The sequence below is a fragment of the Pontibacter vulgaris genome (assembly GCF_022758145.1).
In the GTDB taxonomy this organism is placed as follows: domain Bacteria; phylum Bacteroidota; class Bacteroidia; order Cytophagales; family Hymenobacteraceae; genus Pontibacter; species Pontibacter vulgaris.
In genome coordinates, this window is the sequence record NZ_JAJVDH010000003.1 from 1 (window position 1) to 115,343 (window position 115,343).

Annotated in this window: 96 protein-coding genes and 2 other RNA genes (1 of these 98 running past the window's edge); 58 read left to right on the forward strand and 40 right to left on the reverse strand. The window is 43.6% G+C overall.

Annotated elements, in window-relative coordinates; translation table 11 throughout:
- Positions 1 to 100 precede the first annotated feature (100 nt).
- From LWP20_RS05415 to LWP20_RS05480, 14 genes are all read left to right on the forward strand, one after another.
- Positions 101 to 1,393, forward strand: coding sequence for a lipopolysaccharide biosynthesis protein (locus tag LWP20_RS05415; RefSeq protein ID WP_242927105.1), 1,293 nt, complete (start codon positions 101 to 103; stop codon positions 1,391 to 1,393).
- A gap of 16 nt (positions 1,394 to 1,409) precedes the next feature.
- On the forward strand, positions 1,410 to 2,615 hold the full coding sequence (locus LWP20_RS05420) for a glycosyltransferase (RefSeq protein ID WP_242927106.1): 1,206 nt from the start codon (positions 1,410 to 1,412) through the stop codon (positions 2,613 to 2,615).
- Between the two features lie 14 nt (positions 2,616 to 2,629).
- The gene (gene asnB, locus LWP20_RS05425; RefSeq protein ID WP_242927107.1) at positions 2,630 to 4,465 is read left to right on the forward strand and encodes an asparagine synthase (glutamine-hydrolyzing); all 1,836 of its coding nucleotides are present in this window, start codon (positions 2,630 to 2,632) and stop codon (positions 4,463 to 4,465) included.
- 8 nt (positions 4,466 to 4,473) lie between these two features.
- Positions 4,474 to 5,550, forward strand: coding sequence for a non-hydrolyzing UDP-N-acetylglucosamine 2-epimerase (gene wecB, locus LWP20_RS05430; protein WP_242927108.1), 1,077 nt, complete (start codon positions 4,474 to 4,476; stop codon positions 5,548 to 5,550).
- Positions 5,550 to 6,671 (forward strand): glycosyltransferase, encoded by a 1,122-nt coding sequence (locus LWP20_RS05435; RefSeq protein WP_242927109.1) that lies wholly within the window; start codon positions 5,550 to 5,552, stop codon positions 6,669 to 6,671. The genes wecB and LWP20_RS05435 overlap by 1 nt, the downstream gene beginning before the upstream one ends.
- Complete coding sequence (locus LWP20_RS05440; RefSeq protein WP_242927110.1) at positions 6,671 to 7,981, forward strand: hypothetical protein; 1,311 nt, start codon at positions 6,671 to 6,673, stop codon at positions 7,979 to 7,981. Before LWP20_RS05435 ends, LWP20_RS05440 begins: the two co-directional genes overlap by 1 nt.
- Entirely contained in the window at positions 7,941 to 9,026 is a 1,086-nt protein-coding gene (locus tag LWP20_RS05445) for a glycosyltransferase (protein ID WP_242927111.1), read from the forward strand. The genes LWP20_RS05440 and LWP20_RS05445 overlap by 41 nt, the downstream gene beginning before the upstream one ends.
- Before the next feature lie 40 nt (positions 9,027 to 9,066).
- Positions 9,067 to 9,771: a class I SAM-dependent methyltransferase gene (locus LWP20_RS05450; protein WP_242927112.1), complete on the forward strand. Its 705-nt coding sequence runs from the start codon at positions 9,067 to 9,069 to the stop codon at positions 9,769 to 9,771.
- Entirely contained in the window at positions 9,771 to 10,883 is a 1,113-nt protein-coding gene (locus LWP20_RS05455; protein ID WP_242927113.1) for a glycosyltransferase family 4 protein, read from the forward strand. Before LWP20_RS05450 ends, LWP20_RS05455 begins: the two co-directional genes overlap by 1 nt.
- Positions 10,861 to 12,102, forward strand: coding sequence for an O-antigen ligase family protein (locus LWP20_RS05460; protein ID WP_242927114.1), 1,242 nt, complete (start codon positions 10,861 to 10,863; stop codon positions 12,100 to 12,102). Before LWP20_RS05455 ends, LWP20_RS05460 begins: the two co-directional genes overlap by 23 nt.
- A gap of 7 nt (positions 12,103 to 12,109) precedes the next feature.
- Positions 12,110 to 13,492: an undecaprenyl-phosphate glucose phosphotransferase gene (locus tag LWP20_RS05465; protein WP_242927115.1), complete on the forward strand. Its 1,383-nt coding sequence runs from the start codon at positions 12,110 to 12,112 to the stop codon at positions 13,490 to 13,492.
- 93 nt (positions 13,493 to 13,585) lie between these two features.
- Positions 13,586 to 14,983, forward strand: a complete 1,398-nt coding sequence (gene hisS / locus LWP20_RS05470) for a histidine--tRNA ligase (protein WP_242927116.1) — start codon at positions 13,586 to 13,588, stop codon at positions 14,981 to 14,983.
- A 3-nt stretch (positions 14,984 to 14,986) separates the two neighbouring features.
- The gene (gene hutH, locus LWP20_RS05475) at positions 14,987 to 16,501 is read left to right on the forward strand and encodes a histidine ammonia-lyase (protein WP_242927117.1); all 1,515 of its coding nucleotides are present in this window, start codon (positions 14,987 to 14,989) and stop codon (positions 16,499 to 16,501) included.
- A 145-nt stretch (positions 16,502 to 16,646) separates the two neighbouring features.
- A complete protein-coding gene (locus LWP20_RS05480) occupies positions 16,647 to 18,602 on the forward strand; it encodes a T9SS type B sorting domain-containing protein (protein ID WP_242927118.1) in 1,956 nt (651 codons plus the stop codon).
- Positions 18,603 to 18,681: 79 nt separating this feature from the next.
- Here the strand turns inward: LWP20_RS05480 and LWP20_RS05485 are convergent, their stop codons facing one another.
- Together LWP20_RS05485 and LWP20_RS05490 are read right to left on the reverse strand one after the other, a co-directional pair.
- Positions 18,682 to 20,526, reverse strand: a complete 1,845-nt coding sequence (locus LWP20_RS05485; RefSeq protein ID WP_242927119.1) for an SBBP repeat-containing protein — start codon at positions 20,524 to 20,526, stop codon at positions 18,682 to 18,684.
- Positions 20,527 to 20,642: 116 nt separating this feature from the next.
- The gene (locus tag LWP20_RS05490; RefSeq protein ID WP_242927120.1) at positions 20,643 to 22,436 is read right to left on the reverse strand and encodes an SBBP repeat-containing protein; all 1,794 of its coding nucleotides are present in this window, start codon (positions 22,434 to 22,436) and stop codon (positions 20,643 to 20,645) included.
- A gap of 481 nt (positions 22,437 to 22,917) precedes the next feature.
- On the opposite strand from LWP20_RS05490, the gene LWP20_RS05495 reads away from it, so the two are divergent.
- A complete protein-coding gene (locus LWP20_RS05495) occupies positions 22,918 to 23,253 on the forward strand; it encodes a YbaB/EbfC family nucleoid-associated protein (RefSeq protein ID WP_242927121.1) in 336 nt (111 codons plus the stop codon).
- Entirely contained in the window at positions 23,243 to 24,265 is a 1,023-nt protein-coding gene (locus LWP20_RS05500; RefSeq protein ID WP_242927122.1) for a glycosyltransferase family 2 protein, read from the forward strand. Before LWP20_RS05495 ends, LWP20_RS05500 begins: the two co-directional genes overlap by 11 nt.
- Here the strand turns inward: LWP20_RS05500 and LWP20_RS05505 are convergent.
- Positions 24,260 to 24,478 carry a PspC domain-containing protein gene (locus tag LWP20_RS05505; protein WP_242927123.1) on the reverse strand — a complete coding sequence of 73 codons (219 nt, stop codon included), beginning with the start codon at positions 24,476 to 24,478 and terminating at the stop codon, positions 24,260 to 24,262. The genes LWP20_RS05500 and LWP20_RS05505 overlap by 6 nt on opposite strands.
- A gap of 136 nt (positions 24,479 to 24,614) precedes the next feature.
- Between LWP20_RS05505 and LWP20_RS05510 the strand changes: the two genes are divergently transcribed.
- Both LWP20_RS05510 and LWP20_RS05515 read left to right on the forward strand, forming a co-directional pair.
- A complete protein-coding gene (locus LWP20_RS05510; protein ID WP_242927124.1) occupies positions 24,615 to 26,396 on the forward strand; it encodes a tetratricopeptide repeat protein in 1,782 nt (593 codons plus the stop codon).
- 83 nt (positions 26,397 to 26,479) lie between these two features.
- Entirely contained in the window at positions 26,480 to 27,463 is a 984-nt protein-coding gene (locus tag LWP20_RS05515; RefSeq protein WP_242927125.1) for a pyruvate dehydrogenase complex E1 component subunit beta, read from the forward strand.
- A gap of 29 nt (positions 27,464 to 27,492) precedes the next feature.
- Here the strand turns inward: LWP20_RS05515 and LWP20_RS05520 are convergent, their stop codons facing one another.
- The 3 genes from LWP20_RS05520 to LWP20_RS05530 form a co-directional block, all read right to left on the reverse strand.
- Positions 27,493 to 28,449 (reverse strand): YihY/virulence factor BrkB family protein, encoded by a 957-nt coding sequence (locus LWP20_RS05520; RefSeq protein ID WP_242927126.1) that lies wholly within the window; start codon positions 28,447 to 28,449, stop codon positions 27,493 to 27,495.
- 242 nt (positions 28,450 to 28,691) lie between these two features.
- Positions 28,692 to 29,402, reverse strand: a complete 711-nt coding sequence (locus LWP20_RS05525; protein WP_242927127.1) for a hypothetical protein — start codon at positions 29,400 to 29,402, stop codon at positions 28,692 to 28,694.
- Positions 29,341 to 30,054 (reverse strand): class I SAM-dependent methyltransferase, encoded by a 714-nt coding sequence (locus LWP20_RS05530; RefSeq protein ID WP_242927128.1) that lies wholly within the window; start codon positions 30,052 to 30,054, stop codon positions 29,341 to 29,343. Before LWP20_RS05530 ends, LWP20_RS05525 begins: the two co-directional genes overlap by 62 nt.
- Positions 30,055 to 30,256: 202 nt before the next feature.
- Here LWP20_RS05530 and LWP20_RS05535 point away from each other — a divergent pair, with 202 nt between their 5' ends.
- The 4 genes from LWP20_RS05535 (at position 30,257) to LWP20_RS05550 (ending at position 34,139) form a co-directional block, all read left to right on the forward strand.
- Complete coding sequence (locus LWP20_RS05535) at positions 30,257 to 30,823, forward strand: DinB family protein (RefSeq protein WP_242927129.1); 567 nt, start codon at positions 30,257 to 30,259, stop codon at positions 30,821 to 30,823.
- Positions 30,824 to 30,954: 131 nt separating this feature from the next.
- The gene (locus tag LWP20_RS05540) at positions 30,955 to 31,860 is read left to right on the forward strand and encodes a LysR family transcriptional regulator (RefSeq protein ID WP_242927130.1); all 906 of its coding nucleotides are present in this window, start codon (positions 30,955 to 30,957) and stop codon (positions 31,858 to 31,860) included.
- Positions 31,861 to 31,928: 68 nt separating this feature from the next.
- A complete protein-coding gene (locus LWP20_RS05545) occupies positions 31,929 to 33,128 on the forward strand; it encodes a threonine synthase (protein ID WP_242927131.1) in 1,200 nt (399 codons plus the stop codon).
- 111 nt (positions 33,129 to 33,239) lie between these two features.
- Entirely contained in the window at positions 33,240 to 34,139 is a 900-nt protein-coding gene (locus LWP20_RS05550; protein ID WP_242927132.1) for a polysaccharide deacetylase family protein, read from the forward strand.
- Between the two features lie 92 nt (positions 34,140 to 34,231).
- On the opposite strand, the gene LWP20_RS05555 is transcribed toward LWP20_RS05550, so the two are convergent.
- Positions 34,232 to 34,831, reverse strand: a complete 600-nt coding sequence (locus LWP20_RS05555; RefSeq protein ID WP_242927133.1) for a DUF6565 domain-containing protein — start codon at positions 34,829 to 34,831, stop codon at positions 34,232 to 34,234.
- A 728-nt stretch (positions 34,832 to 35,559) separates the two neighbouring features.
- Between LWP20_RS05555 and LWP20_RS05560 the strand changes: the two genes are divergently transcribed.
- The 5 genes from LWP20_RS05560 (at position 35,560) to LWP20_RS05580 (ending at position 41,246) form a co-directional block, all read left to right on the forward strand.
- The gene (locus tag LWP20_RS05560) at positions 35,560 to 36,039 is read left to right on the forward strand and encodes a nucleoside deaminase (protein ID WP_242927134.1); all 480 of its coding nucleotides are present in this window, start codon (positions 35,560 to 35,562) and stop codon (positions 36,037 to 36,039) included.
- A gap of 137 nt (positions 36,040 to 36,176) precedes the next feature.
- Positions 36,177 to 37,700, forward strand: a complete 1,524-nt coding sequence (locus tag LWP20_RS05565) for a sensor histidine kinase (protein ID WP_242927135.1) — start codon at positions 36,177 to 36,179, stop codon at positions 37,698 to 37,700.
- Positions 37,687 to 38,397 (forward strand): sensor histidine kinase, encoded by a 711-nt coding sequence (locus tag LWP20_RS05570; RefSeq protein ID WP_242927136.1) that lies wholly within the window; start codon positions 37,687 to 37,689, stop codon positions 38,395 to 38,397. Before LWP20_RS05565 ends, LWP20_RS05570 begins: the two co-directional genes overlap by 14 nt.
- A gap of 24 nt (positions 38,398 to 38,421) precedes the next feature.
- On the forward strand, positions 38,422 to 38,835 hold the full coding sequence (locus LWP20_RS05575; protein WP_242927137.1) for a response regulator: 414 nt from the start codon (positions 38,422 to 38,424) through the stop codon (positions 38,833 to 38,835).
- 86 nt (positions 38,836 to 38,921) lie between these two features.
- Entirely contained in the window at positions 38,922 to 41,246 is a 2,325-nt protein-coding gene (locus LWP20_RS05580) for a response regulator (protein WP_242927138.1), read from the forward strand.
- 76 nt (positions 41,247 to 41,322) lie between these two features.
- On the opposite strand, the gene ffh is transcribed toward LWP20_RS05580, so the two are convergent.
- Positions 41,323 to 42,657, reverse strand: coding sequence for a signal recognition particle protein (gene ffh / locus LWP20_RS05585; RefSeq protein WP_242927139.1), 1,335 nt, complete (start codon positions 42,655 to 42,657; stop codon positions 41,323 to 41,325).
- A gap of 236 nt (positions 42,658 to 42,893) precedes the next feature.
- On the opposite strand from ffh, the gene LWP20_RS05590 reads away from it, so the two are divergent.
- The gene (locus tag LWP20_RS05590) at positions 42,894 to 44,222 is read left to right on the forward strand and encodes a glycosyltransferase family 4 protein (RefSeq protein ID WP_242927140.1); all 1,329 of its coding nucleotides are present in this window, start codon (positions 42,894 to 42,896) and stop codon (positions 44,220 to 44,222) included.
- Positions 44,223 to 44,300: 78 nt separating this feature from the next.
- On the opposite strand, the gene LWP20_RS05595 is transcribed toward LWP20_RS05590, so the two are convergent.
- The 4 genes from LWP20_RS05595 to LWP20_RS05610 all read right to left on the reverse strand — a co-directional run bounded on the left by LWP20_RS05595 (position 44,301) and on the right by LWP20_RS05610 (position 48,401).
- Positions 44,301 to 45,251 (reverse strand): NmrA/HSCARG family protein, encoded by a 951-nt coding sequence (locus LWP20_RS05595; RefSeq protein WP_242927141.1) that lies wholly within the window; start codon positions 45,249 to 45,251, stop codon positions 44,301 to 44,303.
- A gap of 642 nt (positions 45,252 to 45,893) precedes the next feature.
- Positions 45,894 to 46,658 carry an arylamine N-acetyltransferase family protein gene (locus LWP20_RS05600; RefSeq protein ID WP_242927142.1) on the reverse strand — a complete coding sequence of 255 codons (765 nt, stop codon included), beginning with the start codon at positions 46,656 to 46,658 and terminating at the stop codon, positions 45,894 to 45,896.
- Complete coding sequence (locus LWP20_RS05605; protein ID WP_242927143.1) at positions 46,655 to 47,161, reverse strand: flavodoxin family protein; 507 nt, start codon at positions 47,159 to 47,161, stop codon at positions 46,655 to 46,657. The genes LWP20_RS05600 and LWP20_RS05605 overlap by 4 nt, the downstream gene beginning before the upstream one ends.
- A gap of 148 nt (positions 47,162 to 47,309) precedes the next feature.
- Complete coding sequence (locus LWP20_RS05610) at positions 47,310 to 48,401, reverse strand: glycosyltransferase family 61 protein (RefSeq protein ID WP_242927144.1); 1,092 nt, start codon at positions 48,399 to 48,401, stop codon at positions 47,310 to 47,312.
- A gap of 202 nt (positions 48,402 to 48,603) precedes the next feature.
- On the opposite strand from LWP20_RS05610, the gene pseB reads away from it, so the two are divergent.
- Genes pseB through LWP20_RS05665 form a run of 11 tightly spaced genes read left to right on the forward strand, consistent with a single transcriptional unit; the run spans position 48,604 to position 61,935 of the window.
- Positions 48,604 to 49,623, forward strand: coding sequence for a UDP-N-acetylglucosamine 4,6-dehydratase (inverting) (pseB, locus tag LWP20_RS05615; RefSeq protein ID WP_242927145.1), 1,020 nt, complete (start codon positions 48,604 to 48,606; stop codon positions 49,621 to 49,623).
- A 27-nt stretch (positions 49,624 to 49,650) separates the two neighbouring features.
- Positions 49,651 to 50,859, forward strand: a complete 1,209-nt coding sequence (pseC, locus tag LWP20_RS05620; protein ID WP_242927146.1) for a UDP-4-amino-4,6-dideoxy-N-acetyl-beta-L-altrosamine transaminase — start codon at positions 49,651 to 49,653, stop codon at positions 50,857 to 50,859.
- Positions 50,860 to 50,866: 7 nt separating this feature from the next.
- Positions 50,867 to 51,754, forward strand: a complete 888-nt coding sequence (locus LWP20_RS05625) for an aldo/keto reductase (RefSeq protein ID WP_242927147.1) — start codon at positions 50,867 to 50,869, stop codon at positions 51,752 to 51,754.
- A complete protein-coding gene (locus tag LWP20_RS05630; protein ID WP_242927148.1) occupies positions 51,751 to 52,542 on the forward strand; it encodes an SDR family NAD(P)-dependent oxidoreductase in 792 nt (263 codons plus the stop codon). Before LWP20_RS05625 ends, LWP20_RS05630 begins: the two co-directional genes overlap by 4 nt.
- Positions 52,536 to 53,390 (forward strand): cytidylyltransferase domain-containing protein, encoded by an 855-nt coding sequence (locus tag LWP20_RS05635; protein ID WP_242927149.1) that lies wholly within the window; start codon positions 52,536 to 52,538, stop codon positions 53,388 to 53,390. Before LWP20_RS05630 ends, LWP20_RS05635 begins: the two co-directional genes overlap by 7 nt.
- Complete coding sequence (pseG, locus tag LWP20_RS05640) at positions 53,380 to 54,864, forward strand: UDP-2,4-diacetamido-2,4,6-trideoxy-beta-L-altropyranose hydrolase (RefSeq protein ID WP_242927150.1); 1,485 nt, start codon at positions 53,380 to 53,382, stop codon at positions 54,862 to 54,864. The genes LWP20_RS05635 and pseG overlap by 11 nt, the downstream gene beginning before the upstream one ends.
- 10 nt (positions 54,865 to 54,874) lie before the next feature.
- A complete protein-coding gene (gene pseI / locus LWP20_RS05645; protein ID WP_242927151.1) occupies positions 54,875 to 55,918 on the forward strand; it encodes a pseudaminic acid synthase in 1,044 nt (347 codons plus the stop codon).
- 3 nt (positions 55,919 to 55,921) lie between these two features.
- Complete coding sequence (locus LWP20_RS05650; protein ID WP_242927152.1) at positions 55,922 to 57,199, forward strand: glycosyltransferase family protein; 1,278 nt, start codon at positions 55,922 to 55,924, stop codon at positions 57,197 to 57,199.
- Between the two features lie 58 nt (positions 57,200 to 57,257).
- On the forward strand, positions 57,258 to 59,036 hold the full coding sequence (locus tag LWP20_RS05655; protein WP_242927153.1) for a LamG-like jellyroll fold domain-containing protein: 1,779 nt from the start codon (positions 57,258 to 57,260) through the stop codon (positions 59,034 to 59,036).
- Positions 59,037 to 59,038: 2 nt separating this feature from the next.
- On the forward strand, positions 59,039 to 60,394 hold the full coding sequence (locus LWP20_RS05660) for a polysaccharide deacetylase family protein (protein ID WP_242927154.1): 1,356 nt from the start codon (positions 59,039 to 59,041) through the stop codon (positions 60,392 to 60,394).
- A gap of 59 nt (positions 60,395 to 60,453) precedes the next feature.
- Positions 60,454 to 61,935 carry a lipopolysaccharide biosynthesis protein gene (locus LWP20_RS05665; RefSeq protein WP_242927155.1) on the forward strand — a complete coding sequence of 494 codons (1,482 nt, stop codon included), beginning with the start codon at positions 60,454 to 60,456 and terminating at the stop codon, positions 61,933 to 61,935.
- A gap of 132 nt (positions 61,936 to 62,067) precedes the next feature.
- On the opposite strand, the gene LWP20_RS05670 is transcribed toward LWP20_RS05665, so the two are convergent.
- From LWP20_RS05670 to ffs, 4 genes are all read right to left on the reverse strand, one after another.
- A complete protein-coding gene (locus tag LWP20_RS05670; protein WP_242927156.1) occupies positions 62,068 to 62,784 on the reverse strand; it encodes a cell division ATP-binding protein FtsE in 717 nt (238 codons plus the stop codon).
- A gap of 6 nt (positions 62,785 to 62,790) precedes the next feature.
- Positions 62,791 to 62,994 carry a fructose-6-phosphate aldolase gene (locus LWP20_RS05675; protein ID WP_242927157.1) on the reverse strand — a complete coding sequence of 68 codons (204 nt, stop codon included), beginning with the start codon at positions 62,992 to 62,994 and terminating at the stop codon, positions 62,791 to 62,793.
- 104 nt (positions 62,995 to 63,098) lie between these two features.
- Positions 63,099 to 63,755: a fructose-6-phosphate aldolase gene (gene fsa / locus LWP20_RS05680; protein WP_242927158.1), complete on the reverse strand. Its 657-nt coding sequence runs from the start codon at positions 63,753 to 63,755 to the stop codon at positions 63,099 to 63,101.
- A gap of 242 nt (positions 63,756 to 63,997) precedes the next feature.
- An RNA gene (ffs, locus tag LWP20_RS05685) (signal recognition particle sRNA small type) lies at positions 63,998 to 64,095 on the reverse strand.
- Between the two features lie 847 nt (positions 64,096 to 64,942).
- On the opposite strand from ffs, the gene guaA reads away from it, so the two are divergent.
- The 5 genes from guaA (at position 64,943) to LWP20_RS05710 (ending at position 71,016) form a co-directional block, all read left to right on the forward strand.
- Positions 64,943 to 66,472 carry a glutamine-hydrolyzing GMP synthase gene (gene guaA, locus LWP20_RS05690; protein WP_242927159.1) on the forward strand — a complete coding sequence of 510 codons (1,530 nt, stop codon included), beginning with the start codon at positions 64,943 to 64,945 and terminating at the stop codon, positions 66,470 to 66,472.
- 106 nt (positions 66,473 to 66,578) lie between these two features.
- Positions 66,579 to 68,285, forward strand: a complete 1,707-nt coding sequence (locus LWP20_RS05695) for an ABC transporter substrate-binding protein (RefSeq protein WP_242927160.1) — start codon at positions 66,579 to 66,581, stop codon at positions 68,283 to 68,285.
- Positions 68,286 to 68,302: 17 nt separating this feature from the next.
- Positions 68,303 to 69,601: a glutamate-1-semialdehyde 2,1-aminomutase gene (hemL, locus tag LWP20_RS05700; RefSeq protein ID WP_242927161.1), complete on the forward strand. Its 1,299-nt coding sequence runs from the start codon at positions 68,303 to 68,305 to the stop codon at positions 69,599 to 69,601.
- A gap of 195 nt (positions 69,602 to 69,796) precedes the next feature.
- Positions 69,797 to 70,333 carry a dCTP deaminase gene (gene dcd / locus LWP20_RS05705; RefSeq protein WP_242927162.1) on the forward strand — a complete coding sequence of 179 codons (537 nt, stop codon included), beginning with the start codon at positions 69,797 to 69,799 and terminating at the stop codon, positions 70,331 to 70,333.
- Between the two features lie 182 nt (positions 70,334 to 70,515).
- Positions 70,516 to 71,016, forward strand: a complete 501-nt coding sequence (locus tag LWP20_RS05710; RefSeq protein ID WP_242927163.1) for a DUF4890 domain-containing protein — start codon at positions 70,516 to 70,518, stop codon at positions 71,014 to 71,016.
- Between the two features lie 78 nt (positions 71,017 to 71,094).
- Here LWP20_RS05710 and gldC read toward each other — a convergent pair whose 3' ends face one another.
- Positions 71,095 to 71,433 (reverse strand): gliding motility protein GldC, encoded by a 339-nt coding sequence (gene gldC / locus LWP20_RS05715; protein ID WP_242927164.1) that lies wholly within the window; start codon positions 71,431 to 71,433, stop codon positions 71,095 to 71,097.
- A gap of 74 nt (positions 71,434 to 71,507) precedes the next feature.
- Here gldC and LWP20_RS05720 point away from each other — a divergent pair, with 74 nt between their 5' ends.
- On the forward strand, positions 71,508 to 72,530 hold the full coding sequence (locus tag LWP20_RS05720; protein ID WP_242927165.1) for an endonuclease/exonuclease/phosphatase family protein: 1,023 nt from the start codon (positions 71,508 to 71,510) through the stop codon (positions 72,528 to 72,530).
- 14 nt (positions 72,531 to 72,544) lie between these two features.
- On the opposite strand, the gene LWP20_RS05725 is transcribed toward LWP20_RS05720, so the two are convergent.
- The 8 genes from LWP20_RS05725 to LWP20_RS05760 all read right to left on the reverse strand — a co-directional run bounded on the left by LWP20_RS05725 (position 72,545) and on the right by LWP20_RS05760 (position 81,106).
- Entirely contained in the window at positions 72,545 to 73,867 is a 1,323-nt protein-coding gene (locus tag LWP20_RS05725; RefSeq protein WP_242927166.1) for a sensor histidine kinase, read from the reverse strand.
- A gap of 196 nt (positions 73,868 to 74,063) precedes the next feature.
- Positions 74,064 to 75,188, reverse strand: coding sequence for a DNA polymerase III subunit beta (gene dnaN / locus LWP20_RS05730; RefSeq protein WP_242927167.1), 1,125 nt, complete (start codon positions 75,186 to 75,188; stop codon positions 74,064 to 74,066).
- Positions 75,189 to 75,292: 104 nt separating this feature from the next.
- Entirely contained in the window at positions 75,293 to 76,996 is a 1,704-nt protein-coding gene (gldG, locus tag LWP20_RS05735) for a gliding motility-associated ABC transporter substrate-binding protein GldG (RefSeq protein ID WP_242927168.1), read from the reverse strand.
- Complete coding sequence (gldF, locus tag LWP20_RS05740; protein WP_242927169.1) at positions 76,990 to 77,718, reverse strand: gliding motility-associated ABC transporter permease subunit GldF; 729 nt, start codon at positions 77,716 to 77,718, stop codon at positions 76,990 to 76,992. The genes gldG and gldF overlap by 7 nt, the downstream gene beginning before the upstream one ends.
- A gap of 119 nt (positions 77,719 to 77,837) precedes the next feature.
- Positions 77,838 to 78,752, reverse strand: a complete 915-nt coding sequence (gene gldA, locus LWP20_RS05745) for a gliding motility-associated ABC transporter ATP-binding subunit GldA (protein ID WP_242927170.1) — start codon at positions 78,750 to 78,752, stop codon at positions 77,838 to 77,840.
- A gap of 129 nt (positions 78,753 to 78,881) precedes the next feature.
- Positions 78,882 to 79,586 (reverse strand): SDR family oxidoreductase, encoded by a 705-nt coding sequence (locus LWP20_RS05750; protein WP_242927171.1) that lies wholly within the window; start codon positions 79,584 to 79,586, stop codon positions 78,882 to 78,884.
- A 94-nt stretch (positions 79,587 to 79,680) separates the two neighbouring features.
- A complete protein-coding gene (locus tag LWP20_RS05755) occupies positions 79,681 to 80,376 on the reverse strand; it encodes a hypothetical protein (RefSeq protein WP_242927172.1) in 696 nt (231 codons plus the stop codon).
- A gap of 22 nt (positions 80,377 to 80,398) precedes the next feature.
- Positions 80,399 to 81,106 carry an SDR family oxidoreductase gene (locus LWP20_RS05760; protein ID WP_242927173.1) on the reverse strand — a complete coding sequence of 236 codons (708 nt, stop codon included), beginning with the start codon at positions 81,104 to 81,106 and terminating at the stop codon, positions 80,399 to 80,401.
- Between the two features lie 117 nt (positions 81,107 to 81,223).
- Between LWP20_RS05760 and LWP20_RS05765 the strand changes: the two genes are divergently transcribed.
- Complete coding sequence (locus LWP20_RS05765) at positions 81,224 to 81,955, forward strand: MlaE family ABC transporter permease (protein WP_437179401.1); 732 nt, start codon at positions 81,224 to 81,226, stop codon at positions 81,953 to 81,955.
- Positions 81,956 to 81,968: 13 nt separating this feature from the next.
- On the forward strand, positions 81,969 to 82,778 hold the full coding sequence (locus LWP20_RS05770; protein WP_242927175.1) for an ABC transporter ATP-binding protein: 810 nt from the start codon (positions 81,969 to 81,971) through the stop codon (positions 82,776 to 82,778).
- A 146-nt stretch (positions 82,779 to 82,924) separates the two neighbouring features.
- On the opposite strand, the gene LWP20_RS05775 is transcribed toward LWP20_RS05770, so the two are convergent.
- The 4 genes from LWP20_RS05775 to LWP20_RS05790 all read right to left on the reverse strand — a co-directional run bounded on the left by LWP20_RS05775 (position 82,925) and on the right by LWP20_RS05790 (position 86,664).
- On the reverse strand, positions 82,925 to 84,226 hold the full coding sequence (locus tag LWP20_RS05775; RefSeq protein WP_242927176.1) for a NupC/NupG family nucleoside CNT transporter: 1,302 nt from the start codon (positions 84,224 to 84,226) through the stop codon (positions 82,925 to 82,927).
- Positions 84,227 to 84,328: 102 nt separating this feature from the next.
- Positions 84,329 to 84,925 carry a bifunctional nuclease family protein gene (locus LWP20_RS05780; protein WP_242927177.1) on the reverse strand — a complete coding sequence of 199 codons (597 nt, stop codon included), beginning with the start codon at positions 84,923 to 84,925 and terminating at the stop codon, positions 84,329 to 84,331.
- A 17-nt stretch (positions 84,926 to 84,942) separates the two neighbouring features.
- Positions 84,943 to 85,920 (reverse strand): electron transfer flavoprotein subunit alpha/FixB family protein, encoded by a 978-nt coding sequence (locus LWP20_RS05785; protein ID WP_242927178.1) that lies wholly within the window; start codon positions 85,918 to 85,920, stop codon positions 84,943 to 84,945.
- A gap of 3 nt (positions 85,921 to 85,923) precedes the next feature.
- Positions 85,924 to 86,664, reverse strand: coding sequence for an electron transfer flavoprotein subunit beta/FixA family protein (locus LWP20_RS05790; RefSeq protein ID WP_242927179.1), 741 nt, complete (start codon positions 86,662 to 86,664; stop codon positions 85,924 to 85,926).
- Between the two features lie 66 nt (positions 86,665 to 86,730).
- Here LWP20_RS05790 and LWP20_RS05795 point away from each other — a divergent pair, with 66 nt between their 5' ends.
- Positions 86,731 to 87,063 carry a tetratricopeptide repeat protein gene (locus LWP20_RS05795; RefSeq protein ID WP_242927180.1) on the forward strand — a complete coding sequence of 111 codons (333 nt, stop codon included), beginning with the start codon at positions 86,731 to 86,733 and terminating at the stop codon, positions 87,061 to 87,063.
- 276 nt (positions 87,064 to 87,339) lie between these two features.
- On the forward strand, positions 87,340 to 90,348 hold the full coding sequence (locus LWP20_RS05800; protein WP_242927181.1) for an Eco57I restriction-modification methylase domain-containing protein: 3,009 nt from the start codon (positions 87,340 to 87,342) through the stop codon (positions 90,346 to 90,348).
- Positions 90,349 to 90,685: 337 nt separating this feature from the next.
- Here the strand turns inward: LWP20_RS05800 and LWP20_RS05805 are convergent, their stop codons facing one another.
- Entirely contained in the window at positions 90,686 to 94,129 is a 3,444-nt protein-coding gene (locus LWP20_RS05805; RefSeq protein ID WP_242927182.1) for a pyruvate carboxylase, read from the reverse strand.
- Positions 94,130 to 94,508: 379 nt separating this feature from the next.
- Between LWP20_RS05805 and LWP20_RS05810 the strand changes: the two genes are divergently transcribed.
- From LWP20_RS05810 to LWP20_RS05825, 4 genes are all read left to right on the forward strand, one after another.
- Positions 94,509 to 95,414 (forward strand): DUF2279 domain-containing protein, encoded by a 906-nt coding sequence (locus LWP20_RS05810; RefSeq protein ID WP_242927183.1) that lies wholly within the window; start codon positions 94,509 to 94,511, stop codon positions 95,412 to 95,414.
- 201 nt (positions 95,415 to 95,615) lie between these two features.
- Positions 95,616 to 96,569 (forward strand): Smr/MutS family protein, encoded by a 954-nt coding sequence (locus LWP20_RS05815; RefSeq protein WP_242927184.1) that lies wholly within the window; start codon positions 95,616 to 95,618, stop codon positions 96,567 to 96,569.
- A gap of 125 nt (positions 96,570 to 96,694) precedes the next feature.
- Positions 96,695 to 97,086: RNase P RNA component class A (gene rnpB / locus LWP20_RS05820), an RNA gene on the forward strand.
- A gap of 191 nt (positions 97,087 to 97,277) precedes the next feature.
- Positions 97,278 to 98,276 carry a hypothetical protein gene (locus LWP20_RS05825; RefSeq protein ID WP_242927185.1) on the forward strand — a complete coding sequence of 333 codons (999 nt, stop codon included), beginning with the start codon at positions 97,278 to 97,280 and terminating at the stop codon, positions 98,274 to 98,276.
- Positions 98,277 to 98,328: 52 nt separating this feature from the next.
- Here the strand turns inward: LWP20_RS05825 and LWP20_RS05830 are convergent, their stop codons facing one another.
- The 10 genes from LWP20_RS05830 to LWP20_RS05875 all read right to left on the reverse strand — a co-directional run bounded on the left by LWP20_RS05830 (position 98,329) and on the right by LWP20_RS05875 (position 112,034).
- Positions 98,329 to 99,039 (reverse strand): SIMPL domain-containing protein, encoded by a 711-nt coding sequence (locus tag LWP20_RS05830; RefSeq protein WP_242927186.1) that lies wholly within the window; start codon positions 99,037 to 99,039, stop codon positions 98,329 to 98,331.
- A gap of 218 nt (positions 99,040 to 99,257) precedes the next feature.
- Positions 99,258 to 100,400: a DEAD/DEAH box helicase gene (locus tag LWP20_RS05835; protein WP_242927187.1), complete on the reverse strand. Its 1,143-nt coding sequence runs from the start codon at positions 100,398 to 100,400 to the stop codon at positions 99,258 to 99,260.
- A 128-nt stretch (positions 100,401 to 100,528) separates the two neighbouring features.
- Complete coding sequence (locus LWP20_RS05840; protein WP_242927188.1) at positions 100,529 to 101,191, reverse strand: OmpA family protein; 663 nt, start codon at positions 101,189 to 101,191, stop codon at positions 100,529 to 100,531.
- 9 nt (positions 101,192 to 101,200) lie between these two features.
- Positions 101,201 to 102,961: a hypothetical protein gene (locus tag LWP20_RS05845; protein ID WP_242927189.1), complete on the reverse strand. Its 1,761-nt coding sequence runs from the start codon at positions 102,959 to 102,961 to the stop codon at positions 101,201 to 101,203.
- An 8-nt stretch (positions 102,962 to 102,969) separates the two neighbouring features.
- Positions 102,970 to 103,824 (reverse strand): hypothetical protein, encoded by an 855-nt coding sequence (locus tag LWP20_RS05850; RefSeq protein ID WP_242927190.1) that lies wholly within the window; start codon positions 103,822 to 103,824, stop codon positions 102,970 to 102,972.
- 128 nt (positions 103,825 to 103,952) lie between these two features.
- On the reverse strand, positions 103,953 to 107,417 hold the full coding sequence (locus LWP20_RS05855; protein ID WP_242927191.1) for an acetate and sugar kinases/Hsc70/actin family protein: 3,465 nt from the start codon (positions 107,415 to 107,417) through the stop codon (positions 103,953 to 103,955).
- 110 nt (positions 107,418 to 107,527) lie between these two features.
- Positions 107,528 to 108,979: a hypothetical protein gene (locus tag LWP20_RS05860; protein WP_242927192.1), complete on the reverse strand. Its 1,452-nt coding sequence runs from the start codon at positions 108,977 to 108,979 to the stop codon at positions 107,528 to 107,530.
- A gap of 2 nt (positions 108,980 to 108,981) precedes the next feature.
- Positions 108,982 to 109,395 (reverse strand): hypothetical protein, encoded by a 414-nt coding sequence (locus tag LWP20_RS05865; protein ID WP_242927193.1) that lies wholly within the window; start codon positions 109,393 to 109,395, stop codon positions 108,982 to 108,984.
- 5 nt (positions 109,396 to 109,400) lie between these two features.
- The gene (locus LWP20_RS05870; protein WP_242927194.1) at positions 109,401 to 110,771 is read right to left on the reverse strand and encodes a hypothetical protein; all 1,371 of its coding nucleotides are present in this window, start codon (positions 110,769 to 110,771) and stop codon (positions 109,401 to 109,403) included.
- A gap of 402 nt (positions 110,772 to 111,173) precedes the next feature.
- Complete coding sequence (locus LWP20_RS05875) at positions 111,174 to 112,034, reverse strand: MBL fold metallo-hydrolase (protein ID WP_242927195.1); 861 nt, start codon at positions 112,032 to 112,034, stop codon at positions 111,174 to 111,176.
- Positions 112,035 to 112,212: 178 nt separating this feature from the next.
- On the opposite strand from LWP20_RS05875, the gene LWP20_RS05880 reads away from it, so the two are divergent.
- The 5 genes from LWP20_RS05880 to LWP20_RS05900 form a co-directional block, all read left to right on the forward strand.
- On the forward strand, positions 112,213 to 112,761 hold the full coding sequence (locus LWP20_RS05880) for a GreA/GreB family elongation factor (protein ID WP_242927196.1): 549 nt from the start codon (positions 112,213 to 112,215) through the stop codon (positions 112,759 to 112,761).
- A gap of 99 nt (positions 112,762 to 112,860) precedes the next feature.
- Positions 112,861 to 113,358: a YciE/YciF ferroxidase family protein gene (locus LWP20_RS05885; protein ID WP_242927197.1), complete on the forward strand. Its 498-nt coding sequence runs from the start codon at positions 112,861 to 112,863 to the stop codon at positions 113,356 to 113,358.
- A 264-nt stretch (positions 113,359 to 113,622) separates the two neighbouring features.
- Entirely contained in the window at positions 113,623 to 114,159 is a 537-nt protein-coding gene (locus LWP20_RS05890; protein WP_242927198.1) for a YceI family protein, read from the forward strand.
- A 71-nt stretch (positions 114,160 to 114,230) separates the two neighbouring features.
- Positions 114,231 to 114,932 carry a DsbA family oxidoreductase gene (locus LWP20_RS05895; RefSeq protein ID WP_242927199.1) on the forward strand — a complete coding sequence of 234 codons (702 nt, stop codon included), beginning with the start codon at positions 114,231 to 114,233 and terminating at the stop codon, positions 114,930 to 114,932.
- 271 nt (positions 114,933 to 115,203) lie between these two features.
- Positions 115,204 to 115,343, forward strand: partial view of a restriction endonuclease gene (locus tag LWP20_RS05900; RefSeq protein ID WP_242927200.1) — the beginning only. Its footprint extends 718 nt past the window's final position; only the first 140 of its 858 coding nucleotides appear in the window; it begins with the start codon at positions 115,204 to 115,206; its stop codon lies off the right edge, out of view.

Genomic DNA, 115,343 nt, shown 5'->3' on the forward strand with positions numbered 1-115,343 from the left:
TTGATGTACTGAAAGGAAGAAATACCATTACCACCAATGCCCTTGAAGGACTAAAAGTTGTGGAGATGATTGAAAGAATTTATGCTATTAAAAGCAGCTGATGTTGTTACAAACTTTACAGAAAAAGTTAGCCAATTCTGATTTTTTTGGAAATGTTGCAAAATTAATGGCAGGAACAGTTATTGCTCAATCAATAACTGTTCTGGCTTCCCCCCTTCTTACAAGAATTTATAGCCCCGCTGATTTTGGTGCATTTGCTCTCTTTAACGCTGTAGTATCGGTGGTATCTGTTATAGCTACTGGTCGTTATGACATGGCTGTTGTGGTTGCAAAAGATAAAAAACAAGCAGTTAACATAGCAGTACTCACATTTATACTTATCTTATGCACATCATCTCTTTTTCTACTATTATCTTTATTATTTAAAGATAATCTTACACAGGTCATGGGAGATGCCCATCCTGTGCTGTTTATCCTGCTTTCAGTTATCACGATTGTCTTTGCAAGTTCTTATCAGCTGCTCTCGTATTGGGCCAATAGAGAAAAGGATTTTGCGATACTGGCTAAAACTAAAGTAGCTCAAAATCTAATTAATGTCATCTTAGCTCTTCTTGTAGGATATTTTTTGAATAATAGCTACGGCCTGATGATTGGATTAATGGGAGGAACTGCTTCTGCCTTTTTTTTAATTATATTGAAGAATGCACATGACTTCAAGCTTCTAGCAAAGGAAGTAACCAGATCCAGAGTTCTGTTAGTATTTAAACGCTACAAGAACTTTCCAAAATATTCAATGCCAAGTTCTTTCTTAGATACATTCTCAAGCCAAATCCCAATTTTTTTTATAACATCACTGTTCGGGCAGGCACTTGCGGGTCATTTTGGTTTCTCTTACAGGATATTGAGTATACCTATTGCTTTGGTAGGTTCAAGTATCGCTCAAGTATTTTTTCAGAGATTTTCAGATGAATACAGAAGTAAAGGAGAGCTTAAAAATTTAATTTACCGTACATGGGTAACCTTAGCTATATTTGGGGTAATTCCATGCATAGTTCTTCTATTGGCCGGTCCATTTTTATTTAAATTTATATTTGGTGCAGAATGGGTAACAGCAGGTGAAATTGTAAAGTACTTAGCAATTATGCAGTTTTTTGTACTTATCAGTTCACCTACAAGTACTGCACTAGTTGTTTTCGGAGCACAAAATACGGCTTTTCTTTTCAGTTTATCCAGTGCAATATACAGGCCAGCAGCTTTATTCTTAGGTTATTATCTAAATGACTTTTATACTGGCCTACTTATTTATGTTCTGCTTGAAGTAACGCAAATTATTTGTTACAACATCATCATCATTAGGCACTGCAATAAGATTCAGAAAGAAAAAATGCTCTAAGTTTCTATTGAATAAAATGAATATTTTTGTAATCCCTTCTTGGTATCCAAGCGCTTCTAATCCTATAGCTGGTATATTCTTCAAAGAACAGATAGAGTTCCTGGCAAGTTGTTACGCGGAATACAAAATTGGAGTAAGTATATGGGGGCAAAACGATCCCAAATTACAAATAACAGTAAAGAATCTATCAAACATAGTAAGCGTGATTCTTCATTTGTCAAAGGAGAAGAAAAGTAAAAAGAAGCTTTCGAATAACCTGACAGAATACTACTCCCCCGCATTTACAGTAAGTCACAAGTTAGGAGGAAATATGAGCAAGCTTATTAAGCTTAACAAAGCTCATTTTAATCAATTTAAAAAGAGTGTAGGTAAAGTAGATGTAATTCATGCACATGTAAGTTATCCTGCTGGTTTCATAGCGATGAAGTTAGCAGAGGCTTATGATGTCCCATATGTTATAACAGAACATATGGCTCCATTTCCTTTTCCTCAGTTCTTAACTAAAGACGGTAATCTTCATAAAAGTATAAAACTACCCCTCTCGAAAGCTAGTAAACTTATTGCGGTTAGTCCAGCATTGGCTGAAACTATTATAGATTACGGAGTTAAAAGGCCGCAATACATACCTAATGTGATTGACGAAGACTATTTTAGGCCTATACCTTTGCCGCACAAAAGAAAGGATTTCATTTTCTTTACATTATGTCTTATAAGTAAGCAAAAAGGTATAGATGATTTATTACAAGCATATAGTGAAGTGATAAAAGTTTACCCCAATACAAGATTACATATTGGTGGAACTGGTATTAATATTGATTATTATAAAAATTTAGCCTTAGAATTAAAAGTAGAGAAGAATCTAACATGGCTTGGCCAATTATCAAGAAGTCAGGCAAAAATAGAATTTAATAGTTGTAATGCTTTTGTATTACCGAGCCATTTTGAGACCTTTGGCGTTGTTTACGCAGAGGCTTTGGCGTGTGGTAAGCCAATTATAGCTACCAAATGTGGAGGCCCAGAGGCAATCGTAAACGAAACAAATGGACTGATAGTTGAAGTAGGAGATATAAAAGCTATCGCAGAAAGTATGGTAAGAATGATTGAAGAATACTCATTGTTTAATCCACAAGCCATCCGCGCTGACTTTGAGAAGAGATTTTCTAAAAAAGCAGTATTACCACAAATTATTAATGTTTATAAAAGTATCATATGTGCGGTATAAGTGGTATAGTTAATTTGACAGGAGAAACTACAGAACCTGACTTAATTAAAAAGTTTACAGATATAATATCACATCGGGGACCAGATGATGATGGATTTTACTTTTATAATAATATTGCACTAGGTCATCGGAGACTTTCAATACTTGATCTAAGTTCTGCTGGGCATCAACCAATGCCGCTAGGTTTAAAGTATACAATAGTATTTAATGGTGAAATATATAATTACATTGAAATAAAACAGGAACTTATAAACTTAGGTTATAGCTTCGCCTCAGGCACAGATACGGAAGTCATTCTTGCAGCTTATGATTACTGGAAAGAAACCTGCGTAAGTAAGTTTAACGGGATGTGGTCATTTGTTTTACTTGACAAAACTAAAAACACACTTTTCTGCAGTCGAGATCGCTTCGGAGTTAAGCCATTTTATTACCGAATTACTAAATCATACTTTGCGGTTGCTTCAGAAATAAAGCAGTTTACTACTCTTCCGGACTGGGAAGCTGTTCTGAACAGAAGTAAGGCCATAGATTTTATTAGCCGTGGTATTTTCGATCACACAGATGAGACATTATTCAATGGCGTTAAACAACTTAAGGGAGGTCACAACCTGACCTTTAACCTTCAAGACTATTCATTTATAATTGACCGATGGTATAATTTGGGTTCAGCTATTAAGCCTTACCAAGGCAACTTTGAAGCTGCTAAGGAAGATTTTAAAAAGCTTTTCCAAAGTGCTGTCAAATTAAGGCTACGGTCAGATGTGAAAGTAGGCTCCTGTTTGTCCGGAGGTTTAGATAGTACATCGATCGTTTGTACTGTAAATGAATTACTTCGTCAAGAAAACAAACAGGATATACAAGAAACAGTAACAGCCTGCTCTCACGAAAAGAAATACGATGAGCAGGTTTTCGCTGATAAGGTAATTAAAGCCACTTCTGTCAAGGCTCATAAAGTTTACCCAGATCTAGATGAGCTTTTTTCTAAATTGGATGAGTTGATCTGGCACCAGGATGAGCCTTTTACTTCTTCAAGTATATTTGCACAATGGAGTGTATTTAAGGAAGCACGCAAGAATAATCTCATCGTTATGCTCGACGGGCAGGGAGCCGATGAATCACTTGCTGGATATCCCCCGTTTCATGATGCATACCTGACAGGCTTGCTAAAACAGTTAAATTTTGCTCAGATCTTAAAAGAAACGCAAAGTCTGCGGCTCCTCAAAAACTATAATGTAGTTAAAAGGTGGCAGTTTTTGCTCAAGTTTATCTTACCTCAGGTTATTGCAGATAAGTTAGCTTCCAACTCTAACAAATTTTTGTCTAAATCAGCAAATGAAGAGAAAGCCAGGTATAAGCCGGTTTTTAAAGAGGATTTAAAGGAGATGTCGCTCGACCAACTGCTAATTTCTAATTTGCCGATGCTTCTCCATTATGAAGACAGGAATTCTATGGCCCATTCCATTGAATCAAGAGTACCTTTCCTGGACTACAGGTTAGTTGAGTTTATTTTGAGCCTGCCGGATAATTATAAGATAAATGAAGGCCAGACAAAGTATATCATGCGTGAATCTCTGTCAGATATTCTTCCTCAAGAAATTAAGAACAGACATGATAAAATGGGATTTGTTACTCCTGAAACAATCTGGATCCAAAAAAATGCTGAACAGGTAAAGCAACACCTGCAAAGTGCTACAGAAGCTATGGAAAGTTTAATTGATAAAGAACAGGTCCTAACCTCCTTCGAAAAGCTTGTGTCCAGTAATATAGACATCAATATTGGGTCTGTTTTCTTCAGGATATTAACTTTGCACCGCTGGCTATTAAAGTTTAATGTAAAAATAGCAGCCTAATACTTTATATGAAGATTGTAACGGTAATTGGCGCAAGGCCTCAGTTCATAAAAGCAGCAGCAGTAAGTAGAGCTTTAAAGAAATACTCCGCAATAGAAGAAATAATTCTACATACTGGGCAACATTTTGATGAAAACATGTCAAAAGTTTTTTTTGATGAGTTAGAAATACCTGCTCCTAATTATTTTCTGGATGTAAATGGTGGTGGCCACGGAGTAATGACCGGCCGTATGCTGGAAAAGATTGAAGAAATCTTACAGGTAGAACAGCCTGATTTCGTACTTGTTTACGGAGACACCAATTCTACTTTGGCAGGGGCATTAGCTGCTAAAAAATTACACATAAGAGTAATACATGTTGAAGCAGGTTTACGCAGCTTTAATATGAGAATGCCTGAAGAGGTAAACAGAATTCTTACAGATAGAATATCTGACCTGCTCTTCTGCCCCACTGATACTGCAGTAAATAATCTTCATAACGAAGCATTTGAAGCTTTGCCGGTTAGGATCATTAAGAACGGTGATGTAATGCAGGATGCTGCTATTTACTATCAGCAAAAAATAAGTACAAAAAATAGTATTAGAGAGGCACTTAGCCTTGACAACTATATTTTAACTACTATTCATCGTGCTGAGAATACAGATGATCCTGAGAGACTTAAAAATATAATTGACGCCTTAAATGAGGTGAATAAGCTTCACCTGGTTGTGCTACCATTGCACCCCCGGACAAAGAAGATACTTGAGACACAAGGTATAAAACCGGAGTTCATGATCATTGAACCTGTAGGCTATCTTGATATGATACAGCTCATTACTGGGGCTAAACTTATAATGACTGATAGTGGTGGTCTGCAAAAAGAAGCCTTCTTCTTTAAAAAGAACTGCGTAACACTTCGTGATGAGACGGAATGGGTAGAGTTGGTTGACAATGGTATGAATATACTTGCAGGCAGTGATAAACATAAAATTGTTTCTAGCGCCCAGAAGTTGCTAAATCATACTTCTGATTTTAGCTTGGACCTTTATGGTGGGGGTAAAGCGAGTGAACTGATTGCTCAGGAAATTCTGAACTACGCAAATTAATGAAAATAGCCTATTTACTATCTTGGGAACTTGGTAAACAAGATGGTGTAACCAAAAAGGTATACACTCAGGCAGAGCAGTGGCTAAAGGCCGGGCACGAAGTACGTATCTTTTGTATTAGTAAATCAGTTTTTACCCCATCTGATAAGGTTCCGACATTTATAGTTATTCGAAAATCAAGTAAAAATATATTTTCTGAATTCTCTCATATTAGCAAGGCCTATAAGCAGATTAAGGCTGGATTGCAGGACTATAGTCCTGATATCATTTACCACCGCTCCGAAATCTACCAGCCAGAGCTAAAACAGATCATGACCAGCTATCCTACTGTTGTTGAGATAAACACCAATGATCTTACAGAATTCAGGGAGCTGGCAAGAAAAAACTTAAAAGGTAAGATCCGATATATTTACTACAATATAATCAGAGACCAGTACTTTTCAAGAGCAGCAGGTTTTTGTTGTGTAACAAATGAAATTGCTTCGCTAAAGAGCTTTACTAAATATAGTAAGCCAATAGAAGTAGTACCCAATGCCCTAAATCCCGATAAATTCAGGATTGAAAATAATTCCGGAACATCAAGTATTCCTAAGCTTCTTTTTATGGGATCTCCTGACCAAAACTGGCATGGGGTAGATAAAATATTAACATTGGCTAACGCAACTATCGGAGAACTTCAGATCGAAGTGATCGGGCCTGAAAAACCTAAAAATATTAGTCTCCCGAAAAATATCAATTTTCATGGCTATCTTAAACAAGCAGCCTACGAAGAAGTACTCAAGACCTGTGACATTGGTATTTGCTCCTTAGCATTACATAGAAATAAAATGGATGAAGCATGTCCTCTAAAAACCAGGGAATATCTTGCTTATGGGTTACCTATAATTATCGGGTATAAGGATACAGCATTTTATGAGTCTAAACCTGAATGGGTACTGCAGCTGGAAAATAACGAGGATAACATTAAAAATAATATAAATAGAATTGTATCTTTTTCTAAAACGTATAAAAATATAAGGGTAGAGAAGAAAGAGATATCAAAGTATATTGACACTCAGATATTTGAAAAGAAAAGATTAGATTTTCTAGAGAATATAATTCATCCTGTAATAAATAGCTAATGATGCTAACAGTAAGTAAGGCTATTTTTTATCTATTTTTATTATTACCTATTTCTTTTAAATTAGAAATAGGTAAAGGTGTATCTTTTTATCCTCAGGAACTGATTCTTCCTTTTTTAATACTCTTTTTATTCACTAAACAAGTAAAATCACTCACAAAAAACTCTTATCCTTTTATAATTTATCTGGCTGCTTTAGGAGTCGTTTTTATTTCCACTCTCATCTCTCAGCTTAGCATTTTAGATTTAACAGGATTGCTTAAAACAGTTAAGTACATCCTATACATCTTGGGCATCATTCTGGTATCAAATTACTCGTTCGAAGGTTTTACAAAAAAATTTAACAAGGTTGCTATACTTTGCATTGGCTGTACTTTATTAATTTACTTGTATAACCTTTTAAATTTTAACGGCTCATTATCAGACTTTGTACACCTTTCAACGTGGGATATTAATTACGTACCTTCTGGTTTTTCTAATCTGAACTTAAATATATTAAGTTGGGAATTTACTAGATCAACTGGTAACCATGGAGTTTATGGTTCCTACCTAGTTTTGGTGTATATCATCAACTTAAGTATATTGTTGGAAGGCAAAGCTACAAAATTCAACAAGCTACTAATTATGCTTTCCCTTCTGAATATGTTTATGATGACCTCCAGGGAGACGCTCCTTTTGTTTCTAATCGTTAACCTGCTTTTCTTTTTTAAGCCCCTATTGAATCTAAAATTAAAGTTAAGCTACATATATGTTGCTTTGTTCTTTATTGCCGGATTAACTTATCTCATAGTTTATGATGTAAACCTTAGCTTAATCCAAAAGCTGAATCATACAATAAAATCTTTTGGTGAAACAGGAGGAGAAAACAACATCTCCTTGAGATTTGGTGTCTGGCACCTTATACTTTATTCCTTTTACTTATTCCCTATTTACCTTTTGCTTGGTTACGGATACAATACTCCCGTTTTTACAGAGTTTCTTACTTTAACAAATAACCACTTTAACTTATACAGCACCTTTGTTACTGTACCTGAAAGTTTATTCTTTTTCTTTTTGGCTTTTGGAGGAATTATAGCTTTAGTGCTTATTTTGCTTTTCTTTTTTAGTATAGCATGGGAAACCTATAAAATCAGGAAAATATCAATTATTGCTGAACTACTTCTTTTTTTCATTTTCGGTCTTTTCGTAACAAACAATACAGGTGGCTCTATTCTATCAGATATGCTATTAGCACAATTTGCACTTGTATATTTCTGGGTACACAATTTTTATGGCCAAGCAAAACATATTGCTCATAACTGTCAGAGCTGATCATGGTGGTGGTCCGCGACATGTAGATCTTCTTATCAATAACATTACATCAAACTACAGAATATTTGTAGCATGCCCGGCTGATAAACCTTATTTTGAGGAGTGGAAGGGAAATAATGTTGTGGAAGATATATTCCTGCTACCACATCGAAAGTTTAAGTCAAAGTATTTAATCAAGCTAGCCAATTACATTGCTGCAAACAATATCACAATTGTCCATTCTCATGGCAAAGGTGCAGGGGTTTACGCTCGTTTGTTAAAATTATTTAACGCTAACCTTAAGGTGATACATACTTTTCATGGAGTACATACCATGAATTATGGGTCTGCAGCCAGAAAGGTCTATCATGTATATGAGAGGATAGCTAATAAACTTACAGATAAGTTTATCAATGTATCATACGGGGAGCGTGATATCTGCTTAGCAAATAAGTATCTAACTCTTGACAAACAGGTTACTATTTATAATGGTGTGCCTGATTTAGCTGCTCTAGATATAGAAGATGATCCTTCACATAAACAAAAATTCAGAGTAGTTACACTCTCACGGTTTGATATTCAGAAGAACATGCACCTCGCTTTTGAGATCGCAAAGCTACTGCAGTCTAATTCGGGTATTGAATTTTTATGGGTGGGTGATGGCGAGGATAAAGAAGCGCTAGAAAGAGAGGCAGAAAAAGAAGGTATAAACAACATCATCTTTACCGGATTTTCAAAAGAACCTGAAGTATATTTAAAATCAGCACACTTATACTTATCTACTTCCCGCTGGGAAGGTTTGCCCCTTGCTTTGATTGAGGCTGCCTCTTTAAGTATACCTATCGTCGCCACAGATGTTACTGGTAATAATGAGGTAGTACAAAATGGCGTAAATGGCTATCTTTATGAGCCTAACTCACCTGCTGCTGCAGCAAAAAGAATTCTTGATCTTTCGCTTGATAAAGGAACATACAAGTCGCTTGCCATTAATTCACGGACTATCTATGAAAATTATTTTACAGTAGATAAGATGGTAGCAAGTACAGAGCAGGTATATAATGGCTGAAAGTTGCAAACAGTAGTCTTTAATAGCTATATTACCTGCTATGATAGATAGAAACCTGAATTACGGAAGAAATATTATAGAAAGGTACCTCGCTTCGGAAGGAGATAGACCAAAAGTTATTCTCGATTTAGGTGCAGGCCAAGGAGCTGATATACTCATAGCACAACGCGTAAACCCGTCGGCATCTTTACATGCTGTAGAATGCTACGGCCCTTATATTGAGATATTAAATTCAAAAGGAATTCAGGTACATTCCCTTAACATCGAGAGTAACCCTTTGCCTTTTGATAATGAGTCTGTTGATGTTGTGATAGCAAATCAAATACTAGAACACACAAAGGAAATATTCTGGATTTTCCATGAAGTAACAAGAGTATTGAAGACAGGAGGCAAATTCATTATTGGCGTTCCTAATCTTGCATCCCTTCACAATAGAATTATCCTTCTATTTGGCATGCAACCGACAAGCCTGAAGAATAATAGCGCTCACGTAAGGGGCTATACCTTACCAGACCTTAAAAAATTTGTTCATACTTGCTTTCCTGAAGGCTACAAGCTTTCCAATTTTGCTGGAAGTAACTTTTATCCGTTCCCTCCGGTAATAGCCCGGCCATTATCATCTCTTTTTCCGAGTATGGCATGGGCTATATTTCTGATGCTGCAAAAAAATAAATCGTACACCAATGAGTTTCTGACTTACCCAATTAACCAAAGGTTAGAAACGAACTTTTATTTAGGCAATTAGTGAAAACAGCTATAGTTCACGATTGGATTCCCCTGATGGGTGGTGCTGAGAAAGTTCTAGAGGGCTTGCACCGTTCTTTTCCCGGCGACATTTACACTTTAATAAAAAATGATGAAGCAATTAAGGATACTTACTTTGAAAAGTGTCAGATAAGTACATCGTTTATACAAAAGTTACCATTTGCTCGGAACAAGTACAGAAATTATCTGCCGCTCTTTCCAATGGCAGTGGAACAGTTTGACCTGACTAGTTACGATCTGATCATTTCTTCATCCTATGCTGTAGCCAAGGGAGCATTGACCAATTCAAATCAGTTACACATCTGCTACTGCCACTCTCCTATTCGTTATGCCTGGGATTTATACAATCAATATCTTGATGAAGCAAATCTAAAAAGGGGTGTTAAAGGCTTCATTGCCAAGATTATCCTGCACTACATCCGGCTATGGGACTCTTCTACCGTAAACCGGGTAGATCATTTTATTGCAAATTCTAACTACATCGCCCGGCGAATAAAAAAAATTTATCATCGTGAAGCCACAGTTATTTATCCACCCGTAGATGTAGATAAATTCACCCTATATCTGGAAAAGGAGGATTTTTATCTTACAGCTTCACGTATGGTTCCATATAAACGCATCGACCTTATTGTAGAAGCATTTTCTCAGATACCAGACAAAAAACTTGTTGTTATTGGAGATGGGCCTGATTTCAAAAAGATTAAAGCTAAAGCAGGACCTAACGTGCAGCTCTTAGGCTTTCAACCCTTTGAGGTATTGAAAGATCATATGCAGCGGGCAAAAGCTTTTGTGTTTGCTGCAGAAGAAGATTTTGGAATAACACCAGTAGAGGCGCAGGCTTGTGGAACACCTGTAATTGCTTTTGGCAAAGGAGGCACACTTGAGACTGTGAGACCAGAAACAGGTGTATTTTTTTATGCACAAAATTGTGACAGCTTAAAAGAGGCTGTAAATACTTTTGAGAAAAACGCTTCATCTTATAATTATGCAGCTATTAGAGAAAATGCAGAGAGGTTTAGTAAGCAAAATTTTCTAAACCACATTAGGTCTTTTGTTGAATCACGATATAATGAATTCATCCAGCAATCCTGAAATTACAGGTCATAAATTTTATAGTGACAGCTTTAGTTATTTAATATATGCCTATGCTGTTTTGCTTCCGTTGCCTAATAATTTAAAATCTGTTGGTCTGATTTCTATTGGATTATTCTGGCTGGTAATAACTGTAATTTGGAGAAAGGACTATTCATTTACTAGCATATTTGATTATACAGTATATAAAATGCTAGTTATATACTTTCTCTTGCTATTATTATCTGTATTCGTTAGTTCTGACAAACAAAAAAGTTTTGATTATATCGTATTAAACTTATCAATAATACTTTTACCAATAGCAGTATATAAAAAGCTAAACGAATACCAGATAAGACTAACTACTTATTTTTTCATTATAAGCTTAACTATTTTATCACTAATAGCTTATTACATAACCTATGCTGATTACTTTCACTCCTTTGCGGTAAATTATACAAATCTTAAGAATTTAGACTGGGCATATTTTTGCTTTGTTCTACCAATTTCAGTCGATTTTCACGCTCCTTACTTTAGCTTGTATATGTGTGTTGGTCTGTTACTACTCATAAAAGAGTTGACACAAGCAACTTACAAGCATAATGTAACATCTTATTTTATATTGCTATTAACTTCATTATATTTTATAATATTTATAGCCCTTCTATCCTCACGTACAGCTTTTATTGCAACTATTTTTGTATTAACTGCCATTACAGCTTATTTACTCATAAAGAGAAAAAAGTATTTTATTACTATTTCATTGATCGTCTTAATCACAATAACTGCCTTATTTTTAGCTAAGAGTGTGCCATACTTATCGGAGAAATTGTCAACAATGGCAGGCATGGAAGACAGACTAATAATGTGGAAGGCAGCACTAACAATTTTTAAAGACAATCTACTATTTGGAGTCGGAACGGGAGATCGAAGTGCAACACTTGTTGACTACTATCAACAATTCAATTTTGTTACAGGATTTGAGAACAGCTATAATAGTCATAATCAATATTTGGATATAGCAGTAGCGATGGGATTACCTGGTATAGTTAGCCTTATAAGTATTTTTCTTTCAATGATCTATTTTTCCTTTAAAAAGAGTAATTATTTCTTATTAGGATTTATACTTGTTTTTGCTATTTGCTGTATAACCGAGTCTTTATTATCCAGACAAGCTGGTGTAGTATTATTTTCGTTTATAAGTGCTATATTTAATTTTTCAAATAAAGAAGCCTCTTAAATAATATATGCCAGGCCTTTACTCCAGATACATAAAACCTATACACGCTATAGGAGATGCAGCTGCAATTGTACTCTCTTCTTTAGCTGCATATGGATTAGTAAAGGGTGAAGTTTCAACGTTTTTTACCGCACGATATTTAGAATTACTACTTTATTCTTTATTAGCTTGGTTTGCTTGTAGTTCGTTATTAGGCACCTATAAATTTTATAGAGTAACAACAATATTAAGAGTATTTATAAATGCGCTTAAAGTTGTTTTACTGTATATTCTGCTAATTGAAGCGACACTTAATGTCATAGATTCTAACCAAATCCCACGAAAGTATCTCTTATTGCAATACTCTTTATTGATTTGCTTAGTTTTAATTTGGAGACTCACTGTCATTGTATCCCTGCGCTATTACCGAAGAAAAGGCTATAACTACCGAAAAGTGATTATAGTTGGATATAATAATGCGGCCAAGGACTTAAAACATTTCTTTAAACTTCATCCGGAACATGGCTATCGATTTTTAGGTTATTTCGACGACAAACAGACTGAAGATAAGAATGTTATAGGTAAAATTGCGGATATCGAGAGGTTTATAATTGAAAACGATGTAGATGAAATTTACTGTTGCCCATTTGAGATAAAACAAGAACAAGTAGTACGACTTATAGATTTTGTCGATAATAACCTTATAAGGATGAAGTTTCTTCCAGAACCAGGTGGTTTCCTATATAAAAATTTTAAAGTAGATTTTTACGATATGCTACCTGTCCTGATTTTCAGGCAGATTCCTTTAGATGATGCTATTAACAAAGTTTTAAAAAGGGCTTTTGATATTTCATTCTCTTTACTGGTAACATTATTTATACTTTCCTGGCTCCTTCCAGTTCTTGCTTTACTTATCAAACTTGATTCAAAAGGGCCAATATTTTTCAAACAGGAACGCTCCGGCATCGATAACAAGGTTTTCAAGTGCTGGAAACTGCGTACTATGTACGTTAATTCAGAGGCGAACTCAAAACAGGCCCAACGTAATGACTCACGCATAACGCCAATTGGTAACTTCCTGCGCAAGACAAGTCTTGATGAGTTGCCGCAATTCTTTAATGTACTATTAGGCCAAATGTCTGTGGTAGGGCCACGCCCGCACATGCTCAAGCATACACAAGAATACGCCATTGCAGTTGATAAATTTATGGTACGCCATTTTGTAAAGCCTGGCATTACGGGCCTATCTCAAGTGAGAGGTTTCAGAGGCGACACCAGCGAAACATATCAGATGCGTGGCCGGGTTAAGCTGGATATCTTCTATCTGGAGCATTGGTCATTCTTCCTGGATGTTAAAATTATTTATTATACCATATATAATATGCTTCGTGGCGATAACAATGCCTTCTAGGTCAATTCATCTAAAGCATCCCGCGCCTCATTTTATACTATAATATCCCGCATTTGCTCCGGTTTTAGTAACTTCGCCTGCAAAGTTTAAAGCATGAGCAAAGAGAAACCATCTATACCAAAAGGAACACGCGATTTTGGCCCTGCCACAGTGGTCAAAAGAAACTATATTTTTGGCGCAATCAAGCGCACATTTGAGAAATTTGGCTACCTGCCGCTCGAAACGCCAGCCATGGAGCAGCTATCGGTGCTAACCGGTAAGTATGGCGATGAAGGCGATCAGCTTATCTTCAAGATCCTGAACTCCGGAGACTTTTTATCTAAAACTACAACCGCTGATATTGAGCAGGGTTCAAAAAACCTGACACGTAAGATCTCGGAAAAAGCACTGCGCTACGATCTTACGGTTCCTTTTGCCCGTTTTGTGGTAATGAACCGCAACGAGATCACTTTCCCGTTCAAGCGTTACCAGATACAGCCAGTTTGGCGGGCCGACCGTCCGCAGAAAGGCCGCTACCGTGAGTTTTACCAATGCGATGCTGATGTGGTAGGCACGAACTCTTTACTGTGCGAAGCCGAAATTGTACAGATGATCGATGAAGTACTCTCAACATTAGAACTCACTGATTTTACCATCAAGATAAACCACAGAGGCATACTGGCAGGTATAGCCGAAGCAATTGGCGAAAAAGGCCGCGAAGGCGATATCTGCGTTGCCATTGATAAGCTGGATAAAATTGGTAAGGAAGGGGTTCGCAAAGAACTGCTGGAGCGCGGTATTTCAGAAGATGCTGTTGGTAAACTGGAGCCGCTTTATACCTTGGAAGGCTCGAATGAAGAGATTCTGGCACAACTGCAAACTATACTTGGTAACACAGAAGAAGGCCAGCGCGGCCTGAAAGACCTGCACGAAGTATGGAATTACCTTAACAACTTGGGCAGCTACGCACTTATTACACAAAACCCGTCTGGCAATCCGCGTCTGCAACTCGATGTAACGCTGGCCCGTGGCCTCTCCTATTACACAGGCTGCATTTTCGAGGTAAAAGTGAATAACGTGAGCATGGGCAGCATCAGTGGCGGTGGCCGTTACGATAACCTGACCGGCATGTTTGGCTTACCTGGTGTTTCGGGTGTTGGCTTCTCGTTCGGTGTAGATCGTATCTATGATGTACTGGAAGAACTGGAGCTTTTCCCGGCAAGCAGTGAGGTTGGCACTAAAGTGCTGATCGTGCAGTTTGACAAGGAAAGTGAAAACTACGCATTGCCTTTGCTGCAGAAACTGCGTGATGCCGGCATCGCATCGGAGCTGTACCCCGAAAGTGCCAAACTGAAAAAACAGATGGGTTACGCAGATCAAAAGAAAATCCCGTTCGTGATGTTGGTAGGTTCTGAGGAAATGGCTAGCGGTAAGTTAAAGCTTCGCGATATGCAGACTGGCGAGCAGGACGAACTATACATCGATGATATAATTGCGCAACTGAAAGCATAAAACATGAGCCACGTACACCACATCTCCAGCCAGCACCTTAGCCTGGAGCAGATCGAAACCATTATCTCGCAAAAGTATACTTTGGCATTGTCGCAGGATGCGGAAGAGCGAATTGTACGTTGCTTTGAATACCTGAAGCAGAAAATGTCGCAGACAGATAAGAGCATCTATGGCATAAACACTGGTTTCGGTTCACTTTACAAAAACAAGATATCGCACAACGACCTGGAGCAACTTCAGATTAACCTGATGATGTCGCATGCCTGCGGTACCGGCGATGAAGTGCCAGCTGAAGTTATAAAGCTGATGTTACTGTTAAAGATACAGTCGCTGGCTTACGGGCATAGTGGTGTGCAATTACAAACCGTTAAAAGGCTTATCGATTTTTATAACCGTGATATTTACCCGGTAGTTTATCAACAGGGCTCTTTAGGGGCCAGTGGAGATCTTGCCCCGCTTGCTCACCTTTGCCTTCCGCTTATCGGCTTAGGCGAAGTATACTACCAAGGGTATAAACTGGCAAGCAAGCATGTACTGGAAATGTTCAGCTGGGAACCTATCACCTTGAAAGCGAAAGAAGGTTTAGCTTTATTAAACGGTACCCAGTTTATGAGTGCTTACGGCGTTTTCAGTATTCTGCAGGCAAAACGTCTTTCTAAACTTGCCGATACGATCGGGGCGCTGTCGCTGGATGGTTTTGATGGCCGTATAGAGCCATTCAGCCACCTTATTCACCAGATACGGCCGCATAAAGGGCAGCTGGAAACCGCCGAAACTATAAAACAGTTGCTGGAGGGCAGTGAGCTTATAGTTGCAGAGAAAAAGCATGTGCAGGACCCTTATTCTTTCCGATGCATACCGCAGGTGCATGGCGCGTCTAAAGAGGTGATCAGGTATGCCGAAGAGGTTTTTACAACTGAAATAAACTCCGTTACCGATAACCCGAATATTTTCCCGGAGGAAGATGAGATTATTTCGGGCGGAAACTTTCATGGTCAGCCACTGGCTATGTCTATGGATTTCCTGGCCATTGCATTGGCCGAGCTTGGCAGTATTTCGGAGCGCAGAACCTACCAGCTTATTTCCGGATCTCGCGGCTTACCGGAGTTCCTGGTAGCTGAGCCAGGCTTAAATTCCGGGTTTATGATAAGCCAGTATACCGCCGCATCTATTGTCAGCCAGACAAAACAGCTTTGCACGCCTGCTTCCATCGATTCTATTCCTTCCTCAAACGGGCAGGAAGACCATGTAAGTATGGGAGCCAATGCAGCAACTAAACTTTACCAGGTAGTACACAACGTGGAGCGTGTACTTGCCATAGAACTGATGAATGCTGCACAGGCCATTGAGTTCAGAAGGCCTTTGCAAACCTCGCCTGTGCTGGAAAAACTTGTAGCTGCTTTCAGAACAAACGTACCCTTTATTTCTACTGACAGGGTGTTACATGATGATATCATGCAAAGTATAAACTTTCTGAAAGTATACCGGCCGGAGTTGGCCTTGAGCACAGAAGTATAAACCAATACAGCAAAAAACCAGAGGCTATACTTGCACCGGCAGGTATAGCCTTTTTTGTAACAGGCTGATAAACTTTTGATGATACTTTTATTCTGCTGCGGAAAGGAATATATTCGTAATGGTACACATCTAACAAAGTAAAAACTTGAAATACCTGCTGTTCATATTGCTCTTTACTTTAGTCTGGCTTTCAGGTCCGGTAAAAGCTGATTCAGGCAACTGTTTCAAAGCTATCCAGCAAAGTATGGCCGTTGATGTGATCTGTGTTAACCAGCCTGTTTCGTTTCAGGATTGTTCTTCGGCTCCCGGCCAAAAGCCTATTATTTTTTACTATGTCGGACCCGAGAAATTTGACCCCAGAAACTATGATCCGGCTAAATACTTGACAGGTTCTGCCCCCTATACTTTTAGCCAGCCCGGTAAATACATCATCACCCAAATTATAAACAGAGGCAAAGTAGATCAGAACGGGCAGGTAGTAACTGAATTTTATGAACGGGAGCTGGAAGTAAAAACCAACCCGAGACCAATATTTTCTGTAGGACGGTGCGCTAACAGGCAGATCCGGGTGACCATCACCGATAAAACCTACGATAACTATACCTTGAAATTTGGCAGTGCGGCTGCACAGGCTGTGCAATCCGGTCAGCAACTGACTTATACTTTTAACACAACTGAACCTCCTGAAATTATACTGACAGGTACTTACACCAACTCCGCCTGCAGTAATAGCATGCCAGTTGAGATCAAAGCGTTTTTGCCTGAACTCCCCAAACTTGTTTTCACAGAACTCATCTTAAACAATGAAGACACAACCAACGGAAGTATAAGTATAAATACCGGGAAACTCGAACCGGGATTTATTTATGTGCTGGAGCAGGCACAAAATGGCAGCAGTACATTTTCTACGGTGGATACGCTGCGCAATGTAACTGATGTTACTACAAGCTATACTATTAATAAACTTAACACAGCGCAGCCTGCCTGTTTCAGAATTAGGGTTACAGATGCCTGCAGTAGCTCTGGTTCAACATCCAACATACTTTGCACAGTTAATTTAAAAGCAACAGCAGCTGATAAAGAAATTAAACTAGATTGGCCCTTAAACCCCATTCCGGTTACAGGGTATGAGCTTTATGATCAGAGCAAGCTGATAGCGGCGCTGCCGGCCTCTGCCAACACCTATACAGCTAAAAACCTGACCTGCGGCCAGAATTACTGTTATAAGCTCAAAGCCATTAAGCCCGGAGGCTATACTTCAACTTCTGCACAGGTTTGTTTAACCGCCACTTCTACCACTACTCCTGCTGCACCTTACCTGCTCTCTACTTTTGATCTGGATAACCAGGTAGTCCTGGCCATGCAAGCACCTCAGGACCAAAACGTAAAGCAGGTAGAATTGCAGCGAAGTATAAACGGAGCTTCCTATCAGGTTTTGCCAGGTGTTCAGCAATTCCCTTACACCGACAAAGTCACAGAACTCCCTAAATCAGTTTGTTATAAGGCCACCTATAGTAATGCCTGCGGCCTGACTTCTATTGTCAGTAACACTACCTGCCCGGTTATACTTTCAGCCCGGCAAACTACAGAAGGTGAGGTTATACTTAACTGGACGTCTTTTACAGGCTTTAAAGACGGCACGGGTGCTTATACGTTAGAGTTACTGACTGAGGCAAGCACCATACTTACAAGCTACCCGGTTACTGGAAATAACTACACCGACAGGAGCTTAAATTATTCGGAGCAGATGTTACGCTACCGCATTAAAGTTGTTTCTAAAAGCGGAGCCGCTACTACTTTTTCCAATATTCAAACTATTAAACAGGAAGTGCAACTGCATATTCCAAGTGGTTTTACACCAAATAACGATGGTCTGAACGATGTTTTCGAAGTTAAAGGCAAATTTTACAGGGAGTTCAGCATCAGGATTTATAACAGCATGGGCCAGGTAGTTTATACTTCCAGCGATGCCACAGCTGGCTGGGATGGAATGTATAACGGCCGTAAAATGCCTGCCGGTGCCTATACTTACGAAGTAAACGTAAAGGCAGAAGACGGCACCTTTAAGCGCCGAACAGGTACTGTTACACTTATTAGGTAGAGTTTATACTTTTACAATCACAAAAAAGGAGCTTTCGGTTTAAAGAAGCTCCTTTCTTGCATACAAACTTTTTATACATTTACCTTCTGAGCATCATCTTTATACTTTGCGTGCTCTTTCCATTTATCAAGCGGGCGATATAAATGCCTGGCTCCAGCTGCGATCCATCAAACTCATACTCGTACACCTGCCCTAGCTGCACTTTGCCTGCGCTTATTTTTTTCACTGATCTACCTTTCATATCCAACACTTCCAGTTCAAAATCCCCTTCCTGCTGCATGGTAAAGCTCAGGGTGGTTTTGTCGGAGAAAGTGTTAGGATAGTTATAAAAATGGCTTGGTTCTGGGACAGCTATCTGGTTCAGGTAAACTGACGTTGCCGTCAGAACATTACGTGGATTAATGATGATCTGGCCTTTTCCGATGGCAGGCTGTGTTGTTGTAAGATCATAAATATCCCCAGCCTCCGGGAAGTTATCATACACGATAGCATTTCCTTTGTCCTTATTCCAGATACTGATGCGCAGCCTGTCTCCTGTATCGTTCTTGCTTTTGCCTCCGGCATCAATTACTGAAGCTATGAAGCCGTAATTTCCCTTCCCATTAATCGTGCCTTCCCCGAGCCAGATTGCCTGATTCTGCTTTATAACTAACCACGCCAGTGAACAACTCCGGAAGCTGCCTAGACTCTGTAAGTTATACAGCGTCTGACCTTGGGGAGTGAAGCTGTTTTTAGTGCGGTAGCTTACATGAAAGGCAAACTGAGCTTTGCCAGCCGTTTTCATCAGCGGATAAGACCTTTGTGGAGAATCTATTTGTCCGGCTCCGGTTACAATACCAGCATTAGGATCATAGATCACCATCCACTGCTGATAGTTTTCATTGTCTGCTCTAAGGCAACTATTGCTCAGGTTAAGACCTATCTTGTAAATGCCTGCCTCCTGGTAAGTATGTTTTCCGGTAACGCGGGTAGTGTTACTGATGTAAGCGTTGAAGGTGCTATTATCTCCCCAGCTCCAGCGCACAGCATCGGCAGCAGTTATTACCTGGTTCGGGAAAATAGCTGTGGTTTTAATAGGTTCTCCAACTTTTATTGCATGAGGAGGTAGGTATAGATTAACCCGAACAGGCTTATCGCAGGCAATAGCCCCCTGGCTATACTTGATTGTCAGGTAATCTTCAGGTTGATAATAAGTTTCCTGATAGCCCGTAACTTCGCTGAGAGTAGCTCCTGCTACATAAAGGTTATTGTTATCATCAAGTGCTATCACAGTAGGTGCGCTTAAGACTCCACTTTGCGTCTGCCATATCTTTTTACCTGAAGTATCATACTTCATAGTAAGTATCTTGTGGTTACTGGAAGTAGTTATGTAGATATTACTACTTGTATCCAATCTCAAAAACCCTCCAGACTCACTTGAAAATCTCCTGTAATATAAAGGGTTAGAGTCTGCCACCACCCCTGTCTTTTTAACCCAGAGCTGAGCCCCTCCAGCATCATACTTTACTATAGTTACCTCATTTTTCAGCGTATCACCATCGCTTATACCTGCTACATATACATTACCTGCATCATCAACAGCAACTGAGTACGCTATATCAGTGCTGTCTCCTGTCCCATTATATCTTTGCTCCCATACTAGCTTTCCTTCCGGATCATACTTTATGGTCAGGTAATCGGCATCAGAATACAAAATATTGTAATCTACATCTGTTACTATTTCTGTTAATTTTGATGTTTGGCCTGTCAGGTAAATATGTCCGTCCACACCTAAAGTCATTGCTGTCAATCTATTAGAAATAGTGCGGTAGTTTTCTTCTCTTGCAACCCACTCTTTAGTGCCACCTGCTGTATACTTTATTAATATAAAATCATAGTCACTTATTGATTCTTCAGGATCTCCATTATTTCCTGTCCCTGCCACATATATGTATCCACTTTTATCAACTTTAATATCTCTGGCAGCATCTGGATTACGATGAGGTCCATCATAAATATCGAACCAAAGCTCCTCTCCTGATGGTGAGTACTTTACAGTAACTATGTCGGACCAGCCACCGTCGTAATTCCAGTTATAATTACTACTGTTACATAAATATTACCGGAATCATCTAATGCAAGGGCTGCTGCACCTGCAGCGTCATACTCTCCACCCCAATAAGCAACCCACTGCTGCTGCCCCCTTGCTGTGTACTTAATAGTTACATACTTAACTATATCCGCATCATCATCCGCACTATGGCCAGTTACATATACATTACCACTTGCATCTACCTCTATATCCGCAGCATGATCATCATCACCTGCAGGTCCATCATACCTGGCCACCCAAAGCTGTTGCCCTTGCGGCGAGTATTTTATAGTTACAAAATCGTAATTGCCATCTCCCAAGCTAGCACCTGTTACATAAACATTGCCAGCTGTATCAACCGTCATTGCCGTTGCTTCGTCGCTGCTATCACCTGCACTGTCGTAACGTAGTTTATATCTTTGTGCCCCTGATACAGCCATATAAAGAACAATTGTATAATCAGCACTTACTTCTGAGCTAGTTCGTAGCATCCAGCCTGCAACATACAACACGCCATCACTATCGATTGCCATGTCAAGTGAACGATCTTCATATATGCCGCCGGAACGAGTTACCCATATCTGCTCACCGCTGCTGGCCTCATACCGGATGGTTGCATAGTCAAAAGATGATTCGATTCCCTCGCTCCAGCCTGTAACAAACACACCTCCTTTGTTATCAATCTCTATGTCAGTGGCATGATCTTCTCCATTAGCCAGACCATCATAGCGTTGTGCCCAGGTTTGCGCTCCTGTGGCTGCATCATAACGTACGGTAGCATAATCAGAACTGGCAAAGGTATAAGGCTCTTTTATACTAGAACCTGTAACATACACACCTCCGTTTTCATCTACAGAAAGCGCAGCTGGGCTATCCTCATAGTTTTCTCCGCCATCGTAGCGACTAAGCCAGGTCTGGTTGCCGGTGGCTGCATCATATCGTATAGTAGCGAAATCCCTGGTAGGCCCTTCACCTTCTCTTTTTTCGCTGGATCCTGTAACGTAAACACCGCCTTTGTTATCCACCGCAACATCTACGGCAGCTGCAAATCCACTTCCGCCAGCACTTGTACGCACATCCCATACCTGCTTACCTGTGGCTGCATCATAGCGTACAGTAGCAAAATGTTCGATAGAGCCTGGACCCCAACTGCCACCAGCCACGAAAACGTTACCAGCATTATCCACAGCAATGGCATTGGCACGGTCATCGGTAAACTCATCACCAGAGTCATTCCCGTTGTAGCGGCTCTCCCAAACTTTGGCACCTGAAGCAACATTGTATCGGAGCGTTACAAAATCATCGCTTCCTTCTACACCTATTTTCCCGACCCAGCCAGTCAGGTATATTCCTCCTAGATTATCTGTAGCAAGATCTGTTAATGCTATAAAATCTGGTTGTTCATGCTGATAATCTATAGCCCATACCTCTGCTCCGTCAGCCGAATTATACTTCACCAGATGTGCCTGCCCATTTCCGGTAGCAGCCACATACACTCTGCCACCTGAATCTAACACTATGCCTACAGGTATTGTATTCGCTTTCTTAAGTACAGCCAGCCAAAGTTGCTCTCCGGAAGGTGAATATTTGATTGTATGAATGTTTTGCTTTAATGTACTGTCGGTGCTGGTACCAGTAACATAGCTATTACCTTCTGCATCTACAGCCACAAAGTATGCTCTATCATTAGTTGGCGCTGCCGCTGCTTTATACTTGGCAGCCCATTCTTCAGTAACATTCTGAGCCATTATTTGCAGCGGCATAAAAAGGCAACTTAACGAGAAAAGGAATAACTTAAATTGAAGTATGAAATAGTAAACAGTTTTATTCATAATAAATGGTAAGTATGGTGATCTGTAACATAATAAAGAGCCAGAAAGCCACGTGAACTAAACACAGTTGGTGTTAAAGCATTCATGCAGCAGCATGAGGACCAGTTAAGTCCTTGTGGGAAGGCGTAGTTTTATACTTGCGAGGAGATTTCAAGCCACGATAGACGACAAAAAAATTTCTTTAGCTATATTTACGCTTTAAATAGTTATATTGACCATATTGCTGTAAATGCAACCTCAAAATTTAGTTTAGGTAAAGTATAAGAATGCGGAGGCAGAAGATTAAGGGGGTAAAAGTATAAAGTACAGTCAAACCCATTACTCTTTATACTTCAGCACACATACTTAAAAAGAAGCATGTATATTTGTACCATGGCTGTTTTAGCCGATTTAACCTTAAAAAGAAGACACTATGTTTGATATGTTCGGCATGATGGGCAAGATGAAAGAGGTCCAGGCAAAACTGAAAGAGGCACAGGATAATTTGCAATACATAACGGTAAGCGCTGAATCGGGTGCCGGTTTGGTAAAAGCAACTGTAAACGGTCAGCGCAAACTATTGAAGATAGAGATAGATGAATCGCTAATGAATGCCAGCGACCGCGACATGGTAAACGACCTGGTAGTAGCTGCCGTTAATAATGCCATGCAGTCTGCCGCCGAAAAGGCCCAGGAAGAACTGAAAAAGCATACGGAAGGCTTACTGCCAAACATCCCTGGTTTAGATTTAGGAAGCTTTGGATTATAATACCGGCCACACGGCCATTGTTATACTTAACTGGAACGGGCTGCGCTTTCTGCAGGAGTTCCTGCCATCGGTTGTGGCCAACAGTGCCGGCTGCGAAGTAATTGTAGCCGACAATGCTTCTACCGATGGTTCTCTTGCTTTTCTGGCAGATCACTTTCCGCAGGTGCGCATCATCCGGAATAACGACAACCTGGGCTTTTGCGAGGGCTATAACCAGGCGCTGAAACAGGTAGATGCAACCTATTATGTACTCCTGAACTCAGATGTAGCAGTAACACCGGGCTGGGTAAATCCTATAATCGAGCTAATGAATGCCGATGAAAGTATAGCCGTTTGCCAGCCAAAGATTAACGCGCAGCAGCACCCTGATTTTTTTGAATATGCTGGTGCAGGTGGTGGTATGATTGATAGCCTGGGCTACCCTTTTTGCCGTGGAAGGTTATTCGAAACGCTGGAAGAAGACAAAGGCCAGTACAACGATGTGCAGGAAACTTTCTGGGCTACGGGTGCCTGTATGTTTGTGCGGGCTAAAGTATACCACGAGCTCGGCGGCCTGGAGCCCGAGTTTTTCGCTCACATGGAAGAAATTGACTTCTGCTGGCGCGCCAAAAATGCAGGCTATAAGGTAATGTATAACGGCTTTAGCCAGGTATACCATGTCGGCGGCGGAACTTTACATAAATCAAATCCACGCAAAACATACTTAAACTTCAGGAATGGACTGGCGCTCGTGTATAAAAACCTGCCCACTTCAGAGCTGGTACCAACTATAACTTTACGGATTATGCTGGACTGGCTGGCTGCTTTCAGGATGCTACTGGCCGGGCAGACTGCCGATGCACGCGCCGTGCTGGATGCCCATACCGACCTTTTACGCAAAAGCAATTACTGGCGCAGCCGCAGAAGAGCACAGCAGCCCAAAGGCAATTTTGTAAATATGGCCGGTGTTTTTAAAGGCAGTATAGTATGGGAGTATTTTGTGAAGCAGAAAAGAACGGTGCAGCAACTATAAATCCCAGACCGTGCTTCGTTCGCGGCGCAAACTCTTTTGTACGTTCATCCAGAAGGCCAGCACAAAGTATAAAAGTACAGGCGAGCCAAATGTAAGGAAAGAAACATATATAAATGAAAGGCGGATGCTGCTCGTTGCAATGCCGAGTTTCTCGCCCAGCATGGTGCAAACGCCAAAAGCCTGAGATTCGAAAAAGTACTGTATCCGTTTCATGGGTGATGTGTTTTTCAACTTTAAAATTAGTCATTTCTCCTGCTTAAGTCAAAAGCAAAAGAATGGGCAGACGATACACTATAACGTGCAAAAGCAGCCAAAGTATACTTTACATACGGCCTAACCTAAAAAACCGATGATGCAATCGTATAAAAAAGCTACCCGCCCCTGGTTAGTGCTAGCCATTATTACAACTATTACAGGCACAGGTTGTACCCTGCAGCGCATGGTGCGGCAGGCCAAAAAGCAGGAAATAACAGTTTTGCCAAACCCCTTAATGGCTAACGGCGAAAAAGTAAACTTTGAACTCAAAGCAACTGTACCAGCCAGCATCATCAAAGATAATTACCGCTATAAACTGGATGTATACTATGTTTATGGCACAGAAGTGCGTGAGCAGGTAGGTGCCCTTAATTTCGAGTTCGGGGAATTTATATATGAAAAAGGACGGCCAAGTATAGTTAAGCAATTCGACTTCCCGTACGCACCAGCTAAAGACAAAGGAAAGCTTTACATACAAGGCACAGCTATTGATAAGCGAAACGGCAGGTTAAAGTATACCAAACCAGCCCTAATCGCATCAGGGCTTATCACGACGCCGTTGCTGCTGGTGCGCAACAATAACATTCAGCTAGTTCCGGATTCGTATAAAGCTGACCCAACTGCGCCGGCTATACTTCCTTTTTACTTTGAGCCGGAAGAAACCAAATTACGAAGCTACCTGGGCTCGAACCTGCAGGTGCTGGACCAGTATATTTTAGATAATGTAGCAACCCAAACTATAACCATCAAAGCCAGCCAAGCCCCCGATGAGTATTCAAAAAAAGTAGCTGAAAAGCGAGCATCCACTATTAAGGAATACTATCAGCAAAAAGTACAGACACTTGACTATTCTGGTAAAAAAGTAACTATAAACACAACCTCTGCCAAAACCGACTGGAATTTGCTGCTTGCAAAACTACAGGTATCTGCACTGCCTAAAACCCAGCTTGATGAAGTTGCAGACATTATTACCGGCAAAAGCAGCGATGCCGAAAAAGCAACCGCACTGGAAAAAACAGAGGCTTTTGATTACCTGCAACAGTATGTATACCCGGCTATGCGCTACGCCCAGGTAACTATAAACTATAACCGCGAGCGCAAATCTGACTATAAATTATACTTGCTGGCTAAAAAAATAGCAAACCAGGAAGCTGATGCAGATGTGTTAACGGAGGAAGAACTACAATATGCAGCCTCACTAACCCCGCTCCTAGCCGAGAAGAAAAAGCTGTACGAAGCTGCCGTGCAAACCACCGATAAATGGCCAGCCTACTATAATCTGGGGGTAATCTATGTTGAAATGGCTCGGAAAGACCATCGCCCGAAAGCCCGGCAAGCACTGCTTGCTCGTGCCATTCATAACCTGACCTACGCCGGTTTCCGAAACCCGACCGCTGAAGTATACTATAGCCTGGCCAGTGCCCACCATGTGCGCGGTAACAAACTCGAAGCCTTGCAATACTATGATTATGCCCTGAAATTGGGAGGCTCACAGCAAATTTTACAACATACGTTTGCCGACAAAGCTGCATTAGAAATCGAAATCGGCCAGTACGACGATGCCATCGAAAGCCTGCGCCATGCCGGCGACAGTTACCAGACAAACATAAATTTAGGGTTGAGCTACTTGCTGAAAGAGAATTATGAAGGGGCAGAACAATACTATAACCGCGCGCTGGAGCTGAAACCAAACGATGCCCTTGCCCATTACAGCCTTGCATTAGTAGGCGCTCGAACCCGCCAGGAGCAAATGCTAACCGAAAATCTGCGCAAAGCGGTGAACGCTGACAGAACCTTTACACAAAAGGCAATCGAAGACATTGAATTTGGCAACTACCGCGGCAAGTCCGCTTTTGAAGATGCCCTTTCGCGTTAAAACTCCGGCAAAAACTAAAAGCACATTGCATTTTGAAAGACTTATCTTAATTTTACCCACTGAACCGAGAATTAAACATTTATATGCGTACTATACAGTTTAGAGAAGCCCTGCGCGAAGCCATGTCCGAGGAAATGCGCCGCGACCCAAGTGTGTTTTTAATGGGCGAGGAAGTTGCAGAGTATAACGGAGCTTACAAAGTAAGCCAGGGAATGCTGGACGAATTTGGCCCGGAGCGTGTTATTGATACCCCAATTGCTGAACTTGGCTTTGCCGGTATTGGTGTGGGTGCCTCTATGAACGGCCTGCGCCCTATTGTGGAGTTCATGACCTTTAACTTCTCGCTTGTAGCTATAGACCAGGTTATTAACTCTGCTGCTAAAATGATGTCCATGTCAGGTGGCCAGTACTCATGCCCTATGGTTTTCCGTGGGCCAACTGGTAGCGCCGGTATGTTGTCGTCACAGCACTCTCAGAACTTCGAGAACTGGTATGCTAATACGCCAGGCCTTAAAGTTGTAGTTCCTTCCAACCCTTACGATGCGAAAGGTTTGTTAAAAACCTCCATCCGCGATAACGACCCCGTTATTTTTATGGAGTCGGAGCAGATGTACGGCGACAAAGGTGAAGTGCCTGAAGAAGAATACCTGATCCCGATTGGTGTTGCTGACATCAAGCGCGAAGGTACAGATGTAACTATAGTTTCTTTTGGCAAGATGATGAAAGTAGTACTTGCTGCTGCCGAAGAACTTGCAAAAGAAGGCATCAATGCAGAGGTTATCGACCTGCGCACGGTTCGCCCTATCGACTATAAAACGCTTATCGAGTCTGTTAAAAAGACAAACCGCATGGTGGTTGTAGAAGAAGCATGGCCGTTGGCCTCTATTTCTTCTGAACTGGCTTACCACATTCAGAGCAACGCATTTGATTACATGGACGCTCCGGTTAAGCGTGTTACCTGCCGCGACGTTCCGCTTCCTTACGCGCCAACGCTTATCGAGGCATCGTTGCCAAACGTAGCGCGCACTATCGAAGCCGTAAAACAAGTAATGTATAAAAAAGCCTAAGTGCTTTCACATTCATAAGAAAGGCGACTCTATAACGAGTCGCCTTTTTCATTTTCCTTCACCTCTACTTTTCCGGTGTCAGGGTCCATTTCCACTTCTTTTTTTTTCACCTTTACGGCTGTATCTTCAGGCTCTATGTGTTTCTCGTGCGCTTTGGAATATACCTGCGTAAACTCTGCCCCGAACAGGAAAATAACTGCCGTATAGTATACCCATACCAGTATAAGTACCAGCGAGCCTGCCGCGCCATAGGTGTCGGCCAACGGGTCGTGCTGGAAGTATATGTTAAGTACATACTTGCCCAACACAAATAGAATAGACGTGACTATTGCTCCCACCCACACGTTCTTCCACCTGATTTTGGCATCGGGTAAAACCCTGTAAATAGCAGCAAAAATGATGGTGCTAATTATAATGGAAACAAGGATATTACCAATGGTAATAAAGTAAATGGCCACGCCCGAAAACTGCTGACGCAGGAAATCATATACGATACCTAAGGCTACATCTATAGAAAGCGAAACCAGCAGCAGAAAGCCCATACTTATTACCATCGCCAGCGACAGTACCCGGCCAATTAAAAGTTTCAGCCAACCTTTTTCAATTTTAGCCTTAACTTCCCACATGGCATTCAGCGAATCCTGCAGAGCAACAAAAACGGTGGTAGCCGAAAAGATCATGGTAGCCACGCCAACTATAGTTCCGATGGTAGTGGCATCTGAAATAGCGGCATTCTCGATAATATTTTGAAACTGCGCAGCACTGTTCCGGCCAACTATACCTCCCAACTGATTTACAACCTGGCCTTTGACAGCTTCCTGACCAAAGGCTGCACCGGCAATGCGGATGGTAATGATCAGCACAGCCGGCAACGAGAAGATGGTATAAAAGCCAATAATAGCAGCATAATCCAGCGGATTATCGTCCACGAACTCTTTAAAGGTCTGCTTGGTGATCTCCCAGGTGGAGGCAACACGTTTGTTCATGTGCTTATACTTATAGTTGTGACGAACAGTAATTTGCTCGAAATCAGCTATAGGTACGGGAAATTATACTTTGTTGATACCAAGTACTAGAGTTGGGCATATTTTATAATTACACTCGTTCACATCCCGCAAGTGTGAGGTATTGGTTGGTGCCCCGCCAGGTTATACTTAATCGGTAAATTAATGCGGCCAGAGGCCGAAGGTTAGCTTACACTCGCGGGACGCGAGCGAAGGCAGGATTTCTATTTTAATTTCAACTCCTTCAGCCTATTCCACTCTTGTTGAGTTGATAAACATAGAACTTGTACAGTTTGCAGATAACTGATTATATCTTTTAGATAATAATCTAAAATCACGCCCTCTATCTCTCTGAATTCATATTCATCTAACCTCTGGAATCTTGTTCTTATGATTTGTTTGTCTTTCAGGAATAAAACCAAAGTATTGTCAACACCTTGGGAGAAGGGATCTTCAAATTTCTCTCTTAAACCTCTAGTCCATCTTTCATTTCCAAGCCAGTCTCTACCTTCAAACTCTATGTTCCAGATAACATCTAAAGGATAAATTTTATCAGCAATTATGATGGCATCCTTACTGAAGATGATATGCCCTTCCAGTTTTCCTTTTAGTGGTTTATAAGCATTTCTTATTGTCAAACTTAATGCAATCCGATATACAAATGGAAGTATTGGAGCGAAAAATAAAGCAATAAATGTCGGATGAGATTCAGGAACATTAACTAAATACTTGAGAATCAAAACAAGCAGTATTACAGCTAATATAAAAGCATAACTCTTATAAGTTCTGGTCCAATAAAAGGAATCGGGTTTATAAATAGAGAACTTCTTCACCTGAACTATAAGATCATCTAAATTAGATTCATCCCCAACCCTATCCCTGCAACGCCAGCTTTGCCAGGTAATTACCGTTTTCGCCTTCGTATAGTATTTCAAAAGTATAGCCGTGCTTTTCGGCGTAATCCTGAAGTATAGCCGGATCAATGAAAAGCCATTTAAACCAGCCGCTTTCCTGATCTTTATACTTCATTTTATACTTTACTTCCCCATAGTATCCGGCATTCAAGTCTATCACATAAGAGCCGTCTTCGTCTTCAAACATATACAGGATATCCGACGATTCAAGTAAGATCTGGCCCTGAGGGTTCAGGAGCGTTTTAGCATGTTTCAGCAAACGGTCCAAGCCTGCCAGGTTGCCGGCAATACCAACGCCATTCATCAGCAGCAATAGCGTATCGAAGGTCTGGTCTTTAAGCTTGAAAACATCCTGCTGCAGTACGTTTTTAACGCCACGCTGCTGCAGTGCGGCCACTGCCCCACCCGATATATCGATGGCTGTAACGTCGAGGCCTCGCTCCTGTAGCGGCAAACTATGGCAACCCGCCCCGGCGCCAATATCCAGTACCTTACCACGGCATTGTTCCAGTGCAAGTAACTCCAGTTCAGGCATTTCTTCTTCTGTCCGGAAAAGGTAACTTACAGGTATTACATCTTCTTCTGTTAAGTCGCTCTCAACTATGATATCAGCAGCTTTTGCACCTTTCAGGTAATCCTGTACTGCTGCTCCTATCGGGTCTTTTTTCTCCATTTTCTGCATTATTGGTTTACAAAGTACGGCACAATTTCTCTTTATTAAAACCTGTTATTGAATAAAACCAATTATCTTAACAGGCTAATATTATAACATATCACTATATACCAACACTTTACACTTAACTAAGTACTGGTAGTGGTTGCATTAATTAAAATTTTTTGTAGCTTTAGCTATAGTTCTCCAACGCATACGCTTTATGAGTACAATCGTTTATAGCCACAGCCAACTCATGAACCCAAAACTGGAAGTTAAATATCTACGGTTAGAACAAACACGAAACCGCCTGCTAGATAACCTTGAAAGTATGGATGATTCGTTGCTGAACACGTTGGCTCCGGAAGGTAAATGGTCTATAAACCAGACAATTGCTCATTTAATTATAGTAGAGGAGCTAACTATCAGCTACATCCGGAACAAGATATCGAAAGAGCATGAGTTGCAACATACTTCCCTGTCGAACACGCTGAAAAGTATACTGCTGAAGATAGCGCTTAAATCTGGTATGAAGTTTAAAGCGCCTGCCTCAGTTGCTACCGTACCGGATACTGCCTATCTCAAATCGTTGCGCCACCGCTGGGACGAAGTACGTTTTCAGTTAGAAGACCTGCTGACCGAAATTCCACCCCAACTCCTGGATAAATGCCTTTTTAAGCACCCTTATGCGGGTCCGCTTTCTATCACCCAAACACTGCACTTCCTACAGGACCATTACGACCATCATCTCCGTCAGATTAATCACCTCAAACAGCACCTTTTAAAGTAGTTTATACTTTTAGTAAATTCATTTATAAGTATAATTAAACTACTACATTGCCAGATGCCGTATTGCACAGAGTAGATTGTACTGCAATTTAGTTTAACAACTATAATACTTTTCCCTGATTCCGGCATTTTATGATCTCGCATAAGCACGAAGTTTTTATTGAAGTTGCCCGTTTACTTAGCTTTACCAAAGCCAGCCAAAGCTTGTTTATCAGTCAATCGGCTATAAGCAAACAGGTAAAAGCGCTGGAAGAATACTATAAAACCGGTTTGTTTGAGCGGCATGGCAACAGTGTGAGCCTCACCCCTGCCGGCAAGCTGTTGTATCAAAAACTACTGGTAGCCAAGCAACTGCAACAGGAACTACACCAGGAAGTGCAGGCCATTAACGAAAATTTCTCGCCGCAGGTGCGCATGGTATTAGGTGCCAGCACCACTATTTCGCTTTATATCATTCCGCCGGTACTTTCTGCCTATCTTCAAAAGAACCCCAATGTGCAGCTGACTTTAAAAAACCGCAACAGCGAAAATATACTGAAAGCGTTACTGGATCATGAAATAGATCTGGGTATTGTAGAAGGCATTAACAAGGTCAGTAATGTTACTTACAGCCCTTTTATGGCCGATGAGGTTATTGCGGTATGTTCATCTAAAAACCCACTAAAGAAACAGCAGCTGGAGGTCAAAGACCTGTATGATATTCCGCTTGCTTTGCGGGAATCGGGCTCGGGAACGCTAGCTGTGCTGGAAGAAGCTTTGCTGAAAAAGAACGTGAAATTAATGGACCTCCCCATTAAAATAAGGCTTGGCGGCACAGAAGCGCTTAAAAATTTTGTACGCGTGGATACCTGCCTCTCTTTTTTGCCGCGGCAGGCAGTAAAAAAAGAGCTGCAATCGGGTGAATTGGTCGAGGTAAAAATTCAGGACCTGTCGGTAACACGTACTTTTAACTTTATCCAGCGAAAGGGCACCGAGAATAACCATCCTTACAAAGATTTTATGCAGTTTACCAAAAGGCATTATTCCAAATCAGCATAGGCTATTCTGATTCTCTATTTTGTTTCGTCATAGGTCGGGTCTTATTTGCCGTACAATTTACTATGACTATGGAAACAATTACTTCTTCGATTAGCCGCATTACAACCCTTGCATGCTCTAACTGTGGTAAAGCACATTCGCCTTTAGAATTACAAACGCTATCAGGTTGCTGTGCACTGCCGTTATCTGCAAAGTATAGCCTTACAGAACCCATTTCCAAAGAGGTCTTGCAAAACCGTGCAGGTACCATGTGGCGCTACCGTGAGCTCCTGCCATTGCTCTCTGATAAAAATATGGTAAGCCTTGGTGAGGGGTACACTCCTATACTTACTTTAGCTAACCTGGCTGCAAAATATAACCTTAACTCGCTGCAGCTAAAAGACGAAGGCCAGAACCCAACGGGCTCTTTTAAAGCACGCGGCCTCAGTATGGCTATTTCCAAAGCAAAAGAGTTTGGTGTAGAGGGTTGCATTATACCAACTGCTGGTAATGCGGGCGTGGCTATGGCTTCCTATTGTGCAAAGGCCAATATGAGAGCAGTAGTGGTAATGCCACGCCATACGCCAAAGGCTTTCAGAGAAGAATGCTACTGGTACGGCGCAGAAGTACACTTGCTGGATGGCTTAATAAACGATTGCGCCGCCAAAGCCAAAGAACTTAACGCCGAGGGGCAGCTGCTGGATGTATCTACACTCAAAGAGCCGTACCGCCTGGAAGGTAAAAAAACGATGGGTTTTGAGATCGCAGAACAACTAAACTGGAACCTGCCAGACGTTATACTTTACCCGGCCGGTGGCGGAACAGGCCTGATCGGTATCTGGAAAGCTTTCCGTGAAATGCAGCAGTTAGGTTGGTTACCGGCAAGTATAAAACTGCCCCGTATGGTAGCAGTGCAGGCATCAAATTGCCAGCCACTTGTAGCTACTTATACTGGCCAGCAGGCAAATGCACAGCAGTATAATGGCCAGCCTACAATTGCAAACGGCCTGGCAGTACCGCGCCCGATTGGCGAACAAATGATGCTGCAGGTATTACACGAATCCCAGGGGACTGCTATAGGCATTACTGAGGAGGAAATGATAACCGGCCTACAGGAACTTGGCAGAGTAGAGGGTTTATTTGTGGCTCCGGAAGGAGCTGCCGTCTGGATGGCTGCCCGCAAACTCCTCGCATCCGACTGGCTATCTGAAACCGAGCATATACTACTTCTGAATACAGGTTCCGGGCAAAAGTACATGGATAATATCGAAGGAAAGTATAAAAGCTGATCACCATCATCATCCCATACTCTTAGATTATACTTAAGTGTATGGAAAATACTTTTTAGCGGAAGGACTTAACAGGAAATTCTATATATTAGGAGTGTTTAGCCTAACCTTATGAAATTTCCTTACGCTTACTCTCTTATTCCTTTTTCTGCCTTTATACTTTTGTTTTCGTCCTGCACTCAAAACTCTGACGCACAAGCAAATCACAACATTCCGGAGCAACCTGTTCAACAGCAGCCTTCTCAGCCAGCTACTCCAGCACTAGCTAATCAGGACACTGCCGATGCGCCTGCCCCGGAACTAAAACCTGCTGATGCAGCTACCATACTTGCCCGTAAGCAGGTGCCTCTACTTTGTTACCACCAGGTCCGGGATTGGAAACCAAGCGACTCTAAAGTGGCAAAGGATTACATTGTGCCGGTTGCCCGTTTTAAAGAACAGATCAAAATGCTGGCTGATAGCGGTTATCATACTATACTGCCGGACCAGTTGTATGATTACCTAACCACCGGCAAGCCCCTCCCCGAAAAACCAGTGATGATCACATTTGACGATACAAACCTGGACCAGTTTACAGTTGCGGCGCCGGAGTTGGAAAAGTATGGTTTCAAAGGCATGTTCTTTATCATGACAGTTTCGTTGGGCAGGCCACGCTATATGAGCAAAGACCAGGTAAAAGCACTTTCAGATGCCGGCCACGGCATCGGCTCTCATACCTGGGACCATCACAATGTAAAAAAATACGAAGGCAAGGATTGGGAGAAACAACTCGATAAACCAGCGAAACAACTGGAAAGTATAACCGGTAAGCCTGTAACATACTTTGCCTACCCTTTCGGACTTTGGAATGAGGCAGCCTTACCGCACCTGGAGCAACGCAATATTAAAATGGCTTTCCAGCTGGCAGCTAAACAACACCAGGAAAAGCCGCTTTATACCGTACGCCGCATCATTGCCAGCGGCTACTGGAGTGCTAACTCCTTGCGCCAAAGTATGGTAAACAGTTTTTAAAGCTCAAGCTCATAAAAAAAGGAGCTATACTTTCTTTGTTAAAGTATAGCTCCTTTTTTTATACTGCCCTGAGGCTCAGCCTGACAATCAGATTAATCCCGCACGTCATCAGAACTTTCCAGTGTCCGGAACTCCATTTGCAGGGCTTTAATTTTTACCTGCTCATCCGTAGTTAAGTCATCATCTACTTCATCTTTGCGCTTATCCAGCTCATCGCGTACCATCTTGGCCATTTCCCAATCTTTATCTGTCCAGTTCTTGTGCTCTTCCCTTACTTTATCCATAAAAGCAATGTATACATCACGCACATTAGCTCCTGTTATAGTATTTCTGTCGGCATAGCTACCGAGTAACCGTTCTTGCCAGGTTGTCAGAGATTCGCGCTGAGCCAAAGTGCGGGCTCTTTCCTCGTCAGCATCATTAAATTTTTGCTTTAGCTGAGCGTATTCCTGCTTTATTTCATCAGAGAAATTTTCCTGCTGGTCATCCAGTTCCTGGGTACGCAGCTTAAAATCATCTTTTGTGCGTTGCCAGTCTTCCTCAGTGCGGTCGCTTACTTTCTCAGTTTGCATGTTTACCCATGTCCTGAAATCGCTTATGTCGTCACCTATTTCCTGCTCTTTGGAAGCCGAGCAGCCGCTGAGCAAGCTATTTGTCAGTAGCACGAATGCCAGCAGCAGATATTTCGCCATAATTTTCATAGTCCTATAGTTATAGTTATAATTGATTCAGTAATTGATACGAAGCTAACTTCCATAAGGTACTTATATACAAATAGATATAAGAAATATAAACAATTTAACAGAATCGGATTTGTACATATTTTTACAAAACTATGCGGGTTCATTAGCGTAAAAGAACTCAAGCAGATTAAATATTTTATAATTATAATAAACATATTTATAATAAAGTATAAAAATATTCGACTTTAAAATATAGCCTGCCGGCTGATAATTATATTAGAATAGCGCCGGCAGACACTGTTTGTAATAGCTTACACTACGAGTATGCGCTAAGTTGGCACAAGTGTAGTGTAAGCTATTTATGTTTAAAAATTTATACTTATCCGGAACAGTATTTCATCACACTAATAAGATCATAATTGTACTGTTTTAGGTAAGAAATTATTTTCAATCCCTAGTTCACCTTCTTTCCAGCGCTTTCTAAGCTATTTCATGTATAAACCTATTCTTTTCCTGCCTGCCACTTATCTACCAATTGAGCAAGAGAGTTTATTTTATAAAGTATAGTATAGCTGCCTATGCCTGCCTGATACTTTGCTTTAAGTATAAACTATACCTGATTAAGTATTTATTGCAAGATTTAATCGATCTCCAGCGAAAAATCATACTTTATACACCGGATTTATACTTTGCTTTGATAAATTAAAAGTATAAACTTGACTTAAGGCTTTAAAAGTATGATAATGAGATCAGAAGAAGATTTTATGTGTGAGGCAATCCGCCTTTCAATCGAGAAGATGGAAGCAGGCTTTGGCGGGCCTTTTGGTGCTGTGGTTGTGCGCAACGGCGAAATCATTGCATACGGCTATAACAACGTAACCTCATCTAACGACCCTACTGCCCATGCCGAAGTGGATGCTATCCGGAAAGCATGCCAGGCGCTTGGCACTTACCAGCTAAACGATTGCGAACTTTACACCAGCTGCGAGCCTTGCCCAATGTGCCTGGGTGCAATTTATTGGGCTCGCCCCAGAAAAGTATACTATGGCAATACCAAAGCCGACGCAGCCGCTATTGGTTTCGATGATCAGTTTATTTACGAAGAATTAAACAAAGAACTGCCCAACAGGCAAATACCCATGGTACAATTGCTGCACGAAGAAGCACTCGAAAGTTTTAAAGCCTGGCAACAGAAAACTGACCGGCAAGAATATTAAACTGTAGGATCACTATCTTTGTAAAGAGTTTCTGATAAAGTTAACTCCATCATTTACCAACACGCCTGCATATTTAATTGGCCTGAATGTACTTTATAACCAGTACGATAGTTACCATAGTTGCCTAAGTGCCCTTTATGAAGCTTATTACTAAAATTTACCTTGCCTTTGCCTCCATCCTGCTGATATTCTGTTCTGTTACGGTTATGTATGTTCGGCAGTCCAACAAAGTTGAGCGTGCAACGCAGGAGGCAATAAATGCTACAGAAGTATTACACATATCCGAATCGCTTGAAAAAGCGATTGTTGACAGCGAAACAGGCGTAAGAGGGTATCATGTATCAGAAAATGAGGAGTTTCTGGAGCCTTATTACTCTGGTCGCCGTGAGTATGCAGTACGTTATGCCGAGTTGCTGGGCAAAGTAAAAGACCCAGGCCAGCGAAAGCGCCTGTTTGCAATAGACTCAACTTACAGGCACTGGCAGAATGCATTTGCAAAAAAGGCAATACAACTCAAACGCGAAGCACTTCAATCGCCGGCAGCAGAGCCAGCTTTTAACGCATTCCTGGTAAATTATTTACGGGCCGGCTTCGGGAAACGCATCATGGATAACATCAGGCGTCAAATTAATGTATTTGATTACCAGGAGAAGGTACTAAAGCAAAAGCACGTAGAAAACCTTAACAAAACCATGCGCTTTACCGACGAACTCTCTGTCACGCTCACAATTATATCGATAGTGCTGGGAGTAATTGTGATGCTGATGTTGGGCAAAGCAATAGGTGGCCGCTTGAAGGAAATGGTAAAAATGGCTGATGAAGTTGCGCAGGGTCGGTTTGATGTTAAAATAAGAGATACCAAACATGATGAAATAAGCAACGTGATCCATTCGCTCAACATCATGGTTAAAAAATTAAATGCCTCTTTCACAAACCTCCAGAAAACAAATAAAGAACTTGACCAGTTTGCCTATGTTGTTTCGCACGATCTGAAAGCACCATTACGGGCCATAAACAGCCTTGCCGAATGGATACAGGAAGACCTGCCCACTGTAGAACCTGATGTGCAACGCAACCTCCAACTGATGCGCGGCCGTGCCCAACGTATGGAAAACCTTATCAACGGTATACTTGAATACTCACGGATTGGCCGTAAGGAGTTGCCAATATCTACATTTCCGGTAACCCAACTCCTTCACGAAATTATAGATTCCTTATCACCGGCAGAGAATGTTACAATTGAAGTAAAAGGCCCACTACCCAATGTTACTACTGAAAGAATACTGTTGCACCAGGTGTTCAGCAATCTTATCAACAACGCTATCAAGTATAATAATAAGCCACAGCCTCATATTAGCATAGGTTTCCGGGAGTTAGCTCAGGAGTACGAATTTTATGTACAAGATAACGGGCCGGGAATTCCTGAAGCATTCCATGAAAAGATTTTTGGTGTTTTCCAGACGATAGACGCCAGAGATACAAAGGAAAGTACAGGTATTGGCCTGGCCATCGTGCAGAAAATTGTAGAAGAAAAAGGCGGCGTTGTTACCGTTACTTCTGCAGAAGACCAAGGCTGTATGTTTACTTTCAGCTGGCCAAAACTTACTCCTGCAGCAGTTACTCCTGAATTTAAAACTCAACTACATTATGCAAACAGATAAAGACCTGTGCCAGAAACAAATTGACCTTCTGAAACAAGATTTAGAAGAGTTTGCCTACATCGTATCACATGATCTGAAAGCGCCTGTGCGGGCCATTTCCAACCTCTCATCCTGGATTGAAGAAGACCTCGGCGAAGATTTGCCCGCTGAGGTAATGCATAACATGCAATTGCTGCGCAACCGTGCCGCCCGAATGGAAAAAATGATCGAAGCCCTGCTCCAGTACTCACGCGTGCAGAGGTATGATCTTGCAACCGGCACTATAGATGTAAACCAGTTAATGCAGCAATTACAAGAGCATACTTTTAGTGCCTACCCACTGCAGGTAAACATCCCAAAACCCTTACCGGTGCTGCAAACCTATACTTCTAAAATACAAACCGTGTTTGAGCAGCTGCTTTTAAATGCAATTATTTTCGGCCAGAAGCCGGTAACTCAAATTTCGGTTACAGCCACAAAAGCGGATGGGTTTTACGAGTTTTGTGTAGCAGATAATGGCTGTGGAGTGCCTCAAGAAGCGCTTGACAAGATATTTACCTTGTTTTATACTGTTGCTCCCAAAGATTCGGTTGATACGGTGGGTGCCGGCCTTGCCATTACAAAAAAAATCATTCAATTTGTAGGAGCAACAATTAAGGCCGAACAGAATAAGACAGGTGGCCTAACCATTCGGTTTACCTGGCCCGAAAAAGTATAAAAACTGCTTTTTAGAGTATTGACTATGACTGAAAAACTCGTGAATATCCTTTTAGTTGAAGACGACGAAGTAGATATAATGAATGTGCAGCGCGCGTTCAAGAAAAACAGCATCGATAATCCGCTTTTTATAGCCCGAAATGGCCTTGAAGCACTAGAAATGCTGCGTACCGGGCAGGTTCCTTATCCGCACATTATCATTCTGGATATAAACATGCCCCGCATGAACGGAATAGAGTTTCTGCGCGAACTGCGGGCCGATGAGAACTTTAAGAGCGCAAGCGTTTTTGTAATGACCACTTCAAATGAAGACAGCGATAAGGTCAGCGCCTACAACTTTAACGTGGCAGGCTATATTTTGAAACCGCTTTCGTTCGAGAAATTTATAATATCAGTAGCAACACTAAACAGTTACTGGAAACTTTGCGAGCGACCATAAGCCAGAACCTGTAACTAATCTTAGTATGCTTCGTGCTGCCGCAGAAGCTACTTTTATAGATCAATTAACCTACACTCCTTTACCGCGTGCCAACACTTCTTTCTTTAGCTGAAGTTGCAGATGAGCAGTTACAGATCCTGATTATAGACGATGATCTGGTCGATCAGATGGCCATCAGGCGCTCGCTGAAAAAATCAATTCCCCATGCTGTAATTTATACTTCCAAAACTGCAGAACAAGGCCTAGAGCTTTTAAAGCAACACATATTCGATTGTATTTTTATCGATTTTAAGCTGCCCGATATGGATGGGCTGGCTTTGATGGAGGCTATCAGAAACACAGGCGTTGATATTCCGGTACTTATAGTTACCTCGCATGGCGACGAGCGCATTGCAGCACAAGCTATACTTAAGGGCGCGGCAGATTATATACCCAAAGGCCTTTTAACACCTGAAGGCATCTATCATAGTTTACTGAATGCTATCAGGCTGCACAAAACCGAACAGCAAAGACGAAAGGCCGAAGAACAGCTACGCGCTACCCAACACCAGCTGGAGTTTGTTATAAACAACTCCCCCATGATCTTTATAAACACTGATAGTGAAGGTATAATTACTTTCCTGAAAGGTAAGATAAACAAGGTATTACCTGTAGATGAAAAAGCCATTGTAGGAAGATCGCTTATAGAAGAGTTTAAAGCTTACCCTCGGATTGTAGCCCGCTATAAACGTGCATTAGCCGGCGAAACGGTGCAGTCAACAGACGAGTCGAACGGTTATTTTTTTAAGGCGCATTACATCCCCGTTTTCGATCAGCAGCAGCAAGTAACAGGTGTAACCTGCTTTGTTATTGATATTACAGAGAGCTTCAAAAATGAGCGCGAACTTATACATGCAAAAGAACTAGCCGAAAAATCAGTTCGGGTAAAAGAGCAGTTCATCGCTAATATCAGCCACGAGATACGAACCCCGATGAATGGCATTATCGGCCTAGCTAATGTGCTTTCCAAAACCGCTCTGTCTGAGAATCAACATAAATACCTGAAAGCGATTCGTTCCTCGGCAGATAACCTAATGGTTATTATTAACGACCTGCTGGACTTTTCTAAAATAAGTGCCGAAAAATTTACCATTGAGGAAGTAGACTTTAACCTGTTTGAGCTTATTCAGGAAACTGTAGATTTACTGGAGGTAAAGGCTATTGAGCGCAACAATACGCTCTCCACTTTTATAGACAGCAAGGTACCTGAGAAGATTACTGGAGACCCTACACGTCTGAAACAAGTGCTGCTCAACCTGATCAGTAATGCCGCAAAATTCACGGAAAACGGTCAGATTAAACTCCTGGTAAATGTAAATTCCGATAAAGATGCTGAAGTTATACTTGAGTTTACAGTTGAAGACACAGGTATTGGCATACCAGAAGACAAGCTGCAGGCGATATTTGAAAGTTTTAACCAGGCCAGCAATGATACATCGCGTAAGTATGGCGGCACCGGCCTTGGCTTAACAATCTCAAAAAGCCTGATAGAAATGCAGGGCGGAAGTATAACGGTACGCAGCAAACCGATGTCTGGCAGTGCTTTTACATTCTCGCTGCCTTTCAGGAAACAACAGGAGCCAGTTGCACCGGCTCACCAGCTTAACAATGAACAAGCGACCCTAATATCTCCCCTGTCGGGCTTAAGAATATTACTGGCTGAAGACAACGAGATAAATCAGCTACTGATAAATGCTGTAGTTTCTGGTTGGGATATTGCCATCGATACTGTGGAGAACGGCGCCAAGGCCCTGGAAAACCTGGATAAGTATACCTATGACCTTATACTGATGGATATGCAAATGCCGGAAGTTGATGGTTATGAAGCGATACAACGCATACGCGAATCTGATACTGCCATTGCAACTATACCCATTATAGCCCTGACTGCCCATGCCATACCGGAGGAAATAAACCGCTGCCTGGCAGCCGGCGCAGATGCTTATGTGGCAAAGCCTTTTGAGCCTGAAACACTATACAGTACCATTGCAAAATTAACCCGCCTGGCAGGTATAGACGCAAGTATAAATATTAAGGCCCTGCATGGTATGGCCAGCGGTAACCGGGAGTTTATGGCCGATATTCTGCAAATGTACCTGGCAACTATACCTGAAAATGTGCAGCGCCTGAACATGCTGGCTGCTGGCAGTAATGATACCGAAAGTTTTAAGGCTTGCCTGCTGGAGTTGCTTGATACGGTATCTGTAATTTCGGCCCAGCCTCTTCAGACTACGTTAGAGCAAATGCAGGATAATTTAGAATCCGGAAAAATTCAGGAATTACAGCAATTAATACAGGAAGTAACGCTGCAAAGCCAGGAAACCACAAAATTGCTGGAGCAGGAACTGGCTATAATTCAGGTAAAAAATTAACATACTGGTTGCATAAAAAAAGCGGGGCTATACTTTAGAAGTATAGCCCCGCTTTTTTTATAAGTATATGGCTGAATTAGCGCTTCATCATTTTGGCAAGATTACTTAAACCACCACGTGTACCGGCCATCTTGTTCATTGAGCGCATCATTTTACGCATGTCGTTAAACTGTTTCATCAGGTTGTTTACCTGTGTGATGTCGGTACCGGAACCTTTCGCGATACGGGCACGGCGGCTACCATTTATCATATCCGGGTTTTCGCGCTCGGCAGCCGTCATCGATTTGATGATTGCTTCGATAGGTTTGAATGCGTTTTCGTCAATCTCCACATCCTTCAGGGCTTTACCAACACCCGGTATCATACCAACCAGGTCTTTAATATCACCCATTTTCTTGATCTGCTCCAGCTGTGTCAGGAAGTCATCGAAGTTGAACTGGTTCTTGCGGATCTTTTTGTTGATACGCTTTGCCTCGTCTTCGTCAAACGCCTGCTGCGCACGCTCAACCAGGGAGATCACGTCACCCATGCCAAGTATACGCTGCGCCATACGATCCGGGTAGAACAGATCAAGGGCTTCCATTTTCTCACCAGTAGAGATAAACTTAATAGGCTTCTCAACTACTGCACGGATAGAAAGGGCGGCACCACCACGCGAGTCACCATCCAGTTTGGTAAGTACAACGCCGTCAAAGTTAATGCGCTCGTTAAAGGTTTTAGCTGTATTTACTGCATCCTGTCCTGTCATGGAATCTACCACGAACAATGTTTCAGTTGGCTTAACAGCTGCCTTTATTTCGGCAATTTCTTTCATCATCGCCTCGTCCACGGCCAAACGACCAGCGGTATCGATGATAACTATTTTCTTGTTTGTCTTTTTAGCGTGCTCAATTGCGTTAAGGGCAATCTGAACCGGGTTTTTATTTTCCAGTTCGGTATAAGCCTCCACGCCTACCTGCTCCGCCAAAACCTGCAGCTGGTTTATCGCAGCCGGACGGTAAACGTCGCAGGCAGCTACCAATACATTGCGGTTCTGTTTTTTAAGGTAGTTAGCCAGTTTACCGGTAAAGGTTGTTTTACCAGAACCCTGCAAACCAGCAATAAGGATAACCGCAGGATCGCCTTTGATGCTGATATCCTGCTTTTCGCCACCCATTAATTGGGTCAACTCTTCGTACACGATCTTCACCATCAACTGGCCCGGAGATACAGCAATGAGTACATCACGACCCATGGCTTCTTCTTTGATCTTATCGGTTACAGTTTTGGCAACTTTATAGTTAACGTCGGCATCTACAAGGGCACGGCGTACCTCTTTTATAGTTGCCGCTACGTTGATTTCGGTAATGCTTCCCTGGCCTTTTAGGGTTTTAAAGGCGCGGTCTAACTTGTTACTTAAATTATCAAACATCTCTTTATTCTGGTTTACCTACAAAAATAAGGAATATCTAAGTTAATTACGAATTATGAATTATGATTTACGCCGCTGATTTTATACCTCCTGTTCAGGCATGCTGCTAACCGGGTTTATACATTGGAGCTGCTGAGGCTAAAAACGCAAGTATACAACAGCAATATTGGTTGCCCGTAAAGCCTAACTGGCAGAATATTTTTATATTTGAAAGTTCAGATAACCGAGTGACAGCTTTGGAAAAAACAGACGTACTAAACCTGCTTTATATATCATATTACTGGCCTCCATCAGGTGGGCCTGGCGTGCAGCGCGGGCTGAAATTTGTGAAATATCTGCCGGCCTTTGGTGTAAAACCAACTGTACTTACTGTTGATGAAAAACAAGCCTCTTACCCGCTTCTTGACAATTCTTTTCTGAACGAAGTTCCTGATAACCTGGAGGTTTACCGCACCACCACATCCGAGCCATTTGAGTACTACAAAAAGCTTTCGGGCAAAAAAGAAATACCTTACAGCGGCTTTGCCAACCAAAAGGCCAAGGATACTTTTGTAGATAAGCTTTTTAAATTTGTGCGCGGCAACCTTTTTATACCTGATGCCCGCGTAGGCTGGAACAAACATGCCCTGAAAAAAGCAGAAGAATTACTGCAACAAGGCAAGTATAAAGCAATTATTACAACAAGCCCGCCGCATTCTACGCAATTAATAGGGTTAAAGCTGCGCCGCAAGTATAATATTAAATGGGTAGCCGACCTGCGCGACCCCTGGACCAACATCCATTATTACGATCAGCTGCTGCATACGCCCATCGCAAAACGCCTCGACGAAAAGTATGAACGCCAGGTACTGGAGCAGGCCGATGCCGTAATTGTAACCAGCGAAGACACCAAACGCCTTTTCCTGAACAAGCCGGCCAACATACACGAAGATAAGATACACGTAATCCCGAACGGTTACGACGAAGCTGATTTTATACATCCGTCTGCACCACCGAAAGATACGTTTCTGATAACCTATACCGGTACCATTACAGAGAATTATAACATCGATGTTTTCCTGAAAGTGGTGGCGCACCTGATGTCTGTTAACAGCGATATCAACTATAAACTGCGTTTTGTGGGCAAGGTATCGGAAGGTGTAAAGCAGCGGATCGAAAAAGCAAACTTGCTGGGCGCAACTGAATTTATAACGCACGTGCCACACCAGGAAGCTATAAAATACCTCATGGAGAGCACCATGTTGCTGCTGGCAATTGCCGATGTGCCGAGTGAATTTGCCAACGTACCCGGCAAGTTATTCGAATACCTGGCATCAAACAAACCTATAGTAGCACTTGGCCCGGTACATTCTGCTATGGATCAGATCATTGATGAGTGCGGCGCGGGCCGCCTGTTCCACTACACCGCCTATGACCTGATGCTGGACCACATGGCGCTTATGAGCAAGGCCTGGAAAATAAATCCAAACCTGGATCTGCCTTACATAAACCATTCACAGTTCTCCAGGAGGGCTTTAACAGAGGAACTGGCCGGGGTAATTAAACAATTGGTTGATAAAGTATAAAAGTGAGCTTGTTTATACTTTTGATGATGTCCTCAGAAGTATAGACCAGCTGCTGGCAAACAAAGTATAAACACGAAGTTAAGCTATAGGTATGCGCTTAGCATTTTCGGCCAGCCACCTGTCAAAAGATTTTAACTCCGGATTTAACTCCTTCGAAAACCCAACATCCCGGACACTGTTGCAAACCTGGTCGAAGTCGCGGTAAAACTGGAACATATTGCCCAGATCATCCGCTCCCGGAAAACCAAAACTACGGTAGGTCTCAGGCGAAACGTTGTTATACAGTACTTCCTGGCCCAAAGCTTTTGTAAACTTTTCGGCCATTTCCTGTCCGGTTAGCTGCTCGCCGGCCACGCCTATGGTTTTGCCAATCAGTTCTTCTCCCTTTTTAAATATACCATAAGCACACTTACCAATATCTTCGCTGGCTATCCCTGCCATCTTTTTATCATCCAGCGGGAAGGTAATGTATAGTTTGCCATCGGGTCCTTTTTTGGGGCCCATTCCAAAATGCACAAAGTTATCCCAGTAAAAGGAGGCTCTCAGGAAAGTGGTAGGTACACCCAGGTCTGTAAAAAATTTATCGGCTTCGCCTTTGGCATCAAAATGAGGTACTTTATAATTCCCCTGCAGCGTGGGCATGCGATCATCCTCCAGCGGCACCCATTTCCGGGTATCTTCCAAAGTAGACCAGATCACGTGCTTTAAGCCAGCCGCCTTGGCTGCTTCGGCCATACTTTTTGCTTCAGCCATTTCTTTTTCGGGAGAGAAGTGATCCCAGAAGAAGGTAACAAAATAGGCTCCGTATGCTCCGTTTAAGGCCTGTTTTATACTTTCCGGATCATCGATATCGGCAGTTATTACCTCTGCTCCTAAACCGGCAAGTTCTTTTGCCTTTTCCGAGATTGCATCTCTTGTGATAGCCCGCACTGCAAACTCACCTTTAGCATCGTTCAGGATAGCATGCGCAACACCGCCTCCCTGCGCCCCCGTTGCACCAAATACCGCAATTATCTTCTTATCGGCCATACCATTACATGATTATTTGAAGCTTAAACCAGAAATAGTAAAGTGTACGAAAACCTTTTAAAGCAGTGAGGTAAGCCAGGGTCAGGGCAGGAAATATTTAGTAACGCTATACTTAGCTGTGGTGAAATGAGGTATAGGTAAGATAGAGAGGGTAAAAAGGTAAAACCTTGCTTGTGTATCCGATGGTCGATGCGAAGCCGAAGCTTTGCTTATGTACTTTGTTACCTGCTGTAATTCTTCTTAATGATTAGTTTTAAGATTATTTTTATTGAGAGAATGGGAATGAAAATAAGTAAACTAATAGCGATAAATGAGTAAATATAGGTTTCCCAATTTCTGTAATCAGTTAGTCGGTTTAATACTCCTGATCTATCTAAAATTATAATTCCCAAATAGGCTATTACAGAATATAATAAGGGGGTTAAGCATACTGCTGTTACTTTGATAAATTTTCTTCTTGCAATAAGTACCTGACTCTTGCGGGTTAAAATATTAGTGAAGATGACCGTAGAGCCTATCCATATCAAAACCATTACTCCTAATTCAAGAAACATTCTTTTAAATTTATTATTCGCTAATTCAGGTAACGTACTAGTGTAAACGACGGCGAGGCAATCGGCCGTGGCTGGCATTTACACCTTGTTAGCAATTGCCGTTTATTTCAATATTGAAATGTTCCTTGAGGTAAAATTCGAATAGTTCTTCATCAAATTCTATTATGCTCTCGGTATCACCATCGGTTATCTTTAATTGTGTGTTGTTAAGCGTTTTTCGCCCGTTTTTGGTAATTATAGAAATAACCTTTTTGCTTGTGAAGTGCGACTCCTTGCTAGTTTGGTGGAATTCGCACATTCCCTCAAACTCCCAGAATTCTCTTTCATTTACTTTAAATAAATACTGAGGAACCAAATTTCCATTCCCGTCAACTAAGTTTATCCTCAGGTAATCATCATAGGCCTTGTCGAACCTGAATGATCCAAACTCATCGCTTAAGTTAATACCAAGTAATATTTCAAGTGGTTTGTAGGAAAACTTCCCAAAGCCTACATCTACCAGATAGTTCTCCCCATTTATATTAGCCACAATAGCCAAGTGGTCGTATTCCGCTCCATAAGTCTCGTCTTTGGAATAAACCCTGCCTGAAACCATCTTTACGTCAAACCCTATGTTCTTGAGAAGGTGGTAAAACAGCCCATTTAATTCATAACAAAACCCACCTCTGCGGTTGAGGACTACCTTTTTGTAAATGGAGGCTATATCTAATTTTATCTTATTGTTATAGTGAATGTCTAAATTCTCGAAAGGTATACTCAACAAATGAGCCGCCTGAAGCTCAAAAAGCACTTCCTTGCTTACAGAAATTTGGCTTTTGAAATTTAACCTGTCAAGATATAACTGAATATTCATCCCCTTACACCCTTTAAAAAAGCCTCCACTTCGGCTTCATTGATTACAGGAAGGCCATTCTCCTCCATACAATACATACTTCCCAGATAGGTCATGCCTAAATACTTTGCTGTTTCAATAAAGGGCATATAAAACCCTTCTTTTAACTCCTGGTCACAACCACAGCAAACAATGGCCATCTCCATTCCTCTTAATTTTCTGCCTGTTTCTTTTTCTGTTTTCAAACAATCTGAGAGACGGTCAAAGAAGATTTTCATGGTCCCGCTCATGGAGTACCAATATACAAGGGTGGCAAAAACAATAATCTGATAGGATTCTACTATATGCCTGATCAGAGGGAGAAAATCGTCATCCCTGTTATTAAATTCATAGTCGAATTTTCCAATTATTTTGGTATTCAGATCTATGATTGGGAAATCAGTTCTTGCGCCAATAAAAGAAGCTATTTTCCTGGTAGTACCATTACTATTAGAACTGCCTAAAATTATGATACCACTCTTCATTCTGATTAAAATTCCTGAATTTAGGTTATTGCTAACTCCCTGCTAGCAGGAGTACCTACTCCTACTAGCTGCACTATAAATGCGGAATAATTTAATAATCCTACACCCACTGGCTACAACTAAATTTAAAACAAATAACTTCAGTTTGCTATAACTTCTCCAGCCAGTCCTCCACCTCCTGCACATCTATAGTGTAATTTTCACGGGCATCGCCTATACTGCCGATAACAGCCGCATATTCAAACCCAAGCCCTTTGCTTAGCAGGAAATAATGTGTCTTTATGAGATTGGCAGGATGAAATTCCAAAACCTTACTCTGCTCAGAAAATAACAGGTTTGTGAGGCCGGCACCATGTGGCGCAACTATAACTTCTGAAGTATAAAACAACTGCACCTGCTCCTTGTAGCTTAATTCCTCAGCACGAACGATTTCAAAATTATACCTGGCAAGTATCGGTAAAAGATCCTGCTCATTCAGAACACGGCGGGTTTTGGCGTTGGCCCTACTGATGTAAATGCGGTTTTTATTTCCGGTTTGCTTTACCTGGTAGCCTTTCCATATTTTATTTTGCAGCCACGCTCCCACCTCTGTAGGTAGGTAACCGCTTTGGGCATTGGCTATAAACGACGGAAGTATAAATTCTTCGACCTCCCACTTTTCATGCTTGCCAATGTATGCAAGTTTAGCCTGCGGGTACTCCTGAACTATAAATTCAAGCGTCTGAAGCATATAAGACGGCAGATCGCGGCGCATGATGATATGGATTGGCTCCTTAATTTCCAGTAACAGATAGTATAAACGAGGCAGGCAATCGAAAAACCAGTGATAATTGTTATTAGCGGCCCAGGGCAAATGCAGGATGGAAGTATAAATTCCTTTTTTATACTTTGGCAACAACAGAGCAGGCGTTTTAAATGCCGGAGACTTTGCCAACCGGCTTACATCAAACACTGATTCCACAACCAGTTTACCTTCTAAAACTACAGCACCCGAATTGCCAAGAAATTCCGCATTTGGCAACCGCACCAGGTATTGGTCTTTTACCCGGTAGCCTAAACTGTAATCTATGCTATAGTTAAAGCTCGCAGCCGATTGCTCGAGAAATGCTTTTTCCTGTTCATTAAAGTATAAAACCTGCGTTGGCGCCATCCCTTTTTTAGAAGCATGGTGCAGCACCGAAGTATAACGGAAATAGTAACCGGCGGCATGTAATATCCCGAAGAGTGCCTTCTTAAGCATATGCATTAAAAGTATAGCCTGAAAGGTACAAAATTAATGTCTCAGAGTATAGAAAACTGCTAATAGAAGCTATCTACGTTAAAAAGATAGTTTATCTGCTATTAATTCAGAACCAAGCATTCGGAACTAGTACATGAATCATGTAAATTGCATCCCAAATGGGTATAAAAATCTACCCAAAGTATAAAGTATAAAACACAGCATGGCATTAGACCTTAATCACAAGTCTATATTGGTAACGGGCGGCACGGGCTCGTTCGGAAAGAAATTTGTAGAAATGGTGTACGCACGTTTCCCGGATGTGAAGCGCCTTGTGATCTACTCCCGCGACGAGCTGAAGCAATTCGAAATGTCGCAAACTTTCCCACACAGCAAGTATAAATCCATCCGTTATTTTATTGGCGATGTGCGCGACGGTGAGCGCTTTAAGCGTGCATGCGAAGGTATTGATATCATTATCCATGCGGCGGCCATGAAACAGGTGCCTGCTGCGGAGTATAACCCGATGGAGTGCATCAAAACGAACGTGTTGGGCGCCGAAAACATCATTAACGCAGCCCTGGATAGCGGTGTAAAGGATGTTGTGGCGCTGTCTACAGATAAGGCTGCTGCGCCTATTAACCTTTACGGCGCTACCAAACTGTGTTCAGATAAACTGTTTGTGGCTGCCAACAACATGAAAGGCAAGCGCGACATTAAGTTCTCGGTAGTCCGTTATGGCAACGTAATCGGTTCGCGTGGCTCGGTGGTGCCGTTCTTTTTGAAAAAGCGCGAAGAAGGTATTTTACCCATCACACACCCGGACATGACCCGCTTTAATATCTCGTTGGAGGAAGGCGTAGAAATGGTATTTCATGCCCTGGAAACGCACTGGGGTGGCGAGATCTTTGTTCCTAAAATTCCATCGTACGTAATTACAGAGCTTGCCAAAGCTATCGGACCAGATTGCGAGCAGCAAATCGTAGGCATCCGCCCGGGCGAGAAACTGCACGAGGAAATGATCACCGAGACGGACTCACTAAACACGGTGGAGCTGGATAAATATTACGTTATACTTCCGTCTACCCCAACCTGGACAACCGAGCAGTTCCTGGAAGCATTTAACGGAAAAATGGTGCCACTGGGCTTTAAGTATAACTCCGGCACCAACGACGAATGGCTGGATGCTGAGCAACTTCGCGACCAGATCCGCCAGCACGTAGATCCGAACTTTGCCGTTTAAAGAATTAAGACACAAGATTTCAAACGCGTGACTCAGAACTCAGAACTCAAAACTATTCGCAAGCCTATCCCTTACGGACGGCAGCACATAACCCAGGAAGATATTGATGCGGTGGTAGAAACGCTGCAATCTGATTTTCTGACCCAAGGGCCAAAGGTAGCAGAGTTTGAACAGGCTTTTGCTGCTTATGTTGGGGCTAAATATGCCGTTGCTGTTAGTAATGGTACTGCGGCCTTGCACCTATGTACCATGGCCTTGGGAGTGAATGAGGAATCGCGGGTAATTACAACACCCATCACGTTTGTAGCTTCGGCTAATTGCGTACGCTACTGTGGCGGCACAGTAGAGTTTGCTGATATAGACCCTGCCACTGCCCTACTGGATATTACTAAAGTGCGTGCATTATTGGAGAGCAAACCAAAAGGCTATTACACAGGTGTTATACCAGTAGACTTTGCCGGCAACCCGGTAAACCTGGAAGAATACCGTAAACTGGCAGATGAGTATGGACTCTGGATCATAGAAGATGCCTGCCATGCGCCGGGCGGTTATTTTACAGATAGTAAGGGCGAAAAGCAGCTTTGCGGCAACGGAAAGTTTGCGAACCTGGCTATTTTCTCTTTCCACCCGGTAAAACACATTGCCACCGGCGAAGGCGGCATGATTACCACCAATGACGAAGCACTTTACCAGAAGCTTCTGCTCTACCGTACCCATGGCATCACCCGTGACCCGCAACTGCTCGAAGAAAACCATGGCGGCTGGTACATGGAAATGCAGGAACTGGGCTACAACTATAGAATGCCGGATATGCTTTGCGCCCTGGGCGTTACCCAGTTACAGCGTGCCGAAGCCGGCCTTGCGCGTCGTAAAGGCATAGCCAAAGTATATGATGAGGCATTTGCTGAAGTAGCAGGTATTGAAGTACTGGGCACATCTGCTGAGGCTATCTCTGAGAACGGCGATACTGGCCATGCTTACCACTTATATGTTATAAAAATAGCTAATCGTAAAGGCTTATACGACTTCCTGCGACAGCACAACATTTTTGCCCAGGTGCACTACATTCCGGCGCATACCATGCCATATTACCGTGGCCTTGGGTTTAAAAAAGGTGATTTCCCGGAATCGGAGCACTACTACAGCGCATGCCTGAGCCTGCCGATGTACCCTAGTTTGACAGCTGAAGAGCAGGAATTTGTGATTGCGAAAGTGAAGGAATTCGTGGGCAGGTAATTTCACAATGGCAGCAGGTTTCAGAACAGAAAAAATTGTATTAGGTACTGTACAGTTCGGTTTGAACTACGGTATAAGCAATACCAAAGGACAAGTGCCGCTGGAGGAAGTCTGCCGCATAGTAGACTATGCCTATAACCATGGCGTAACCACGCTGGACACGGCTGCTGCCTACGGTGAAAGCGAAATTATACTTGGTAAAGCTTTAAAAGAAACCGGGCTCAAATTCAATATTATCTCTAAACTTCCACTTGTTCAATCTGCTGGTGAGGTTCGTAAAATAGTCGAAGCTTCTCTCTATAAGTTAGGAGTATCAACTTTACAGGGTTATATGCTGCACAGCTTCAGCATTTACCAGCAGCATCCGGAAGTATTGGAACAGCTATACTTACTGGAAGAAGAAGGCCTGATCTCGAACATTGGATTCTCTTTATACCACCCATCAGAAGCACAGGAATTACTGGAAAAAAATATCAATTTCAACCTTACACAGTTTCCATACAGCGTTTTCGATCAGCGATTTGATGAGGTGATGCCTGCTCTCAAAACGAAAGGTATTGAGACACATGTTCGCTCCGTATTCCTGCAAGGGCTGTTTTTTATGCAACCTTATAGCCTCCCGCCCTATTTTGCCGGGGTAGCAGATAGTCTTCGCTCTTTGCAGAATAAGGCAATTAAGGCAGCTATACCTTTAGAGGCTGTATTAATGCATTTTGTGCTAAACCAACCCAATATTGATAAGATTGTGATTGGTGTTGATAGCCTTACTGCCTTACAGGAAAATCTAAGTATAAATCAGTATGCATCCCAAGTGCAGAGTTTGATACCAGAACTCAAAAAGTATAAAGTAGCAGATGAAAATATTTTGCTGCCTTACAAATGGAATATAGCATGATTAACTCCCTGAACAGCCTTTTCTCATTGCAAGGCAAAGTGGCTTTGGTTACCGGTGGTTACGGCCATCTGGGTAGTGCCATAACTATGGGCCTGGCAGAGGCGGGCGCTGAAGTATACGTACTGGGACGAAGTCAGCAAAAATTTAAAGATGCATTCCAGAAAGAAAAACTGCCAAATTTATACTTCCAGCATTGCGATATTGCAGACTCGGCAAGTATAGCCAGAGCCTTTCAGGAAGTGCACACGCAGCACCAGCGCCTGGATATCCTGGTAAATAATGCCTTCTATTCTGCAGGCCAGAACCCGGAACAACTCACAGACGAACAATGGGCATTTGGCATAGACGGTAACCTGAACAGCGTTTACCGCTGCATCCGCGAGGTTATTCCTTTCATGAAAGCACAACAATCAGGCAGGATCATTAACGTAGCCTCTATGTATGGGGTGGTTTCTCCTGACTTCAATATTTACGAAGAGAGCCCAGCCTCGCTTAATCCGCCCCATTATGGTGCTGCAAAAGCAGGTGTGGTACAACTTACCAAATATTTTGCTTGTTACCTGGCTCAGCAAGGCATTACTGTAAATTGTATAAGCCCGGGCCCTTTCCCAAATCCGAATGTGCAACAGGATGAAGTATTTATAGAGCAGCTCAACAGAAAGAACCCGATGGGCAGAATTGGCCAACCTGAAGAATTAAAGGGAGCTTTTGTTTTCTTTGCATCTGATGCATCTTCATATATAACAGGCCAGAACCTGATGGTAGACGGAGGCTGGACAGCATGGTAAACCCTCCTCACATTGGTGCCGTTATACAGGTAAGGTTAGGCTCTGAGCGATTACCAAACAAAGCCTTGCTCCCACTTCCCTTTGGTGGTGGCCCTGCTTTATTGGACCATGTCATTATCAGAGCCCTGGAAAGTAAACTGATAACTTCTGTTGTAGTTGCAACCACAGATACATCAAAAGACAATGCAATAGCTATTTTCTGCCAGGCCAAGGGTATAACATGCTACAGAGGCAGCGAAGAAAATGTACTCGACAGGTTTTACCAGGCAGCCCGCCAAAAAGAATTAGATGTAGTAGTAAGGCTGACTGGTGACAATCCTTGTATTGTACCTGCCATACTAGATAAGGCCATTACAACTCATATTTCACAGCAAAACGATTACACCCGCACCGAGGGTTTACCATTAGGTACTAACCTGGAAATAATGGCATTTGCTGCCTTGGAACAAGCTCATGAGCATGCAACAGAAACCTTTGAGCACGAACATGTTACTCCCTACTTATATAGTAGCAAGCAAGACTTTAAAGTCGCAAAGCTAGATTATAGTAATGAAGTAAACATGCAATTACAAAATGTCCGCCTAACAGTAGATTACCCAAGCGATTTTGCTATGTTGTCGTTGCTGCTCGAGAAAGTAAATGACTTAGAAAAAAGCTTTAGTTTTCAGGCAATGGAAGAAGTGTTGCAAAAGTATCCTTGGTTACCGGAAATAAACAGTTCTAACAGCCAGAAGAAAGTATACTTTTCAGAAGAAGTAGAATTGGCAGATGCGAAAAGCTTGTTAATGCGTTATGGTATGGAAAAGGCAGCAACTGTTATCGAGAACTACAAAACCCATGAGTCCTAAAACCCGCATTATTTTCCGTGCTGATGGCAACAGCCGCATCGGTTTAGGCCATGTAGTGCGTTCGCTGGCGCTTGCCGAAATGCTGCGCGAGGAGTTTGAATGTGTATTTGCTATTCAGTCTCCGAACAATGAGTTACAGGAGCAGATCAGGAGCGTTTGCAGCGGTATTATTATACTTCCGCCCTGCGCACCTACCGAAGAAAGATACCTGCACGAGCTGGATGCTTATGTTTCCAGTGAAGAAATCGTGGTGCTGGATGGCTATACTTTCGGCACGGCTTATCAGGAAAATATAAAGCGTAAAGGCGCGGCACTGGTTTGCATTGATGATCTGCATACCGATTCTTTTGTAGCTGATGCCATTATTAACCAGGCCGGTGGTATTACGCCGGAAATGTATCGGGCCAAGCCTTATACCAGGTTTTACCTCGGCCCAAAGTATGCGCTGCTCCGGAAACCATTCCTGGAGGCTGCTAGACTGGAAAGAGCAATACCAAATAGTGCAGCCCGGCTGCTGCTGAATATGGGCGGCGCCGACCCTCATAATCATACTTTGCAAATAGCGAGAGAGCTTGACGGAATAGCCATTTTAGATCAGGTTTCCATAGTTGTGGGTGGAGCTTACACGCATTTGCAGCAACTACAGGAATGGTTACAGAATAAACCACGTTTTAAAGTATATACTAACCTGAGCGCAACCGAAATGCGCAACCTGATGCAGCAATGCCCGATTGCCATAACGTCGCCCAGTGGTATAGCTTATGAGTATTGTGCAGTAAGTGGCCTGCTCTTTGTGCTGCAGACAGCCGATAACCAGGAAAACTTATGCCAGTTTTTACTACAAACCGGTCTGGCATTTAAGTACGAGGAATTACAAAGTATACTTCTGAAAAAAGATTGGAAGGAAATATTTAACAAAGTTGTGCTACAGCAACGGCATTATTTTACAGGCAATAGTCCGGAAGTTTACCGCGAGGTTTTCCGCAGCCTGAGCCTGACTACAGCTATGAAACTGCGCCTTGTAAACGAGCAGGATCTGATGCTGCTTTACAATTGGGCAAATGACCCCGAAGTACGACGAAACTCTTTTAATACAGAACCTATTCTGCTTGAAAATCATACCCGCTGGTTCAATATTAAACTTGCTGACCCATTGTCGGCGTTATACCTTGCAACCATTGGGGATGATCCGGCTGCCCATATCCGGTTTGATTTTAAGTCAGAAACGGCTGTATTAAGTTACCTTATTTCTGAGAAATACCGGGGCAAAGGCTTGGGCCATATTGTATTGTTAAAAGGCATAAAAAAGCTGCAACAAGACAAACCCGGAATCAAGCAGATAGAGGGACTGGTACAAAAAAGTAACCCGGCTTCGGTTAGAGCATTCGAAAAAGCAGGTTTTGCATACGCTGTTCCCGACCCACGTTTTCCGGAAGCTTTCCGGTTTACAATTAAGCTGGATAATAGCATTTAACAAGTATAAAATGATTCAGGATATAAACATTGCCGGCCGTTTGGTTGGTCCCAATCATAAACCTTTCATCATTGCCGAAATGTCTGGCAACCATAACCAGTCGCTGGAACGCGCGCTTGCTATTGTTGATGCTGCCGCTGATGCTGGGGCCGATGCTATAAAACTGCAAACCTATACGGCAGATACTATGACCTTGCCGGGCGCATTCACTATTGAGGATGAAGGCTCGCTCTGGAAAGGCCGCGAACTCTACGACCTGTACAAAGAAGCTTACACCCCATGGGAATGGCACCAGCCGATATTTGATCGTGCAAAAGAGCGTGGCATGCTCGCTTTCTCGTCGCCATTCGATGAAACGGCAGTTGATTTCCTGGAAGAACTGGGTGCTCCGGTTTACAAGATCGCTTCGTTTGAAAACACTGATCACCCGTTGTTGCGCAAGGTAGCTGCGACGGGTAAACCGGTCATTATGAGCACTGGGGCTGCCACTGTGCAGGAAGTTGCCGAAGGCGTGCAGGTCTTACGCGAGGCAGGCTGTAAAGAACTTATACTTCTCAAATGCACCAGCACCTACCCTTCTACCCCTGAAAACACCAACCTGCTTACCATACCACACATGCGCGAACTGTACGGCGTGCAGGTGGGCTTATCAGACCATACCATGGGTGTAGGCGCGGCTGTGGCGGCTGTGGCATTAGGAGCAACGGTAATCGAGAAACACTTTACCCTTCGTCGTGCTGACGGCGGTGTGGATTCTGCTTTCTCCTTGGAGCCCGAAGAATTAAAAATGCTGGTGGTGGAGTCTGAAAGGGCGTGGCTGGCGATGGGACATGTGCAATATGGCGTGCAGAAAGCAGAAGAAAAAAGTCGCCTGTTCAAGCGTTCAGTGTATGCAGCCAAAGACATTGCCGCAGGGGAAGCTTTTACAAAAGAAAATATCCGCGTGATTCGTCCGGGGCTGGGACTTGCACCAAAGCATTACGACGAACTATTAGGCAAACCCGCCGCAACAAACATTAAAGCCGGTACACCCTTAACCTGGGACATGGTATAGCCCATGAAAAAATGGTACGCCATTTACAGCAATATACTGCATCTGCACTTCTCTGAAGGTTTCTATAACCTGCCGGAAAGTGCTAAAAATGCCGTCTCCCCAACCAGGTTATGGATGCGTCTGTTCAGGATGGCAGGTTATACCTTGGTCAGGCTTATCGGCAATCTTTTTAAGTCCGTAGAGAAAGGAAATGAGCTGCATGGCAAAGTATGGCTTTATGTGGTAAGTCAGAACAACTATGACAGCCTTAAATTCATTAAAGATGGATTACCAGATACCGTTTTTGTAGCTGGCCAGAGTAAAGAACTTGGCAAGTATAAAAACATTGTCAGCCGGATTTCGCTGAGGTCTAAAATAGGTTACTACTACTTATTCTTTCCACTGTTCTTCAACTTTTTAAAATATAACAAAAATAGCACACTGCGGTTTTTTGATGTGCTGTTTGATGCAGTAGGTTTTTATGAAGTATATCTGCAAAAGCTGCGCAAGTATAAACCTGCAGCCATCGTTTTTGCTAACGACCATAATGCTGATGCCCGCGCCATGTTGCTTGCGGCTAAGGCTGCAGGTATAAAAACTGCTTATATTCAGCACGCCAGCGTTAGCCCAATTTTCCCGCCGTTGCAGTTCGATTTCAACCTGCTGGAAGGCCAGGACTCCCTCGACAAGTATAAACAGTGTGGCCCAGTAGAAGGTCTTGTGGAACTGGTTGGTATGCCGAAAGCCGATGCCTATGTACCCTTCCGGAATACGAATAAGGAAATAAAAACTATAGGTATTGGCTGCAACTTAATGGACAATATTGCAGAGATTGAATACCTGCTACGCCAGCTTGCTACTGACTTTCCAGAGATTATCTTTTTACTTCGCCCCCACCCACGCGACACCCGCAACTTTAAAAGTATAGCAGGTAAAAGCCCGAACATCTCTATTTCTAACGGAAAGAAGGTTGCTACATTTGACTATTTGCAGCAGATTGATGTACAGATAAGTGGTAACTCCGGCATCCATCTGGAAGCAGTGCTACTCAATGTGTGGTCAATCTTCTACAACATGAACACCAAGGAGCAGCTTCATGATTACTACGGCTATGTTCAGCACGGCTTGGTAGATGCCGCTGTAGATTATGAAGGTTTAAAACAACTTTTGCAGCAACACATGTTCGAAAAGCCAGAAGTATTCCTTCGTGCAAAATATTACAATGCTACTGTTGGCACTGCATATGATGGTAAAAGTGGGCAACTGAGTTTAGACATTATCAAAGAATTTATCTGGAACTAGCTAAATTAAATCCTATATTAGTAACTACTAATATTAGTAACCAGAAACTATACCTCCTTTGAAAACAGTTGTTACGCTTCTGCTAAGTGCTCTTACAATTTTCAGTTTTTTTTCAGTACATGCGCAAGGTCCTGTAAATGCTATCAGATTAGATGGCATGGATGATTATATTGATTGCGGTACAAGTAACAGAAATATAAAAAACATTATTACTGCCGAAGCATGGGTAAAAACTGGTTCTTTTAAATATCATTGGGTATTGGGCAAATATGATCGTTACTCTGAAGGAGGGTATCATCTTATTATTAAAGATGGGAAAGCAGCCTTTGCTGGTCGTGACGGATCAGGGAATTATAAAAACTCAGGCTATTCCAGTGTATTTGTTAACGATAATAATTGGCATCACTTAGCTGGTATATGCAACAATGGCATTTGGCAAATATATGTGGATGGGATCCTACAGTCCCAGTTTATTTCGGGATATCCAAACACTGATCTTACTAGTACGGCACCACTTGCAATCGGAAAAGATTTTGTATCAGATAATGAAACCTATACAGGCCAAATTGACGAAGTAAGAATTTGGAGGAAAGCCCTTACAGAATCTGAAATTCGTAAGAACATGTGTCAGAAAATATCACCTACAACTGCTGATTTGGTTGCTTATTACAGGTTTGATGCTTCTTCCGGTACTTTAGTCGAGGATTTAAGTTCTTCTAAAATAAACGGCACCTTCCGCAATATGACCTCTGCCGCCTGGACATTATCCGGAGCACCGATTGGAGATAAAAGTGTATACAGGTATACCGATAACTGGAATGCATCGCTTGAAATGGTAACGGATATTGCCAATTTTTCTGTCACCAACATTGACCAAGCTATCAAGGGCTTTCATTTATACCAGATAGCCTCTCCTCCTACCAATTCAAACGGCATCATACCAAACCCACAGGAGGTAAAAGAATACTATGGTTTGTTTAAGGTTGGAGACAGCGACAAAAAGTATAAAATATGGTTTAAGCAGTATGCTCTTTACTGTGGTGGAAAGCTTTTCCGCAGGTCTGATAACTCAGCTTCTACCTGGGGTGCCGTTGCTGATACAGTAAATACTCCCGTCATCGTTTATAATGCTTCTGCCAACTATGGTGAGTTTGCCGCCATAAGCCAAGTTAATGCTCCCCTAACTATAACCGGGCCAAACACTATTTGCTCAGGAGCTACTGCTACCTTAAGTGTTGCAGCCGGGAGCGGCGAAACAATTAAATGGAGTACCGGGGCTACTACTCCTTCTATAACCATATCCTCAGCTGGAACTTACTGGGCAGAGGCAACAAACTCCAATGGATGTACCGCACGTAGTGAAATAAAAGTAGCAGTACAACAAGAGCCCTATCTAAATTGGTTACCAGAGTATACTATTTATGAAAACGAATCAGTTATGCTTGATGCCACTGTAGCCGGAGCCACATACCTTTGGAATAATGGCCAAACTACGCCTACATTACAAGTAGTACAGCCCGGCACCTATCGCGTCAATATCTCTCTTAATGGTTGTAATTTTTTACACGAAACAGTTGTCAAACGTGTATGTCCGATTATCCCGAATATAATAACCCCTAATGGAGACGGCAATAATGATGCTTTTGTTGTAGAAGGGGCAGACCCATCCTATCTTGAAATAGAAATTTTTAACCGCTGGGGAAAATGTATTTACAAAAGTGCACGTTATGATAACAACTGGTCGGCCGCAAATGTACCGACTGGTGTGTATTATTATCAACTAACCAGCCGGCAAACTAAAAAAGTATATAAAGGCTGGCTTGAAGTCCTTAGGTAGCTTTGTTTAAATTAGATTACGTCCTTCTTCATTTTCGCAGCCTTTTTCCAGGCTCAGAAAGTATAGTTTTAAATTACACAGGTACGCCGAGTACCGAGCGTGGCAGTATCAACATCCGCAAGTATACAGGTAGTTTTTTCGAAGGCAAAAGGCCACGGCCAAACCAGGTTGTCTGGAAAGAATGGGAGGGTATGCGAATGCCATTTTTCTTCGAAGAAGATGCTTCACAGGATGTTATAACTTATGCAGATGGCGTTGCCACTATCAATTACGACATCATTTCTTCGGCTTTTTATTTGCTTAGCGGCTGGCAGGAGCACTATGGCGTAGAGCGTGATAAATTCGGTCGTTATACTTACAAAGCCAGTGTACAGGCCAAGTATAATATCATAACAAAGCCTGTAGTAAATTACTATTTCGAGGTGCTGCGAAAAGCTATTGAGCAGGTGCATGGCAAAAAGTTACAATACCGAACCTGGCCAAATGGAAGCAGCTTTGCAACCTGCCTCACTTATGATGTAGATCGCCTGCACTCGGCCTGGAAAGTAGCTGGCATGCCTTTACTTCAGAGTGGTAATTTTAAGAATTTCACGGTGTTGCAGCTCAAAAACATGTTCAGCAAAGACCCCTGGAATAACCTGCCCGATAGCATGTTGCTTGCTGAACGCTTTGGCGCCAGGGCAACTTACTTTATGCTGGCCAGCAACCAGCGCTACAATGGTAACCCCAATGCCGATTACGACATCACCAAACCCAAGTATCAGCAACTGGCCAAAAGTATAAGCGAAAAAGGCCACGAAGTAAGTATACACGGCAGCTTTGGCACCACCAACGATTTGCAGCAACTCAAGTCGGATGCACGGAAACTTCCTGTAAAGCCGCTTGGTAACCGCTTTCATTACCTGTGCCATATACCCGAAAAAACACCTCAACTGCTCGATCAAAGTGGTTTAAAGTATGATTCTACGCTGGGCTTTGCCGATCATTTTGGATTCCGGAATTCTTATTGCCACCCCTTTTACCCTTATGATTTTAAAAACAGGAAAGCGTATACTTACCTCGAGTTGCCGCTAAACCTGATGGATATTACGCTCATAAACCCGCATTACATGCACCTGAAACCATCTGAGGTGCTGGAAGCCATAGAACCAATGTTGCAGGAAATTATGCGCTTTAACGGGTTGTGTACCATACTCTGGCACAACGAAAATATTTCTTCTTTTTCGGAATACCCATTGCCAAAAGGCGAGCCTAGTTGGCGGAAAGTATTAGAAGATCTCTTGAAAAAACTACAGTCAAACGGAACTGCATTTCTTACCTGTTCTGAGGCTGCTGAGCAGGCATCTATAAATATATAGCTGCTACTAGATTGCCTTACAAAGTATAAACTATAGTTTTGCAGCCTAAACTATAGTTAATGAGTAAAAAGCTGCAGCGCGAAGGCATCTGGAACACCATCATATCGTATGCCGGTATCCTGATCGGGTATGTGAACACCGTGCTTCTTTTTCCTAATTTTATGGATGAGGAGCAGGTGGGCCTTACGCGCTTGCTTACTTCTATTGCCACCATGTTTGCACAGTTTTCGGCACTGGGCTTTGTGAACATGAGCGTTAAATATTTCCCTTACTTCCGCGACAAGGAAAAGAAGCACCATGGCTTTCTGTTCCTATTGCTGGCAGTTCCGTTCCTGGGTTTTATAGTTATTTCAGGGCTTTTTATACTTTTCAAGCCAGCCATAATTTCCTATTATACCGAGTCGCCGCTTATCAGTTCGTATTACTATTACATAATACCGCTGTCGTTTTTTACGCTGCTGTTTAACCTGCTCACCTCCTACCTGCGGTCGTTCTTTAAAACCATTATTTCCTCTTTTGTACAGGATTTTCTTCAGCGCATACTTATCTCTCTGCTGATAGCCTTATACGCTTTCAACTGGATCAACTTCCAGCAATTTGTGCTCTTATACATTGGCGTAACTTCTGTAATGGCGCTGTCGCTTATAGTTTATACTATGTGGCTTAAACAGCTGTTCTTATGGCCATCGGTACAGGGGCTGCGCATACTTCCTGTCCGGGAAATGATGGTGTTTGGCCTCTTCACTTTTATGGGCAACATATCGGTAACCATTATTAAAACCGTGGACCAGGTCATGATAAGCTCCTACAGCCTGGGCGATAACGCCATTTACACGACTGCTTTTTTTGTAACGAGTGCCATTATCACACCTTCGCTTGCTGTTTTAAAGATCGCATTCCCGCAGGTGGCGGAGTTCTGGAAAGATCAGGACCTTATTGGCCTCGAGAAATTTTATAAGCAGATAACAGTTATCAATCTCATCATTGGCTTGCTGCTTTTTATCGGTATCTGGGCGAATATCGATAACCTTTATACTTTTATGCCAAAGAGTTATAGTGCGGGTAAGTATGTGGTGCTGTTCCTGGCAATGGCGCGGCTCGTGGATCTGGCAACAGGTATAAACGGAATTATACTTGCCACTTCCGATAAGTATAGATGGGATTTACTGTTTAACGTTGTACTAGCCTTTCTTACCATCTGGACAAACTATATTTTTATCCCGCTCTACGGCATTAACGGTGCTGCATTTGCCTCTATGCTGTCTTATATCACAATCAACCTTGCGCGATTATTTTTTGTGCAGTGGATCTATAAAATGCAGCCTTTTACGTGGAGTTCGGTTAGTATAACTGTAATTGCAGCCGTTGCGCTTGGCGCCTCTTACCTCCTGCCGTATTTAGGCAATGTGTTCCTCGATATTACTGTGCGCTCACTTATTATTACTGCCATTTACGCAGGCCTTACCCTGGGCTTTAGAGTATACCCAGAGCTAAACGAGTGGGTGCTTAAGCTGGTAAGAAAGTACGCCGGAAAAAGCTAGCAGATATTCTTATACTTGCTGGAGTAATATTCCGGAAAAATACAGGTTTTGTATTTGAGCTGGTTTAAGTCATAAAATAAAAAAGCACAAGTCGTTACACTTGTGCCAGTTGTTTATACTTGAATCTAAGCTCTAATTATTGAAGCCATTCATCAATGCAAACTCCTCTACTTTAGAATCCAGCACCTTGCCTTTTTCGCATTTAAGCACTCGCTTCGGATAGCGGTTGATGATCTCGTAATTATGGGTAGCCATAAGCACGGCAGTTCCGCTGTTATTGATCTCCAGAAAAAGCTTCATGATATCGTCGGCCACTACAGGGTCCAGGTTACCGGTTGGCTCATCTGCAAAAAGTATCACCGGCTCGTTTAACAGGGCGCGAGCGATAACAATGCGTTGCTGTTCGCCCCCTGAAAGCTGGTGAGGCATTTTATTCGCGGCGGCATCCAGGCCCACACGCATCAAAACTTCCGAAATACGCTGCTTTATTCTCGATTTATCTTTCCAGCCGGTAGCTTTTAACACAAACGAAAGGTTTTCAGCAACTGTACGATCGAATAGCAACTGGAAATCCTGGAAAATGATGGCGATTTTACGACGCAGGAAAGGCACCTGCTTGCGCGGCAGCTTGCTCAGTTTAACATCAGCTACAGCGGCATGGCCCGTCAGGAGTTTCAGGTCGGCATACAGGGTTTTAAGCAAAGAGCTTTTTCCGCTTCCGGTGCGGCCAACTAAGTACACAAACTCGCCTTTGTCAATATCAAAATTTACATTGCTCAGAATTGTGTTGCTATCCTGGTAAATAGCTACATCGCGAAGCGACACCACCGGAGAAGATGAAAAACTCATGTATACTTAAATCTCTAATTTCTGCAGTTTACCAAATTCTAACGACTCTATCAAAGCAGCCAGCGCATCTTCTTTGCCTTCCAGACCATAACGGTCAAGGTTTTTAAGCGGTCGGTCGGCACGGAAATAGGCAATGAGCACAAAATTATCGTCGCGCAACTGTATATAGTCCGGAATTTTAGCTTTGCCTTTTACTTTGATGATGTACATTTTTTAGAATCAAGAATTTAAAATTGAGAATCAGAAATTATGCTAATTGTTTAATTTTTCTCTACACAATTCTTAATTCCAGATTCTCAATTCTTAATTAACTCTTACTTATTGCCTTTGGCGTGGTCGGACAGAAACTTCTGAAGACCGATATCTGTAAGCGGGTGGTTTAGCAGACTTGTAATTACGTTGAGCGGGCAAGTAACAACATCAGCACCTATTTCAGCGCACTGCACCAGGTGCATTACGTGGCGAACAGATGCAGCCAATACCTGTGTCTGGTAGCCATAGTTGCCATAAATCTGAACAATCTGCTCAATTAGTTGCAATCCATCGGTAGAAACATCATCCAAACGACCAACAAACGGAGATACATACGTAGCGCCAGCCTTGGCAGCCAGCAAAGCTTGCCCGGCAGAGAATACCAGTGTACAGTTTGTTTTAATGCCTTTTTCGCTGAAGTAACGGATCGCTTTCACGCCATCACGGATCATAGGCACTTTAACAACGATGTTCGGGTGCAGTTCAGCTAAAAACTCACCTTCCTTTACAATGTTTTCATAATCTGTCGCGATTACTTCTGCACTGATGTCGCCGTCTACAATTTCGCAAATCTGCTTGTAATGCGCCATTACGTTATCATGGCCGAAGATGCCTTCTTTTGCCATTAACGAAGGGTTGGTGGTTACGCCATCCAAAACACCCAGGTCGTGGGCTTCCTGAATTTCCTGCAGGTTTGCAGTATCAATAAAGAATTTCATAATGCTTGGGTTGTGATTTGCTTACAAAGCTAACGCAATATGCACTAACACAAAAGCTATAAAGCAAAAGATGCAGGACAAAATTAGTGATGCAAAGCAGATGTCAGGTAGAAAGCTGGATTATGGGGAAAATTCAGGTGCCTGGATCGGAAGGGCAAAACCGGATTTTATACTTGCGGATCTGAAGGAAAGTATGCGAAAAGGAATGTGGGAAGGAGGAATCCTTGAGGTATGGGCAAAAAAAAGTGGCAAACCAACATCGCGCCGCTACAACCATCTACCCTTGCTACCTTCCGGTCCTGGGGGAGTTCGACGGGAGCTGGCCGTGCCGATTTGCCGTTACAAAAGTACGGGTTTTATTATTCTTTGCAAACTATAGCTGTATAAAATCTTTTGTTTTTTAACTTATCAGGTATAACTAACTGGTTTAAGGAGTATTAAAATTTAGTATTGTTATTTGGAGCTTGTAGAGGGATCTGTTATAGTTTCATAGTTTAAGCTTTTGCAATTGGTAAGCAGGCTATACTTTCAATTTACCCGTTTTCCTGGGAGCTTTACTTGCCTATCGTTTTATTTTTGCTTTGGTGCCCTCAGGCCGGGAGGCCTCGTTTCTCTTCCTCGCCGCTGTGTTCCATCCTGCCTCCGCTGCGCTGCGGCTGCCCTAAGCGGGCACCGGATCTCACAAGGCGGCTCAACAGAGAAACTGGAATTGATACTGCTCAGAAGACAGCTATGCAACTGAAACCACTGTCCCCTTGAGGGACTATAGGGGTGTTAATACTTTAGATATAACTTGCACTTTAAGAATTACCAAGAACTAAGTCCCCCTTTGAAAGGGGCAGGGGAATGACCAATTGGAACTACAAAGCAATAGCTTTTCCAGGTGCACCCAATGACGCTTCGATGTTTGAGCGTTCAGCGAGTTTCGAATTGTCTTGATTCTTTTGCTTACAGGGGTGCAGGGGCCCCTTTTAGACTTTCTCATCAAGGAGAAAAGTGAGGCCCAGCCGGCGAGGCGAAAGCTAACAAAGAGCAATAAAGCTAAATCAATGTATAAGCATCTATAAAATGTAAGGCAGCTTGTGAGACTATTAAATTATATTTAGCCTACCTTACTTCAACCCCTCCACAACACTTATATAGTTAAAAGTATTGGCAAATACTGTAAAAGCACCTTACCTTTGCGCATGCCAGAAAAAATACTCATCCTCGACTTTGGCTCCCAATACACCCAGCTTATAGCCAGGCGTGTACGCGAGCTTAATGTATATTGTGAGATATACCCTTATAATAATGTACCGGCCTTAACGGACGATGTAAAAGGTGTTATACTTTCGGGCAGCCCCTGCTCCGTTCGCGACTTCGAGCACCCGACCATCGATCTTAGCCAGTACATGGGCAAGCTGCCATTGCTAGGCGTTTGTTACGGAGCTCAGCTGATCGCACACGAAAATAACGGCGAAGTTACTCCTTCTACCATTCGGGAATATGGCCGCGCCCGCCTTACCGAGCTGCACAACCACGACCGCCTTTTAAAAGAACTTACACTAGGTTCTGTAGTTTGGATGTCTCATGGCGATACAATAAAGGAAATCCCTGACAATTTTGAAGTAATTGCAAGCACAGAAACCGTTCGTGTTGCGGCTTACAAACTTCGCGACCAGGAAACATATGGTATCCAGTTTCACCCGGAGGTAACGCACTCAGATGAGGGCAAAACCCTGCTGCGTAATTTCGTGGTACATATCTGCGGTTGCCAGCAAGACTGGACTTCGGAGCAATTCATTGATACCACTATAGCCGAGCTGCAACAACAACTTGGTAATGATAAAGTAGTACTTGGCCTTTCAGGTGGCGTTGATTCCAGTGTGGCTGCCATGCTGATCCATCATGCAATTGGCAAAAACCTGTACTGCATATTTGTAGATAACGGCCTGCTGCGCAAAGACGAGTTCGAAAGCGTGCTGGATTCTTACAAGCATATGGGCCTGAACGTAAAAGGGGTTGATGCAAAAGATAAGTTCTACACCGCTTTAGCCGGATTAACAGACCCTGAACAAAAACGCAAAGCCATAGGCCGGGTATTTATCGAGGTGTTTGACGAAGAGTCTCACCAGATAGAAGATGTGAAATGGCTGGCGCAAGGCACTATTTACCCTGATGTGATCGAATCGCTGAGCGTGAAAGGTCCTTCGGCAACTATAAAATCGCACCATAACGTTGGTGGCCTTCCGGATTATATGAAACTGAAGGTAGTGGAGCCTCTGAAAACACTTTTCAAAGACGAAGTTCGCCTGGTGGGTAAAGCCCTTAAGATAGACGATGCTATACTTGGGCGCCACCCTTTCCCGGGTCCGGGCCTTGCTATCCGTATTCTAGGAGATATCACCCCACAAAAGGTACAGATCTTGCAGCAGGTAGACCATATCTTCATCAGCAACCTTAAAAAAACGGGTTTGTATAACGAAGTATGGCAGGCAGGCGCCATCCTAACGCCGCTACAATCGGTAGGTGTTATGGGCGATGAGCGTACGTATGAAAATGTGGTTGCATTGCGTGCTGTTACAAGTATAGATGGCATGACCGCAGACTGGAGCCGTTTACCGTATGAGTTCCTGGCCGATGTTTCGAATGAGATCATCAACAAAGTAAAAGGCGTAAACCGCGTTGTCTACGATATCAGCTCTAAACCACCGGCTACTATTGAGTGGGAATAATATAATGAGTGAAATCTGATTGAGTGGATGTGTGATTACAATTACTATCCTACACATTTACTATCCTACACATTCGCTCAATCGCTCATTCAAAATTTATAACATTATGAAAAGAAGCTTTTTAAAGCATGCAGCTGCATGGTTTATAGTTGGCGCGCTGGCTTTTCCGGCCAAGGCGCAGCAGAATAACGAGGTAAAGTATAGCAACGGTAAAATTCTGCTGGAGCAACAACGCTATGATCTGGCGATGGCTGAGTTTCTGCCTCTTACAAATGCTGCTGCAAATTCGGACTACGCTCCTGAAGCTTCATACTTATATGCCCTGGCTGCCCTGAAAGCAAATAAACTGCAGGAAGCAAACCAGATGCTAAGCCAACTCAAAGCACAACATCCGCAATGGGCTGGTATTGCAGAGGCCGATTACTTGCTTGCAAATGTTTGGTTTGAGCGCGGCGAGTATGAAAAAGCACTTTCTATACTTGATGGTATAAAGTCTGATAACCTGTCTTCGGATGCAGATGGCCTGAAACGCTATTACCTGAACCGCTTAAATGATCGCCCGACCTTTGAAAAGCTGCTGCAACGCTTCGAAAATGATAAAGCCGTAGCCCAGGTATACGCTGACAAACTGGTAAGCGGCTGGTACCGCCCACAGGACCAGGCACGCCTGGAAAGTATAGTTGATAAGCATAAACTCGATCGCAAACGTTACCTAAGCAAAGATGCTCTTAAAAAGCAAGGGTATAATGTAGCGGTGTTAATGCCATTTAACCTTAACCAGGATATGGTGCAAACTGCACGCAAAAATCAGTTTGTAACTGACCTTTATGCAGGCATGAAACTGGCCCAGGATTCGCTTCAGAAACAGGGCCTTAATATTAATTTATTTGCTTACGATACCGGTACTGATACAACCGGTGTACGGAAAGTACTTAGCGCCCCTGAGTTAAAACAGATGGACATGATCATCGGTCCTATCTATAAATCATCGGCTAAGATGGCGGCTAAGTTTGCCACAGCTACCAATATTCCGGTAATTAACCCGCTGTCACAAGATCTTTCTATTACCAATAAGAGCGATAATGTTTTCCTGTTTGAGTCTTCTGTGGCAACGCAGGCAAAACAGGCCGCCACGTATGCGTTCCAGAATTTCTCGCCTAAAACAGCCATTATACTTTACGAGAATACAAAAGACGATACCACATTTGCTTACCATTACCGCCAGCAATACCTGAAACTTGGAGGTAAAATAAAACTGTACAAAAAGATCAGTTCAAGCCAGACTTCTGCCACTGCCGCTATTTTTAACAACCTGAACCTGAAAGATGCCGGGCACATGGCCGTTTTCTCAGAAAAGATGATAGCAGCCATGAACACAGTAAGTTTGCTGGAGAGCCGGGCTTCTAAATTACCGCTGGTAACCTATGATAAATGGCTGAACATTAATCAGATAACCTTACGCCAGTTCGATGATCTGGAAGTATACTTTATCAGCCCGAAGTATATCAACGCCGAATCGCAGGGTATGCAGTGGTTCAGAAAGAACTATACCAGCAAGTATAACATGCCGCCTTCTGTGTATGCAAATGCCGGCTTCGAGATGGTATACTTCTTTGGGAAGATGCTGCAGGAGTATGGTACTGGTTTAAACCAGAATCTTGCGGTTGCCGGCATCAGGCCGGGCGTACTTTACCAGGGCGTAGGCTTTGCCGACCCTGGCGTGCGTAACGAGCTGCGCCATGATAACCAGTACCTGCCCATCACCAAATTAGAAAACTTACAACTTACCGTGGTAAACCCTGTTTACTACTAAACCTATACTTTTAAGAGATGAAGAATGCTCCGATAAGTGAAGAACTTTTCCAGCGTGCCCAGCACTCCATACCGGGCGGTGTAAACTCCCCTGTTCGTGCTTTCAGGGCCGTAGGTGGTAATCCACGCTTTATGGTTTCTGCCAACGGGCCTTATATGTTTGATGAAGACGGTAACCGTTACATCGAATTTATAAACTCCTGGGGGCCCATGATACTAGGCCATGCCGCTGAAATTGTGCAGGAAGCCGTGCAGCAAGCCATACCTAACTCATTGTCGTTTGGTGCGCCAACGCGGAAAGAGATCGAGATTGCCGAACTGATCATAGACATGGTACCTTCCATTGAAAAGGTGCGCATGGTTAACTCCGGTACCGAAGCAACCATGTCTGCCATACGTGTGGCGCGTGGTTATACTGGCCGCAACAAAATGGTCAAGTTTGAAGGCTGCTACCACGGGCACGGCGATTCGTTCCTGATTGCAGCGGGTAGTGGCGCCATTACGCTCGGTGTACCTGATAGCCCTGGTGTTACGCAAGGTGTAGCCGCCGACACGCTTACTGCTCCTTATAACGACCTTGAAGCTGTTAAAACACTGGTAGAAGCTAATAAAGACCAGGTAGCAGCCATTATACTGGAACCTGTAGCCGGTAATATGGGTCTTGTACTTCCTAAACCAGAATTCCTTCAGGGTCTGCGCGATATCTGCGATAAAGAAGGCATCGTTCTTATTTTTGATGAAGTGATGACAGGTTTCCGCCTGGCTCCGGGTGGTGCTCAGGAACTGTTTGGTGTAACGCCTGATCTAACCACACTTGGTAAAATTATTGGTGGTGGCATGCCGGTTGGCGCTTACGGTGGTAAAGCAGAGATCATGAACTTTGTAGCTCCGGCAGGACCAGTTTACCAGGCAGGTACACTTTCTGGTAACCCAATCGCCATGTCAGCGGGTATGGCCATGCTGAAGTACCTGAAAATGCACCCGGAAGTTTATACTAACCTGGAGGCTACTACTTCTAAAATGGTAACTGGCATGCAGGATAATATGCATAAACTGGGGCTGAACTATACTATAAACCAGGTTGGTTCTATGTTCAGCATTTTCTTTACTCAGCAACCTGTAACAGATTTCGAAAGTGCCAAGACTTCGGATACTGCTTTATTTGGTCGCTATTTTAATGCTATGTTACAGCGTGGCATTTACCTGGCCCCGTCGCAGTACGAGTCGTTGTTTGTTTCTACTGCTATTTCTGATGCGCTGGTAGCCGAGTACCTGAAAGCAAACTTCGAGGCTCTACAGGAAGCTATTCAAAAATAAACTGATCAACATAAAGTATAGAACGGCAGCTTTTGAAAGGGCTGCCGTTTTTGTTTTTAATAATTGTTCCATCCATCCTGGCAAACTATATAATGCCTGCTGTAGGTTTCTTCTTTAATTCAGAGATATACTGCTTCAGCAATACAGCAATTCATCAATTTTACTTACTTTTACATCTACTTTTGAGCCAGCCCCATGATATTAACAGATAAGCAGATTTTAGCGGAGATAGAAAAAGGCACCATTCTGGTTGAGCCCTTTAATCGTGCCTGCCTTGGCACCAATTCATATGATGTACATTTAGGCCGCTACCTGGCAACTTACAGGAGCGAAGTTCTGGATGCCCGTTTTCATAATGAGATCGATGTATTTGAGATTCCGGAAGAAGGCTTTGTGCTGCGCCCTGATACCTTATACTTAGGCGTTACGCTGGAGTATACCGAAACACATGCACACGTACCGTTTCTGGAAGGAAAATCTAGCGTAGGCCGCCTTGGTATCGATATTCATGCAACGGCTGGCAAAGGCGATGTGGGCTTTTGCAACACCTGGACACTGGAGATATCGGTTACACAGCCTGTTCGCATATACTATGGCATGCCAATTGGCCAGCTTATTTATTTTGAAGTAAAAGGCGGCATAGAGAACTACTATAACAAGAAAGAGAACGCCAAGTATAACAACCGCACCATAACTCCGGTAGAGTCTATGATGTGGAAAAACAACTGGTAATCCTTCCCAAATATTTTATAGTAACTGCGCCAACTTATACTTTAGGTTGGCGTTTATTTTGGCATAATATCTGAGTATACATAGATGTAGCTTATTTTTTACTTCGCTGGAATCTTTTGCTACCTCCTGGCGTTAAGGATATAACTAAGCACAAGTACAACACTAACTAAAACAGGTAGATTATGAAAAAGGTAATGGTTTTGATTTGCTTATCTTTAGGTATTGGTTTCAGCGCATCTGCAACAAGCGGCAACACTACTACTTCCGGAGATAAAGCAGTCGATAAGAAAGCAACAATGGTGATTGAGAAGAGAGCAACGAACCTTTCTGATCAGATGATCCGCGAGCTGCGCCTCAACAACTACCAGTCAGCTAAGATCAGAGCTATAAACCTGGATAAGGTGAATAAAATGCAGGCTGTAGAGACTGCTTATGCAGGCAACCAGCAACTGATCGATGAGAAATGCAAGGCTATCTGCTCTGAGCGTGATCGTGAATTAGAAAACGTTTTAAGCACTATTCAATATAACAAATACTTTGGAGCCCGTAAGGCTTTCACAAAGCAGGATAGAGAATTTGTAGCCAGCCTGAACAACCAGAACAGCAATGGTGGTTCTTCAGAAATTGCTACTGCTGACAACGCAACGCAGGCTAACAACACTGCAACGCCAGCTGTTAACTAAGACTATAATATTTAAGGTATAAAAAGGAAAGCCGCTCTGTACAGAGCGGCTTTCCTTTTTATACCTTCGTGGTAAAACTTAACCGTTGTTCTTTTGCTCCTGCTCGATGTGGTCCATCAGGTCCTGGCAAAGAGCACGCATCTTATCAGCCATTACCTTGTCGCTGGTAGCTGTCATCAGGCTTTGCGCCATGGCACCAATAGTATCTACATAAAAATACTTCATCTCCTCTACCGGCATATCCTTTGTCCAAAGGTCAATTTTCATAGTACCGGCCTGGTCGCGGTCCCAAAGGGCAATGTTGATGGCTTTTGCAAAGTGTATCTTCTCGCCTGCATCTGTTGCGCGCCAGCTAATGGCCTCAGGCACTTTTTGTTCGTCCAGAGCAATGCTGAAGTATATCTCTGATTTTTTCATTTTTCGATAAAATTAAACTTTGTACTATATATATCTCGTACTATTCTTAGTTATATTAGGTACAAAGTTACGCGATGCACTACGGAATAAAAATCTTTTTTCTATTTACACTACTCACCCTGACAGGTTGTGCCGGCACTTCCATTACAAAGCAGGGCAAACTATATACTATTGGCTTTTACAACACCGAAAAATTCTTCGACACAGAAGATGACCCGGCCACAAACGACGATGACTTTACCCCCGAGGGGCAAATGAAATGGGATGAAAAGCGCTATAAAACCAAGCTGAAAAACATTAAAGAAGTTATTGAGTCGATGGGCGATAAAGGAGGCGCTGCTTTACTTGGCCTAAGCGAAGTAGAGAACCGCAAAGTGCTGCAGGATCTGGTTAATACCGCCAGTATCCGCAATAAAACCTATAGCATCATCCATTACGATTCACCGGACGAGCGCGGGCTTGATGTTGCCCTCTTGTATAAGCCAAAGCTATTTAAGCCTGTTTCCCATAAAAGTATAAAAGTAGACCTGCCCGGCAAGTATAAATCACCTGATATTCTGATGGTTCAGGGAGAGTTGATGGGTACTATGGTAACTGTATTCGTAAACCAATGGCCCGCTAACAATGGCAGCGAACGGCAGGGCGATAGCCGCAGAAAAATTGCTGCTACTGAGCTGCGCCGCCAGATAAATCTGGTACAGGCACAGGATAAGGACGCTAAAATCATAGTGATGGGAGACTTTGACGACGAACCTAAATCGGCCAATTTAGAGCGTGTTTTAAAAGCTACCGGAAGGCCAAACCCATACTACAAAGATGAGCTTTTTAACGCTTTCTACATGCCTTATATTCAGGGCTTAGGCAGTTACCAGGACCGTGGTAATTTCCAGATGCTGGATCAGATCATGGTTTCCAAATCACTGATCGAGAAGGAAGGACTGCATTATGTACCGGGCTCAGCTACCATCCACGACCCGGAATTCAGCAAGTTCATGTATGGCAAGTATAAAGATACCCCGCGCCGCACATACGCTTATACTTTATACTTAGGCGGTTACAGCGATCATTTTCCGGTATACATTAAAGTACAGAAATAACAGCTGAAGTAATTTTAATTGTTAGCTGGCAAATGGATCCGGAAGGTAGTGCCAACGTTTTCAGAACTATCAATTTCTATCTCTCCTCCGTGCTGCTGCACAAGCGCCTTCACTATACTTAGCCCCAGTCCTACTGAGTGCTCCCCTTTGATGCCTTTGCGCGATGCCTTGGAAAATGACTCAAAAAGGTGGGGCTTCAGGTGATCCGGAATTCCAATTCCGTTATCTGAGATCTGCAGGGAAACTCTGCTATCTGACTTTTCCAGTTCAATCCTGATGAGCCCGTTTTCATTTGTAAACTTTACCGCATTTGAGATAATGTTGTCGAGTACACGTTTAAATCTATCCGGATCAATATTCACATAAACTGGCATTTCAGCTAGGTGTAACTGAAACTGGCGGCTATTTTTGAGTTGCATTTGCCACGGAATCGATACCTCCTCTAAAAAATCATTAATATTTGTATGATGTAATAGAGGTGTTTCCTGCTCATAACGCGCCATCTCCAGCAGGTCGTTTATGGTGCTTTTTGCATCTGTGCAACTTTTCAGTATCAATTCATAAGCAGTTTCCTCGCGCTCAGCCGATAACATTTTTTTCTGAATCAGTTTGATCAGCATTTCGATGCTTGCATAGGGCGAACGCAGGTCGTGTGCTACAATGCCTAGTATACTTGTTTTGGCCTTATTAGCTGCTTCAAGTGCCGATTTCTGCTCCTCTATCTGCTTTAACTGCATGTAGTGGTTTAACCGAAAAGAATAATGCAGTCTGCTAAGTATAAAGAAGAAAAGAAGGATAAAAACAGATCCGGTTTGATTAAGGATCAATTGCTGGGGAGTTAGCGACAGGTAGCTTAGCCCAACTACAAAAATAAGTTCTGTTAAAAGAACCAACAAAAGCGCTTCGCGCAGTTCCAAAATCCAGAGTACCGCTACCAGAATAAGGCCCAGCAAGTACATGGTCATGTTGTTTACCGGATTACCCTGCACTGCAACCGACATCAGGAGGCAGGTTATAGCAAAGGTAAATCCGTATATCAGGTGTAGCAGCCGCTGGTATAAAAATCTGCCGTTAACTATTTTCTTTCGCAGAAAATAATCTGCAGACAACGCGAAACCTGAGCTAATCAGGTAAGAGATATAAGCCACACGATAATAAGCAGCACCCCATACGTATTTATCATACTTCAGAATAGCATTACTTGCCAGTACGATAAAAGAAATTCCCAGCATTACATAAGCTACCAGGCGCATGTTTTTCAGATTCTGGGGCAAACTATAAATCCGGAATCCTTCTATATAATCTTCTGGCGCAGAACGGAAAAAATAGAACTTCATGAGCTAAAACAGTAGTAAAAGTATAATCAGATCAACCCTTTACTCTTGTTATCAATTATTGTATTAATTAGTATATCATTATAAAGTTAAGGCTTAATTTAATTTTCTCCTTAATGAGGTTGCACCTTATTACAACAAGAATAAAAAAAGGCGAGCTTTGGGGCTCGCCTTCTCAATAGTATCAGATTAATCTATTTTAAACGTAGTTGTTCAGCATTACCGGCATTACCAGCATCAGTACACTTTCGTTTTCTTCGTTTGCAATTGGCATTAACAAACCTGCTCTGTTCGGGGTAGATAACTCGAACGTGATTTCATCAGAATCCAGGTTGTTCAGCATCTCGATCAGGAACTTGGCGTTGAAACCGATTTCCATATCCTCACCTTCGTACTGGCAGGTTAGGCGCTCATTCGCCTCGTTAGAGAAATCAAGATCCTCGGCAGAAACCTGCAATTCAGAACCTGAAAGCTTCAAACGGATCTGGTGTGTGGTTTTATTTGAGTAGATGGAAATACGGCGTACAGAGCTCAGCAAAGAAGCACGGTCGATAACCAGCTTGTTCGGGTTCTGAACAGGTATTACGTTCTCATAATCCGGGTAACGCTCATCAATCAGACGGCAGATCATACGGATGTTATCAAAGCTGAAGAACGCGTTTGAATTGTTAAACTCAACACGAACAGCCGTAGCTTCTGTTGGCAATGTAGACTTCAGCAGCGTAAAAGCTTTACGCGGGATAATAAGCGAAGCTTCCTGGCTTGTAGCTATGTCAGAACGGCGGTAACGCAGCAGGCGGTGGCCATCTGTAGCAACAAACGTAACGTTATCAGAACGCAGCTGCACGAAAATACCCGTCATGGCAGGGCGAAGCTCATCATTACTAACCGCAAAGATGGTCTTGTTGATCGCTCTTGAAAGTACATTTGACGGAATCTCGATCGCGTTGCCACCTTTTACAACCGGCACGCGAGGGAAATCAGTAGCATTTTCGCCAGAGAGCTTATAGCGACCGTTTGCCGAGCTGATCTCGATAGTGTACGTCTCTTCGTCTATGGTGAAGGTAACCGGCTGGTCTGGCAGGTTCTTCAGGGTTTCCAGCAAAATTTTAGCAGGAGCGGCAATACGGCCATTCTCTCTCGCTTCCACCTGCAACTCCGTAATCATGGATGTCTCCAGGTCACTTGCTGTTATGGTTAGCGTGCTGTCATTGATTTCGAACAAAAAGTTCTCTAGGATGGGCACCACCGGATTGTTGGTTACCACACCGTTTATGCTGGATAACTGCTTCAAGAGAGCAGAAGAAGAGACGATAAATTTCATTATGTATAGCTATAATGTTATTTGGACAAAGTTATAAATTTTTCGCATTTAAACTACCTGCTTTCTATGCGCTTTTTATTCATTTCAGGTATAAATTTATACTTCTAGAACCGTTCGTAGCGGCGTTTACGCATATAATACCGGATAATACCAAATAAGGCCAGCAGCACAATAGGAGCAACCAGGTTCAAGAGCTGCCAGCGCGTACGCTCTTCTTTTACTCTCACCTTATCCAGAGGCCGCAGCTGAATTTCTTTGCTTCGTACATTTATCAAACCTCCGGCATCTAACAGGTAATGAATCGTATTCATTGCCAGCTCTTTATTCGCAAATTTAACATTGTTGTAGCGGTCAAACCCTAGCTCATACGCTTGTCCTGTTTTAGGGTTTATCTCGTTGCGAACTAAATCTCCATCAGAGAAAACAGCAATTTTTGTGGCTACTCCCTCCTCTTTCACTTTTGGCTCTGCAGCACCTGCCGGAGCCGGCCTGTTCCGGAAAAGCGATGTAAACTTACCTTCGAGTAAATAACCAACTGGTTGCTGTCCTGCCTGGTACTGCTCGGGCTTTACTTCCATGCGGGCTTCTTCCAGTGTTACAGGCACCGGCACCTGCAGTACGCGCGAGTAATTGGAAGTATAAATTAAAGGCGTTTTGCGAATGCCCTCTGCCTTTACTGTATCTATTGTGCCAATAAATTTGCTGTAAACCGCATCCAGATTTCGGGTAATCGGGTGTTTGCTGAAATTGTTGAGTAGCGGGTAAAAACGCCAGTTCACCATTTCGGTTTGTGGCCGGTCGCCCATATAGCCGGTTACCAAAGGTATAAACCCGGAGTTCAGGTCCATAATTATGGTTGGGTTAAGGCGCACACCGTAGCGGAACAGCATATCGTCGAGGTTCAGGTTATAAGGCATGGCAAACATACCGCCTGCACCCACGCTGTCCATATTCGCATTCAGGGCATCTACAAAAAATACCGCCTTGCCGCCATTCATAATAAACTGATCAATTTTATACTTGTCAGCTTCCGAAAATGGCTGTGTCGGCTTGGCAATAATGATCAGGTCAAGGCCTTTTAAAGTAGGAATCTGGGAAAGCTCGCCGCGTGCAACACGGTAATATTCCTGCAGCGAACCAAGCAAATCGGTTGCCTGCTGCATTTCCAGCTCGCCCTGCCCTGTTATGTAACCGATGATCTTGTTACCCTGGAAAGCTACTTTACGGATGCCGGTGGCCAGCTCATACTCCACTCCTTCTACCGATTGGTTCAGGCGCTCATCAGCCGAAGCAGCCAGGTTTCCTTTGAGCAGGTTAACAGCTGTTTCTTTACCTTTATACTTGATAATAGCTCCCGGAAATACAATGCGCTCTACCTGTTTGCCTTCTTCAGTTGCTTTCAGGTTGGTAGGTATGATTCCTTTCTGTGTCAGTTGCTGAAAATAAGCAGTTCGGCTTTTCTCGTCGGTAATGGCAGTCGGGTCTATGAAAACGTAGCGCAGGTTGCCGCCGGCGTAAATTCTGAATTCATCCAGGGTTTCGCGCACTGTTTGCTGCAGTCGTTTAAATCCAGCCGGAAAATCGCCTTCCAGGTATACTTCCACTACCACATCATCTGGCAGGCTTTGCAGCATCTGCTTTGTAACAGGAGCTATGGTATAGCGCTTGTCTTCGGTTAAATCTATGCGGAAAAAATAAGTGGCGGCAAGCAGGTTGAGAAGTATAATGCCGGCTACCCAACCTATAAACCGTATCAAGTCGCGCTTGCGCTTGGTGGTGTGCTGTACTGGCTGCTCTGTTGTTACCATTTTCTGCTGCTAAGTACAAGTTTAGTGGATAGAACCATAATGGCGATTACGCTTAGGAAGTATAAAACATCCCTTGAATCGATCAGGCCTTTGCTAATAGCGCCGTAGTGGTAAGAAATACCTAACTGACTCACATAGTAACTATACTTTCCCCAAAGCGGCATGGAGGCGATCAAATCGAAACCAGTATAAAAGATATAGCACAGGAAAACAGCTATAACGAAGGAGATGATCTGGTTATCAGAAACAGACGAAGCAAATACACCGATGGCAGTAAATACGCCTGCCAGGAAAATAAGCCCCAAGTATGAGCCCACTACTGCTGCAGAATCTATGTTGCCTTGCGGGTTACCCAGGTCGTATACCGAATAGTAATAGAGCAGCGTAGGCAGCAACGCAAAAAGGGCTAGCAGCAACGCTGCCAGGTATTTACCAAGTATAAGCTGTAAATCTGTAATAGGTTTGGTTAGCAACAGTTCTATCGTTCCTTCGCGTTTTTCTTCGGCAAAAGTGCGCATGGTTATGGCCGGAATCAGGAACAGAAAAAGCCAGGGCGCCATATTAAATAGCGTCTGCAAATCTGCAAAACCATAATCGAGCACATTGCTCTCCGGGAAAACCCACATGAACATGCCAACCGCAACCAGAAACACCGTGATCACAATATATGCGATCAGTGAGTTGAGGAAGCCGTTAAATTCTTTCTTAAGTATAGCGTACATCTTCGATGTAATTAAAAATTATGAATTAGAAATTAGAAATAGAGGCGTTTACGAAGTATAACTATCATTCTTCAGAGCACCCTTACATCTAAGTGTTTCCAATTTGTAATTTTGAATTTCTAATTCTTTGTTAATTCCTGGAATATTTTTTCGAGTGAATTTTCTTCCTGGCGCAGGCCTACAAGCGGCCAGTTACGTTCGGCAGCAATACGGAAAATAGCAGAACGAACATCGGCATCCCGGCTGGAAGTAATGCGGTACGTATGGCCCTGCGCAAGACTAACGTTCTGAACACCGTTTATACTTTGCAGTAACTCAACCTCAACTGCCTGCTCAAATTCTACCAAGGTAACTTTTTCGCCGCGCTCACTTGCCTGCAGGCTTGCCACATCGCTGTCAGCTACCAGTTTGCCCCGGTTAATGATAACCACCCTGTCGCAAATGGCGGCTACCTCCTGCATAATGTGCGTTGAAAAAATAACTGTTTTATCCTGGCCGATGCGCTTGATAAGTGAACGTATCTCCACGATCTGGTTCGGATCGAGACCAGTGGTTGGCTCGTCCAGGATCAGCACCTGCGGGTCGTGCACCAATGCCTGTGCCAAACCTACACGTTGGCGGTATCCTTTTGAAAGGGCTCCTATTTTCTTACCCTGCTCCAGCGTAAGGCCGCAAAGCTCTACCATTTCCTGCACGCGCTCGTTGGCTTTTCGCCCGTTAAGGCCATAAACAGAAGCTACAAATTGCAGGTACTCATGCACATACATATCCAGGTAAAGCGGATTATGTTCCGGCAGATATCCTACATTGCGACGCACAGCCATTGGCTCCCGCACCACATCGTACCCGTTTACAAGTATTGTACCGCTGGTTGGAGGTAAAAAGCAGGTGGCAATTTTCATGGTCGTGGATTTACCGGCACCATTCGGCCCCAGAAAACCCAGGATCTGCCCCTGCGCCACTGTAAAAGAAATATCATCCACAGCACGCTGGGCGCCAAATATTTTTGTTAAGTTTTTTACTTCTACAGACAAATCTTAGTAGCTAGATGTTGGATTGTACATGCACTGTTAACAGGAAAGAGATCTTGGCTGCAATTGCCCATACTCTTCCCGGAAAGTTTTGCGACCTGCAAAGTTATAAAAGCTTCGCTATACCTTTAATTATTTTTGAATTTTACCTTTTGGCATTAATGGGCGTACTTCTATTTCTACATGGTGGTAATTAGGGTGAGATTCCAGGGCATGAAGTATGGTTGAGGCAATGTCTTCAGGGCGCATCATGTTCTCCCGCGAGGTCACATTTTCAAAATTATCAAAGAAGTTGGTATCAACAGAGCCCGGAAAGATGCAGGTAACTTTTACGCCATAGTTGCGCACCTCTTTGTACAAAGCCTGCGAAATGCCCCTAACCGCATACTTAGTGCCGCAATAACCCGACATGCTCTCCACGCCTGTTGTACCTGCAATAGAAGAAATATTAATGATATGGCCTTCTTCCATCTCTTTCATGCCCGGTATAACGGAGCGGGTGCAGTAAAACAAGCCATGCACGTTTGTATCGAACATGGTGTGCCAGTCTTCGATATTCTGTTCTTCCAATAACCCGGATATACCCAGACCTGCATTGTTCACCAGTACCGATACGTGGCTGCCTAACTGGTAAATGGTCTGGTCAAAAGCGCGCTGTACTGATTCGGCGTAACGCACATCGCATTCTATAAAATGAAAATTTTCGTGCTTCAGATCAGGCGCTTTACGCCCCCAGCCTGCCACTTTCATTCCTTTGCCGAGAAGAATATTTACAGTTGCAAGACCAATGCCATGGCTTACCCCTGTTACTACCGCTATCTTACCTTCTAATTTCATAGTTTTTGTAGTTTATACTTAGAGCTAGTTTATACTTGGAGCTTTATTTTGAATTTCAGGCTTAAGTTGCTTTGAATAAATTTTAACCGTTATACTATAGCCTGTACAACAAGCCAAGGCGCAAAACACGCATGTATACTTCAGGATTGCTGCCATCATAACTACCAGTATAGTTTGTGAGGCCGTGTACATAGCTGACAGATGCACCATATGGGCCACGGTAAGCTGTTATACCCAACCGAGGCCGGAAATCAAATTGCTGCTTTTCACGCTCACCTTCTATCGTTAACGTATTTCCATTTTCATCTGTGGCCTCGCCTTTCTCCATACTTTTCAGGCCGAAGCCAATGTCTGTGCCTAAGGTTAGATCTATGTCCGCAACAGCGCTTTTAATGCGTTTACCGAAGTATGGCTGCACATTTAAGAACGTATTTTGTTGCGTTACATGCCCATCGCCTTCAGTAGTTAATCTGAAGCCGGTAATGCGGTCTATTTCTACACGGCTGCGCAACTGTTCGGCAGACACCTGCATACCCAGCAGCAAATTTTTATTAGTTACTACCTGTGTTTGCACTCCGCCGCCATAGTTTAAACCTGCTTTTGCGCCAAACCTGCTGCCCACATAAATATCATCTGACGTATCGCTGATGCTGATATTTGTGGACTTTGAAGCAGACTTACCACCGAATCTCGAAAATCCGGAATTTACATGTAGGGCCACTTCCATCTTCTGGCCAAAACTTAGATGAGCGATGGCCAGTCCAGCCAGTACCAGGTATACTTTCTTCATGTATGTATAAAGTATAAATCGATTAAATATCTCCCAGTTGCGGCCTTATCAGGATTTCCTCCACCACACTATTTAGCGATAAGGAGAAAGCGCCGTAAATAGCCATCGCTACGTCCTCAGGTTTCATAAATCTTTCGGGCGGCAGGTCAACGCCTTCCCAACTGGCCGTTTGCGTAGCACCCGGAAGTATAGCCGTTACACGCACATTGTGCTCCTTTAACTCCTCGCGCAGTACTTTTGTCATACCATAAATGGCATACTTGGAAATACAGTAAGAGCCGCCATTGGTGTAAGGTGTGATACTGGCTGTAGAGCACAGGTTAAAAATGTGCCCCGCACGGCTCTTGATCATATCGCCAACAAATGCTTTTGTAATGTAATACGCGCTGTACAGGTTAGTATTGATCATAAAAGGCAAAGCCTCATCGTCTTCCTCGTGTATTTTGCCAGGTATAAAAAGACCGCTGTTATTTACCAGTACTTCCACCTTTACGCCAAGCTTTTTCACATACTTTACAAAGGCATCCAATGAAGTGCGGTTACTGAGGTCGGCTTCCTGGTAAAACACTTTTGAGAAAGTATAAGCTTGTTCTATCTCTAATTTTAACTTTTGCAGATCTTTTGCGTTTCGGGAACAGGTAATAATATGGAAGCCTTCTTTGGCAAATTGCTCCACTACTGCCCGGCCTATTCCTTTGGTACCTCCTGTTACTAAAATATAGCGCTGCATGATTATATATTATGATTTATATGTTTTTGATTTTTAAACGTAATATAGGTATTAATTAAATTAGTTTTGTTTAGAAACACGTTCTAGGCCCCAATACAACCAGCATCCTGACACCATATGTTGCAACATTTCGGAAAGTATATATTATTTATGTCCACTCTCTTCGTACGTGGAGAGTCGCCCCGTATTATTTTTAACAGAACCATAGATGAGGCGATCCTGATAGGCATAAACTCCATTTTTATAGTAGCCATAGTTTCTACTTTTATCGGTGCCGTTACCTGCGTGCAGGTATCCTATAACCTTACAAGCGCCCTTATACCGCGCTCTACCATTGGCTTTATGGTACGTGAAATGACCATACTGGAGCTGGCCCCTACTATTACATCTATTGTACTGGCTGGCAAAGTAGGCTCTAACATAGCCGGCGGACTGGGCACTATGCAAATTACTGAACAGGTAGATGCCCTCGAAGTTATGGGTATAAATTCTGCCTCTTACCTCGTGCTACCTAAAGTATTGGCAGCGCTTCTGGTATTTCCGATGCTGGTTATACTTTCTATGTTTCTCTCTATTGCGGGCGGCTATATAGCTGGCACGCTTTCAGGCGAGATTACAGCACAGGAATACATTTCAGGTATCCGGGAAGATTTTATTCCTTATAATATCACGTTTGCGCTCATCAAATCAGTTGTGTTTGCTTACCTGATCTCAACAATCTCTTCTTTCAGAGGTTATTATACTTCGGGAGGCGCTCTGGAAGTAGGTGCTGCCAGTACAACAGCCGTAACAAACAGTGTTATAGCCGTTTTAATCGCAGACTTTATCTGCGCACAGTTACTCCTGTAATACCCTTTTTATCATGATAGAAATACATAACATACATAAGTCATTTGGCGGCAAAAAGGTATTAGATGGTATCAGTGGCGTTTTCGAGTCGGGTAAAGTTAACCTGCTCCTGGGCTCCAGCGGTACCGGTAAAAGCGTACTGCTGAAATGCATTGTAGGCCTGATAAAACCCGATCTGGGCAGCGTTACCTTCGATGGCACTTACTTTACGAATAACAAACTCGATATCCGGCAGGAAATCAGGCGCAAGATTGGCATGCTCTTCCAGGGTTCAGCTTTATTCGACTCTATGACAGTTGAGGAAAACGTAGAATTTCCGCTTAAAATGCTGACCGACATGAGCAAGAAAGAGCGCCAGGAGCGTGTTGATTTTTGCCTGAAACGTGTAGGTTTGGAAGGATCTAACAAAAAGATGCCAGCTGAAATAAGCGGTGGTATGAAAAAACGCGTAGGTATAGCCCGTGCCATTGCACCTAACTGTACTTATCTTTTCTGCGATGAACCTAACTCCGGCCTCGATCCGCTTACGTCTATTAAAATAGATATGCTGATAAAAGAGATTACAGAGGAGTATAATATCACTACCATTATTGTAACGCACGACATGAACTCGGTGATAGAAATCGGTGATAAAATTTTCTTCCTGTATGAAGGCAAAAAACTTTGGGAAGGAACCAAAGATGACATCATGGAAACTGATATACCTGAACTAAACGAGTTTATTTTTGCTAACCGCCTGATGCGCGATGCCAAGAAACTGGAAGACGAAGAACACCGCGAAGAGGAAAAAGAACGTTTAGCTGAAGAAGGCAGGCAATCCTGAAATTACCAGTTATAGATTTTATAAATTTCTATACAAGTATACTTTGTAAGTATGGTCAAAGTATAAACTGACTTACCAATAGTATAAGCACAAAAAAGCCTCTCCTATTAATAGGAGAGGCTTTTTTTTATAGTAGCAGGTATACTTTATATACTGAATAGCATACCGGCCACAGTAGCCGACATCATACAGGCAATGGATGCTCCTAATAGCGATAGTAAACCAAGCTTGGAAATATTACCCTGCTGATTTGGCGCCATGCCCCCAATACCACCAACCTGTATGGCAATGGAGCTGAAATTAGAGAAACCGCAAAGGGCATACGTTGCCATGATAACCGATTTTGTAGATAGTGTACCGGCAGCTTTCATGTTAGCCAGGTCAAGGTAAGCCACAAACTCGTTAATGGCTGTTTTCTGGCCAAGCAAGCTACCAACCTGCAACGTATCGGCCCACGGCACACCCATAATAAAGGCAAATACCCTGAAGATCTGGCCTAAAAGGTACTGGAAAGAGAAACCGTTGAAGCGGCCATCCGTGCTGGAAACTACAAATTCATTCAGGCCGGTTACCCCACCCAACTTTAACAGGATGTAGTTAAGCAAAGCTATAACCGCAATAAAGGCCAATAGCATACCGCCTACGTTTGCAGCAAGGCGCAGACCATCGCCGGCCCCTCTCGAAAGCGCATCGATCAGGTTAACACCCAATTGCTCTTCGTTTACTTCCAGTTGTGTATTGATTTTATGATGCTCTGTTTCAGGCACCAGCATTTTGGCAAGTACAATACCCGCCGGCGCATTCATGATAGAAGCGGTTAACAAGTGAGCTGCAAATATAGCCTGCTGAGCCGGATCGTTACCCCCCAGGAAAGATACATAGGCAGCTAAAACACCACCCGCCAAGGTTGCCATACCGCCTGTCATTAAGCACATTAGCTCCGAACGCGTCATACGGCTGATGAACGGACGTACCAGTAGCGGCGCCTCTGTCTGGCCCATAAAGATGTTACCGGCAGCAGAAAGGCTTTCCGCGCCAGATAGGCGCATACCCTTTGACATTACCCAGGCAATACCGTAAACGATCTTCTGCAGAACGCCCAGGTAGTATAAACCCGAAGAAACAGCCGAGAAGAAAATAATGGTTGGCAGAACGTTGAATGCGAAGATAAATCCTAAACCGCTGTTCTGAGCAGGGTCAGCAAGGTTGCCAAACAGGAATCTGGCCCCCTCGTTGGAGAAGCTGAGCAGTTTTACAAAAAGCTTGCTTACAAAAGCAAAGCCATCGGCAACAAAAGGCACTTTGGTAACCAACACCCCAAACAGAAGCTGCAGGAACACACCATAAGCAACCAGTTTCCAATCGATTGACTTCTTGCTGGTTGAAAACAAAAAGCCTATCCCTAACAGGACCACAAGCCCTATTATACCTCTAAAGATATCAAACATATAATGGCTAAAAATTTGACAAAAATAGCGCAAATTGTTTAAAAAAAAAGACCATCCTGCATTCAGGATGGTCTTTTTATCGAACTCTATACTGTGTTATCGTTAATTTCGCTTATTTAACTCATCGCGGATCTTGGCGGCACGCTCATAATCTTCCTTTTCCAGCGCCTCATTCAACATTTTGTTCAAATCGTCAACCGAGGTCTGGCTAAGTGATTCTTTAGAAGAAGTTACGGTTGGCGTACTTTTAACAGCCATTTCTTCGCTTTCTTCATCTTCATCCTCCAGATCGCTAAGTATGATACCGGCTTCAGACAAAACACTTTCTACAGTATAAATAGGTACTCCGAAACGCAGACCTATGGCTATGGCATCAGACGGACGTGCATCCAGTTCAAATTCCCTGTCGCCATCAGTGCACATAATCTTGGAATAGAAAACACCTTCCTTCAGATCCGAAATCAGTATTTCAGTTATACTTACGTTTACCTGCTCGGCAAAAGTCTTGAACAGATCGTGCGTAAGCGGGCGGTTCGGGTTTATCTTCTCTATCTGTATAGCAATGGATTGCGCCTCAAACATTCCAATAATGATGGGCAGTCTTCTGTTGCCGTCTCTCTCCCCTAGTACAAGTGCAAACGAGCCTGTTTGCGATTGGCTGGATGAAAGACCGAGTATCTCTAGCTGAATTTTTTTCACAATGAGTTCTTCTTAGTCTATTTGTCTAAAGCTTTTGCAGCTTCTATTAATTTAGGAACAACTTCCAGTGCATCGCCAACTATGCCATAATCAGCAGCTTTGAAGAACGGCGCTTCCGGATCCTTATTAATAACGACAATCACTTTAGAAGAGTTAACCCCTGCCAGGTGCTGGATAGCGCCGGATATACCAATTGCAATGTATAAATTAGGGCTCACTGTAATACCAGTCTGGCCTACGTGCTCGTGGTGAGGGCGCCAGCCGATATCGGCAACAGGCTTGGAGCAGGCTGTAGCAGCACCAAGCTCTTTGGCAAGCTCTTCTATTAAATGCCAGTTTTCAGGGCCTTTCAGGCCGCGTCCGCCCGATACTACAATTTCAGCTTCCGGAAGCAATACGCCACCATCTGTATCCTGCATTACGGTTTCTTTCGGAGCAGCAGCAAAATCAGCGTCTGTAAGCTCGGCAGAGAATTTTTCTACTGTAGCAGTACCGCCCTGGCTGGTGATCTCGATAGAGTTTTTCTTAACGGCAATGATCTTCACGTCTGAGGTAAGCTCTACATCAGCAAAAGCCTTACCTGAGAAAACACCACGCGTTACCGTAAACGAGCTGCCATTGATCTGCGGAAGCTGCGTTACGTTTGTTGCCAGCGAGCCATTCAGCCTTACGGCAAGTCTTGCGCCTACGGCAGCACCGATGTTGGTATTAGAGAAAATAATAACTTTTGAATTTTCCTGGGCAGCTGCTTTTGCAATAACCTTTACATAGGCTTCTGTAACAAAGTTGTTCAGGCGCGGGTCGTTGTCGTAAAGCACGCGGCTTATGCCCTGCTCGCCAAGCTTTGCTAGCGCATCGTCGTGTACTTCGCCAATGGCAAGGGCAGTGGCCGTTGTACCTAGCGTTTGTGCTACCTGGCTACCATAAGAAGCTGCCTCCAGCGACGACTTCTTGATCTCACCATTAAATCCTTCTACTAAAACTAAAACTGACATATCTTATAGTACTTTAGCTTCGTTTCTCAATAATGTAATCAATTCACCTGCATTTTCAGCATCGATCATACGTACACCGCCTTTTTTCTCAGGCTTGCTGAAGCTGGTGTAAGCTGTTTTAGCTTCGTTGCCAACCGGCTCAACTACTTTTAAAGGTTTTGTACGGGCAGTCATGATACCACGCATGTTCGGGATACGAGGCTCGCTCATTGGCTGCTGTGCGCTGGCCACAAACGGCAACTGCACTTCTACAACCTCTTTACCACCTTCGATCTCACGCTCTAAACGAGCTGTGTTGTCGTTTACCATATCCAGTTTAAAAGCAGGAACTACTGATGGGATGCCCAGCAACTCGCCTACCATACCATGCACCTGCGAGCCATTGTAGTCGATTGACTCCTTACCCATCAGGATCATGTCGTAGCCGCCTTCTTTAGCAACTGCAGCAATCTGTTGTGCTACAAAGAAAGCATCTTTCGGATGCGCATTCACACGAATAGCATCGTCTGCTCCAATGGCAAGCGCCTTACGGATGTTTGGCTCAGCATCAGCTTCACCTACGTTCAGCACTGTTACATTGCCGCCTTTTGCTTCTTTCAGCTCTATAGCGCGTGTCAATGCGTATTCATCCCACGGGTTGATTACGAACTGTACACCGTTCTTATCGAATTCTTTGTTATCGCCAGTAAAGTTGATCTTGGATGTAGTATCCGGAACGTTACTGATGCAAACTAATATTTTCATGGTTAGAAATGTTAGCTTATTAAAGGTTAAATTTGTGCGAAGTTAGTAAAATATAGCCAAATCGAAATGTCACAAGATAGAATAGCGCAACTTCATAAATTTCTTGAAGAAGACCCGAATGATCCTTTCACGATCTATGCCCTGGCCATGGAATATAAGCCAACAGACAAGGAAAAAGCACTAAGCTACTATACTCAACTCCTGACCGGGCATGAACGTTACGTGGGTACATATTACCACGCAGCTAAGCTGTACGAAGAGTTGGGCCAAAACGACGAAGCAGAACGCATCTATAAAAAAGGAATGCTCATCAGCAGGCAGGAAGGTAACCTGCATGCTTTCTCAGAATTGCAGCAGGCTTACAACAAGCTGATGGGCCTTGATTATGAAGATGACTAGACTGCCGGCTGCATGAACCAAAAATAGTATGCATGCAGCATATATACAAGCTATACTTATATAACTTGTATCAGGCAGTTTTTGTTTGGATAAAACGGGATGATCAACAGGCCCTTGCTGACCTCACAGCGTTTATAAAACCTGTGAGTGTCTGCGGCGGTGGCCTTTGCTCCGTTGGTACCAAGACACTCACAGGTCTGGAAGACACTGTGAGGTCTGTAAACTCCCAATTCGCACAAATTATACTATATTGCCATTCCTTTATACTCCTAAGCTATGGCATTCTTCCAGACTTCTGTAACAAACAAGTACCTTAAAACCCTTGACAAGGCAACTATAAGCGCGGCGTATTCCCGTTTTAGAACCCACTTCCATAACCCCGCCATACAGGAGAACATACGCAACAGCAAGGAAGAGCAATACCAGGGCGAGTTTCTGATTGATTTGTTTGTGAACGTACTGGGCTACACCAAAAACCCCACGCCAAACTATAACCTGACCACCGAGCACAAAAACGTAAAAGACAGCAAAAAAGCGGACGGGGCTATACTTGTGAACGATGCCGTGAAAGCGGTGATAGAACTGAAAGGCACCAACACAACCGACCTGGGCAAAATTGAAGAACAGGCGTTTGGCTATAAAAACAACCAGCCCGGCTGCGTATATGTCATCACGTCTAACTTTGAGAAGCTTCGGTTTTATATTGATAATGCCGTAGAGCACCTGGAGTTTAATTTGTTCTCCCTCACCGAAAAGGATTTTGCGCTTTTATACTTGTGCCTGGCCTATGAAAGTATAGCCAAGGGCACGCCTAAAAAGATAAAGGACGAATCGGTTAGCCAGGAAGATGTAATAACCAAACAACTATACAAAGACTACTCGCTGTTTAAGCGCGAACTATACCAGAACCTGGTTAGCCTGAACCCGCAATTCGAGCCGCTGGACTTGTTCCGGAAATCGCAGAAGCTACTGGATAGGTTCCTGTTTCTGTTTTTTGCCGAAGACCGCCAGCTGCTGCCGCCCAACTCGGTGCGGCTTATACTTGCCGACTGGCGCGACCTGCAGGACCGCGACGTGGAAATACCGCTTTACGACAGGTTTAAGAAATACTTCGGGTACCTGAACACGGGCTACAAAGGCAAGCGCTACGATGTGTTTGCCTACAACGGCGGCCTGTTTAAAGCCGACGACATACTGGATACCATTGAGATGGACGATGAGCTGCTGTACAAGCACGCCCTGAAACTATCGGAGTATGATTTTGCGAGCGAAGTAGACGTAAACATTCTGGGCCATATTTTTGAGAACTCCCTGAACGAGCTCGACGAGATAAAAGCCCAGCTCGAAGGCCAGACCATAGATAAAGCCAGCACCAAGCGCAAAAAAGACGGCGTTTTTTATACCCCGAAGTATATTACCAAATACATAGTAGAGAACACCGTAGGCAAGCTGTGCACCGAAAAAAAGGCCGAACTGCAGCTGAACGACGAAGACTACACCACCGACAAAAAGCGGCAGAAGAAAACTATAAAAGCGCTTGACGACAAACTGAAAGCTTACCGTGACTGGCTGCTGCAACTAACCATATGCGACCCTGCCTGCGGCTCGGGAGCATTCCTGAACCAGGCCCTGGACTTTCTGATTGCCGAACACCGCTACATAGACGAACTGCATGCCAAGCTGTTTGGCGACTTATTTATACTTAGCGATGTAGAGAAAAGCATTTTAGAAAACAACCTGTTTGGCGTAGACTTGAACGAGGAAAGCGTGGAAATTGCCAAGCTGAGTTTATGGCTCCGCACGACCCAGCCCAACCGGAAACTAAACGACCTGAACAACAACATAAAGTGCGGCAACTCCCTGATAGACGACCCCGAAGTGGCCGGCGACAAAGCCTTTAACTGGCAACAGGCCTTCCCGCAGGTGTTTGAGAAAGGCGGGTTTGATGTGGTGATTGGTAATCCGCCGTATGTTTTTGGTGGCAATGAAGGCATCTCAGCTGAATCGAAAGTCTTTTTCAAAAACAACTATGTAACAGGAAATGGAAAGGTCAATCTATTTACATTATTTATTGAGAAATCAAATGTGATACTTAAGGAAGGTGGAGAATTTTCCTTTATCATTCCTAATACTTTCCTTAGAGTTACTTCTTACCATGAATCCAGAAAGTTCTTTGTCAATAATTTCAACTTTAGAGAATTAGCAGATTTAGGTACAGATATATTTGAGAACGCAGTAACTACGGCAATGATATTAATTGCTACTAAATGTAATCCAAAAGCTGATTCAAAAATCAAAATAATAAAAGATTTTAGTGGAAAGTATACTGAGTTAAATTTGAGTGAGATTATATCAAACGATTATATAATCACGACAAATGTTTCTGATGAAAAAGGATTGATCTTAAAGAAGATGTTAAGCGATTCAGATTTATTAGGTGATGAATGTGATGAAATGATCTTTGGCGTTGTAATAACAAAAAATAAAGATGAAATTGTAAGTAGTACACAATTAGAAGGTTACAAACCTTTTCTTGAAGGGAAAGATATTTCATCATATATAATTAAGCCGATACATCAATACTTAAATTATACACCTTCATTACTTCATAGAGCAAGAACAAAAGGAGTATTTGAAGTACCTGAGAAGTTATTAGTACAGCGTATTACTGGTGGCAGGAAACCACTAAAAGTTGCTTATGATAATAATGGATTTTATAACAAAGAATCCATAAACAATATCATACTTAAACCCGACTCAAAGTATAAATCTAAATTTATATTAACACTACTAAATTCCGAGCTTATAAACTGGTTTTATAACAATCAGTTTACAAATGAATCTACTTTAACAGTAAATATTTCTAAAGAATATTTATCTCGCATCCCAGTTAAAAATACAGAGCAACAACCCTTCATCGAAAAAGCTGATGCGATGCTTTCTTTAAATGAGGCATTACAAAGTATAAATCAGAAGTTTCAGCGCACACTTTCGCGCAAATTTGGGTTAACCGAGCTGCCTAAAAAACTACAGGAGTGGTACCTGCTGCCGTATGTCGAGTTTATAAAAGAGCTGGCCAAAAAGAAAGTAAAACTAAGCCTCGCCGACGAAGCCGAGTGGGAAGATTACTTTACCGAGCAAGCCGAAAAAGCCCTCTCGCTTAAAAACCAGATACAAACCACCGACGCCGAAATAGACCAGCTGGTATACCAACTATACAACCTAACCGACGAAGAAATAGCTATAGTTGAAGGCCGGGAGGCATTGGCAGCCGCCGAACTATAGTTGTAAAACACCACTGTAGAAACAGGTCGCGACCCAAGGTCGTCAACTTAAGGATTCTTCTGTCATTTCGAACGCTAGTGAGAAATCTGAAATTGCGCCATTGCTTTAAATCAATCCAGATCTCTCATTTCATTCGAGATGACAATTTGGGGCTTAAACCCTTAACTTGAAGGCATTGGGTCGCGACCTGTCTCTGCAGGATTGTTCACAGGTTTATGTTTTCTGAGCTGGCTTGGGTAAATCATCAAATAAAAGAATTTGTATGCCGCATTGGCTATAAAGCAAAAGAGCCGCCTTTTTTACAGGCAGCTCTTTTTTCTGAAGTATAAACTATACTTTAGCTCAATGTCAATACTAAGTCATCGGTGTTCACCAGCGAGCCTTCCGCTAAATGTATAGCCGATATCAGGGTATCTTCTGAAGCCGTAATGGTTGTTTCCATTTTCATGGCCTCTATAATAAAGAGCGGTGTATTTTTCTTTATCGGCTGTTCTTTTTCCACCAGAATTTTCGACAACAAACCTTGTAACGGAGCGCCCACATGTTTCGGGTTAGCCTTGTCTATTTTCTGGTGCTCTATGCGCTCTACTTTCACCGCCTTGTCCCGTACCTCAATGTTGCGTGTCTGGCCGTTTAGTTTAAAGAACACCGTGCGCATACCATCTTCGTTTACGTGGCCCAGCGATTGGTATTTAATTACGATGGATTTACCACGCGCAATGTCGATGATGGCCTCTTCGCCTGGCTGCATGCCATAGAAGAACAAACGGGTCGGGATTTTGGAAACATCGCTGTACTGCTCGTAGTGCTTGTAATACGCCTCGTATACTTTAGGGTAAAGCTGGTACGAAAGGAAATCGGTATACTTGGTTTCTTTACCGAACTTCTCCTGGAAAGCTGCAAACTCTTCATCAATATTAACAGGCTCCAGGTGCTCGTTTGGCCTGCCTGTAAAGGGCTTGCTGCCTTTAAGTATAATATCCTGCAGCTTTTTCGGGAAACCTCCAACCGGCTGCCCCAGATCGCCTTTAAAAAACGACTGCACCGATTCCGGAAACGAGATCTGATCGCCGCGCTCCAGCACATCTACCGTAGTCAGGCCGTTAGATACTAAGTATAAAGCCATATCCCCCACTACTTTTGAGCTTGGCGTTACCTTTACCACATCTCCGAACAGGTTGTTTACATCGGCATACGTTTCCTTAATCTCTTCCCATTTATCGCCAAGACCCAGCGCATTTGCCTGTGGGCGTAAGTTGGAATACTGGCCTCCCGGAATTTCGTGATTGAATACTTCGGCTGTACCCGCTTTAAGACCAGATTCGAAAGGATAATAGTATTCGCGCACCGTTTCCCAGTAGTTGGAGTGGCGGTTCAGGCTGGCCTGGTCAAACTCGCGGTGGCGCTCCTGGAAGCGCATGGCCTCCACCATACTATTAAAATTAGGCTGCGACGTAAGTCCCGACATAGAACCCAGCGCTACGTCTATCACATCAACGCCCGCTTCTATCGCCTTTAAATAAGTTGCTGATTGTATTGAGGAGGTATCGTGTGTGTGCAGGTGTATCGGTATTTTTACTGTACCGCGTAAAGCTTCAACCAAGACTTGTGCAGCGTATGGTTTTAACAGGCCGGCCATATCTTTTATAGCCAGTATGTGCGCGCCTGCATCTTCTATCTGCTTAGCCAGCTGCAGGTAATAATCTAAAGTATATTTTGTTTTTGATGGATTCAGAATATCACCGGTATAGCAGATAGCAACCTCTGCCAGGCCTTGCGTGCGCTTGCGTACAAAGTCTATGCATGGTTTCATACTTTCCAGCCAGTTCAGCGAATCGAATATGCGGAAGATATCAATACCAGTTTCCCATGATTTCTCCACAAACGATTCAATCAGGTTATCCGGGTAAGCTTTGTAGCCAACGCCGTTAGAGCCACGGATCAGCATTTGCAGTAGTATGTTTGGTACAGCTTTGCGTATCTGCGCCAGGCGGTCCCATGGGTCTTCGTGCAGAAAACGCAGGCAAACATCAAAGGTAGCGCCGCCCCATACTTCCATACTAAAGGTTTGCGGATGGTCTTTGGCAAATGACTCAGCCACTTTCATAATATCAAAAGTTCGCATGCGGGTAGCCAGCAACGACTGGTGCGCATCCCGAAAAGTGGTATCTGTATAGTGTATCTTATTGTCGTTACGCAGCCATTTCGAGAACTCATCCGGGCCCATCATGCGGAGCAGGTCTTTTGTACCTTCTTCGTAGGGTTTGTTCAGGTTAAACCCACGGAAATCCGGTTTGGTAAGCACCTTGTTCGGGTCGGGGTTCTTTACATCGGGGTTACCATTTACAATAACCTCTGCCAGGAAACTGAGCATTTTGGTTGCCCTGTCCTTGCTTTGTTTAAACACGAACAGCTCCGGGTGGTTTTTCACAAAATCCACAGTGGCATCGCCGGAAACAAAAACAGGGTGGTTAATGATGTTCTGCAGGAACTGTATGTTCTGCTTCACGCCCCGGATTCGGAATTCATCAAGCGTGCGCGCCATTTTCATGGCTGCGTGGCGCAGCGTAGGTGCCTGAGCAGATACTTTTACCAGCAACGAATCGAAGAACGGGCTGATCTTGGCGCCCTGATAGACGCTTCCCTGGTCTAATCTTATACCAAACCCACCTGCGCTCCGGTAGGCGATAATCGTACCATAATCCGGTTTAAAATCGTTTTCAGGGTCTTCGGTAGTGATGCGGCACTGAATGGCAACACCATTGGCGCGTACTTTATGATTTGGCCCAAGCAGAACTTCTTCGTGGTCCAGCCTGTAACCATCGGCAATAAAGATCTGCGTTTTTATCAGGTCAATGCCGGTTATCATTTCCGTAACCGTGTGTTCTACCTGAATACGCGGATTTACTTCTATAAAGAATATATTGTTGGTATGAGGCTCTACCAGGAACTCTACTGTGCCAACGTTATTATAATTAACCGCCGAGCAAATCTTAATGGCATAGTCGTATAGTTGCTGGCGGGTTTCTTCGTTCAGGCTGATGGCCGGGGCTACTTCCACCACTTTCTGAAAACGGCGTTGCACAGAGCAATCTCGTTCGAAAAGGTGCGTAATGTTGCCATAGTTATCGGCCACAATCTGCACTTCGATGTGTTTCGGGTTCTCTACATACTTCTCCAGGAAAAGTGTATCGTCGCCAAAAGCCTTCAGTGCTTCGTTTTTAGCCTCAAAAAAACCTTTTTCCAGTTGCTCATCGTCGCGGATTACGCGCATACCACGGCCACCACCACCGGCAGCAGCTTTCAGCATCAGCGGGTAACCAATACGTTTCGCTTCGCTTAGGGCAATGTCGTAAGTGGTGAGGTCTGGTATGTTACTTTCTATAATGGGTACCTGGCAGCTAACGGCTACTTTTTTGGCTGCAATTTTATCGCCCAGCGAGGCCATTACCTGCGGTTTAGGTCCAATAAAAATGATACCATTATCGGCACAGCGCTGCGAGAAATGCTGATTTTCAGACAGGAAACCATAACCAGGATGTATGGCATCTACCCCGTTTTCTTTGGCAATTTTAATAATGCCGTCGATGTCGAGGTAGGGTTGCAGTGGCTGATTGTCTTTACCGATCTGGTAAGCTTCATCGGCTTTATAGCGGTGTAGCGAGTAGCGGTCTTCGTAAGTATAAATGGCTACCGTTTTTATGCCCAGTTCGGTGCAGGCGCGCAATACACGAATGGCAATCTCGCCCCGGTTGGCGACAAGAACTTTTTTAATATTCATACAGAAGGTGAGATGGGATAAAGTTTATTCATAGATTGAAAAAGAACGACGGCTACCTGTTACCTGTACATGTTAAAAAAGGTATGGTAAAAGCAGCCGGCGGAAGTATAGCCTCAGGCACTTATTTGTTTTGGCTGTAGATAATATCGTATTTTACATCAGAAGGTTATAATTCAATTTATACTATATCTCATGCCCTTTTGCAACGGAATAATTATACTTAAGCCTCAACAATAACAAATTTGTGAAATTGGGATACATGATGCTTTTACCAACTTCACGCGTGTTCATACATGAAACATAGCCATAGTTCATAAGGCAAACGGATCTGTTACTATAAATCGGAAAGCATTTAAAGGCGTTTGCTTATCTTTGAAATATGAGCCTGCGTCTGCCAGTTTTTTCGCTTTTGCTAAGCCTGTTACTTTTTCAGCCGGTTATAGCGGGCACTTTACCTGATTCTGTACAAGCCCCTGTAAACAAGAAACGGCTGCTTATACTCGGCAGCAGCTTTGCAGCGGGCTATACAGGTATGCTGGTATCGCTGAATGAAGCCTGGTACCAGAACCAGGAGCGCACCGATTTCCATTTTTTTAATGACAACCATCAGTGGAAGCAGGTAGATAAGGCAGGACATTTCTGGAGTGCTTTTCATGAGAGCCGTGCCGGTATAGATATGCTGCGCTGGGCGGGTGTGGCTGATAAGAAAGCTATACTTTACGGCGGACTTTTAGGCGTGGTATTACAAACACCGATAGAAGTTTTTGATGGTTACCAGTCAGATTATGGCGCATCAGTTGGCGATCTGGTGGCCAACACGGTAGGTTCTGCAGCTGTAGTTGCACAGGAATTAGCCTGGCGCGAAGTACGCATTATGCCTAAGTACTCTTTTCATACTACCCGCTATGCCGATGTAAGGCCCAATGTTTTAGGCAACAACCTAACTGAACAGGCACTGAAGGATTACAATGGGCAAACTTACTGGCTTTCTGTTAACCCCTCAGCCTTCCTGACAGTAGAAAGCCGATTTCCGAAGTGGCTGAACATGGCCGTTGGCTATGGCGCCGAAGAGATTGTTTATAACAGCAAGGCAGGAAACGAAGCAGCCGGTTTTAACGCGCACCGCCAGTATTACCTGAGCCCCGACCTGAACCTGTTACACTTTAAAGGCCGAAACAAAATACTGAATACTGCACTTTATATTCTCAGCGCCATCAAAATACCTGCACCCACTTTAGAGTATACCAGCAAAAACGGGCTGAAAGCACACGCTTTATACTTCTAAAATCCCCACCTAAAACATTCGTATATTTGCTATAGTTGATGAATAGATCAGGGATTGAAGTTCACCCACCCCTGCCCCTCCGAGGAGGGGAATTATCCGCTAAGTATTTATTCCCCTCTTGGGAGGGGTTAGGGGTGGGTTAACATTAGCTGATTTCTAATTTCAGCAATCAACAAACAACCATTAACAAATAACGAAACTATGAACGTAGGAGACCGCGTGCGCTTGATGACCGGCAGAGAAGAAGGCATCATTACCCGCATTTTAGATAATAATATAGTAGAGGTAGCTATTGATAACGACTTTACCATACCTGTTTCCCGACGAGAGATCGTGCTTATCGCACCTGAAGAGGCAAAAGCTTTCCGCGGACAGGAGCAGGAAAGTATAAAACCTTCGGCGCGCAAAGAGCCACCAGCACCCGTACTGGCAGAAAAAGGCATTTACCTGGCTATGGTGCAACAATCAGAAGAATTGCTGGCCGCAACAGTAGTTAATAACACCGATTACGATGTGCTGTTTACAAGTGGCGAAGAGCGAAACAACAAGTACCGAGGCCTGCAAAACGATAAACTGGCACCAAAGGCAACGCGCGTTATCGGGCATTATCACCTAAAAGATTTTGAACAGTGGCCGAGCCTGCTGATCCAGTTTCTGCAGCACCGTAACGGAGCACCAACTTTGTTTGAGCCAGTTACAAAGCGCGTACAGTTCCGGGCAAATTCTTTTTATAAGAGCAAAAAACCCGCACCCGTAATTAACAAAGATGCTTACGTTTTCCAGCTCGACAGCAAGCCAACTATAGTTGATACCGACAAGATAAAAGAGCAGATGGCTGCCGCTGCACCAAAAGAGAACTATAAACTGGAAGCGCCCAATCATGAAGTAGATCTGCACATAGAAAAACTGGTAGAAGATGTAAGCAATCTTAATAACACCGCTATGCTTAAACTGCAGATGGAGCATTTCCAGGATGCGCTGGACAGAGCCATGGCCGCAAACATGCATGAGATTGTGTTTATACATGGTGCCGGAAACGGTGTGCTGCGCAAAGAGATCCAGAAAGTACTGAGCCGCACCCCGGGTATCAAATTTTTCGAAGATGCCCGAAAAGAGAAGTTCGGTTACGGCGCTACATTGGTCAGACTTAAATAACGGATAGCAGTAAACAGTTAAAAAATAATTCTGAAAATATAAGAGATAGAATTTTAATACACTGGTTACTGTTTACTAATAACTGTTCACTGTTATTAACTATCTTTACAGCTACAAAGAAATTAACAACAAGCCATCTTATCGCTGCTCTTTACGAGAAGAGGAAAGTCCGGGCAACACAGAGCATCCTACTTCCTAACGGGAAGGGGCTTTTTTGGAGACGAAAAAGCTACAGCCAGTGCCACAGAAAATTACCGCCCCGAAAACTTTCGGGGTAAGGGTGAAAAGGTGCGGTAAGAGCGCACCAGCGGCTGGGTAACCAGTCCGGCTGGGTAAACCTTAGGAGTTGAAAGACCAAATAGGCTGGCAGAGTCTCGCTTCGGCGGGGCTAAGGGCTGCTCGTCCGATGTCAGTGGGTAGGTCGATGGAGCCTGCGCGCGAGTTCAGGCCTAGATAAATGATAAGACGTGGGGCTTCGGCCCTGCGACAGAACCCGGCTTACAGGCTTGTTGTTAATTTTTTCTTTGCCCTCCCCTTTTTATACTTACACTTTATACTTGTTATACTTTATATTTTAGCCGCAGCTCAAGTATAAACCCTACTTTACTTAACATAATTATCAAACTATGAACTTATGCATTAGGCGCAAGTTTACATTAATTCTCCGTTACTGTTTTGCTATCTTTGCAGCAATAAACAGAAGTATAAATGACGGATTTGAAACTATACGACCCGTTCGAGAAAATGCAGTTCAGCGATGACTTCTGCTTCTTGTGCGGTACAACTATAACTAACGAGCAACGCACCCCTGTATTTGCCGGCTGGTTGCAACAGAAGTATAACTTACAAAACAAAGAACTTCTTTTACTGGATAAGAGCGTTACTACTTTCAGCGAGCTTACCATTCCTTGCTGCGATAATTGCCATACTTCCCATATTATTCCGCTGGAGAACGAAGTAGAACAGGCCGCAGAAAAAGGCTTGGCAGGTTTGCAGGCATTAGAAAAACAAAAGCTTTTTCAGTGGATCGGCAAAATGTATTACGGCACCCTGGTTACAGAGCTCATAAAAGAAGCAGACCCATTGATCAGGCCGGAATATGCGGTGAGCGAGAACCCGAAAATGCTGGGCAAATTCAGGTCGTTTTTCCAGGTATTGCAATCGCTGCGGGTGCCTATGGTTTTTTCCGATTTCATACCAAGTTCGCTGTTTCTGCTGGAGGTTAACCCTGCTGAAGACGAACTCCCTTTCGAGTACCAGGACGAGCTTACCACCATGGCTTTCAGCATTAAACTTGGACCGGTGGTTATAGTTTGTACCCTGCTCGATAATGGCATTATAAGCAGGGCACTTGGCCGCATGTACCGCCTTACGCAAGGGCAGCAACTGCACCCGATACAGGTTGCCGAATTTAAAGCCCGCGCTTTTTATGCCGCCTATATTTTTAACGTAGTGCCTGAGTATTTTATCCGCCCCGTTAAGCCTGAAGACGACCACCTGGTTATAGACTCTATTATTGATGATGTAACAAACGAGGTGTTTAACCCCTGGGAAGTTACCGCCTATGCTCACATGCTCGAAGAAATGCTGAAACCGTGGAATATCCGGGAAAAGGAAATTTTGCAGAATCCGCAGCAGACGATAAGTTTCCTGGTAGATGATTCGGGAGCTTTTAAAAGTATAGATAAGCTTGAACTGAAGAAATAAAAAAGGCCTCCCGCAACATTTGCAGGAGGCCTTTCATTTTATACTTCTGTTTTTATTCTATTATAAAGCTTACCGTAACATTAGAAGTAACAACAAATTCGCCGCCGGCTATACTTGGCTCGCTGGCCCCGCTCATTTCAGCATCCATTACCATAGCTGATTTATACATTGGTCTTGGGCCACCGCCATACGTGTTTTCATTTATAGAGTAAACCCGCCCTACTTTAGCACCAAGTTCTGAGGTTAAGGCATTTGCTCTCTGTTTAGCATCTGCTACGGCACGCTTGCGGGCTTCCGCTTTGTGTTTCTCCAGATCGGCCACTCTGAAAGAGATGCCATCCACACGGTTAACGCCAACACCGTAAAGCCCCGAAAGTATCTCATCAAATTTATTTAATTTCTTGATAACTACCGCCATGGTTTTCTGGGCCATGTAAAAATCAGGGGAAGCTTTGCCATAGTCGCCGCCGGTGTAAATTGGCTGCACGCTCATGTATGACGTCTGGATATTCTTTGCTTCAACGCCCTGCTTTTTAAGGTAAGAGATAATTGCAGCCGCTTTAGCATCTGTTTGCTTGCGGGCTACGTCTAAGGATTTGTCGCGCATTTCTACCCCAAAGTTCAGGAGTACTTCATCGGGTTGCAGTTTAACTTCGCCTACGCCGGTAACATTAATGAGCGGAGGCATCATCTGCTGCTGGGCATGTACTTGCAGGGCTGCCATTAGAAACAGCATCAGGGCAAATAAACTCGTCTTTTTCATAATTTCAGTTTTTTGGTAGATGTATAGAATTAGTAGTAAGTATAAAACGGAATTCGAAAAGCTGACGCAAGTATAGCATCAACCTATATAGTTCAGGAGTTATCAAATCTTGTACCACAATTTTAAATTCCGGTAACTGAAGTATAACCACAATGGGCATTGCCACTAGAGCCCTGAAATGTATTATTTATACTTACTGGCGTTTTTAACATTACGGATTAGTAACCAGCCAGATCCAGTTGGTCGGTTGGCTCCATAGGCACGCGACGGCCCATTTTTTTCTGAATGATCTTGAAATGGTGTGCTTCTTCCGGGCTGATCAATGAAATGGCCTGCCCGGATGCTTCGGCCCGACCTGTTCTGCCTATCCGGTGCACATAATCTTTTGGCGAGCGTGGCAATTCGTAGTTAATTACGTAAGGCAAAAATTTGATATCGATACCACGCGAGGCCAGGTCAGTAGCAACAAGTACACGGAGCTTACCTGCCTTAAATTTGGTAAGGGCATCGGTTCTGGCGCCCTGGCTCTTATCGCCATGAAAAGCTGCCGCCTGAATGCCACGCTTCAGCAGTTTGCCCACAATGTTATCGGCCGTTCTGATGGAAGAAGCAAAAACCAATACCTGCTGCATATCGCTTTCCTTGAGTAAATACCGCAGGAACGGGCCTTTTTTCGCTGCATCAACCTGGTAGGCTATCTGGTTGATCAGTTCTGGTACGGAGGCCTCCTCTTCTATCTGAATTTTTAACGGACTGATCAGCAGCTTATCGGCAAAAGCTTCTACATCGCCGCCAAGCGTAGCGGTAAAAAGCGCGTTCTGTCGTTTTTCCGGCAACAGTGCTAAAATCTTATCAACTTCTTCTTTAAAACCTAAACTCAGAATTTTATCAGCCTCATCCAGCACCAGTATTTCAACACCAGACAGCTGCACTGCATTTTGTGAAACCAGATCGAGAAGCCTGCCCGGCGTTGCAATCAAGACATCGGTCCCGCTCATTTGCATCATCTGCGGATTTATAGAAACGCCACCATATACGGCCAGAGACTTTACCTTCTGAGGTAACTTAGCGCCGAATTCATGAAATACCCCCTGTATTTGAACAGCCAGCTCTCGTGTTGGCACCAGTATTAGCGATTTTACACGTCGGCCGGTTCTGGCAGTCTTGTGTTGAAGTAGTTGCAGAATTGGAAGCGCAAAACTGGCTGTTTTACCGGAACCCGTCTGGGCAATGCCAATAATATCTTTGCCTTGCAGGAAAGCAGGTATGGCCGCTTGCTGAATCGGGTAAGGCTGTGTGTAATTCTGTTCTTTAATAGCTCTTACCAAAGATTCTGATAAACCAAGTGCCGAAAATGCCATGCTGTTCCTGTAAATAAAGTATGATGTGAGTTACTAAAATGTAAAGGTACAACATAAAGTGCACTTGCGGGGAGTAGGTGCACCGAGGCGTTCCTTATACCTTAAAGTATAAAGTATAAACCGGATTTTTACCGATCCTGAATGGGAGCTGTTATAGTGCCTACCTTTGGTAGTATCTGTATAACGAAGCGGCGGTCCCGGATATCGCCTGTACGGCCTGCTCCTTCGAAACCGCTTCCGGCAGCAACCAGTTCTATCCTGTCTTTGGGGAATTTTATACCTGAGTTTTGCCAGAACTTCATCAGCGCCAAGGCTCTTTGGTAGCTTAGTTGCAAAGCATATTCACGTTGTGCAACGTTTCGGGGGTCGCCAGCCGGGAAACTGGCTGCCCGGCCGTCAATAACGATCAGGTATTTTACATCTTTATCCTTAACCGAATTTACAACCTGGCTTAGGTTTTCGCCGGCGCGGCGCAAGGGGGCAAGCGAGCGTTGCGGTATTACGGCGCTGCTTTGCTCAAACAGCACATCTACCAGCAGTTCGTGGCGTTTATACTTCTCGTTGTACTGGAAATATTTATCGTCGAGCCTGGAAAGGGCAGCTTTTATTTCATCCAGCTTTTTCTTTTCTCTAACCTCTACCTGCAATTTGGCCAGCATATTCCGGTTTTCAATGTCCTTATCCTGAAAGCGCTTAAAGCTCAGTATAAAAAGCACCAGCATAACCAGGAACAGCACCGTCATCAGGTCTACGTAACTGGGCCAGAAGAAATCCCTGCTTTCCTTGCTCATAGGTATAGGTTATCTCCTGGTGTTCTGGCTGCCACTAAACACTTTCCTGAAGGCTGCCTTTAAAGGTCCCGGCTCCATACTTTTCATCATCAACGCGTTTAATGTTTGCAACTGGTTGAGTAGTTGCTGCTGTACCACCGAGTCTGTTTCTATCTTTTGCAGCAAGCGCTCATTCGTATTTTTAATTTCACCGGCGAGTTGCTGCTGGTCTGTGTTTAACTTCTCTTGTTGCTGGTTCAGATTCTGGAAAGGCTGCATGTAATCCAGTATACGCTGGTAAATGTTGTCTTCGTTCAGCCTTCTGAAGTGCTCCTGCCATTTCTCATAGGCATTCTGCGCATCGCGTTCCTGGTGCTGTAAGCGTGCCTCCATCAGGTCTGTCAGTTTTAGGGCAGCTTTATCAAAATACTGCTCCACACGTGCGGCAATATTATCCAGGTCCTGCTCGTGACGGCCAAAAAAGTCAACCTGCTTTTGTATAGATTCATCGTGTTTCTGCAAATAACCCGGCACTTTATCTAAACCTTCCTGCAGGCCAACCAAGCGGCTTAATACCTGCTCGATATTATGTGTCAGCTCACCGCCTTTCCGCACCGATTCGTTCAGCGCTACCTGGTAATTCATAAAGTTCTGGAACAGTTGCTCGCTTTCTTTCAACTTATCAAACACCTGCAAATTGGCATTGGCCATCTGCGTGAACCCGATCTCATCCAGCTTCTGTATAAATTCCTTTTGTATGCGGATGTTCTCCGACAGTGAATCAACTATAGGCCGGAAACCTAATACTTTGTCCAGGAAATCTTTGTTAAATGAATCGAGCACCGACTTCAAGTTGCCCAGGCTGGCTGCCATATCGGAATTGAGTTTTGGCAGCAAATGTGTTTGCAGGAAAGTATAATAGCCGTTCTTGTTTCTGTCGCGAGTACTTCGTGCGTTTTTCAGGGCGTTATTGCCCAGCAACGTAAGCAGCAAACCCAGAAAACTACCTGACATGGCAATGAGCACACCAAACAGAAAAGAAGGAATATTCTGATCCGTGATAAAAGCACCAGTAGCTGCGCCTGTTTCATCTGTTCCCACACCCGACCAGATCAGGCTGGAAAGGCCAATGATAACGCCGGAAAAAGTACCCAGCAAACCTACATACAGCGGCGTAGCAATGGTGGATTGCACCTCATTATCCATTGCTTCAGCGTAGCGCTCCGATACATCTTTCAGTATCTCGAAATCGGCTGCTGCACCCTTGTTGCGTTTCAGATATTCATTTGTGTTCCGGATAATGCTTCCGAAAGTTTCCGACGGATTGCGCACTTCAATCACATCGATCGTACCTGTTCCTTTACCACCTGTTGCAGCTGAACTTACCAGCGCATCCGGGTCGCCTTCAACCAGGTAAATATTTCCGCCGGTAAATAGTTTTTCGAACTTATCTGTGGCTATACTGTAACTGGCAACCGGACCGCCCTTCGCCTCTATCTGCAGTACGCCATTTTCAGAAGAAACAACTTTTTTAATAACCGGGTTGGAAGGAGTATATTCCCTGAAGGGTTTGCCCGAAATAAGCGCAGCCCATACTTGTCCGGCAGGTTTTGCTTCGGCAGGCTTTATACTTCCATCGCTTAAAAGCTGCTCCCGTACTTCTAACTGATCTTCGGAAGGATATAGGTCGGCTATACTTTCTATCTTGCGCTTATTGCCTTTGTAAACATACAGTTGGTAGCCAAGTATAGCCAGTACTAAAACAGCTTCAAAAATAAATATACCTTCCATGCAGGGGTTTATCTGAAATCAATTCTTGCTTTTTCTTGGATCTTCCAGCCGTTGTTCACTTTGGTGAGTACGCCATCGCCCTGCAACACTACTTTACTAACCATTCTGTTTGAAGGTTTTTCGAAAGCGAATGCATTTTCCAGTCTGTCTATACCTTGCGAGATCACAAAAGCATGGTTACCCGAAAGGTTAAAACGATAACCCGTCATGTTGCTGCCATCAGCCGGCAAATCTACTTCTATGTAGCTATCCGAATCGGGGCGTTGTTGTAACTGGTGTAACCTGATCACACCATCTTCCGGAATGATCGCATATCTTTTACCAGAGTCTTCAACAGGTTGCTGAGACTGAGACACGATATTTCCGGAGGCCTGTTGTTCAAGTTCGGCTAACAGATCTCCTCCGGCAACCTCCAGGTTTACAGCACTCGCAACTCTTGGCTCCTGCCCTATTTCCTCATACCTGTTTGTTTCCATCGGCTCGTTGCGTCGTCGGTTTTCCTTTTTCTTTTTAAATTGCTGTGGTTGCTCCTGCCGGGGTTGTTGTTCAGGTTGCGGCTGTTGTGGGCGTTGCTGTTGAAGTTGCTGGGGTTGTTGTCTTTCACGCTGTTTATGCCGCTGCTCCTGCTGCGGTTGTTCCTGGCGCGGCTGGTTTCTTGGTGCCGGCTCATTAATGGCAACCGGTTTGTTTCCTCTGCCAGCTGCACCTTCCAATTTCCTAATTTTAGCCTCCTGGTAGTTTATCTTATCCTTCAGATCCTCGATTCTTTTTACCAGGATACGATGGGAACTACTGGCCCGTAGAAAAGCAAAACCTGCCCCGATAAGCGCTATTATACTTATAATGACTGCGATTGTAACCATTTATCAATGATGTTTATACTTAATAAGAAGTAATATTATCTTAAATCAGAACCTGCTTTCATGTATAAAATCAATCACCCTAACTATAGTTGAGAATGGTTGATTTTATACTTCTGAGTTCATGTACTTTATGAGATAGCACTTACCTGCGCCTGTTGCTTGTACAGTTCCTTAGACAGCAAGTATAGCGACTGCTTCAGCGGCATGAAGAACATGGTCTCGTGCAGCTGCTCGCGATCTGTCAGGCCACGAACCGTATCTTCCAGCACCATGGTATAGCTATCCTGCAGGTTCATACGCATAAAATCCAGCACACGTATTGGGTCCACTTCCACGCCCATCGTGCGCATCAGCGGCGAAATATCCGGATCGTCCAGTAGCATGGTCAGGCAGTTCATCACGTTGTCCATCACTTCCTGTCTTAGCTGACCTGTGATCTGCGTTTTGGTTACCGGAGTTAGCGCGTCTGCCATGTTAGCTGAACCGGTCGGCTTCATGATCGGGATGTTGGTCAGGTCGTTCAGGTCTGTTCCTTCCAGAGCCATCGCACCACCGTTAGCAGTAACCTGCTTCGGATTATCTACAAGCACCAGTTTGAAGTTAGCCGGCGGCTCCTGCCCTGTTACTTTATGGAAAATAGCTTTGGCATAGCGCTCCACATTCGACAGGTTATTACCTGCACTCAGCAGCTTGATGTATAAACTACCACGACCACTAAACGAAATGTAGCGCGGCACTTTCACGTTCAACTGCTGCACCAGCTGCGCCAAATGATACATAATAGCACCAAAATGCAGGTAGAACATGAGTCGTAATTGGCGCGCCTGCAGTAGCTGCGAACTATAGTTTAACTCTTTATCATAACTGAACAGTAAAGCGCTGATATCGGCTGAATTAAAGTCCGGGTTATCAAGTGCAGTTTCCAGGAACTTGCGATACTCGCGCCCTTCTTCGGTAAGCGGAATACGCAACACGTGGTCCACGCCATACTGAAGCAGGCCATTGTCTTTACTGGTTTTTACAGTAGCAAACCCATCGCCCCACAGGTCGTTACCGGCAAAACGGAAGGATGAACTGTGCGAAGGTCTGCGGTTGGTGAACAACAGCACATCGGTTGTTCCGCCGCCAATGTCCACGTTTATCAGGTTCTCGTCCTGGCTCGGCACCACGGCACCTGTTCTGGACAGGAAATAGAATGGCGCTACTGATTCGGTTATACAAACCGTAGTTCGCCCGTTTTTAAAGACGTTGTTATAAACGGTATCCCACACGTTCTGGAACATGTTACGGGAATATTCATCAAAGCTCAGCGGTGCAAACCATACGATCTTAGTGCTTGCCACATTGCCGTTGTTCAACACTACTTTGTTTTTGATAAGCAGCATGATTTCGGTGAAGAACGCTTCGATACGACGCTTACCGGTATTGGTCAGCGTTTCGCTCCACTTCAGGTCGGTGTGGTAGGTTTGCTTGTACTGGTCCTGGTGCGTGCCTTCAGTGTTGATCGAGAAGCCAATGTTGATGTTGCCGAACAGGTTGGTTATCTGGTTCTCGAAGTCGATAGACTCACAGGTAGCCGTACGGGTCGGGAAGTTATACAAGGAGCCACCGGAGCCGATAATCAAAGGTATAAATTCGCGCTTCAGCAAGGTTTCTACGGCAAACAATCTACCAAATCCACGTTTATGGAAACGCTGGTAATCCGTTAGCGCAGGATCTTCGGAAGGCTTGTTAAGCATGACCAGTTGCTGGTCGTTGGCTGTAATGGAGAACTCACGCGGCGGCTGGTTCGAGCCCGAAGTATAAGCAATGTGCGTGTTTGAAGTTCCGAAGTCTATGGCAAAGGTGAAGTTATGAATGCCCTGCTGCTTCTCTTCGAACTTCGGTACGATCAGCGCTTTGCCCACAAAATCTAGTCCGGCATGGGTAAACTCCGCCACATCGAAGTGCGTGCCACGGATCTCGTAGTAAGTACTGCCAGCGCTGCTGTTGCTTTTCTTGGTGCGCTTGTGGGCTGTAGCTGAAATAATACCGCCACCGGCTTCCAGTTGCTTGCCACCTACAAAGAAATTGAGCGAATGGTTCTTGTTAACTAGCAGGGGATCAATGTCCTCGTCTACCAGCATTACTTTGTAAAAGTCGTTGTACTGCACCGCATCGGTGAACTTGTAAAACGGGAACACACCCAAGCCAATTCTGGATTTCAGGATATGGCCTTTCTCCGGAATCACGTTGCCGTGTGCGTCTTTCGAGTTCAGCGGGTTGTCGTAATAACTGCGCTCATACACCACGTTTCCTTTCTCTGTTGGCACGTTCAGGGTTACCCGCACATGGTTCACATCGATGTGGAAGGTCAGGTGGTTGGCCAGGTCTTCCGGCGTGAAAAACTGGAAGTATAAACTCGTGATCGGTAGCAGATAGTTAAATGACTTATCCGTTACGCCCGGCTGATAAACAACTGTGCCGCTGTAGAAACGGTCTGTGTTTACTTCGTAAGGCACCTGCACCAGCGTTTCCTGCAGCAGGTCGTTGATAGTTAAATATGGGTAGTTGAAGCCTACTCCCGGAAGTGAACGGTTCTCCAGTGGTTTTTCATCGTAATAACCTACCACCGTATTTACCGGCCACGCAAGGTTGTTTACATACTTGATGTTGGGTGCCAGTCGCAATTCAGGCTTCAGTACGATTGGTCGCTCGCCTGCAAAACCGGTATGGGTTGGGCGAATGAACAGATCGCTGCTCGTAACGGCTGTCTGGTCTTTCTTTACCAAAAAGTTCAGGTGGCCGACATGCACCGGGTTCTGCTGGAAATCTACCAGTTGCAGATATTCAGAAGCAATGGCATTCTGCCCTACATTACCGGCCATATTAATCTTGCGCAGCAGGTTCTCATCCAATGAATTATACACCGCCGGAAATGCCTGGATCATGGCAGGGTTGGATACAAACAGCTTGTGCACATACTCCCTAAAATCCTGTTCGCGATCCTCCAGCGACACATAGTTATGATCGAAATAGGTACCGATGTTTTGCGCACGGTTTATACTTAGCGGCTGCACATTCGGAGCCACAAACAGGAAGGTTAGTGGTGATGTACCGCCAATCAGTTGCATGTGTCGGTCGCCACGTGGTGTGGTCGATTCGAAGAAGATCAGGAAAATATCATCAATGCCCTGGAAGCGGCTGTCGTTCATGAACAACTCAAGTGTGCGGCCCAGCAAGCTCGTGTTCGGATTCGACTGCATGGCACCCAATTGCTGGTGCTTGTTCCAGCGGCGGATGATGATTTTGTTGCCAGCTTGCGCGTAACTCTGGTGGTTATAGAGCAATTCCCATAAATCCCAGAAATGCGTCACAAACTTGTGGTAAACAGTATTGGTATTGTTGCCTGCCACACCGCGCTTCACAAAATCGAAAGCGGTCTCGAACAGGTGCATTCGGGCAAACGGCGTAGGTATGGAGGCATTTATTTTAAGGGCTCTGCCACCGGCACCATCGGTAATATCTTTGATCTCGGTGCTTGTGATCTGGCTGGTTTTGGCCCAGCCTTCCACGTTTGATCCGGTTTTATGTAGACGAAGTACTTTCGGCATGTTTGTTTCAGTTTGATTAAGTATTGTTTGCCTTTTATGGCGCGAGCGTCTTCGCTCGTGACTAACTATAGCTGGGCTTCTGGCCCTTTAATCACATTTATACTTTATACTTAGCTATACTTTAGTTTTTCTTCCACCAGGTTTTTGGTCGCAGTTTCGAAGGCTTTTATAGTTGCCTTGAAAGCATCGCGGTCAGAAATGGATTCGGAAGCGCGGTTTAGCTCTTTCACGAAAGATCCCTGGTGAATCCCTTTGTTCAGGAAGCCGGTCTCTATCTGCTTATCCGATACCATGCGGTTGAAGTCTGTTTCGTTCAGGTTAAGCGCAGCAAAGGTTCTCTCCTTACGACCCAACTCACGCAACCACGACTGGTAACCAAACTCCGGGTTTGCTAAGAATTTATTCAGTTCTTTAAACACAGGTTCGTTACGGATAGCGCCTGTCAGGTCTACACCTTTCGCATAAGCAGCCTGTTCGTCGCCGGGTAAGTGTGTGGTGTAGTAGCGCTCGAAGTAATGGAAACGGATCAGTTGTTTGGCAATACGGTCACGGGTCTCACTATCGAGGTGCGAGAACTGTACATTACTTACATCTTCGCGCAGGCCATACTCGTGGTATACTTCGTTGCCCGAAAGCTCATTATCCGAGTAATCCATGAAATCAACTATAGCCAACGCGCTGAGTAATTCTACCAGGTGCGCGTCGTTTTTCTGGCTGGCACGGCCTGGGTTATTCTCCATCGGCTTGTCCGGGTTATCACCCATATAGTAGACTGCATTAACACCATTCAGGTGGTTCTGGTAATAGGAAAGCGCGTCTTTTGCCTTTGTGGTGAAAGTATTAGAATCGATAAAATCTGCTTCTACGCCCGCAGCCGGCTGCTCCAAAGAGAAGTATGGCAACACTACCATTGCGCCTGTCAGTGCTGTATTCAGGCTGGCAGCATTTGGCAAGGTGGTGCGGCTATCTTTAAAGTTTTTAAGCAGCAGCGGGAAACCAGCTGCACCTGTACCACCGAAGATCGAACTCACAAAGAAGATACGGTCGCCGGGCTGAAAGTTCGACGCGAAGAACCGCATTTCAGGAGAATCGATGATCTCGTTCAGCACTACGCTGCCCACGTTCGGGCTACCACGGAAACCCACATCGAGGCTGTTGTTCAGGTTCTCGGGGGTAAACAAAAGGTCGATCAATGCCTGGCTTTCGATATCTAATTGGTTGTAGCCTACATGGTCTTTAAACGGCTTGTTGATCCCACCGAAATCATACACAAAACTGTCTCTAATTTTAGCAGTGCCATCGCCGGCTATACTTGAGAGTGTGCTGATATCCGCGTGGAAGAAACCTTCGTCGCGGCGGCCTAATGCGTCGTGGATGTGCTTGTAAGTTTTAAGCAGCTCCACGGTGCGGTTCATGTCACCGTTCTGGGTGTCGGGGTCGATGATGATGGGTACTATTTTATCACAGTTCTGAATTTTGACACCTGCGGCCATCAGCATGACCAGCGAACGGATCACGCGGGAACCGGTGCCACCTATTCCGAATACAAAAAGCTTTGCCATAGTTATTTTTTATTGGGCCATTTCATAGGGGTTGTCCATGCCTGCACGGATCCCCTTTTGAGTAGTATAGAGAAAACGAAGAAAAGGATGATACTGTATATCACGTTCACAAAAGCGAACATATAAGTATAAGAGTGGGTCTCAATTTCGTTGCCATTTACCTGCGAGATTGGTATAATAAACGCAATGATGGCGTTCAGAATCAGGAACATGACCCAGTGGCGCGGCTTGTACAAACCAGTGCTCATAGCGCGGTTCAATACATAATAATAGATGATCACGATTGCCAGTGTAATGATGAACAGCATCAGCCCGGTGTTCGGGAAAACGACTTCACGGTAATCGTTGGTGAAGTTTGCGGGGATCGGCCGGCCTAAAAACAGTTCGTAAAGTCCGGAGAAAAACTTTTGTATCATGGGTGTTAGTCTGCTTTGTTAAATTGTATGGTTGCATTAAAAACGAAGTCGCTCTGGTCGCGGTAAAGTGCCTGAACGCCATCAATTATCTTGGTTAACTGGTATGTCTTTTTCGGAGCCGCCGCCGGGTTGTTATCATTGTCGGTAGACCAGCTCGTGATCCAAGTTGGTGTAACCTGCGGCAATTGCACGGAGATGGTACCGGAGTTGGCTGTAAGTTCTGGCACACGTATGCGTACAAAATGGCTATACTTAGCCAGGTCAGGTGTGGCTTTTATACTTTCGTCGGCGGCTGTAACCGAAACTATAGTTGGCCTGCTGCCTGTACTGGTTACTTTCAGATTCTTTTTCAGGTAATCTATACTTTGCATCGACATTGGCAGCCCGCTCAGGTCAAAGCCAATTGTAAATTCTACCGGCTCTTTCTTCTCCGGCTGCAGGTTAACCGAAGTACATGGGTCTGCATTTCGGCTGCTGCAGTATACTACGCCGGCTGGTTTAAACTGCTTCTCTTTCAGCAAGGCTGAAAAAGGTATAGACTTATACTCAAAGCCGAAGTATGCCTGCTGGGCCGGAAGGTTACGGAGTACTTTATTGGTTACCACCTGCACTTCCTGCTGCTTGCCTATCACCCAGATATAATACGGAATCTCCTCACCGTTCAGGGTTCTACGTAGCTCCGGTTTCTTTACAGCCGGATGGTAAGTGCCATAAAACGGGGATGAATTGGCAAGTATAGCAATGGCCAGTCCCTGGTGTTCGGCCTCTCTCAGGCTGCTCCTGATATCCGAATCTAAAGAAATAAACTGCCCCTGGTCGCGCGGGTCCGGGCCATGTATAAAATCTGAAATGATGACACTTACTGCCCCCTGCTCAATTGACTTATTTAAAGCCGATTGTAATAAAGACGGAAGCGGAGTGCCACGCACATCATCTTTGATACCACTAACGATATAACTTTTCATGGTATTGTACGACACGCTATCCAGCACCGGGCGGCTTTGAGCATCTTCTTTCGCCAGGTAAAATCCTTTGTTGGCCACATAGCGCCCGTCCTGCACTTCAGAGATCAGTTTGTTGAGGTTGTTCTGGAACGTAGTGGCTTCTTTACCCGCTGCAGGTGTTGGCATAAAGCCTTTCATGCCATTCGAGATCTCCAGGTATACATTCACGTTCACTTTGGACGGAGCAGTAGTTTCTGCCGGTGTTGTAGTTGCCGGGGCTTTTGTGGTTTCAGCAGGTTTTTCAACTTGTGCCGGTGTAGTAGTTGGTTCGGTTTCTTCGTTGCCAGACTGCTTTTTAAAGCAAGCGGTTAAGGCAAATAGCACGAGGAGTAGTAGCAAACAGGAGCTACGCACAAACTTTTTTAGAAGCATGCATTTTATATTTATTAGCCGTTCGGCAATACTATGAAAACGTAAATAAGGTTTTAGAGCACAAAACGTGCCTTAAAAAAGAGATAAAACTATTTGCACCGCCCCTCCTGAATTAAGATACTACCAATGCGGCTTACTTATATGCAACTAAATGATGCTTTAACGGCAGTAGCCAGCAAATAGTATACGCACATGGGACCGGAAAAGAAGAAGCTATTGCACTTTTTCTTATACTTTGTACTGTACATAGAGGTCACCAAAGTATAAACTCAGTTATACTTCAGGAAGAGATGCAAAATTTGCTGTTACCAGAATGGATCAGCCGATGGCCAGATACAGGAATTACCTGATGTAAGATATATTACCGGGAAATGGGAGAAGTATAAACTGCTAAAGAATTGATTAAAAAAACAGGCTCAGCTGCTGGTCTTTGGCTTCTGTCTTTACAGCTTTTGGTTTAAAGCTAACCAGTATTTCGTCTGATTGTGATTCTTCGGAACAGCTCAAAGTATAAACAGGAGTTTCTTTGTAGCGTGATGCCACTACAACTTTGGTACCTGCTGCATACTTTGTAAAGAGTTCTTCTACCAGATTCGGACAGTTATTATCTTTGGAGAGGTGCGATAAAAACACATGACTCATGAAGTCAGGCTTATACGTTTCGAAAACTGCCAATGCCTGCTTGTTTGACAAGTGCCCCTTACCCCCACTGATGCGTCTTTTCAGATGGTATGGGTAATAACCGTTTTGCAGCATTTCATCATCATAATTAGCCTCCAAAAAAGCTGCATGGCACTGCTGGAAATAATGAATAAGCTGTTCGCAGGGCGCGCCTATATCTGTGAAAACACCAATTTTCAGGTTTTTATAAGCAACTACAAAACTATGCGGATCGGCAGCATCATGCAGCTTCGGGAAAGCTGTTACTGTAAGCCCGCCAACTTCTATCGGCTCATGCGCCTCAAAAGGAATCAGGATCAGGTTACCAAAATCCATGCGGGCATATTGTGCCGTGTAGTCTGTAATAAACACCGGCAAGCGGTACTTTTTAGCCAGCACCGGAATGCCCCGGATATGGTCAGAATGCTCATGCGACACAAAAATAGCCCGCACTTTGTGCATCGACAGTCCCAAGCGCGCCATGCGTTGTTCTGTTTCGCGGCAAGATAAACCTGCATCCACTAAAATTGCCTCACGGTCGTTGCCGATGTAGTAGCAGTTACCGTTGCTTCCAGAATTAAGGGATGTGATGTACAATTGCATATTTTACAAAGAAACCTGATTCAGAACTCTTAATCAACTTCTTATAGTTCAAAAATTAAAAAGTATAAAACTTGCTCTTAATAGAAGTATGATATAACTCAGCAACTTACCATAAAAACTTTATGCTTCTTTATAGCCTGCCGCTAACCCCGTTCTTTTGCCTCCGTTAAAAACAACTATGAGCAGAGCATTTGTTAAAGAAGATGATGCGGGACAACCGCCGATTATACCTCCGCGGGCAGCATTGCCACCGGGCACACCTAATTATGTTACCCCGCGTGGCCTGGAACTGCTACGCAACGAAATGAGCGAGCTGGAAGCTGAGCGTACCCGCACAGAGGCTAACCGAGAAGACGAAGCAGATCGTACACGCCAGTTAACCATCCTTAATGGCAGGATCAGCGCCTTGAATGCAAGATTGGCAAACGCCAAAGTTGTAGATCCGCAGATTCAGCCACAGGATGAAGTACGTTTTGGAGCAAAAGTCACATTGAAAACACTCAGCGGAGGCAAACCAGGCACGTTACGTACTTTTACCATTGTAGGCGTAGACGAAGCCTCTGTAGCAGACGGGCTTATAGCTTTTGTTGCGCCTATTGCAAGAGCTGTAACCGGCTTACATGTAGGGCAAACAGCCAGTCTGAAATTAGGTCGTAATGAAGAACAAGTGGAGGTAATAGAAATATCCTATGGCAATTTTAAAAGCCAGTCTGGCAGAGCAGCTTAGTAAAATACATGGCTTTTTATACTTGAGAACCGATCCGGGTGGGCATATCTGCGTATAGGCTAAGCACAATACAAATACATAACTATAGAAATTTAAGCTATGAGCAAATTAAAGAGCCTGGAAGAGCTATTCCTCCATGAACTGAAAGATCTATACAGCGCTGAAAAGCAATTACTGGAAGCTTTACCTAAAATGGCCAAAAAAGCAGCCGACCCAAAACTGAAGCAGGCTTTTGAAATGCACCTGGAAGAAACCAAAGTCCAGAAAGAGCGCATCGAAAAAGTATGCGAGTTGATGGGCATTAGCCCGGGCCGCATGAAATGCAAAGCCATGGAAGGCCTGATCGAAGAAGGCGAAGACATGATAGACGAAGATGCTACGCCAGAAACAAAAGATGCCGGCCTGATCGCTTCCGCACAACGCATCGAGCATTACGAAATTTCCGGTTACGGCACAGCAGCCCACTTTGCAGAACGTTTAGGCCACAAAGAGGCGGCCCAATTACTGAACGAAACACTTAAGGAAGAGCAAAACGCCGACACTAAGCTTAACAAGCTGGCGAAAAGCTTCATCAACCCGAAAGCGATGGAGAAATAAACCTCCTAAAATTCTTTTTTAACAAAAGCCGCCTGCACATGTATGCGGCTTTTGTTTTTTATACATTTTCAGCTTGTTAATCAGTCATTTACAAAACATCCATACCTATTCCCATTTATACTTTATACCCGCTACTCCAGCTCAACTTTAATATCAATTTCTGGTAAAAGGAAACATTTATGCAATTTTAAATGTATATACATTAAATGTTTGTACATTTGTAAATCGTAAATCAGAATTAAACAAAATTAAAGTATACATACCATGGCAGAGTTAACAAAATGGGTAATAGACCCGATGCATAGCGAAATTCAGTTTAAAGTAAAACACCTGATGATTACTACTGTGACAGGTTATTTCAAGACATTTAACCTGGAAGTAGAAACCGAAGGCGATGACTTTACAACGGCTTCACGCATTGAGTTTACAGCAGATATAGACTCTATTTACACCAATAACGAACAGCGCGACACGCACCTTAAATCAGCAGACTTTTTTGATGCGGAAAACCACTCGCAGCTTGTATTTACAGGTACTAAGTATGAGCAGGCCGGCGATGCTTATAAACTGTATGGCGAGTTAAACATCAGAGGCGTGAAGAAACCTGTTACCCTGAATGTAGAATTTGGTGGCACTGTAGTAGACCCTTACGGACAAACAAAAGCAGGTTTTACGGTTGATGGCAAAATCAGCAGAAAAGAATTCGGGCTGACCTGGAATGCCGTAACCGAAGCCGGAAGCGTAGTAGTAAGCGATGAGATCAGACTGCATTGCGAAGTGCAGTTAGTGAAGCAGGCCTAAGCACCAGTTTTAGCTGCAATCCGTTTAAAAAAATAGCAGTTTATTGCAGTAACTAATTTGAGTTGAGCGAAATGAGTAAGAAAAAAATAAAAATAGACGTTGTTTCCGACATTAATTGCCCCTGGTGCTACATTGGCGAACAACGCTTGAAAAGCGCTATGGCAGCTGCCGGCAGCAACTATGATTTTGAAGTATACTTCAAGCCTTTCGAACTGAACCCGAATATTCCGCAGGAAGGCCAGAGCAAAGAGGAATACTTTACCAACAGCTACGGGCCTGCAATTCTGAGCCAGCTTGGCGACATGAACAAGCGCATGACCGAAACAGGAAGAGCAGAAGGCATCGAGTTTAATTTCGACAAAGCCACCAGTCTGAGCAATACATTTAACGGCCACAGGCTTATCTGGCTTGCCGACCAATATGGTGTGCAGGAAAAAGTGGTAAATGCGCTTTTTGTAAGTAATTTTACAGAAGGCGATAACGTGAACGATATTGCTTTGCTTAAGGAAACCGGTATTGCCAACGGTATACCAGCTGAAAAGCTGGAAGGCTTTTTCGAAAGCGAAGAAGGTAAAAAGGAAGTTCGCGAAATGGAAGCCTGGGCGCAGCAAGCCGGAATAAAAGGCGTTCCTGCTTTTATCTTCAACGAAAAGTACCTGGTGAGCGGCGCACAGCCAGCCGCTACTTTTTTAGAGGTATTTCCGCAAGCGGCCCCGGCATTTGAGGAAATTAAAGCCGAAGGCGGTTCCTGCGATATTAACGGTAACTGCTAACAGCAAAACTTTATAGTTTAATAACTGGATTAAAAAGCTGCCTGAGTAGAATTCAGGCAGCTTTTTCTTTTTATACTTCTGTCTGACCATAGTATAACCTAAAATTCAAGAGCTTTTCTATCTGTAAATTCTTAAAGAATACGTAAGATATTCCTGTGTAATACAGCAACTTGACTTTTATAGCAAACCTATACTTCGCTTCAATATTGAAAGTATAAACAAAAGCTGCGGGCAAGTATAAATACATCTCTGGCTGTGTTAAAACTATACTATGGCTGATTCAAGAGAACAACTTGATGTTACAAAATCTTCTGGCGAAAAAGTCCCCTTTTCGGTTCATAAGCTAAGTTCCTCCTTGCGCAGGTCTGGCGCCAATGCTGCTATGGTGCAGGAAGTGCTGCGGCAACTTGA

What these genes read in the sequence shown, in the direction of transcription:
- LWP20_RS05415 (WP_242927105.1), top strand. Translation starts at nt 101, where the DNA reads ATGTTGTTACAAACTTTACAGAAAAAGTTAGCCAATTCTGATTTTTTT.
- LWP20_RS05420 (WP_242927106.1), top strand. Translation starts at nt 1,410, where the DNA reads ATGAATATTTTTGTAATCCCTTCTTGGTATCCAAGCGCTTCTAATCCT.
- wecB (WP_242927108.1), top strand. Translation starts at nt 4,474, where the DNA reads ATGAAGATTGTAACGGTAATTGGCGCAAGGCCTCAGTTCATAAAAGCA.
- LWP20_RS05435 (WP_242927109.1), top strand. Translation starts at nt 5,550, where the DNA reads ATGAAAATAGCCTATTTACTATCTTGGGAACTTGGTAAACAAGATGGT.
- LWP20_RS05440 (WP_242927110.1), top strand. Translation starts at nt 6,671, where the DNA reads ATGATGCTAACAGTAAGTAAGGCTATTTTTTATCTATTTTTATTATTA.
- LWP20_RS05445 (WP_242927111.1), top strand. Translation starts at nt 7,941, where the DNA reads ATGGCCAAGCAAAACATATTGCTCATAACTGTCAGAGCTGATCATGGT.
- LWP20_RS05450 (WP_242927112.1), top strand. Translation starts at nt 9,067, where the DNA reads ATGATAGATAGAAACCTGAATTACGGAAGAAATATTATAGAAAGGTAC.
- LWP20_RS05460 (WP_242927114.1), top strand. Translation starts at nt 10,861, where the DNA reads ATGAATTCATCCAGCAATCCTGAAATTACAGGTCATAAATTTTATAGT.
- LWP20_RS05465 (WP_242927115.1), top strand. Translation starts at nt 12,110, where the DNA reads ATGCCAGGCCTTTACTCCAGATACATAAAACCTATACACGCTATAGGA.
- hisS (WP_242927116.1), top strand. Translation starts at nt 13,586, where the DNA reads ATGAGCAAAGAGAAACCATCTATACCAAAAGGAACACGCGATTTTGGC.
- hutH (WP_242927117.1), top strand. Translation starts at nt 14,987, where the DNA reads ATGAGCCACGTACACCACATCTCCAGCCAGCACCTTAGCCTGGAGCAG.
- LWP20_RS05490 (WP_242927120.1), bottom strand. Translation starts at nt 22,436, where the DNA reads ATGCCGCTGCAAATAATGGCTCAGAATGTTACTGAAGAATGGGCTGCC.
- LWP20_RS05495 (WP_242927121.1), top strand. Translation starts at nt 22,918, where the DNA reads ATGTTTGATATGTTCGGCATGATGGGCAAGATGAAAGAGGTCCAGGCA.
- LWP20_RS05505 (WP_242927123.1), bottom strand. Translation starts at nt 24,478, where the DNA reads ATGAAACGGATACAGTACTTTTTCGAATCTCAGGCTTTTGGCGTTTGC.
- LWP20_RS05510 (WP_242927124.1), top strand. Translation starts at nt 24,615, where the DNA reads ATGATGCAATCGTATAAAAAAGCTACCCGCCCCTGGTTAGTGCTAGCC.
- LWP20_RS05515 (WP_242927125.1), top strand. Translation starts at nt 26,480, where the DNA reads ATGCGTACTATACAGTTTAGAGAAGCCCTGCGCGAAGCCATGTCCGAG.
- LWP20_RS05520 (WP_242927126.1), bottom strand. Translation starts at nt 28,449, where the DNA reads ATGAACAAACGTGTTGCCTCCACCTGGGAGATCACCAAGCAGACCTTT.
- LWP20_RS05530 (WP_242927128.1), bottom strand. Translation starts at nt 30,054, where the DNA reads ATGGAGAAAAAAGACCCGATAGGAGCAGCAGTACAGGATTACCTGAAA.
- LWP20_RS05535 (WP_242927129.1), top strand. Translation starts at nt 30,257, where the DNA reads ATGAGTACAATCGTTTATAGCCACAGCCAACTCATGAACCCAAAACTG.
- LWP20_RS05540 (WP_242927130.1), top strand. Translation starts at nt 30,955, where the DNA reads ATGATCTCGCATAAGCACGAAGTTTTTATTGAAGTTGCCCGTTTACTT.
- LWP20_RS05545 (WP_242927131.1), top strand. Translation starts at nt 31,929, where the DNA reads ATGGAAACAATTACTTCTTCGATTAGCCGCATTACAACCCTTGCATGC.
- LWP20_RS05550 (WP_242927132.1), top strand. Translation starts at nt 33,240, where the DNA reads ATGAAATTTCCTTACGCTTACTCTCTTATTCCTTTTTCTGCCTTTATA.
- LWP20_RS05555 (WP_242927133.1), bottom strand. Translation starts at nt 34,831, where the DNA reads ATGGCGAAATATCTGCTGCTGGCATTCGTGCTACTGACAAATAGCTTG.
- LWP20_RS05560 (WP_242927134.1), top strand. Translation starts at nt 35,560, where the DNA reads ATGATAATGAGATCAGAAGAAGATTTTATGTGTGAGGCAATCCGCCTT.
- LWP20_RS05565 (WP_242927135.1), top strand. Translation starts at nt 36,177, where the DNA reads ATGAAGCTTATTACTAAAATTTACCTTGCCTTTGCCTCCATCCTGCTG.
- LWP20_RS05570 (WP_242927136.1), top strand. Translation starts at nt 37,687, where the DNA reads ATGCAAACAGATAAAGACCTGTGCCAGAAACAAATTGACCTTCTGAAA.
- LWP20_RS05575 (WP_242927137.1), top strand. Translation starts at nt 38,422, where the DNA reads ATGACTGAAAAACTCGTGAATATCCTTTTAGTTGAAGACGACGAAGTA.
- ffh (WP_242927139.1), bottom strand. Translation starts at nt 42,657, where the DNA reads ATGTTTGATAATTTAAGTAACAAGTTAGACCGCGCCTTTAAAACCCTA.
- LWP20_RS05595 (WP_242927141.1), bottom strand. Translation starts at nt 45,251, where the DNA reads ATGGCCGATAAGAAGATAATTGCGGTATTTGGTGCAACGGGGGCGCAG.
- LWP20_RS05600 (WP_242927142.1), bottom strand. Translation starts at nt 46,658, where the DNA reads ATGAATATTCAGTTATATCTTGACAGGTTAAATTTCAAAAGCCAAATT.
- LWP20_RS05605 (WP_242927143.1), bottom strand. Translation starts at nt 47,161, where the DNA reads ATGAAGAGTGGTATCATAATTTTAGGCAGTTCTAATAGTAATGGTACT.
- LWP20_RS05610 (WP_242927144.1), bottom strand. Translation starts at nt 48,401, where the DNA reads ATGCTTAAGAAGGCACTCTTCGGGATATTACATGCCGCCGGTTACTAT.
- pseB (WP_242927145.1), top strand. Translation starts at nt 48,604, where the DNA reads ATGGCATTAGACCTTAATCACAAGTCTATATTGGTAACGGGCGGCACG.
- LWP20_RS05625 (WP_242927147.1), top strand. Translation starts at nt 50,867, where the DNA reads ATGGCAGCAGGTTTCAGAACAGAAAAAATTGTATTAGGTACTGTACAG.
- LWP20_RS05630 (WP_242927148.1), top strand. Translation starts at nt 51,751, where the DNA reads ATGATTAACTCCCTGAACAGCCTTTTCTCATTGCAAGGCAAAGTGGCT.
- LWP20_RS05635 (WP_242927149.1), top strand. Translation starts at nt 52,536, where the DNA reads ATGGTAAACCCTCCTCACATTGGTGCCGTTATACAGGTAAGGTTAGGC.
- pseG (WP_242927150.1), top strand. Translation starts at nt 53,380, where the DNA reads ATGAGTCCTAAAACCCGCATTATTTTCCGTGCTGATGGCAACAGCCGC.
- pseI (WP_242927151.1), top strand. Translation starts at nt 54,875, where the DNA reads ATGATTCAGGATATAAACATTGCCGGCCGTTTGGTTGGTCCCAATCAT.
- LWP20_RS05650 (WP_242927152.1), top strand. Translation starts at nt 55,922, where the DNA reads ATGAAAAAATGGTACGCCATTTACAGCAATATACTGCATCTGCACTTC.
- LWP20_RS05665 (WP_242927155.1), top strand. Translation starts at nt 60,454, where the DNA reads ATGAGTAAAAAGCTGCAGCGCGAAGGCATCTGGAACACCATCATATCG.
- LWP20_RS05670 (WP_242927156.1), bottom strand. Translation starts at nt 62,784, where the DNA reads ATGAGTTTTTCATCTTCTCCGGTGGTGTCGCTTCGCGATGTAGCTATT.
- LWP20_RS05675 (WP_242927157.1), bottom strand. Translation starts at nt 62,994, where the DNA reads ATGTACATCATCAAAGTAAAAGGCAAAGCTAAAATTCCGGACTATATA.
- fsa (WP_242927158.1), bottom strand. Translation starts at nt 63,755, where the DNA reads ATGAAATTCTTTATTGATACTGCAAACCTGCAGGAAATTCAGGAAGCC.
- guaA (WP_242927159.1), top strand. Translation starts at nt 64,943, where the DNA reads ATGCCAGAAAAAATACTCATCCTCGACTTTGGCTCCCAATACACCCAG.
- LWP20_RS05695 (WP_242927160.1), top strand. Translation starts at nt 66,579, where the DNA reads ATGAAAAGAAGCTTTTTAAAGCATGCAGCTGCATGGTTTATAGTTGGC.
- hemL (WP_242927161.1), top strand. Translation starts at nt 68,303, where the DNA reads ATGAAGAATGCTCCGATAAGTGAAGAACTTTTCCAGCGTGCCCAGCAC.
- dcd (WP_242927162.1), top strand. Translation starts at nt 69,797, where the DNA reads ATGATATTAACAGATAAGCAGATTTTAGCGGAGATAGAAAAAGGCACC.
- LWP20_RS05710 (WP_242927163.1), top strand. Translation starts at nt 70,516, where the DNA reads ATGAAAAAGGTAATGGTTTTGATTTGCTTATCTTTAGGTATTGGTTTC.
- gldC (WP_242927164.1), bottom strand. Translation starts at nt 71,433, where the DNA reads ATGAAAAAATCAGAGATATACTTCAGCATTGCTCTGGACGAACAAAAA.
- LWP20_RS05720 (WP_242927165.1), top strand. Translation starts at nt 71,508, where the DNA reads ATGCACTACGGAATAAAAATCTTTTTTCTATTTACACTACTCACCCTG.
- LWP20_RS05725 (WP_242927166.1), bottom strand. Translation starts at nt 73,867, where the DNA reads ATGAAGTTCTATTTTTTCCGTTCTGCGCCAGAAGATTATATAGAAGGA.
- dnaN (WP_242927167.1), bottom strand. Translation starts at nt 75,188, where the DNA reads ATGAAATTTATCGTCTCTTCTTCTGCTCTCTTGAAGCAGTTATCCAGC.
- gldG (WP_242927168.1), bottom strand. Translation starts at nt 76,996, where the DNA reads ATGGTAACAACAGAGCAGCCAGTACAGCACACCACCAAGCGCAAGCGC.
- gldF (WP_242927169.1), bottom strand. Translation starts at nt 77,718, where the DNA reads ATGTACGCTATACTTAAGAAAGAATTTAACGGCTTCCTCAACTCACTG.
- LWP20_RS05750 (WP_242927171.1), bottom strand. Translation starts at nt 79,586, where the DNA reads ATGAAATTAGAAGGTAAGATAGCGGTAGTAACAGGGGTAAGCCATGGC.
- LWP20_RS05755 (WP_242927172.1), bottom strand. Translation starts at nt 80,376, where the DNA reads ATGAAGAAAGTATACCTGGTACTGGCTGGACTGGCCATCGCTCATCTA.
- LWP20_RS05760 (WP_242927173.1), bottom strand. Translation starts at nt 81,106, where the DNA reads ATGCAGCGCTATATTTTAGTAACAGGAGGTACCAAAGGAATAGGCCGG.
- LWP20_RS05765 (WP_437179401.1), top strand. Translation starts at nt 81,224, where the DNA reads ATGTTGCAACATTTCGGAAAGTATATATTATTTATGTCCACTCTCTTC.
- LWP20_RS05770 (WP_242927175.1), top strand. Translation starts at nt 81,969, where the DNA reads ATGATAGAAATACATAACATACATAAGTCATTTGGCGGCAAAAAGGTA.
- LWP20_RS05775 (WP_242927176.1), bottom strand. Translation starts at nt 84,226, where the DNA reads ATGTTTGATATCTTTAGAGGTATAATAGGGCTTGTGGTCCTGTTAGGG.
- LWP20_RS05785 (WP_242927178.1), bottom strand. Translation starts at nt 85,920, where the DNA reads ATGTCAGTTTTAGTTTTAGTAGAAGGATTTAATGGTGAGATCAAGAAG.
- LWP20_RS05790 (WP_242927179.1), bottom strand. Translation starts at nt 86,664, where the DNA reads ATGAAAATATTAGTTTGCATCAGTAACGTTCCGGATACTACATCCAAG.
- LWP20_RS05795 (WP_242927180.1), top strand. Translation starts at nt 86,731, where the DNA reads ATGTCACAAGATAGAATAGCGCAACTTCATAAATTTCTTGAAGAAGAC.
- LWP20_RS05800 (WP_242927181.1), top strand. Translation starts at nt 87,340, where the DNA reads ATGGCATTCTTCCAGACTTCTGTAACAAACAAGTACCTTAAAACCCTT.
- LWP20_RS05805 (WP_242927182.1), bottom strand. Translation starts at nt 94,129, where the DNA reads ATGAATATTAAAAAAGTTCTTGTCGCCAACCGGGGCGAGATTGCCATT.
- LWP20_RS05810 (WP_242927183.1), top strand. Translation starts at nt 94,509, where the DNA reads ATGAGCCTGCGTCTGCCAGTTTTTTCGCTTTTGCTAAGCCTGTTACTT.
- LWP20_RS05815 (WP_242927184.1), top strand. Translation starts at nt 95,616, where the DNA reads ATGAACGTAGGAGACCGCGTGCGCTTGATGACCGGCAGAGAAGAAGGC.
- LWP20_RS05825 (WP_242927185.1), top strand. Translation starts at nt 97,278, where the DNA reads ATGACGGATTTGAAACTATACGACCCGTTCGAGAAAATGCAGTTCAGC.
- LWP20_RS05830 (WP_242927186.1), bottom strand. Translation starts at nt 99,039, where the DNA reads ATGAAAAAGACGAGTTTATTTGCCCTGATGCTGTTTCTAATGGCAGCC.
- LWP20_RS05835 (WP_242927187.1), bottom strand. Translation starts at nt 100,400, where the DNA reads ATGGCATTTTCGGCACTTGGTTTATCAGAATCTTTGGTAAGAGCTATT.
- LWP20_RS05840 (WP_242927188.1), bottom strand. Translation starts at nt 101,191, where the DNA reads ATGAGCAAGGAAAGCAGGGATTTCTTCTGGCCCAGTTACGTAGACCTG.
- LWP20_RS05845 (WP_242927189.1), bottom strand. Translation starts at nt 102,961, where the DNA reads ATGGAAGGTATATTTATTTTTGAAGCTGTTTTAGTACTGGCTATACTT.
- LWP20_RS05850 (WP_242927190.1), bottom strand. Translation starts at nt 103,824, where the DNA reads ATGGTTACAATCGCAGTCATTATAAGTATAATAGCGCTTATCGGGGCA.
- LWP20_RS05855 (WP_242927191.1), bottom strand. Translation starts at nt 107,417, where the DNA reads ATGCCGAAAGTACTTCGTCTACATAAAACCGGATCAAACGTGGAAGGC.
- LWP20_RS05860 (WP_242927192.1), bottom strand. Translation starts at nt 108,979, where the DNA reads ATGGCAAAGCTTTTTGTATTCGGAATAGGTGGCACCGGTTCCCGCGTG.
- LWP20_RS05865 (WP_242927193.1), bottom strand. Translation starts at nt 109,395, where the DNA reads ATGATACAAAAGTTTTTCTCCGGACTTTACGAACTGTTTTTAGGCCGG.
- LWP20_RS05870 (WP_242927194.1), bottom strand. Translation starts at nt 110,771, where the DNA reads ATGCTTCTAAAAAAGTTTGTGCGTAGCTCCTGTTTGCTACTACTCCTC.
- LWP20_RS05875 (WP_242927195.1), bottom strand. Translation starts at nt 112,034, where the DNA reads ATGCAATTGTACATCACATCCCTTAATTCTGGAAGCAACGGTAACTGC.
- LWP20_RS05880 (WP_242927196.1), top strand. Translation starts at nt 112,213, where the DNA reads ATGAGCAGAGCATTTGTTAAAGAAGATGATGCGGGACAACCGCCGATT.
- LWP20_RS05885 (WP_242927197.1), top strand. Translation starts at nt 112,861, where the DNA reads ATGAGCAAATTAAAGAGCCTGGAAGAGCTATTCCTCCATGAACTGAAA.
- LWP20_RS05890 (WP_242927198.1), top strand. Translation starts at nt 113,623, where the DNA reads ATGGCAGAGTTAACAAAATGGGTAATAGACCCGATGCATAGCGAAATT.
- LWP20_RS05895 (WP_242927199.1), top strand. Translation starts at nt 114,231, where the DNA reads ATGAGTAAGAAAAAAATAAAAATAGACGTTGTTTCCGACATTAATTGC.